Below are 110,712 nucleotides of genomic sequence, written 5' to 3'. Positions count from 1 at the left end.
CGGGGTGCGGCCCGTCCGCCCGCGCCGGCCGGGCGGGCGCGGCCGAGCAGCAGCCACAGCAGCGGCCCCACGAGCGGCACGAGCACGATGACCGCCACCCACGCCGTCTTCGGCAGGCTGCGCACCTCGCGGGCGGGGGTGAGCAGCGCCTCGAACAGCGCGTAGAGGGTCAGTCCGGCGAGGATGATCGCGGCGGGGATGATGAAGCGGCCCATCCCGCCAGTCTAGGCGCGGGCTGTGGGGTCGGCGGGCGGGCGGGGCGTCCGTCCTCGTAGGATGGACCGGTGCGCATCTTCTTCTACGGTCTGGTCCGCGTGGTCGTCTTCGTCGCCCTGTGGGCGCTGTTCTACTACGTGATGGACCTCGGGATGATCTTCGGGGTGATCGCGGCCACGATCCTGACGTTCGCGATCAGCTACCTCTTCCTCGGCCGCCTGCGCACGGGGGCCACCGAGGACCTGTCCGCCGCGTGGGAGGGCCGCCCGGGCCGCCGGGGCCGCACCGAGACCGCCGACGCGGACGCCGAGGACGCCTACACCGAGGGCCGGTTCCGCGAGTGAGCCCCGCGGGGCGACGGGGCGGATGACGCCGCCGGCGCCGCCGTCATCCCGTGCGGCTCAGAGCAGCGCGCCGAGGGTGAACGTGATCGCGTAGACGATCCCGATCACGCCGGTCGCGCGCAGCACCGGAATCAGCGCCCGGCGGTCGTCGGCGCGCAGCACCGTGCGGATCGGCCGGATCGCGAGCAGGCCGCCGATCGGCACGAGCAGCAGCCCCGGGTGCACCGCCACCCAGAACAGCGGCAGCAGCAGGGCGACGGCCAGCATGACGGCGTAGGACGCCCGCGCGGGTCCGTCGCCCAGGCGGGCGGCCAGCGTCATCTTCCCGACCTCGCGGTCCGTGGGGATGTCCCGGATGTTGTTGGCCATGAGCAGGGCCGTGGAGATCAGCCCACAGCCGATCGCGCCGGCCCAGGCCAGGCCGCTGACGGCGTCGGCCTGGGTGTACGTGGTGCCGAGGACGGCCACCAGCCCGAAGAACACGAACACGAACACCTCGCCGAGGCCGAGGTACCCGTACGGCCGCTTCCCGCCGGTGTAGAACCACGCGGCCAGCACGCAGGCGACGCCGACCAGCAGGAACCACCAGTGCCCCGAGAGCAGGATGAGCCCCAGGCCGGCCAGCCCGGCGAGGCCGAAGGACGCGAAGGCCGCCTGTTTCACCTGGACCGCGGGCACGAGCCCGGAGACGGTGAGCCGGAAGGGGCCGACGCGCTCGTCGTCGGTGCCGCGGATGCCGTCCGAGTAGTCGTTGGCGTAGTTCACGCCGATCTGCAGCGCGAGCGACACCACGAGGGCCAGCAGCGCTGCGCCGAGGTGGAAGGAGCCGAGCTCCGCGGCGGCGGCCGAACCGACGATCACGGGGGCGATCGCCATGGGCAGCGTGCGCAGGCGCGCGGCGGCGACCCACTGGGAGAGCGTGGCGGCCATGGGCGGGGGTTCCTCCTGGGGAGCGGGGTGGGCAGCGGCGCGCGGCGGGCCGGGTCGACGGCGGAGCACGGCCGGGGCCCGACGTCGGCCGGGCCCGGCTCATTCTCCCACGCGGGCGGGGCGGCGCTCAGCCGGCGGTGAACCGGGCGGCCAGGGCCTGCCGGTCGGTCTTGCCGGTGGAGAGCAGCGGCAGTGCGTCGAGGACGAGCCACGTCTTGGGCACCGCGGCCGCACCCAGCGCCTCGCGCACGTGGGCGCGCAGGACGGCCTCGTCGGGGGCCGCGGCCGGGTGGGCGGGCACGACGGCGGCGCACAGCCGGGCGCCCCACTCGGGATCCGGCACGCCGGCCACGTGGGCCGCCGCGACGCCCGGGTGCGCCTCGAGCACCGCGGTCACGGCCGCCGCGGACACCTTCACCCCGCCCGTGATGACGACGTCGTCCAGGCGGCCGGTCACGGCCAGCCGCACGCCGCCGTCGTCGGTGGGGGAGAGCACGCCCGTGTCCTCGGTCAGGAAGGCACGGGCGCCGTCCGCGGCGGTGACGAAGTGGGCGGCGGTGCGGGCGGGGTCGTCGAGGTAGCCGGCCGCCACCATGGGCCCGGCCAGGCGCACGCGCGGCGGGGCGTCGGGATCGTCGGGGGCCACCGCGGCGGCGACGCCGGGCAGCGGCACGCCGTCGTAGACACAGCCGCCGCACGTCTCGGCCATGCCGTAGGTGGCGGTGAGGCGCACCCCCGCCGCCTCGGCCGCGGCCCGCAGCGCGGGATCGAGCCGGGCGCCGCCCACGAGCACGCGGTCGAAGGAACGCAGGGCCGCCCGCCCGGCCGGGTCGGCGTCGGCCGCGAGGAGGCGGGCGAGCTGGGTGGGGACGAGCGAGACGAGCCGGGGGCCGGCGTCGTCGGGCAGGGCGGCCGCCCCGGTGGCGAACGACGCGGGCGTGAACGGGCCCGGTGGCAGGGCCACGGGTGCGGTCCCGGCCGCGATCGAGCGGGAGAGCACGGCGAGCCCGGCCACGTAGTGCACGCCGAGGGCCAGCAGCCACGCCCCCTCGCCGCCGAGCCGCCGGGCCGTGGCCGCGGCCGAGGCGCGCAGGGCCGCGCCGGTCAGGACGATCTGCTTCGGCGTGCCCGTGGACCCGGAGGTGCGCACCACGGCGACGGCGTCCGGGTCGCCGCAGCGGAGTGAATCGCGGGCCTCGGGTCGGGCGAGGACGGCGCCGTCGGCGGTCAGCTCGACGGGGGCGCCGCCGTCGAAGGCCGCCGCGAGGGCGTCCGTGGCGCGGGCGAGGGCATCGGCGGTGGCGGGCATGGCCCCGAGTGTAGGAGGCCCGACGGTCGGACGGATCCGCCCGGCCGGTCAGAGCATGAACGGCACGGTGGCGATCTTGACCACCATGATCAGCGCGAACAGCTGGGCGTACCCCTCGGTCACGCGGGCGTCGGTGGACCGGGAGAGCGCGTAGTCCAGGATCGCCGGCTGGCCCGTGATGCCCGCCAGCGCCCCGTAGGTGCGATCCACGGACTGCCCCAGCAGCCGTGCCGCGGCGATGAGCAGGGCCGCGGTCAGCGCGGTGAGCACGGCGGACATCAGGATGGCCAGCCCGCCGACCCGGGTGAACACCGTCTCGATGAACGCCGGGCCGGCGGCCAGGCCCACCACGCCCAGGAAGAGCATGAGGCCGAACTGCCGCAGCGTCAGCGCGATCTCCGTGGACGGCTCCCACACCGTGGGTCCCGTTCGGCCGATCGCACCGAGGGCGAGGCCGACGAGGATGCACCCGGCCGCCGGGCCGAGGGAGAAGGAGGCCCCGCCCGGAAGCGGGATCGTCACCATGCCCAGCAGGTAGCCCAGCGCCATGCCCGTGCCCAGGGAGATCCAGTCCAGGTTCGAGAGCCCGCGGGTCGAGTTGCCGAAGAAGTCGCGCACCGCCTCCATCCGCGGCGCGGTGGTCACGATGAGCACCCGGTCGCCGACCTTGAGCTCGGTCTGCGGGGTGGCCAGCGACTCGACGTCGTCGCGCCGCAGCCGGGCGACGTCGGTGCCGAAGCGCTCGCGCAGGGACAGCGTGCCCAGGCGGAGATCGGCCAGGGCGCGGGCCGTGACGATGACCATGGAGGTCTGCAGCGGGTTCATCACCCGCGCCGGGTCGGCGCCGGTGCGGCGGCCGAAGGCCTCCACGGCCGCGTCGATGTTCTGCTCCGTGCCGTCCAGGACGACCTCGTCCCCGGGTTCGATCCGGTCGGCGGAGCCGGCGATCCGGGCCACGCCGCCGTGGCGCAGCGCCACCACGCGCACCAGCCCCTCGGAGATCCCGGGGATCTCCCGCACGGCGATCGCGGAGGTGGCGACCGCAGCGGTGAAGCGCAGCTTGCCGTCGGTCACCGGCGCCGGATCGCGTGGGGAACTGTTCCACGGGCGGGCGGCGAGCAGGGTGATCGCGATGATGGTGCCGACCACGCCCACCAGGTAGGACAGCCCGTAGCCCACGGCCGGGGCCTGCCCGCCGGTGAGCTGGTTCGCCAGCGCCATCGCCGGCGTCGCGGTGAGCGAACCCGTCCACACGCCGATCGCCGTCGGCAGGTCCAGGTTGAGCAGCGCGGCCAGCGGGTGCACCGTGAAGGCGGTGAGGATCACCACGACGACGGCGGCCAGCATCAGGGGCAGGTTGCGGCGCAGGTCCCGGAAGAACACCTTGCCGGCGCCGAGCCCGATCAGGTAGGCGAACAGGGCCAGGCCGAAGCTCTGGAACAGGGCCAGCCGGTCGCCGACGTCGGGCAGCACCGCCCCGACGAGCAGGCCCACGAACAGTGCTCCCGAGGCGCCGAGGCGGATCTTGCCCAGGGGGATGGTGCCGACGGCGGCGCCCAGGGCGACGGTGGCCATGAGGACGAGGATGGGCTGGTCGTTGAGCAGTGCGAGCATGGGCGGGTCCCCGTCCTGCCGTGGTGGTCGGTCAGAAGTGGTACGGGAAGGCGGACCAGTCCGGGTCGCGCTTCTGCAGGAACGCGTCCCGGCCCTCCACGGCCTCGTCCGTCATGTAGGCCATGCGCGTGGCCTCGCCGGCGAAGACCTGCTGGCCGGCCATGCCGTCGTCGGGAAGGTTGAACGCGAACTTGAGCATGCGCAGGGCCTGCGGGGACTGACGGTTGATGTCCGCGGCGTACTCGAGGGCGACCTCCTCGAGGCGCTCGTGGTCCACGGCCTCGTTGACGGCGCCCATGGCCACCATCTCCTCGGCCGAGTACTCGCGCGCCGTGAAGAAGATCTCGCGGGCGCGCTTCTGGCCCACCTGCCGGGCGAGCAGGGCCGAGCCGTAGCCGGCGTCGAAGGAGCCCACGGTGGCGTCCGTCTGCTTGAACTTCCCGTGCTCGCGGGAGGCCAGGGTGAGGTCCGCGACCACGTGGAGTGAGTGGCCGCCGCCGGCCGCCCAGCCGTTCACGACGGCGATGATCGCCTTGGGGGAGGTGCGCATCAGGCGCTGGACCTCGAGGATGTGGAGGCGTCCGGCGCGGGCCGGGTCGATGGTCTCGGCCGTCTCCCCCTCGGCGTAGCGGTAGCCGTCGCGGCCTCGGATGCGCTGGTCCCCGCCGGAGCAGAACGCGTGGCCGCCGTCCTTGGGGGAGGGGCCGTTGCCGGTGAGCAGCACCGTGCCCACGTCCGGGGTCATGCGGGCGTGGTCGAGGGCGCGGTAGAGCTCGTCCACGGTACCGGGGCGGAACGCGTTGCGGACCTCGGGGCGGTCGAAGGCGATGCGCACCGTCGGCAGGTCGCGCACCCAGCGGCCGTCGGCGTCGCGCTCCACCTGGCGGTGGTAGGTCAGGTCCTCGAAGTCGAAGCCCTCGACCACGCGCCAGCGCACGGGGTCGAAGAGGTCGGAGACCTGCTCGGGGAGGCGGTCACGGTCGGGGCGGGCGGCGTCGGGCTGCGGGGTGCTCATGGGGCCCGAGTCTAGGTGTAGGAGGGCATGACGTTGTTGACTCGGGTCGGTGCCAGTGAGGCCGGAGGAGCGTCTCCGCAGGAGGTATGAGGCCGATGGTAGTTGTAGTGGTTCACCCACACTGCCAACGCCTCACGCCGGGCCGTCTCTGAGGAGTACGGGCGGGCGTAGAGGACCTCGTCCACCATCAGCCGGTTGTACCGCTCGACCTTCCCGTTGTGACGCGGGGTGTATGGGCGGATCCGGTGGTGCCGGCCCCCGAGCGAGACCACCTTCCGGGTGAAGTCCACGGCCCGGTAGTTGTTGCCGTTGTCCGTGATCACCCGGTCCACGGTGATGCCGTGGGCGGCGAAGAACGCCCTCGCCCGGCAGAAGAACCCGATCGTGGTCACCGCCTTCTCGTCCTCCAACGCTTCGGTGTACGCCAGGCGGGTGTACCCGTCGATCGCCGAGTGCAGGTAGGTGTACCCGACCCGTCGGCCAGGCCCGCGTTTGGCCGCTCGCGCGTTCTCGGAGTCCCGGCCGTGAGCACGCCAGCCTCCCCCCTCGGGGATGCGCCCGATTTTCTTCACGTCCAGGTGCACCATGTGCCCCGGGCCGCGGGCGGTGATCTTCTGGGGTCGTTGGCGCAGGTCTTCTCCGGCCGGGGTCAGGTCCCGTAGGCGGGAGATCCCGAGTCGGTGCAGCCACCTCCCCACGGTGCGCAGGCACAGCTGGTGGCCTTCGGAGGCGAGGTGGTGATGGATGCGCCGTGCGGACCACTTGCGCTCCCGCCGCAGGGCGTGGATCTGGGCGACCAGGACCGGATCGAGCTGGGCAGGTGAACGGTGCGGCCGGCTGGGCAGGTCCTGAAGGCCGGCTTCTCCCTGGGCGCGGTAGCGGGCGACCCAGGTGGCCACCGTGGGCCGGCTCACGCGGAACTCGGCTGCCACGTGTGCTTGCGGGATCCCGTCGTGCAGGTGGCGTTGGACCATGCGCAGCCGGCCGGTCGGGGTCAGGGGTGCGTTAGCGTGAGTCATGAGTGGGTCTCTTCTGGCAGGTGGGTGGTGTAGGAACTTCCATCCTGCGGGGCGGGGCCCACTCGTCTCATCTCAGCCCGGTACGGATGTCAAGAACCTCATGACCCACAACATCTAGGCCCGCCGGGCGAGCCGGGGGCGAGCCGCCCGCCTCCTCCGCGAGCCAGACAATTCGGTCGTCCCAGGGCCGTTCTGACAGCAGTACTCTCTGGTTCACGCGCGCGGCGCACCAGCGCATCGACGGCTGCGCGGGCTGCCGGGGCCCCGCCCCGGCTCAGTCGATCCGCGCCGTCGCCCCCAGCGCCGTGAGCAGGAACGCGTACTCCCACGCGGTGTCCTCCCAGCCCTGGTACCGGCCGGAGGCGCCCCCGTGCCCACCGTCCATCTCGGTGCGCAGCAGCACGGGCGCGCCGCCGTCGGCCAGCGGCCTCGCCTGGTCCGAGGTGACGGTGCGGCGCAGCTGCGCCACCCACTTGGCGGGCTCCACGTAGAGCACGCGGGTGTCGTGCAGGCTGGTGACCGCGGCGATCGCCGGGTAGTCCACCGCCCGCACGTTCTCGTACGGGGTGTAGGCGCGCATGGCCTCGTACACGGCCGCGTCCTCGATCGGGTTGCCCCACTCCTCCCACTCGAGCGCGGACAGCGGCAGCTCCGGGTCGAGGATGGTGGTGAGCGCATCCACGAACGGCACCACCGCCAGGCACGCCCGGTACAGCTCCGGCGCGAGGTTCAGCACCGCGCCCATGAGCAGGCCGCCGGCCGAGCCGCCCATGCAGGCCACACGCGCCGGGTCCGCCCAGCCGAGGTCCACGAGGTGCCGGGTGGCGTCCACGAAGTCCGTGAAGGAGTGCCGCTTGGCCAGCTTCTTGCCGTCCTCGTACCAGCGCCGGCCCAGTTCGCCGCCGCCGCGCACGTGCGCGACCGCGAACACCACGCCCCGGTCCAGCAGGGACAGCCGGGCCACACCCAGCACGGGGTCCATGGACATCTCGTAGGAGCCGTAGCCGTACACCACGCACGGGGCCGTCCCGTCCGGCTTCACGTCGCGGCGCCGGATCACGGTGACGGGGATCCGCACGTCCTCCCCGGTCACCGACGACGGCTCGGACGCCGGCGCCCACACGCGCTCGGCCACGTAGTCGGCCGGGTCGTAGCCGGGCACCTCCGTCTCGCGGCGCAGGTGCACCTCGCCCGTCGCCGCCGAGACGTCCAGCACGCGCGCGGGCGTGATCCAGGACGTGTAGGCCAGCCGCAGGAACGGGGACTCGGCCGCCGTCGCGGACAGATGGCACGCGTAGAGCTCCTCGTCGAACGCGGGCTCGCGCCAGTGCGCGGCCTGCCCGGCCAGCACGGCGTCCAGCTCGGTGACGACGACGCGCGGGGTCGTCTCCCGGCGCACGGCCAGGGCGGCGTGGGTCAGGGTGACCATGACACCGTCGACCTTCACGTCCTCGCGGTGCGGCACGACGGTGCGCCAGGCGCCGCGGTCGGCGACGTCCGCCTCGGCGACCACCGAGAGCATCCCGTTGGGCGCGGCGACGGGGGCGCCGTCGTCGTCCAGGGCGCGGTCGTGGACCACGAGCAGCCGGCGGACGCCGTCGGCGTCGGTGACGGGCTCGACGTCGGCGAGCATCCGCCACGCGCGGGGGATCAGCACGCGCGGGGCCGGCAGGGGCGCGGCGGGGTCCTCCGGCAGGTCGACCACGAGGGTCTCGGAGACCTCCGAGTTGCCGACGCCGATCAGCAGCTGGGTGCGGTCGGCCACGCCCTCGAAGCCGGTCCACATGCCCGGGTCGGCCTCCTCGTGCAGGATCACGTCCTCGGCCGGGTCGGTGCCGAGCACGTGGGCCTTGACCTGGTACGGCCGCCACGAGTCGTCCCACACGGTGTAGAACACGCGGGTGCCCGAGCGGTCGAAGCGGACGCCGTGGGCCACGTTCTCGACCGCGTCCGGCAGGTCCTCGCCCGTGGCGATCTCGCGCACGCGCAGGGTGAAGCGCTCGTCGCCGGTGTGGTCCACGGCGTAGGCCACCCGGGTGGCGTCCGGGCTGATGTGCAGGCCGCCGAGCGCGAAGAACGGGTGGCCCTCGGCCTCGGCGTTGCCGTCCAGGATCACCTGCTCGCCCGGCAGGGCGGCGTCCGGGGTGATGACGGGCGGGGTCCAGTCGGCCTCGAGGTCGCCGGTGTCGCGTGCGGGCACGCGGCAGTGGATCGGGTACTCGGCGCCCTCGCGGGTGCGCACGAAGTACCACCACCCGTCCCGGCGGGCGGGCACGGAGCGGTCCGTCTCCACCGTGCGGGCCTTGATCTCGCCGACGATCGCCTCGCGCAGCGGCGCCTGGTCCGCGGTCACGGCCTCGGTGTACGCGTTCTCGGCGGCCAGGTGCTCGAGCACGCGGGGCTCCGCCTTGCCGCGCAGCCACTCGAAGTCGTCCTGGAACGTGTGGCCGTGGTGGCGGCGGGTCACGGGCTCGGCGCAGGCGGACGGCGGGACGGGGGCGTGCGACGTGGTCTGGGGCATGCGGCCCATCCCATCACGCCGCGCGGGGCGGGGCCGACACCCCCGCGCCGCACACGACGACGGCGGCGCACCGGTCCGGTGCGCCGCCGTCGGGGGTGGCGGGGGTGTGGCTCAGAGTGCCCGGGCCACGAGCATCTTCATGATCTCGTTGGTGCCGCCGTAGATCTTCTGCACGCGGGCGCCCGTGAACGCCCGGGCGATCGGGTACTCCTCCATGTACCCGTACCCGCCGAAGAGCTGCAGGCAGCGGTCGACCACCTTGTTCTGCATGTCGCTGGCGAAGAACTTCACCATGGAGGCGTCTGCGGCGGTCAGCGTGCCGTCCACGTGGGCGACGATGCACTGGTCCACGAGGGTCCGGGTCGCCAGCGTGTCCGCGACGCACTCCGCCAGGACGAACTGCGTGTTCTGGAAGGACATCAGCGGTTCGCCGAACGCGTGACGCTCCTTGGTGTACCGGATGGTCTCGCGCACGGCGGCCTCGCACACGCCCGCGGCCAGCACCGCCAGGGTGAGCCGTTCCTGAGGCAGCTGGGCCATGAGCTGCACGAAGCCCTGGCCCTCGTCCGGGCCGAGCAGGTGGGACACGGGGACCCGCATGTCCGAGAAGGAGAGTTCGCGGGTGTCCTGGCCGTGCTGACCGATCTTCTTCAGGACCCGGCCGCGCTCGAAGCCCTCGAGGCCGTCCGTCTCCGCGACGATCAGGGACAGACCGCGGCCACCGGGCTCGTCTCCCGTCCGCGCCACGATGAGCAGCAGGCCGCAGTGCGTGGCGTTCGAGATGAAGGTCTTGGAACCGTTGATCACGTAGTGGTCCCCGTCGCGGGTGGCGCGCGTGCGGACCGCCTGCAGATCCGACCCGGTGTTGGGCTCGGTCATGGCGATCGCCCCGACCAGCTCTCCCGAGGCCAGCCCGGGCAACCACCGCTGCTTCTGCTCCTCGGTGCCGTACGCCAGGATGTAGTGCGCGACGATCGGGGAGTGGATGCTGAATCCCCACGCGTCGTCGAAGCAGCGACCCTGTTCGGTGAGGATCGCGGCCTCGAGCGCGAAGGTGCCGCCGGCCCCGCCGTACTCCTCCGGCAGGGAGGGACACAGCAGGCCGGCCTCTCCGGCCTTGGTCCACAGGTCGCGGTCCACCCCGTGCTGCTCGGCCCAACGCTCCTCGTGGGGGACGACCTCGCGGGCCAGGAAGTCGCGGCAGTGCTCGAGCAGGGCCTCCGCGTCCTCCGTCAGCCAGGGGGATCGGTACGAATCCAGGATCATGGTGTTCTCCTCGGTGTCTCAGTGTGTCGGTGTCGGTCAGCGGGAACCGAAGACGGGGCGCCGCTTCTGCGCAAATGCGCTCATCCCTTCGGCGGCGTCGTCGGAGGCCAGCGCCTCCAGGAAGGCCCGGCGCTCGTGGGCCAGGCCGTCGGTCAACGACAGGTCCTGGGCGCGGCGGGCACAGCCGACGGCGAGGCGGACCGCGCCTGGCGCGTTGTCCGCGGCGCGCCGGGCGATGTCGACCGCACGGGCGACGACGTCCTCGTCCGCCGCGACCTCGGCGACCAGGCCCGCGGACTCGGCCCACGCAGCGTCGACCGACTCACCGGTCATGAGCATCCGCGTGGCCTTGGCCTTGCCGATCGCGTGGACGAGCCGCTGTGTGCCGCCGGCGCCGGGGATGACGCCGAGCCGGACCTCGGGCAGTCCGAAGGACGCGGACTCCCCGGCGACGACGAGGTCGCAGGCCAGGGCCAGCTCGCAGCCACCGCCGAGGGCGAGTCCGCGCACCGCGGCGATCACCGGCTGGGGGCTCGCGGCGAGCAGGTCGAACAGCCGGTCGAGGTAGACCTCGGCGTCCGGGTCGGCGGTGAGGGCCTCGCGGAGGGCGAGCACCTCCGGGATGTGTGCACCGGCACAGAACGCGCGGTCGGAGCCGGTGATCACAACGGCGCGCACCTCCGGGTCCTGCTGGGCGTGCTCGAGGGCATCGGCGAGGCCGGCCACGAGCGCCGACCCCAACGCGTTCAGGGCCCGGTCGTCCTGCAGGTGGATCACGGTGACGGGGCCGATGCGCTCGGTCCGGATGATGTCGCGGGTCATGCTCGGCCGCCTTCCTCGACGTCGCCGGCCCCGCCGCCGGGGCGGGCGGCCTCCGACGCGTCCGCATAGAGGTCCGTGTGCCGGCCGCGGATCGTCTTCTTGTCGATCTTCCCGACACTGGTGCGGGGGAGCTCCGTGACCACGTCCACGCGCTCCGGGAGCTGCCACGAGGCGAACGCCCCGCTCAGGTGCTCGTGGACCTCGGCGAGCGTGATCGTCGCTCCAGGACGAAGCATCACCTGTACGTATGGGCGCTCCTGCCACTTGGGGTGGGGCAGCCCGACGACCGCGGCTTCCGTGATGGCCGGATGGCTCGTCAGCAGGTTCTCCATGTCGATCGACGAGATCCACTCGCCGCCGGACTTGATGACGTCCTTGAGGCGATCGGTGACCTTGAGGTAGCCGTCCGAGTCGACGGTGCCGACGTCGCCGCTGCGCCAGTAGCCGTCGAGGAACCGGCCCTCGGCGTCGGCCTCGCTCATGCCGTGGTACCCCGTCGTGACCCACGGCCCGCGCACGCAGATCTCCCCCTGGCTGACGCCGTCGAAGGGCAGGTTTTCATCACCCGGCCCGACGATCCGCAGGTCCACGTTGGTCAACGGCAGGCCCTGCTTGCGTTTGAGGTCCATCAGGGCGGGCTCGTCGAGGCGGGCGAGCACACCCGGCTTGTAGCGGTTCACCGTGACCAGGGGAGTGGTCTCGGTGGCGCCGTAGGCATGGACCACCTCCGCGCCCGTGAGGTCGCGGAATCCCCGCATGAGCGACAACGACGGCTCGGTCGCCCCGGAGATCATGCGCAGCCGGCTCAGGTCCGGCTTCTCGTCCAGGGTCTCGATGTAGGCGAGCATCGGCTGGAAGATGGCGGGGGCGCCGCTGGTGATCGTCACCTCTTCGGCGATGAGGGCGTCGGTCAGGGGGGCGGTGTCCTCCGCCATGTAGCGGCCGGGGAGGACGATCTTGTTCGCCATCAGGGTGGCGGCCTGCGGGAGGCCCCAGGCCTGGCCGTGGAACATGGGGGTGATGATCATGGTGGCGTCCCGGAGCGTCATGCCGATCGAGGCGGCCAGGGCATACGAGTGCAGCACGATCGCGCGGTGCGAGTAGAACACCCCCTTCGGCCGGCCGGTCGTGCCGGTGGTGTAGCACGCGCCGTAGGCGGAGGTCTCCTCGACCTCCGGCCAGTCGACGTCCGGGGAGGCCGAGGCCAGGAGGTCCTCGTAGTGCCGCACGCCCGGCAGCGTCGTCTCGATCTCGGACAGGGGGCGGTCCGTCATCACCACCCACGTGGTCACCTCCGGCAGACGCGGGGCGATGACCTCGGCGTGGCGCAGCAGGGACTCGTCCACGAACACCGTGGTGCACCCGCTGTCCGTGAGGACGTGGACGAGGTCTTCGGGTGCGAGGCGGAGATTCACCTGGACCATCGTCGCGCCGATGCCGGGGATCGCCCAGTAGAGCTCGTAGTGTCGCCGACTGTTCCAGTCGATGACGCCCACGCGGTCGCCGGGGCTGACGCCGAGGCCGGTCATGGCGTTCGCGGCGCGGCGGATCCGTTCGTAGGCCTCGGCGTACGTGTAGCGGTCCCACCCCCCGTCCGGGGTGCGATAGACGATCTCCTGGTCGCCGTGGGTCCGGGCGGCGTGTCGGATGAGGGTGGTGGTGTTCAGCTGGACGTCGTCCCCCGAGGTCGAGGGGTATCCGGTGACGCGGCGGCGGGGCGCGGTGCTCATGGTTCCTCCAGAAGTGGTCAGGATCAGCGGGGCGCCATGCGGATGGCGCCGTCGAGGCGGATGGTCTCGCCGTTGAGCATCTGGTTCTCCACGATGTGGGTGACCAGATGCGCGTATTCGGCCGGATCGCCGAGGCGGGAGGGATAGGGCACCTGCTCCCCGAGGGAGGCACGGGCCTTCTCCGGCAGCTGGTGCATCATCGGCGTGAGGAAGAGTCCGGGCGCGATCGTGTTCACGCGGATTCCGTAGGCTGCGAGCTCACGGGCGATCGGCAGCGTCATCGCCACCACGCCCCCCTTCGACGCTGAGTACCCGGCCTGGCCCACCTGTCCCTCGTAGGCGGCCACGGAGGCCGTGTTGACGATGACGCCGCGGCCGCCATCGTCGTCCGGCTCGTTCTCGGCCATCGCCGCGGCCGCGAGGCGGATGATGTTGAAGGTGCCGATGAGGTTCACCCCGACGATCCGTTCGAAGTCCGCCAGCGGCTGGGGGCCGTCGCGGGAGATCACCTTGGCGGCCGAGCCGATGCCGGCGCAGTTCACGACGCCGGACAGCGGCCCCGGCTGGCGGGTCGCCTCCGCCACGGCGTGCGCGACCTGGACGGCGTCGGTGACGTCTGCCTCGACGAAGACGGCGCCCTCGGGCGCGGTTCCGGCGCGGTCGGCCACCACCACGTGCCCGCCGCGGTCGAGCAGCGCGCGGGTCGTGGCCTCGCCGAGGCCGGACGCGCCGCCGGTGACGAGGAAGGTGCGGTCCTTGATCTGCATGTGATGCTCCTGGTTCTGGTCCTGGGAGGGTTCCGTTGGTCGGGGCGCTCAGAGGCGCTCGAGGATGGTGGCGTTGGCCATGCCGCCGCCCTCGCAGACCGTCAGCAGCCCGTACCGGGCCTGACGGCGGTGGAGCTCGTCGGTGAGCTGAGTGAGCAGCCGGGCGCCGGTCGAGCCGAGCGGGTGGCCGATCGCGATGGAGCCGCCGTTCACGTTGAGCTGGTCCTCCGGGTAGCCGAACTCGTCCATGAAGATCAGGGGGACGGGGGCGAACGCCTCGTTCACCTCGACGAGGTCGATGTCCGTGATGTCCAGTCCGGCCTGGTCCAGGGCGCGGCGGGCCGCGGCGAGGATCGCTGTGAACTGGAGCACCGGGTCGTCCGCCGCCACCGCCATGCTGACGATGCGGGCCTTGGGGCGCAGCCCGGCGGCCTCGGCGGCGCCGCGTTCGGCAACGAGGAGGGCGGCGGCGCCGTCGCTGAGCTGGGAGGAGTTCCCCGCCGTGATGGCGCCGTCGGGCGAGAACACGGGGGCGAGCGCGGCCACCTTCTGCGGATCGACGTCCGCACGGATGCCTTCGTCGGCGGTGAGTGCCACGGTGTCGCCATTGCGGTCGAGCCCGTCGATCGGCACGAGGGAATCCGTGAAGCGGCCTTCCCGGGTGGCTTCGGCGGCGCGGCGGTGGCTCTGGACGCTGTAGGCGTCGAGCCGTTCGCGCGTGAGGCCCCACTTCTCCACGATGAGCTCCGCGGACGGCCCCTGGGCGGGGAGGTTACCTTCGAAACGGGCCAGGGAACGCGTGCCGTACCACTCGCCGCGGGGGCCGCCCGGGGCGAAGAGCGGGCCGAGGTCCACCCGGGACATGGACTCCACGCCGCAGCCGATCGCCCAGTCGTATTCGCCGGACCGGACGCCCTGGGCGGCGAAGTGCACGGCCTGTTGGCCGGAGCCGCACTGGCGGTCGATCGTGGTGCCGGGCAGGCCGATCGGCAGGCCGGCGCCGAGCAGCGCGTTGCGGGCCACGTTGCCCGCCTGCTCGCCGCGCTGGAGCGCGCAGCCGGCGATCAGGTCGTCCAGGGCGTCGGCGTCGGCCCCGGAATGGCGGACGAGGTGGTCGAGCGTGTGCGCGAGCAGGTCCAGGGGATGCCAGTCGCGCAGGGCGCCGCCGCGGCGGCCCACGGGGGTGCGGACGGCGTCGACGATCACGGCGTCTCGGCTGGAAGGGGCGGTGCTCATGGGTTCTCCTTCACGGGTGAGGTCTGGTGGGACGGAGGGGCCCGGCTCAGGCGGGGTCGCCGGGCTCGGTGAGGTCGGCCCGCAGGCGGTGCTTGAGGATCTTCCCGGAGAGGTTGCGGGGGATCTCGCGCACCACCAGCTCGTGCGGGAGCTTGTAGTGCGAGAGGCGGCCTTCGCCGTAGTCCCGCAGCGCCTCGAGGGACACGGTCGCGCCGGGCATCGGGGCGACGACGGCGACGATGCTCTCCCCGTAGTCGGGATGGGGGCGTCCGATGATCGCCAGTTCGGCGACGCCCGGGCAGCCGGCCAACGAGTTCTCCACCTCGGCGGAGTACACGTTGCGCCCGCCCGTGATGATGAGGTCCTTGAGGCGGTCGACCACGGTGAGGAAGCCCTCCTCGTCGACCCGGGTGAGGTCGCCCGTGTGGACCCAGCCGTCGACGACCGTGACCGCCGTGGCCTCGGGGTTCCGCCAATACCCCTTCATCATGGTCTCGCCCCGCATGATCATCTCGCCGACCTCCCCAGGGCCGACGTCGCGGCCGTCCGCGTCGACGACGCGCACCTCCGTGTTGGGCATGGCCATGCGCCCGCTCGTGTGTGGCTTCGCCATGACCTCCTCATGGGTGAGCAAGATCCCGCCCGGACCGCCCTCGGTCTGGCCGCACGCCTGGATGATGTGGACGTGAGGCAGCGCGGCCACGAGCGCCTCGGCCGTGCTCGCCGGCATCGGGGCGGCGCCGTAGAGGATGCCGCGCAGGTGGGACAGATCGCTGGCGGCCATCCTCGGGCTGCGCAGCATGTAGGCGAGCATCGTGGGGACGCCGAAGAAGATGGTGGCCCTCTCCCGCTCGAGCGTCGCGATGACCTCGTCGGGGTCGAAGGCCGGGAGCAGGACGTGGGTGGCGCCCAGCATCACGCCGCTGAACAGCAGGAGGTTGAGGGCGGCGGAGTGGTACAGCGGCGCCACGTGCACCATCGTCTCGCCGACCCGCATGCCCAGGCCCATGATCATGTTCTGGCCCACCCACAGCACGCGGTGGTGGTCGAAGAGGGCGCCCTTCGGCCGTCCCGTCGTGCCGGAGGTGTAGATGATGAGGGCGTCGTCGTCCTCGGCCAGGTCCGGATGGGCGACGGCTCCTTCAGGCCGGCCGTCGGCCGCGGCGAGGACGTCGTCGAAGCCGTCGAGAGCGCCGAGCGCGAGGAGCTGGGCCGGCCCCGAGTCCGCTGCGGCCAGGGCCTGGACACCCTCGCCGACGGTCGGGTCGACGAGGAGCATCCGCGCCTCGGTGTCGGCGAGGAAGTGCTCGAGTTCAGGACGCGCGGAGCGCGGGTTGACGGGGGCGACGATCGCACCCGCCCGCAACGCTCCGTAGAGGCCGATCACGAATTCGGGGGTGTTGCCGGCCACGAGGACGACGCGGTCGCCCGGGCGCAGTCCTCGGGAGATGAGTTCACCGGCGAGCCGGTCCACGGTCGCATCGAGGTCGGCATAGGTGAGCGAGGAATCGCCCCATTTCAGGGCGGGGTGCTGGGGGACGCGGCGGGCCGTGGTGGCGAGGACGCTGGGGAGGGTGGCCATGATGTGCTCCTGAGGACGGACGGCGGGGTCAGCGAGGGGGACGGACGACGGCGAGCGGCAGGTCGAGCTCGTTAGCGATCCGCTCCCACTCGGCTCCGGGACGGGTGAGGATCGTGCGGGCGATCTCGTCCCGGGTCGAGCCGATGTGCTCCGCCAGGCGGGCGGCGAAATGGGGCTCGACCGCGGCGACGGCCACATGGCCGTCGGCGCTGGCGTAGAGGGAATAGGTGGGCAGGTCTCCGCCGAGCGGGCCGCCCGGGCCGAGCAGGCCCCGCCGCACCGGGGCCGCGGCGGCCCTGGCGGCGTCCTCGAGCGTCACGCGGACGCGGGTGGCCGGGCCCCCGTGGTCTCGGCTGCGCAGCGCGGCGAGCGCGGCGGAGACGGCCCGCTCCCCGCCGAGCAGGTCGGCCACGGGCACGAGCGGCATCCGGGGGGCGTCGAGGGTGCCGGCGGCGGCCTGGTAGGTCAGGTCGTGGCCCGGCAGGTCGGCGTCGTCACCGTCGTGTCCCACGACCTCCAGGAACACGGCTCCCGCGGCATGCGCCGAGGCAGGTAGGCCGAGACGGTCGGCCGCGGACGGGCGCAGCGAGCTGAGCAGCAGGTCAGCGCCCTCCAGGAGGGTCGCGAGGTGGTCCTGCCCGGGACCGGTCTTCAGGTCCAGGGTCAGGACGCGCTGGCCGGCGATGAGTTCGGCGTACCACTGCGGGGCAGCGGCGGCGAGCGGATCGCCCGTCGGCGGTTCGATCTTCACGACCTCGGCTCCGAATTCGGCGAGCCGGGCCGCTGCGAGGGGGCCGGGCAGGTTCACGGCCACGGAGACGACGCGGATCCCGGCCAGGGGCCGCTCGCCCACGGATGTGGCGGGGCCGGACGTCGTCTGATCGATGGGCTGCACGGGTGCCCTCCTCTCGGTCCACTGGGATGTGATCTGCATCGCATCGGGGCGATGTTGTACGAATGTATAGTCGACTGTGCGAATGTGCAATGGCAGGATGAGATCCGCCGTCATCACCGACGGGCGGCAGCCCCCGGCCTCGCGGGGCTCGAGAGAGGAGCAACGGTGACGATCGACGCACGGAACGGTCCCGGAGGGGCGGGGATGGACGCCCCGGCATCGGACCTCACGGGCAAGGCCCGCATCCGACACGCCGCCCTCCGGCTCTTCGCGCATCACGGCGTCGAGGGGACCTCGATGCGTGCCATCGCCGAGGAGGCGTCCGTGACCGTCGGCCTGATCACGCATCACTACGGCTCCAAGGCCGGGCTGCATCGGGAGGTGGACGCCGCGGTCGCCGACGATTTCGCGGCCGCGATCGCGTCCGTCCCCGCGGAGGGGACGGCTCGAGACGTGACCCTCCGTCGGGACGCCGCGGTGGCTGAGATGCTCCGGGCCCGTCCCGACGTCCTCGAGTACGTCCGGCGCCATGTGCTGCTGGGCGAGCCGGCCGCCGACTCCCAGCTCGTGGAGAAGCTCACGGCGCTCGCCCGCGAGCAGGTGCGCCAGCTGCGTGCCGCGGGGCTCATCAGCGGCCGGCGGGACGAGGTGCCGCAGGTGGTGTCGATGATCATGCGCATGCTCGGCGAGCTCTTCTTCGAGCCGCTGGTGGACCGGATCGTCGACGCGGTCGACCGCGACGCCGCCCGGCCGGCGGTGGTCGTCCGTGTCCAGGCGGCGGAAGACGAAACAGCGAGAGGAGGCCGGGCATGACGGCCCAGGCGACAGACGGGCGGCACGCAGAGGACTTCACTGTGGGCGAGGAATGCGACCTCGGCACGTACGAGGTGACGGAGCAGGAGGTCATCGCGTTCGCATCCCACTGGGACCCGCAGGACATCCACATCGACCCCGGGCACGCCGAGACGGGGGGCCGCTACGGAGGCCTGATCGCCAGCGGCCTCCACACCCTGGCGATCCTCCAGCGCCTCCAGGTGCTGGGACGCCGCGAGCACTGGAACGTGATCGCCGGGCAGGGCATCGACCGCCTGCGGTTCCGGCGGCCGGTGCGCCCGGGGGACGTCCTCTCCGGACACAGCCGCGTCATCGACGTGCGTCTGGAGCCAGAGTGGCGCCGCGGACTCGTGGTGTTCGACGTGCGCGCCCTCAACCAGGAGGGCAAGGAGGTGCTGACCATGGAGATGGCGGCCTACCTCGAGATGCGGTCCGAGGCCCCGGCCGGGAGGCGGGCATGACCGGCACCAGGGTGGCCACCGAACGTCACGACACCGCCCTCGTCCTGACCCTGGACGGCCCGGATCGGCTCAACGCCGTCACGCCGACCGCCATGGAGGCGCTGCACACCGCGCTGGGGGAGGCCGGTCGGGACCCGGCGATCCGCGCCGTCATCCTCACCGGCCGAGGACGGGCCTTCTGCGCGGGAGCCGATCTCCGGGACGACCTCGATCCGGAGGCGGCGATGCGCGCGGCCAACCGTGTCGTCGAGACGATCCGGGCGGTGGACGTGCCGGTCATCGCGGCCGTCAACGGTCCGGCCGTGGGCTACGGCGCGGCCTTGGCGGCCGCCGCCGACCTCGCGGTCGCCGCCGACGACGCGTACCTCCTGCTGCCGTTCACGGGCATCGGCCTGGTGCCGGACGGCGGCAGCTCCGTCACCATCGCGCGGGCCGTCGGCCGGGCGCTGGCCGCGGAGATGGCCCTGACGGGGCGGCGCCTCGGGGCGGAGGAGGCTCGGGCCGCGGGGCTGTTCTCCCGCGTGGTCCCCGGGCCGGACCTCGCCGGCGTCGCCCACGCCCTCGCCGACGCGGTGGCCGAGCGTCCCCGCCGTGCGGTCGCGCTGGCCAAGGCCGCCCTCAACGCGGCCGACGCGGAGGTCGTGGGGCGCGCGCTCGAGCGTGAGGCGCGGGACCAGGTGGAGCTGATCCGCTCGGCCGAGTTCGCGCAGCGGTCCGCCGCCTTCCGGCGCTGACGACACCCCGCGCCGCACACGACGACGGCGGCGCACCGGTCCGGTGCGCCGCCGTCGGGGGCGGCGGGTCAGTTCAGGCCGAGCGCTGCCCGGACCACGCCGAGCCCGAAGTACGCGACGAACGCGAGTGCCACGAACCACAGCAGCGGGTGCACCTCGCGGCCGCGGCCCTGGCCCGTGCGGATCACCGCGTAGGCCACCACGCCGGCGCCGATGCCGTTGACGATCGAGTAGGTGAACGGCATGAGGATGAACGTGAGGAACGCGGGGAAGGCTGCGCCCGGGTCGGACCAGTCGATCTGCACCACGTGCTGGCACATCATGAACCCGACCACCACGAGCGCGGGGGCCACGGCCTCGAACGGCACGAGGTGGATGAGCGGGGAGAGGAACACGGCCGCGAGGAAGAACAGGCCGGTGAACACGGAGGCCAGGCCGGTCCGGGCGCCCTCGCCGATGCCGGTGCCGGACTCCACGAAGATCTGGTGCGCCGAGCCGGAGGCGCCACCGCCCACCGTGACCGCGAGCGCGTCCGCGGCGAGCACCCGGTTCAGGTCGGGGATGGAGCCGTCCGGGTTCACGGTGCCGGCCTCGCGGGCCAGGCCCACGGAGACGCCCATCGCGTCGAAGAACACGGAGAGCAGGATCGCGAACACGAGCAGGGAGGCCATCAGCCCGCCCACGGAGGTGAAGGCGCCGAACAGGTCCACGCTGCCGAGCAGGTGCAGGTCCGGGGCGGTCCACTCGGGCAGGGAGGGGGCGATCAGGGACCAGCCGGTGGGCACGGCGTTCCCGTCGGCGTCCACGGAGGGGCCGATGTGGAACACGGCCTCCAGCACGTTGGCGAGGATCGTCGCCGCGACGATGCCGATCAGGATGGCGCCGCGCACCTTGCGGATCACGAGGACCGCGGTCAGCAGCAGCCCGACGACGAAGACCAGCACGGGCCAGCCCTCGAGCTCGCCGCCCGTGCCCAGGCCCACCGGGACCGTGGTGTCGGCGGCGTCCGGCAGCCGCCGCACGAACCCGGCGTTGACGAGGCCGATCAGTGCGATGAACAGGCCGATGCCCACCACGATGCCGGACTTCAGCGCCTCCGGGACCGCGTCGAACACGGCACGGCGGAAGCCGGTCACCACGAGCAGCAGCATCACGAGACCGGCGAGGGTGACGAGGCCCATCAGCTGGGGCCAGGTGAGCCCCGGCGTCGTGGCGATGGTGATGGAGACGAACGCGGAGACGCCCAGGCCCGCGGCCACCGCGAACGGGTGCCGCGCCCACACGCCCATGACGATGGTCATGACGCCCGCCACGAGCGCGGTGACGGCGGCCACGGCGGGGATGCCCAGGGTGTTCCCGGCCGAGTCGGGCCCGGACAGGATCAGCGGGTTCAGCACCACGATGTAGCTCATCGCCAGGAACGTGGCGAGGCCGCCGCGGAACTCCTGGCCCACCGACGAGCCGCGCTCGGTGATGCGGAAGTACCGGTCCAGGGCGCCGCGGGCAGCGGCGGGGGACGGGGCGGGCGAGGGCGGTGGAGAGGCGGTGCGGGAGGCCATGGCACCAGCGTAGTGACCCGGTCCCACGATGATCGCGCGCGTGCCGTCCCGCTACGCTCGCGGGCATGCGTCCCCGCTCCGCCTCCGCCGCCCGCACCCGGGAGGCGCTGCGCGACGCCGTGCAGATCTACGCCCCCTCCACCGTCTACGCCGTCGGCCTGGGCGCCATGACGCCCGCGCTCGCGGTGGCGGCGCTGGCCCTCGGCCTGGACGCGGCGCGGGCGGCTGCCGTCGTGCTGCTGGTGGGGCTCGGCTCGCTCGTGGCCAACGGGCCGGCCTCGGCGCTCGCGGCCCGGGCGGGGGAGCGGGTCACCATGGTCGTCTCCGCCGTGCTCGGCACGGCCGGCGCGGGCCTGGCCTGGGCGACGACGGCCGGGGTGTCCTCCGGGCCGTCGGCGGCGGGGGTGGCCGAGCCGGGGCGGCTGGCGCTGTTCCTGGCCGCGGTGCTCACCGTGGGCATGGCCGGGGCCGGGTTCAACCTGGCCCGGCAGGCGTACCTGGCGGTGGCGGTGCCGGCCACGCACCGGGCCCGCGCGATGTCCACGCTCGGCGGGACCGTGCGGATCGGGACGTTCCTGGGCCCGTTCCTGGGCGCCGCCGCGCAGGCCCCGCTCGGGCTGGACGGCGCGTTCGCCGCGGCCGCCGCGGCCATGGCCGTCGGCGCCCTGCTGTGCCTGCGGATCCGGGATCTGCCGGTGCCGGCGTCCGATCCGGTGGCGGGGGAGGAGCCCGGCCCGGCCGGTCGACCCCGGCTGCTGGACGTGGCGCGCGCCCGGCGCGGGGCGTTGCTCACGGCCGGCTTCGGTGTCGTGGCCGTCTCCGCCGCCCGCGCGGCGCGCAACGCCGTCATCCCGCTGTGGGCCACGCACCTGGGCCTGGACGCGGCGACGGCGTCGCTCGTCTTCGGCCTGGCCGGCGCGGCGGACCTGCTGCTCTTCTACCCCTCGGGCCGGCTCATGGACCGCTTCGGCCGGCGCGCTGTGGCGGTGCCGTGCCTGACCCTGCTGGGGGCGGGGTTCCTGGCGATCAGCCTCACCCGGGAGCCGACGGCGTTCGCGGCGGCGGCGGTGCTGCTGGGCATCGGCAACGGCTTCGGCGCGGGGATCGTGATGACCCTCGGGGCGGACCACTCGCCGCCGAACGCGCGCGCCCAGTTCCTCGGCCTGTGGCGCTCGATGTCCGACGCGGGGATGCTGGCCGGGCCGCTGCTGCTGTCCGGGGTGACCGCCGCGGCCGGGCTGGCCGTCGGCGTCGGCTCCCTCGCGGTCGTCTGCGGTGTCGGAGCGGTCGTGTTCGCCGCGGTGCTGCCGCGCGGGCCGGGGGCCGTGGCGGACCCGCCGGCCGTCGTCGTGCGCCCCCGCTGACCGGGGCGCCGGACCGTCGGCTCAGTCGGCGGTCTCGTCCGGGGGGATGGTCTGCCCGGAGGCCTGGTCGTCGAAGACCATGTACGTCTGCGTGTCGACGACGCTCGGCAGGGTCTGCAGTTCGTCGAAGATCACACGGCGCAGGTCGGCGGTGTCCCGCGCGCGGACCAGCAGGATCACGTCCATGTTCCCGCCCACGAGGGAGACGTGGGAGACCTCGGGGATGGCCAGGAGCGTGGCGCGCAGCTCTCGCCAGTCGTGCTGACGCAGCTTCATGGTCACGTGGGCGGAGGCCCCGAAGCCGACCTTGACGGGGTCGACCCGCACGGTGAAGCCTGTGATCACGCCCGCGTCCTGCAGGCGGTTCAGGCGCGAGTAGCAGTGCGCGCGGGAGATGTGCACGCGCTCGGCCAGGGCCGCGACGGACATCCGCCCGTCCTGCGTCAGTTCGCGGACGATCGCGCGGTCCACGCGGTCCAGCGGCTCGGCGGCCATGGCTCCTCCTGGGGCGGGCGGACGGGTCGGCCACGCGGCGGCGGACCGTCTACGTGGCACGAGTCACCATAGCAGTTCGTCTGATGGAGTGCCTGGTTTGCATTCGATTGTCTCGTGATCCCGGGCGGGCGAGCGACACATTGACCCTCTTGGGCACACTGAAGGCCACAGATCGAGAGGACCCGCCATGAGTGACCCCACCCCCGCCGTGCCCGGGGCCGCCCGGACCGACGAGGCCGAGACCCGCCCGAACGCCGGCGCCGCCTTCGGCATCTCCCTCGAGGAGTACCTGCTCCCCGCCGCCCGCCGCATCCAGCTGATCGGCGAGGACGGCACGCTGCTGGCCCCGGAGGAGCAGGGCACCGAGCCCGGCCACGAGTATCCCCTGCCCTCCGACGAGGAGCTGCTGGCCGCCTACCGCCACCTCGTCATCGGCCGCCGCGTCAACGACCAGGCCTACGCCCTGGTGCGCCAGGGCCGCATGGCCGTCTATCCGTCCTCGCACGGCCAGGAGGCCTCCGAGGTCGCCGCCGCCGTCTGCCTGGGCGAGCACGACTGGCTGTTCCCGACCTACCGCGACACCGTGGCCGTGATCGCCCGCGGCGTCCCGCCGCTCGAGGTGATGGTGGCCTACCAGGGCACCTGGCATCAGGGCTACGACCCCCAGAAGCACCACGTCTCCATCCAGTCCACGCCCCTGACCACCCAGATGCTGCACGCCGTCGGGATGGCTAAGGCCGCCCGCCTGCGCGGCGAGGAGGTCGTGTGCCTGGCCATGGTCGGCGACGGCGGCACCTCCGAGGGCGACTTCCACGAGGCGCTGAACTTCGCGGCCGTGTTCAAGCTGCCGGTGATCTTCTTCGTGCAGAACAACAAGTTCGCCATCTCCGTGCCGTTCGCCAAGCAGTCGGCCGCCCCGTCCCTGGCCCACAAGGCCGTGGGCTACGGCCTGGCCGGCGAGCGCGTGGACGGCAACGACCTCGGCGCCCTGCTGGCCGTGCTGGGCCGCGCCGTGGAGCTGTGCCGGCAGGGACAGGGCCCCTTCCTCGTGGAGGCGGACACCTACCGCATGCAGGCGCACACCAACACGGACGACCCCTCGCGCTACCGCGACGACGCCGAGGTGAAGGAGTGGGAGGCGCGCGACCCGCTGCGCCGCATGACCGCCTACCTCGAGTCCACCGGCGCCCTCACCGAGGAGGTCTCGGCCCAGATCACCCGCGACGCGGAGGACGTCGCGCAGCAGCTGCGCGACGCCATGAACGCCGAGACGGAGCTCGATCCGCTCGAGCTGTTCGACCACGTCTACTCCGTGCAGACCCCGCAGCTCGCCGCCCAGCGCGCGCAGCTGGCCGAGGAGCTGTCCCGTTCCGAGAACCAGGAGGCCTGAGCATGGCGACCCTGACCTTCGCCGCCGCGCTCAACGCGGCGCTGGCCGACGAGATGGCCGCCGACGACATGGTGGTGGTGTTCGGCGAGGACGTCGGCACCCTCGGCGGCGTCTTCCGCATCACGGACGGGCTGACCGCGCGCTTCGGCGAGGAGCGCTGCTTCGACACCCCGCTGGCCGAGTCCGGCATCGCGGGCATGGCCGTGGGCATGGCCCTCGGCGGCGCCCGCCCCGTGATCGAGATGCAGTTCGACGCGTTCGCGTACCCGGCCTTCGAGCAGATCGCCTCGCACGTGGCCAAGATGCGCAACCGCACCAAGGGCGCCACGCCCATGCCGATCACCCTCCGCATCCCCTACGGCGGCGGCATCGGCGGCGTGGAGCACCACTGCGACTCCTCCGAGTCCTACTACGCGCACACCCCGGGCCTGAAGGTGTACACCCCGGCCTCGGTGAAGGACGCGTACATGATGCTGCGCTCGGCCATCCGCCTGGACGACCCGGTGGTCTTCATGGAGCCCAAGAAGATGTACTGGACCAAGGCCGAGCTCGACCTCGACCAGCTGCGCGCCGAGTTCGAGGAGGGCTGGGCCCGCGTCGAGGACAAGAAGGAGCACGGCGAGGCCTGGGCGCGCGCCGCCGTCGTCCGCGAGGGCACGGACGTCACCCTCGTCTCCTACGGCCCCTCCGTGCCCACCTGCCTCGCCGCCGCCCACGCGGCCGCGGAGGAGGGGCTCTCGGTGGAGGTCGTGGACCTGCGCACCGTGAACCCGCTGGACGAGGACACGATGGCCGCCTCGGTCGCCAAGACCGGCCGCGCCGTCGTCGTCGCCGAGCCGCAGGGCTTCGCGTCCGTGGCCTCCGAGCTGGTGGCCCGGATCCAGCAGCGCTGCTTCCACTCGCTGGCGGCGCCCGTGGGCCGCGTGACCGGCTTCGACATCCCGTTCCCCGCGCCGAAGCTCGAGGAGCACCACCTGCCGAACATCGACCGCATCCTGGACGCGATCGACGACCTGAACTGGGACCTGGACGCCGAGGAGGCCCGCGCATGAGCAACACCTTCCTGCTGCCCGACCTGGGCGAAGGCCTGACCGAGGCCGACATCGTCCGCTGGCTCGTCGCCGAGGGCGACACCGTGGCCGTCGACCAGCCCATGGTCGAGGTCGAGACCGCCAAGGCCCTCGTCGAGGTGCCGAGCCCGTACGCCGGCACCGTGCTGACCCTGCACGGCGCCGAGGGCGAGACCATGGACGTCGGCAGCCCGCTGATCACCATCGGCGCGGCCGGCGAGTCCGGTGAGGGCTCCGCGCCCGCCGCCGGCACCGAGGCCCTGGCCGTCCCGCCGGCCACCGGTGCGGCCGCGGCCGAGGCCGCCCGCCCCGGCGCGCTGAGCTACCGCGAGGAGGAGATGGCCGGGGTCCAGCCGAAGCCGGACAAGGCCCGCGGCGGCGACGGCGACGTCGCCGGCTCCGACGACGAGGCCTCCGGCGCCGTGCTCATCGGCTACGGCACCTCCGGCCACAAGGCCACCTCCCGCAGTCGTCCGTCCAAGCGCGGCCACGGCGCCACCCGCCCGACGCCGGCCCCCACGGCCGAGGCCGGCGCCCCGCGCGTGACCTCCCCGATCGTCCGCAAGCTCGCCCGCGAGAAGGGCGTGGACGTGGCCGCGCTGACCGGCACGGGCCCGGACGGCCTGATCACCCGCGCCGACGTGCTCACCGCGGCCGAGGGCTCCACCCCGCAGGCCACCCCGACCCCGGCGCCGTCGGCCGCCGCCGCCCCGGCGGCCGGGGCCGCCGCGCAGCCGGGCGCCGTGGACGGGCGGACCGGCCTGGCCGTCGTCGCCCGCACCCCGATCACGGGGGTGCGCAAGGTGATCGCGGACCAGCTCTCCCGCTCGCGCCGCGAGGTCCCGGAGGTCACGGCGTGGCTGGACGTGGACGTCACCGCCCTGCTCGAGCTGCGGGCCGCGCTCAAGGCGAAGGACCCGGAGAACGCGCCCTCGCTGCTCGGCCTGATCGCCCGCTTCACCCTGGCCGGCCTGCGCCGGTACCCGGTGATGAACGCGCGCATCGAGGCGGGGGCGGACGGCAAGGACGAGATTGTGGAGGTCGACGGCGTCCACCTCGGCCTGGCCGTGCAGACCGACCGCGGCCTCATGGTGCCGTCCGTCGAGCACGCGGAGAAGCTGTCCGCGGACGAGCTCACCGCCGCGATCAACGACACCGTCAGCCGCGCCCGCGCGGGCCGGGCCGCCCCGGCCGAGCTCACCCGCGGCACGTTCACGCTGAACAACTACGGCCCGCTGGGCACGGACGGCGCCACGCCGATCATCAACGTGCCCGAGGTCGGGATGCTCGGCATCGGCCGGATCATCGACCGCCCGTGGGTCGTGGACGGGGAGATCGTGGTCCGCAAGGTCACCGAGATGACCGTGACCTTCGACCACCGCGTCACCGACGGCGCCACCGCGAGCGCGTTCCTCACGTTCGTGGCGGACTGCCTCCACGACCCGACGGCGGCCCTCGCCCGGATCTGATCCGGACGATCCCCGCCCGCCCCGACCCCGGACGAGCCCTGCGATGTGGCGGCCATACCTCGCGGATGGCCGCCACATCGCAGGGCTCGTCGCGTGGTGGGGGTGCGGTGAGCGTGCGGGGAGGGGTCAGTCCGCGCGGCCGCGGCGAAAGGCCGTGCCGAGCGCGCCCCACAGCAGGACCGCGGGGGAGGCGCTGAGCAGGATCCCGGCCGGCTCGGCCGCCGGGTGGGGGCCGGCGCCGCTGGTCGCGGGGGTGTCGAGGGTGAGGGCCAGCAGCGTCAGCCCGGCCGCCAGGCCCGCGACGCCCAGGGACCAGAGCGTGGCCTCCACGCCGCGGGCGCCGCGCGGTACGGGCCGCGGTGCGCCGTCGTACCGGGCGAACGGCACGGCGAGCAGGCCCCAGGCGGCGGACACGAGCGCCGCGGCGGCCATGTCCGACGGCCGGTGCCAGGCCTCCGTGTAGGCGACGGCGCCGGTGCAGGAGCTCACCACGGCGCCGAGGACGGTGGTGAGAGGTCGCCACCGGGCGGGCACGAGCAGCAGCGCGGCCACCGCGGCGCCCGTCGCGAGCGTCATGTGGCCCGAGGGCAGTGAGTTGCCGCCGGACCACGGGACCCCGTCGGCGTGCTCGGGCCGCGGAAGCGCCGCCTTGAGCAGCTGCGTGGTGAGGTTGGACCCGACCAGCACGAGGAGGGCGAGCAGCCCCCGCCGCCGCCACCGGGCCACGGCGAGCGCGCCGAGCGAGGCCAGCGCCATGCCGACCGCCAGCCCGAGCGGCAGGATCCGCACCACCTGGGAGGCCACGTCCGGCACGGTGTCCGCGTAGCGCTCCTCGACGGCACGGAACACCTGGTACTCGAGCACCTGGCCGGCGGAGGACCACACCAGGGCGGCGTAGACCAGCACGACGCCGGCCACGCACGCGGCCAGCGCCAGCCACCACGTCCACGAGGGGAGGCGGCGCGGGGCGCGGGCGGTGGGGGGCATGGGTTCCATTGTGTCGGACGCGCAGCCGTCATGCAGGCTTCATCGGACGGTCACGCCCCCGTCGCCGCCCCGTCCTCCGCGCCTCTGAGCCGCCTGCCTAGCCTGGGGCCATGACCCGCGTGCCCCCCGCCCACGGACATCGCCCGGCCCTCCGCGACTCCACCGGCTCGGCTCACGGCCCGGGCGTCGAGCCGGGCGCCCGGCCCCGTCTCTCGGCCGAGGACCTGCTGGCCGCCCGGGACGCCCTGGCCCCCTTCGGCCGGCTGAGCCGGCAGGAGCCCATCGAGTGGGCCGCCGAGGAGCCCCTCGCCCCGGACCTGGCCGACTTCTACCGCTACGTGGGACCGGAGTGGCTGGAGATCGACACCCTCGGCCTGCCCGTGATGTTCTTCCCGCTGGACCGCCTGTGGGACGAGCAGGCCGGCTACCGGTGGAACCACCGAACCGGTGCGCTGCTGGTGGACTGGAACGACGACTGGACCGTGGTGGCCAAGCAGGGCGCCGACCCGTTCATCCACGCGGCCTCCACAGGCCAGGTGCTCATGGCCCCGGGAGACGAGGGCTGGGAGGACCGCCTGGACGAGCCGCGACCGGTCTTCCGGGACCTCACCGAGATGACCCGCGCGCTCGCGGCCGTGGGCACGGCGTGGGCGCGCTTCGACGACCCGTTCACCGCCGACTGGCATCTCACCGAGGAGGTGACGGCCGCCGTCGTCGCCGGCCTGGAGGAGGTGCTCGGCGCCCACGACCGCGCCGTGGACCTGGCCCGAGCCCTCGGCTACCTCCGCGCCGTCTGAGCGTCGGCGCCGACACAGACAGTCCCACCCCGCCGGCGCCCGTCGGAACGGGAGCCGAGCGCCCTTCCTACACTGGCCGCATGAGCACCGCCCCCGCCCTGCCCCCGCTGCCCGGCGCGCCGGGCGGTCCCGCCCTGCCGAGCGTCGAGGAGCTGCTGGCCGACGCCGTCGCGGTCGCCCTGCCGATGCGCGTGCGGTTCCGCGGCACGGACCTCCGCCACGCCCTGCTGCTGCGCGGCCCGGCGGGCTGGGCCGAGTTCTCCCCGTTCCCGGAGTACGGTCCGCACGAGTGCGCCGCGTGGCTGGCCGCCGCGATCGAGGCCGGCTGGCAGGGCTGGCCAGCCCCGGTCCGCGAGACCATCCCCGTCAACGCCACCGTGCCCGCGGTGGACGCGGACGACGTCGAGGCCGTCCTGGCCCGCTACGGCGACGGCATCACCGCGGTCAAGGTCAAGGTGGCCGAGCACGGCCCCGAGGGCGGGCTCGTCCCCGGCAGCCGCGAGGCCGACCTGGCCCGCGTGCGGCGGATGCGCGCGCTGCTGCCCCACGCGCAGGTCCGCGTCGACGCCAACGCCGGCTGGACGCCCGCCGAGGCCGTCGACGTGCTCACCGCGCTGGCCGACGTCGGCCTCGAGTACGCGGAGCAGCCCGTGCCCGGCATCACCGCCCTCGCGGAGGTCCGCGCGGAGCTGCGCGCCCGGGGCGTCCCCACCCCGATCGCCGCGGACGAGGCGGTCCGCAAGGCCGAGGACCCGCTCGCCGTCGCGGCCGCCGGGGCCGCGGACCTGATCGTGGTGAAGGTCCAGCCGCTCGGGGGCGTGCGCCGCGCCGCGGCGATCGTGGCGGCCGCGGGGCTGCCCGCGGTGGTCTCCTCCGCGCTGGACACCTCCGTGGGCATCGCCGGCGGCGCCGCGCTCGCCGCCTGCCTGCCGTCCCTGCCGCACGCGTGCGGGCTCGGCACCGCGGCCCTCTTCGAGCACGACGTCGTCGCTCCGGCCTGGCGCCCACGCGCGGGGGTCCTCCCGGCGCCGGGGGAGTGGGCCCCCGCCCCCGACCCGGAGCTGCTCGACCGCGTCCGGGCGGACGGGGCGCGGCAGGCGTGGTGGGCCGACCGCGTGCGCGCGGCCCACGCGGTGCTGGCCGCGCAGGGCTGACGGGCCCGCCCGGTCTGCGTCGGCGCGGGGCATGTGAGACGGATTACAGCACGTCGACGGGAAGAAATCCGGCGGCCGGGAAGAGTTCAACTCGCGGCCACCTGGGCGTGGCTCGCCGCTCGGAGCGAGGGGCCAAGGTGATGGCGGCCCCGGCCGGTCTCACCCCCGGGGTCGCCTCCGGCCCGGCACCGGACCCCGAACCATCCCCACGACGCGAAGGACCCCGTCATGCTGAAGCGCCTCCTCCCCATGGCCGGCCACACCCGTGGCAACCGCTCCGCCGTCACGTGCGAGCTCAAGTGCGGCAACGCGTGCGCCCACCCGGTGCCCAACACCTCGGCGAACCCGACCTTCCAGCAGATCGCGGAGACCGCCATCTCGCGCCGCTCCGCCCTGGTCGGCGGCACCGGTCTCGCCGCCGCCGTCGTCATCGGCTCCCAGGTGGCCCAGGCCCCCGAGGCGCTCGCGGACAACGGCCGGCGCCCGACCGGCGGCGGCAAGCTCCCCTTCGAGCCCATCGCGCCGGTGAGCCGCACCGTGGACACCATGACCGTGCCGGAGGGCTACGACTGGGGCACCGTGATCCGTTGGGGCGACCCGCTGTTCGCCGACTCCCCGGAGTTCGACATCGAGCACCAGACCGGTGCGTCGCAGGCCGCCCAGTTCGGCTACAACAACGACTACCTGAACATCATCACCGACGGCGGCAACGACCGCTCCGGCTACCTCGTCTCCAACCACGAGTACACGAACGAGAACATCATGTTCTCCCCGGAGTACATCGCCTCGAACTTCGAGGACGTCGTCAACGTCGGCCTCCAGGCCCACGGCCTGTCGATCGTGGACCTCAAGCGCGCCAAGCGCGGCGCCCCGTGGGAGTACGTCCGCGGCGGCCGTCGCAACCGCCGCATCACCGGCACCACCGAGTTCGAGGTCCGCGGCCCGGCCGCCGGCCACGCGCTGCTCACGACCGTCGAGGACCCGACCGGCACCCGCGTGCTGGGCACCCTGAACAACTGCGCCGGCGGCACCACCCCGTGGGGCACCGTGCTCTCCGGCGAGGAGAACTTCAACCAGTACTTCAAGGGCCGCGGCACGGCCGAGGAGAAGCGCTACGGCATCTCCGCCTCCGCCACCAGCCGCGGCTGGGAGAAGGTCCACGACCGCTTCGACCTGACCAAGCCCGGCTACGAGAACGAGGCCAACCGCTTCGGCTGGGTCGTCGAGATCGACCCCGAGGACCCGACCTCCACGCCCGTGAAGCACACCCTCCTGGGCCGCTTCAAGCACGAGGCCGGCACCGCCGTGATCTCCCCGTCCGGCCACGCCGTGGTCTACTCCGGCGACGACGAGCGCCACGACTACCTGTACAAGTTCGTCTCCGCCGAGAAGGTCCGCGAGGGCGACAAGAAGCACAACATGCGCCTGATGGACAAGGGCACCCTCTACGTGGCCAAGTTCTCCGGCGACTCCCCGGCCGCCCAGATCGACGGCAAGGGCACCCTGCCCTCGGACGGCGCCTTCGACGGCTCCGGCGAGTGGATCGCCCTGGCCGACGAGAAGACGTCCTTCGTCCCGGGCATGTCCCTGGCCGAGGTCCTCGTCTACACCCGCCTCGCGGCAGACAAGATGGGCGCCACCAAGATGGACCGCCCGGAGGACGTCGAGACCAACCCGGTCACCGGCAAGGTCTACGCGGCCCTGACCAACAACACCAAGCGCACCGCCGTGGACGAGGCCAACCCGGTCATCGGCAACCGCGACGGCCACGTCATCGAGATCACCGAGCGGGGCGGGGATCACACCTCCACCACCTTCACCTGGGTCATCCTGCTGCTCGCCGGCGACCCGGCGGTCTCCTCCTCGGCCTACTTCGCCGGCTACCCGAAGGAGAAGGTCTCCCCGATCTCCTGCCCGGACAACCTGGCGTTCGACTCCGAGGGCAACCTCTGGATCTCCACCGACGGCCAGCCCGGCACCATCGGCTACGCCGACGCGCTGCACAAGGTCACCCTCGACGGCGCCGAGCGCGGCCGCGTCCAGCAGTTCCTCGCCGTCCCCCGCGACGCCGAGACCTGCGGCCCCGTGATCCACGACCGCGACAACTCCGTGTTCGTCAACGTCCAGCACCCGGGCGAGGACGGCACCTGGGGCGCGCACACCTCCTACTTCCCGGACTTCCTGAGCCCGACTGGCCCGGTCCAGGTGGGCGACAAGGTCGCGGCCCCGCGTCCGTGCGTCGTCCAGGTGTTCAACGCCACCGGGAACAACGGCATCGGCAAGGGCGCCGGCAAGGAGAAGGGCAACAAGGGCAAGGGCAACGGCAACGGCAACGGCAAGGGCAACGGCAACGGCAAGGGCCCGAAGGGCTGACCCCCGCCTCCGCGAGGACCCTCGACGAGGCCGTCACGGCCGGCGCCACCGCGTCACCGTGGCGGCCTCGCCGCGTCCGGGGCCCGTCCGCGCCCGGGCCTAGACTGGTGGCCACCATGACCTCCGTCGACTCCCTCTCCGTGGCGCGCGCCGTCGCCACCGCCCTGATCGACGCCGGCATGCGGGACGCGGTGGTCTGCCCCGGCTCCCGCTCCGCCCCGCTGGCTTACGCGCTCGCGGCCCTCGAGCGCGCCGGCGAGGTCCGCCTGCACGTGCGGGTGGACGAGCGCTCGGCCGGCTTCCTCGCCCACGGGCTCTCGCTGGCCTCGGGGCGCCCGGTGGGCGTGCTGACCACCTCGGGCACCGCCGTCGGGAACCTGCTGCCCGCCCTGATGGAGTCCATCCACGCCGGCACGCGCGTGATCGCGCTGACCGCGGATCGTCCGCCCGAGCTGCACGGCACCGGCGCGAACCAGACCACGGACCAGAGGGGCGTGTTCGGCACGCACGTCCGCCATGCCGCCTCCCTCGGCTGCGACGCCGCCGACGGCGTGGATGCCGAGCAGCATCTGCGCCACGTGCGGGCCACCGTGCGCCGGGCCCTGCTGGCGGCCGAGGGGGTCGTCGCCGAGGCCGGTTCCGACGACGGCGCGCCCGGTCCGGTGACGATGGCAGAGGCCCCGGCCGGGCCGGTCCACCTGAACCTGCACTTCCGCGACCCGCTCGTGCCGAGTCCTGAGGAGGCGGCCGCCATGGGCGCCGCCGCGGCGCCGCACACCCCTGTTCCGGCCGTCGCCCCGACCGGCGCGAGCCCGGCCGCCGCCGCGTCGGCCTACCGGGCGCCCGGGGCGGTGCTCTCGGGGCTGCCCGAGCTGGACGTCGCCCGCCTGGACCAGCGGCGCACCGTCGTGCTGGCCTGCCACGGCGCCGGCCCCGTGGCCGCGGCCTTCGCGCTGTCCCTGGGCCTGCCCCTGCTGGCCGAGCCGTCGTCGAACGCGCGGTTCTCCGCCAACGCCATCGCCGCCTATCCGCTCCTGCTGGGCGCGGCCGGCGGGCGCGACGCGGACGCACACCCCCTTGCCGCCCGCATCGAACGGGTCGTGCTGTTCGGCCGGCCCACGCTCACCCGGACGGTCAACGCCCTGCTGGCCCGCCCCGACGTCGCCACGGCCCTGCACGCCCCCGAGCCCGCACCATGGTTCGAGCCGGGCCGGCGCCGGGAGACGCCCGTGGAGACCCTCGAGGAGCTCGCCGCCTTCGCCGGGCAGGGCGAGCCCGGCTGGCTCGCCGCGTGGCAGCACGCCTCGATGCGCGCCCAGGCCGCCGTGGAGGACGCGCTCGTCACCACCGACGCCGGCGACCGGCTCAGCCCGCAGACGGTGGCGCACGTGAGCGCCGCCATGGTCCGGGGTCCGCTCGTGCTGGGCTCGTCCTCGGTGATCCGGGACGTGGACCTGACCTGGCGGCCCCCCTCGGCGCCGGACGCGGAGGTGTACGCCAACCGCGGGCTCGCCGGGATCGACGGGACCGTCTCCACGGCCGCGGGCGTCGCACTGGCGCGCGGACGGCGGACCGTGGCCCTGCTCGGCGACCTCACCGCCCTGCACGAGGCGGGCGGCCTGCTCGTGGGCCCCACCGAGACCGAGCCGGACCTCGACCTCGTGGTCGTCAACGACGACGGCGGGGCGATCTTCGCGAGCCTCGAACACGGGGCCGTGGCCGAGGCGCCCGGCATGGCGGACCCCGTCGAACGGCTCTTCGGCACCCCGCACGGCGTGGACCTGGCCGCCCTGGCCGCCGCGTACGGCCTCCCGCACACGCGGGTCACCGACCGCGTCGACCTCGTCCGGGCCCTGTCCGACCCGGTGCGCGGCCGGCGTCTGCTCGAGGTCCGCTGCGACCGCGCCGACCGCCCGCGCGTCGCCGCCGCCCTGGCCGCGGCGGTGCGTGCCACGTTCCCGCCCGCGTGCCCCGTCCCGGACCCCGCGCCGGACGCCGGCCCGGCCCCCGCCCCGCCCACCGCCGAGCTCGCCGCCGAGGAGGCCCCCCAGTGACCGGCACGCCGACGTCGCCCGCGCCCGCCTCGACCCCCGCCGTCGTGCGCCGTGCCGACGTGCTGATCTCCGGCTGCGGCCCCGCCGGCGCCACCGCCGCCGCCCACCTCGCCGCGGCGGGGCTGGACGTGGTGGTGCTCGAGAAGACCGCGCACCCGCGTGAGAAGGTCTGCGGCGACGGCCTGACCCCGCAGGCGGTCCGGGAGCTGCAGCTGCTCGGCGTGCCCCACCGGGGTGAGCCCGGCGACGACGGCGGCTGGCGCGTCATCCGCGGCCTGCGGCTGCGCGCGGGCGAGCGCAGCGTGGACGTGCCGTGGGCGCCCACCCAGACGTGGCCGGACTACGCGCTCACGCGCACCCGACGCGATTTCGACGCCCTCCTGGCGGACCTGGCGCGCGCCCGCGGCGCCGAGGTCCGCGAGCGGCACGCCGTCACCGGCGTCGTGCGGGACGAGGCCGGACGCGTGGTCGGGCTGGACGCGGAGCTGATCGCGCCGAACGGCCGCAAGACCGGGGAGACCGCCCGCTTCACCGCACCGATCGTGCTCGCGTGCGACGGCGTCTCCGCCCGCGCCGCCGTCTCCGCGGGCCTGCACCGCCGCGAGGACCGGCCCATGGGCGTGGCCGTGCGGGCCTACTACACCGCCGGCGCCGCCGTCGACGGGGCGATCCCCGCCCCGCCCGGCGACCGGGGGGAGTGGATGGAGTCCTGGCTGCGCCTGCCGGATGCCGAGGGCAACCCGCTGCCCGGCTACGGCTGGCTGTTCCCGCTCGCGGACGGCACCGTGAACGTGGGCCTGGGCATCCTGGACACCTCCCCGCAGTTCGGGAAGCTGGACTACCGCGGGCTGCTGAAGTCCTGGACCGGGGCGCTCACCGCGGACTGGGGGATCGCCGAGCAGACGCGCACCTCGCGGATCCTCGGCGCGGCCCTGCCGATGGCGTTCAACCGCACCCCGCAGCACGTGCCGGGCATGCTCCTGGTGGGCGACGCGGCCGGCATGGTGTCCCCGTTCAACGGCGAGGGCATCGGGTTCGCGATGGAGGCGGCCCGCCTCGCCGCGGAGCTGGCGGTGCAGGCGCACGCGGCCGGGACCGACGGCGCCGCGGACGCGATCCTGTCCCGTTACCCGGTGATCACCCAGCACCTGTGGGGCCGCCACTTCGCCCTCGGCGCCCGGTTCGCCCGCCTGATCGGCGATCCGCGCGTGATGAAGGCGGCGCTGGGCGCCGGGATGGCCGCACCCCCGCTGCTGCGGGCCGCGGTGAAGGTCATGGGCAACACGGTGGACGCGCGGGGCGGCGACGCCGTCGACCGGGCCGTCCGCGTGCTCGAGGCGCTCACCCCCGCGCTGACGACCGCGGGCGGCGCGCCGTTGGGTAGGCTTGCCCGGTGACCACCGCAGACCCCGGCTTCGCCCTGCCCTCCGGCTTCGAACCCCTCGCCGAGCATGGCCGTGTCCTGGAGGTCGTGCTGACCGCGCTCGAGCAGGTCGAGGAGCAGCTGGACAGCGCCCTCGGCTTCGACGACCTCTTCTCCGACACCGCCGCCCACCACCTGCTGGCCGCCGGCGGCAAGCGGGTCCGTCCGGTCCTGACGGTGCTCGCCTCCCTCCTGGGCGACCCCGCCCTGGCCTCCGGCGAGGTCGCCGACGTGGACGCGCCCGCCCGCCAGGCCGCCGTCGTGATGGAGCTGACGCACCTGGCCACGCTGTACCACGACGACGTGATGGACGAGGCCCCCGTGCGCCGCGGCGCCCCCGCCGCCCACCGACTGTGGGGAAACTCGGCGGCGATCCTGGCCGGCGACCTGATCTTCGCCCGCGCCTCCCAGCTCATGGCCGAGCTCGGCCCGCGGCCCGTGCAGATCCAGGCGGACACCTTCGAACGCCTCGTGCAGGGCCAGCTGTGGGAGACTCGCGGCCCGGCCGAGGGCGCGGATCCGATCGAGCACTACTACGCGGTGCTCTCCGGCAAGACCGGCTCGCTGATCGCCGCGGCCGGCATGCTCGGCGCGCTGCTGGGCGGGGCCGACGAGGCCGCCGTCCAGGTGATGCGCGCCTACGGCGAGAAGGTGGGCCTGGCCTTCCAGCTCGCCGACGACCTGATCGACCTCACCGGCAACGCCGAGCGGATCGGCAAGGTCCCCGGCACGGACCTGCGCGAGCGCGTGCCCACCCTGACCACGCTGCTGCTGGCCCGCGCCGCGCAGGGCGAAGGGCCGGAGGCCGAGGACGCCCGCCGGGTGCGCGCGCTCGTGGACGGGCCGCTCGACACCGACGAGCAGCTGGCCGCCGCCGTCGCCGCGCTCACGGGCCACCCCGCCATCGACGAGGCGTGGGCGATCACCCGCGGCTGGGCGGAGCAGGCCAAGCAGGCGCTCGACCCGTTGCCGGACTCCGCCGTGAAGGCGGCGCTCGAGGCGTTCGCCGACTACGTGGTCGGGCGCTCGGCCTGACGCCGCGGTCGGCGGCGTCGCCGCCTCGATCCGGGGAGGCCGCTCAGTCCAGGCGGGTCGGGGCGGGGTCCAGCGCGGCCGCGAGCTCCCGCGCCTTGCCGGCGCGGACCTCCGGGGCCACCGGGTGGCGCAGCTGCCGGTAGAGCATGTCCCCCTCGAAGCGGGGGAACACGTGCAGGTGGTAGTGCCACACGTGCTGGTTGCCGGCGGGCTCGTTGTGCTGGCGCGTGGAGACCCCGTCCGGGGCCCACGCGCGCTTCATGGCCAGCGCCACCTGCTGGGCCATCAGGGCGATGCGCTGCAGCACGCGCGGGGGCAGGTCGTAGAGGTTCTCGTAGTGCTCGGCCGGGCAGACCATGGCGTGGCCCTCGTGGTCGCCGAACCCGTCCACGGCGATCAGCACGATCAGGTCCTCGTCCTGGTAGACGGTGTCCCCGAGCTCGCAGCGGTTGCCCGGGTCGGAGACGTCGCCGGCCACGAGCCCGCAGAACGGGCAGACGTAGCCGTCCGGGGCGTGGGAGACCGGGGCGGGCGCGGTCACCGGTCCGGCCCCTCGTCGTCGTCCTCGGGGTCCTCGAAGGTCCACGCGAGCAGGTCCGTCAGGAACTCGCTGAAGGTGCCGCCCTCGTCCTGCCACTCGCCCTCGGGCGCGTCGGCACCGGCGGAGCGCCGCCACACCAGCGGGTCCGGCAACGCCAGGTTGTCCACCGGCAGGCCCCACACGACCGTCTCGTCCGCATCCTCCAGGAACATGAGGAAGCCGTCCCGCACCTCGAGGTCCTCGGGGTCCCACACGTAGTGGTCCGTCTCCATGAGGTCGCCGCAGTTGCCCAGGGCGAGGTAGAACTCGCGGAGAGCAGCCGGGATCATGAGCCCGGCGCCGAGCTGCTCCGCCGCGGGGGACTGGGCCAGCCGGGCGTCGACGTCGGCGGGGGCGAGGCCGTCGTCCTCGGCCCAGGCGTCGCCCAGCAGGTCCGGGACGAGCCGCTGGAAGGCCGGGAGGTACACGGGGGCGGGGGGCTTGGCGGGCATGCCGCCAGTCTAGGCGTGCGCGCCCTGCCCGGCCCGGACCGCCCGACGCTGCAGGCGGGAGGCGTTCAGCTGGTCGAGGGTGAAGACCGCCAGCGAGAGCCAGATGAGCCCGAAGCCCGCCCAGCGGGCCGCGGGCATCTGCTCGCCGAGGACCGTGACCGCCACGAGGAACTGCAGGATGGGCGCCGTGTACTGCAGCATCCCGAGCGTGGTCAGCGTCAGGGAGCGGGCCGCCGCCGAGAACAGGATGAGCGGAACGGCGGTGAGCACGCCGAGCCCGGCCATGAGCCAGAAGTGGCCGGGCCCCTCGGTGACGGTGGTGAGCAGCCCGGCCTGCGCCAGCAGCACGCTGCCCACCACGAACACGGGGATCAGCACCACGGTCTCGGCGGTCATCGCGGTCACCGCGTGCACGGGGGAGGGCAAGCGCTTCTTCACGAAGCCGTAGAGCCCGAACGAGGTGGCCAGCCCGAGCGCGATCCACGGCACCTGCCCCATCGCCGCGGACATCACGACGACGGCGGCCACCGCGATCCCGACGGCCACCCACTGGCCCCGCCGCAGCCGCTCCCCGAGGAAGAGCACGCCGAGCAGGACATTCACCAGCGGGTTCATGAAGTAGCCCAGCGACGCCTGGAGCACGTTGCCCGTGGTGACCGAGACCGCGTACAGCAGCCAGTTCACCGCGATGATCCCGGCGGCCAGACCCGTGGTGCCCCAGCGGCCGGGCGTGGCCAGCGCCGTCCCCAGCTCGCGCAGGCGGCGCATCACGGTCAGCAGCAGCAGGCAGAAGATCAGGGCGAAGCCGATGCGCACCACCACGATCTCCAGGGCCCCGGCGGGCGCGAGCACCGCCATGTAGAGCGGCAGCAGGCCCCACACGAAGTAGGCGGTGAAGCCGAGGGCCAGCCCACGCGGGTCATCGGCCGGGGCGGGGGAGACGGTGGGCAGGGCGCCGGTGTCGGGGGCGGCGCCGTCGGGGGTCACGCCGGGCCGGACAGCGGGGGAGGAGGGGCTCACGCGGACCACTGTACGGTCCGGGTGAGCACTCTCACCCAGGTTCTTCCCGGTCACGGCGGTAGACTGGGGGGTCGATCCCGCGCGCCGGCGCCGGGCCCCGCCCTGCGTCCTGCCGGCGCGCCCCGCCGTCGTCGAAAAGGACCCACCCGCCGTGACCGCTCGCCCTGACCGCCCGTTGCGCATCGCCATCATCGGTGCCGGACCCGCCGGGGTGTACACGGCGGACATCCTGACCAAGGAGGAGCGGGACTTCCGTGTCAGCATCGACCTGTTCGACCGGTACCCGGCCCCGTTCGGTCTGATCCGCTACGGGGTGGCCCCGGACCATCCGCGCATCAAGGGCATCGTGAACGCCCTGCACAAGGTCATGGACCGCGGGGACATCCGTTTCCTGGGGAACGTGGACTACGGCACGGACCTGAGCCTGGCGGATCTGCGTCGGCATTACGACGCGATCGTGTTCTCCACCGGTGCGGTGCGGGACGCGGCCCTGGACGTGCCCGGGGTGGAGTTGGCCGGCTCGTTCGGTGGCGCGGACTTCGCGTCCTGGTATGACGGGCACCCGGACGTGCCGCGGCACTGGCCGTTGGAGGCCACGCAGGTCGCGGTGATCGGCAACGGGAACGTGGCCCTGGATGTGGCCCGGATCCTGTCCAAGCATGCCGAGGACCTGCTGCCCACCGAGATCCCGGACAACGTGTACCGGGACCTGGCCGCGTCCCCGGTCACGGACGTGCACGTGTTCGGCCGGCGCGGGCCGGCGCAGGTGAAGTTCACCCCGTTGGAGCTGCGGGAGCTGGCGCATTCCCGGGATGTGGACATCGTGTTGTACGAGGAGGACTTCGACTTCGATGAGGCCTCGGAGCAGGCGATCGAGGAGAACAACCAGGTCCGCACCATGGTCGGGACGCTGACGAACTGGCTCATGGAGCAGGAGGATCGTCAGCAGAGCGCTTCCCGCCGGCTGCATCTGCATTTCCTGCAGGCCCCCGAGGAGTTCCTGGACGAGGACGGGGACGGCCGGGTGGACGGTCTGCGGATGCGTCGGATGGAGCTCGACGGCTCCGGTGGGGTCCGCCCGACGGGGGAGACCGTGGACTACCCGGTGCAGGCGGTCTACCGGGCCGTGGGGTACTTCGGGTCCCCGGTGGAGGGGGTGGAGTTCGATGAGGTGCGTGGGGTGATCCCGAATGCGGAAGGCCGGGTGCTGGACGCGGACGGTGCCCCGGTGCCGGGCCTGTATGCCTCGGGGTGGATCAAGCGGGGTCCGGTGGGGTTGATCGGGCACACCAAGGGTGACTCTCTGGAGACGATCAAGCATCTGATCGAGGACGAGCCGGGGTTGTGGAGGGCTCAGGAGCCCTCGGAGGAGTCGGTGATCGAGCTGCTCGAGTCCCGTGAGGTGCCGTACACGACGTGGGCTGGGTGGCATGCTCTGGATGAGCATGAGAAGTCCTTGGGTGTGCAGGCGACGCAGACCGGTCCGGTGGCGCGGGAGCGGGTGAAGGTCGTGGACCGGGAGGAGATGACCCGCATCTCCCGCGACGGGGCCTCCGTCCCGTCCGCCTGATCCGGGGCGGGCCCTCGCCGCACCGGCGCTAGGCTTCCGGGGTGGCCCGCCTCCTCGTCGACATCACCCCGCTGCGGGTCTCACCCGCCTACCGGCGGCTGTGGCTGGGCAACACGCTCTCGTACGTGGGCACGCAGCTCACGCTCGTGGCGGTGTCCCTCGAGGTGTTCGCCCTGACCGGCTCCTCGTTCGCGGTGGGCCTGCTCGGCCTCGCCGCGCTCGTGCCGCTCGTGGTCGCGGGCCTGTACGGCGGCGCGATCGCGGACCGGCACGACCGCCGCCGCGTGGCGCTGACCTCGTCGGCCGTCATGTGGCTGACCACGGTCGGCATCGCCGCGCAGGCCTGGGCCGGGCTCGAGTCGGTGCCGGTGCTGTATGCCCTCGTGGCCCTGCACTCCGGCGCGTCCGGCATCAACCAGCCCACCCGCGGCGCGATCATCCCCGCGCTCGTGGGCCTGCCGCTCGTGCCGGCGGCGAACGCGCTGAACATGATGACGTTCTCCGTGGCCCTCATGGTCGGCCCCGTGCTGGGCGGCGTGCTCGTGGCGGCGGTCGGCTACGCGTGGACCTACTCGATCGACGTCGTCACCTTCCTGGCCGCCCTGTACGCCGTGTGGCGGCTGCCGTCCCTGCCGCCGCAGCAGGCCGAGACCGCGACCGCCTCGGGGACGCGCTGGGGCCTGGCCTCGGTGGTCGAGGGCCTGCGCTTCCTCGGCTCGCGACCGAACCTGCGGATGACCTTCCTGGCGGACATCGTGGCTATGACGACGGCGTTCCCGCGCGCCCTGCTGCCCGCCATCGGCGCCGTGGTGCTCGGCGGCGGTGAGGCCGCCGTCGGGGTGCTGCTGGCCGCGATGGCGGCGGGCGCGTTCCTCGCGGGGCTGTTCTCCGCGCCGTTCACACGCCTGCATGCGCAGGGCTGGGGCGTGTACGTCTCGATCCTCGTGTGGGGCGCGGCGGTGGCCGCGTTCGGCGGCGTGGTGTGGTGGGCGCAGTCCCTGCCCGACGGCGATCCCCGCCTCACGCTCGCGTTCGCCCTCGCCGCGCTGTGCATGGCGGTGGGCGGGGCCGCGGATTCGCTCTCCGGCGTCTTCCGCGGCTCGATCCTGCAGTCCGCGACCCCGGACCACCTGCGCGGCCGGCTGCAGGGCGTGTTCGTCGTCGTGGTGGCGGGCGGGCCGCGCCTGGGCGAGCTGCTCACCGGCGGCGCCTCCGTGGGCCTGGGGGAGGGGCCGACCCTGCTGGCCGGCGGTGTGCTGTGCATGCTCGGCGTGACCGCGCTGATGCGGTGGCAGCCCGGCTTCCTGCGCTACGACGCGCGGAACCCCACACCCTGAGCGGGCGCGGGGTTCCGTGGCGGGAGGCTGCGAGCCCGCGACCGCCGAGGAGCGCCGAGCCAGACGTTTCTGCCCGTGAGCCAGATGATTCTGCTGCAGATCGGGCCGCGAAACCGCCGAAACGTCTGGCTCGCGGCAGCCTGAGCCGCCGTCCACGGGAGCCACCACGACGACGGCGGCCGGCGGGTCAGCGGTCGCGGTCGGCCTGGAGCGTGGCCGGCACCGCGCCGCCCAGGCGCGTCCAGTGGCGGACGAGGTCCTCGTCCGGGGCCGCCTGGAGCGTCTCGCGGGCCGCCTCCTCCGCCTTCTTGATGCGGCGCTCCAGATCCTGGTCCGCGCCCTCGTAGGCGGCCGCGTGCCGGTGGGAGCGCAGCGATCCGACGTCCTCCGTGCGACGCTCCACCACCGCGAGCTGCTCGGCGATCGCGTCCTGGTTGGCGCGCTGGGCCTTCAGGTTCGCGGGGGCGAGCACCTGGGCCACGAACCCGTGGTCGAGGAGGAGGCCGCGCGGGGCGGCGATGCCGTGACGCAGCGCGAGGTCCACATGGTCCTCGAAGGTCAGGAGCATGGCGGCCTTGGTGAACTTCAGGTCGTCGACCGGGCGGCCGTCCACGCGGGCCCGGGCCCGCGCCCGGCCGATCGTGGTGTCGGCGGACCACACGGCCCCGCGAGGGTCGATCAGGTACAGCATGGGGACTCCTGGTGGGATCGGAGGGGAGGCGGCGTGCGGATCAGCGGAAGTTCACGAACTGCAGGTCCGCGTCCTCGAAGTCCTTGAGCATCGCGATGACCGACTGCAGGTCGTCGCGGGACTTGGAGGACACGCGCAGCTCGTCCCCCTGGATCTGGGCCTTGACGGACTTGGGGCCCTCGTCGCGGATCAGCTTCGTGATCTTCTTCGCGGTGGGCTGGTCGATGCCCTCCTTCATGGTCGCCTCGATGCGGTACTCCTTGCCGGAGGCGAACGGGGCGCCGGCGTCGAGGGACTTGAGGGAGATGCCGCGCTTGACGAGCTTGGACTCGAACACGTCCTTGACGGCCTTGACGCGCTCCTCGGAGGAGGCCTTCATGAGGATCTTCTCGCCGGAGAAGTCGATCTCGGCGCCGACGCCCTTGAAGTCGTAGCGCTGGGCGATCTCCTTCTGCGCCTGGTTCAGGGCGTTGGACACCTCCTGGCTGTCCACCTTGCTGACGACGTCGAACGTGGAATCGCTGGCCACGGGTGCTCTCCTTCAGGGTCTGCGGACGGGGTGCGCCCGTCGTCGACGGCCACTGCAGGGCCGCGCGGAGCGCTCTGCGGGCCAGCCTACCGGGGACGACGGGCGCGGTCCCGGGCCGATTGGCGGCGTGGCGCGGAGATGCTGTACAGTCGACTCTCGCCCGACCGGTGCGGTCGTCCTCGAGACGCCCGGCAGCCGCCGGGTGGCACGGCAGATTTCCCGAGCGGCCAAAGGGGGCTGACTGTAAATCAGCTGGCACTGCCTTCACTGGTTCGAATCCAGTATCTGCCACCGGAACGAAGACCCCGGGACCGTACGGTCCCGGGGTCTTCTGCCATCCGGGGACGTGGCGCACCCGCGTCCCGCCCCGGGAGGTGGCGGCCTCCCGCCAGGCGACGTAGCCTGCCTGTGGTCCGTGTCACATCCGATGCCCTCTGTGGTCCGGCGGCGGCACGGCCGTGCATCGTGACGCCGTGCGGCGTCGCCCGACCGTCAGCGAGGAGCGCCCGATGACCGAGTCCACCGCCCCCGAGTCCTTCATCCAGGGACCGACCGACGTCGAGCTGCTCGAGCAGACCCTGGCCCAGAACCTCGACGACACCGCCCGCCGGTTCGCCGACCGCGCCGCGCTCCTGGAGTGTGGACCGGACGGGGACCCGGCCACCGGCCGCACCTGGACCTACGGGCAGCTGCGTGAGGAGTCCGTGACGGTGGCCAAGGCGCTCATGGCCGCGGGCTACGAGGCGGGGGACCGGATCGGCATGTGGAGCCCCAACGTCGCCGAGTGGGTCTCGCTGCTCTACGGCGCGGCGCGTGCCGGCGTCATCCTCGTGAACCTCAACCCGGCGTACCGCGCCCACGAGCTGACCTACGTGGTCGAGCAGTGCGACATGCGCGGGCTGGTGGTGGCCTGCGCGGACGCACGCATGGACCCGCCCGCCACCGCACGCGCCGTGGCCCGTGAGTCGGCGCCGCACCTGCGGCAGCTGATCATGCTGCCGGCCGGGAGCGGCGAGGACGCCTACGCGCACGTGCAGGCCGGCGACGTGGCCGGCCGACACGCCGCCGATCCCGTGGCCGAGGGCACGTGGGCCGACTTCCTGGCCGAGGCCGCGCGGGTCTCGGACGAGGACCTGGCCGTGCGCGAGGCCGCCACCGGGCCGGCGGACCCCGTGAACCTGCAGTACACCTCGGGCACCACCGGCTTCCCCAAGGGCGTCACGCTGACGCATCGCAACGTGCTGAACAACGGCTTCCACATCGGCGAGCTTCTGGGCTACACGGAGGAGGACACCGTGGTGATCCCAGTGCCGTTCTTCCACTGCTTCGGCATGGTGATCGGCGTGATCGCCACCGTCTCCCACGGCTCGCTCGCCGTCATCCCGGCGCGCAGCTTCGAGCCGGTCTCGGCGCTGCGGGCTGTGGCCGCCACCGGTGCGACGAGCCTGTACGGCGTGCCGGCGATGTTCATCGCCATGCTCGCCCGGCCTGAGGCGGACGCGTTGGACCTGTCCACGCTGCGCACCGGCGTGATGGCCGGCTCCACGTGCCCCGTCGAGGTGATGAAGAAGGTCATCGACCGGTTCCACATGTCCGAGGTCGCCATCTGCTACGGCATGACGGAGACCGCGCCCGTGTCCACCATGACCCGCCGCGACGACTCCCTGGAGGTGCGCACCCAGACCGTCGGCCGGACCATGCCCCACGTGGAGACGAAGATCGTGGACCCCGCCACCGGTGACGTCGTCCCGCGCGGGGCCACGGGCGAGCTGTGCACTCGCGGCTACTCCGTGATGCTCGGCTACTGGGACGCCCCCGAGAAGACCGCCGAGGTGCTGGACGCCGACGGCTGGATGCACTCCGGCGACCTCGCCTCCATGGACGAGGACGGCTCCGTGCGCATCGAGGGCCGCATCAAGGACCTCGTGATCCGCGGCGGCGAGAACATCTCCCCGCGCGAGGTGGAGGAGTTCCTCTACACCCACCCGGACATCCAGGACGTCCAGGTGGTGGGCGTGCCGGATGAGAAGTACGGCGAGCAGCTCATGGCCTGCGTGATCATGAAGGACGGCGTCGAGCCGCTCACGGTGGACGCCGTCCGCGAGTTCGCCGCGGGCCGGATCGCGCACTTCAAGATCCCGGCCCACGTCCGCGTGCTCGACGCCTTCCCCATGACCGTCTCCGGCAAGGTCCGCAAGGTCGAGCTGCGCGAGGAGGGCGCGAAGGTCGTCCAGGCCCAGGCCCAGGCCCAGGCCCAGGCCCAGGCCCAGAGCGTGGGCTGACGGCGGCCGTCACCCTCAGGCGGCGGGCAGCGGGAACACGTCCCAGATGGTGCAGACCGCCTCGGGGGCGGCGCCCAGGATGGCGGCACGGTACGTGGTCGACCACGCCCGCGGGTCGGCGTCGCGCAGGCGCCACGTGCCGTCCGTGAGCACCGCGTCCACGAACGCGGAGGTGTCGGCGGGGCTGCCGTCCTCGTGGACCAGGGGGCCGCGGCGCAGGGCCTCGCCCAGGTCACCGGCCCGTCCGACGGCGTAGAGCGCGGTCTCGTCCGTGTCCAGCACGAGGCCGCAGTCCTCCTCGAAGGCGGTGATCCAGGCCATCGCGTGCCGCATGGCCTCGTCCGGGTCGGGATGGCGGGTCACGATGAGCACGGAGCCGCGCGCGCCCGGACGCAGGGAGCCGGCCGTGCCGGGGCCGTGCGGGTCGGGCTCGCGCGGGGCGGCGGCGGCGTGCGGGCGGGGCTCGAAGGCGGTGGTCATGGCGGTCTCCTCCCGGGTGGGGACTCATCAGGGTCCCGGCGGCGCCGCACCGGCCGGGGCGGCATCGCCCACGCTAGGAACCCGGGGCGGTCGGCCGGTCGGGCCCGGCCGGGGCTGGGGAGGACGCGCCGGGAGCAGTGGCCTGTGCAGGAGTGGAGGGGCCGCGCGGACGCGCCGGCACGGCCCCGGCCGATCCGGCGTCGCGTCAGTGGGCGCGGTGGTCGGCCGGGGCGAGCTTGGGTCCGAACCCCTGCTTGCGCTCTCCGGAGAGCCCGATCATCCGCACCACCCGCTGCCGGTGCCCGGCCCACGGCGCGAGCAGGCGGAGCATCCCGGCGTCGTCGGTCCGGCGTCCCGTGAGGACCTGCCCCACGTACTGCGCCAGGTGGTAGTCGCCCACGGAGACGAGGTCCGCCGCCCCGTGGCTGCGCTGCAGCGCCTCGGCCGTGGTCCACGGCCCGATCCCGGGCACCGATTCCAGGCGCCGGGCCAGCGCGGCCACCCCGGCCGTGTCCCCGGGGGCGACCGCGTCGCCGAGCCGGTCGATGCTCGCGGCCCGCCGGGCGACCTCCAGCATGGTCCGTGACTGGGAGGGCTGCACCCAGGCCCGCGCATGCCAGTCCCACGAGGGGATCCGCAGGACGGCGGCCGGGGTCGGCGGCGGCAGCATCCCCGGCGGCACCGGGCCGGGGGCGGGCCCGTCGTCGTCGATCCGGGCGGCCAGCCGCACGAGGGTGCGCCAGCCGTGCCGCGCCTGGTCGTGGGTGACCTTCTGCTCGAGCACGGCGGTGAGCAGCTGCCGGGACAGCGCGCCCGCCGCCGGCAGCCGCAGCCCGGCCCGCGTCCGCCGCGCCTCGCGCACGTGCCGCGGCAGCGCGGGCGCGCCGGAGTCCGGCCGCAGCAGGGCGTCGAAGGCGGCCCAGCCGTCGTCGTGCAGGCCGAGCAGACGCTCCACGTCGGCGACGGCGGTGCGCGCGCCCGCGCCCCACGCGCGGGCCGTCACCGCGGTGCCGCCCCCTGCGGCCTCCCGGGCGCCGGAGACCAGCAAGGACGTCGGCCGGCCCGGCCCGCCCGACGCCGCGTCCGGGGCGGGGGAGCGCAGGGTGAGCCAGACGCCCTGCGGTGTGGCGCGGACCGTGGGGTCGGCCGCGCCGCGCTGCAGGGGACGCAGGGTGAGCGCGACGTCCACGGGGACGGGCACGCGTACGCGGCGCTCGGCGTCCGGGGCGATCATGCCCGCACCGTACACCCGGGCCCGGACAGGACGACGTCGGCCGTGACGGCGCGCACGCCGGGCGTTGCCCCGCGTGTCCGGGGCCCTCCTTCGGCGTCCGGCCCCTGGCGTAGCGTGGGGTGCGTGACTGAACAGACCCCCGCGCCCACCCCTGCGCAGCCCATGCAGTACGCCGAGAACGTCCTCGAGCTGATCGGGCACACCCCGCTCGTGAAGCTGCACTCCGTGACGGAGGGCATCGAGGCCACCGTGCTGGTGAAGGTCGAATACCTGAACCCCGGTGGCTCCGTGAAGGACCGCATCGCGCTGAAGATGATCGAGGAGGCCGAGCGCGAGGGCCTGCTCGGCCCGGGCGGCACCGTCGTGGAGCCCACCTCGGGCAACACGGGCGTAGGGCTGGCCCTGGTCTCGCAGCTCAAGGGCTACCGCACCGTGTTCGTCACCCCGGACAAGGTGGGTCAGGAGAAGCGGGACGTGCTCAGCGCGTACGGCGCCGAGCTCGTCGTCACGCCCACCGCCGTGGACCCGACGTCCGAGGAGTCCTACTACGGGGTCGCCGACCGCCTCGTGCGGGAGATCCCCGGGGCCTATCAGCCCAACCAGTTCTTCAACCCCGCCGCCCCGGCCTCCCACTACGAGACCACCGGCCCCGAGATCTGGGAGGACACGGCCGGCCGCGTCACCCACGTCGTGATGGGCGCCGGCACGGGCGGCACCATCACGGGCACCGGCCGCTACCTCAAGGAGGTCTCGGCGGACCGCCCGTCCGGTCCCGTCCGCGTGATCGGCGCGGACCCCAGCGGCTCGGTGTACTCCGGCGGCACCGGCCGGCCCTACTTCGTCGAGGGTGTCGGCGAGGACATGTGGGTGGACAACTACGACCCCGCGGTCCCGGACGAGGTCATCGCCGTCGAGGACGCCGAGGCCCTGGCCATGACCCGCCGCCTCGCCGCCGAGGAGGGCCTGCTCGTGGGCGGCTCCTCCGGTCTGGCCGTCGTGGCCGGCCTGCGCGCCGCCCGCGAGCTCGGCCCGGAGGACGTCATGGTGATCGTGCTGCCCGACTCGGGCCGCGGCTACCTCGCCAAGATCTTCAACGACCCGTGGATGGACGAGCGCGGCTTCGACTACGACGTCCGCGAGACCGTGCTGCCGGCGTGGGCGCGCGGGCGCACCCGCTCGGCGGTCCCGCAGACGGACGACGACGGCGCCACGGGGGCCGCCGGCGGGGCCGGAACGCCCGTCGAGGTGCTCGAGCACGCCGACGCCGAGCCGGCGACCCGCGCGGGCGCCCCCGCCGAGACCGACCGCTGGTCCGCGACGGCGGGGGAGCTGCTGACCGAGAAGGCCGACCTGTTCCCGGGATCCGTGCCCACCCTCGTCACCGCGGCCCCGACCACCTCGGTGGCGGACGCCGTCGCGACCATGAACCGGTACGGCGTCGACGCCCTGCCCGTGATCCTCGAGCCCCGGCACGACCTGCGGATCGGCGAGGTCCGCGGCACCGTCTCCTCCGCCGCGCTCGCGGACGCCCTCGCTGAGGGGCGGGCCACCGCGCAGACCCCCGTGGCCGACGTCATGGGCCCCGTGCTGCCCTGCCTGGGGGCGCGCACCCCGCTGCGCGCCGTGGCCCGGCGCCTCGCCCAGGACCCCGTGCTGCTGGTGCTCGAGGCCGGCCGCGTCCAGGGCGTCGTCACCCTGCACGACGTCCTCGCCCACGTCACCGCCTGAGGCCGGCCGCGCCGGCCGCGCCCGCCCCACCCGACCCGATCTCTCCGAGGAGGCTCCCGAGATGACCGAGCAGAACGTCCACGAGGACCCGCACGCCACCACCCCCGACACCGGCGCCGAAGACGCCGCCGCCCACCCCCGGGGGGGAGGCTTCGGCACGCGCGCCGTGCACGCGGGCCAGCACCTGGACGAGGTGTTCGGCGCCGTCGTCCCGCCGATCCACCTCTCGAGCACCTACGCGCCCACGGCCGTCGGCGAGCTGCGGCGCGGCTACGACTACGGCCGCGGCACCAACCCCACCCGGGACGCGCTGCAGGAGCAGCTGGCCGCGCTCGAGGCCGGCGTCGACGAGTCCGGCGCCCCCCGGGCCACCGGCCTCACGTTCGCCTCCGGCCTGGCCGCGGAGACCGCGCTGATCATGGGCGCGGGCCGGCCGGGCATGACGATCGTGCTCGGCAACGACGTGTACGGCGGCTCCTACCGCCTCGTCTCCCGCGTGCTCGCCCCGTGGGGCGTGGAGCACGTCGTCGTGGACATGGGGGACGCCGAGCAGGTCGCCGCCGCCGTCGAGCGCGCCGCCGCCACGGGGCCGGTCATGGTGTGGCTGGAGACCCCGTCGAACCCGATGATGAAGATCTCCGACGTCGCCGCGGTCGCCGAGGCGGCCCACGCGCACGGCGCCCTGCTCGTGGTGGACAACACCTTCGCGACGCCGTACCTGCAGTCCCCGATCGCCCTCGGCGCGGACGTGGTGGTGCACTCCACCACGAAGTACATCGGCGGCCACTCGGACGTGATCGGCGGGGCGCTCGTGATCCCGGACGCCGCACTCGCCGAACAGGTGAAGTTCCAGCAGTTCGCGGCGGGGGCCGTGAACGGGCCCATGGACGCGTACCTGACCACGCGCGGCCTCAAGACGCTCGGGGTGCGCATGGACCGCCACCAGGCCAACGCCCAGGCCGTCGCCGAGTGGCTCACCGGCCGCGCCGAGGTCTCCCAGGTGCTGTACCCGGGGCTGCCGGGCCACCCCGGCCATGAGCTCGCGCGGCGCCAGATGCGCGGTTTCGGCGGCATGGTCTCGTTGCGCCTGGCCGGCGGTGCCGCGGCGGCCCGCCGCGTGGCCGAGTCGACCCGCCTGTTCCAGCTCGCCGAGTCCCTGGGCGGCATCGAGTCGCTGATGAACTACCCGGCGGAGATGACCCACGCGTCCGTGGCCGGCACGGAGCTGGCCGTCCCGGACGACCTGCTGCGCCTGTCGGTGGGCATCGAGGACGCCGAGGACCTCGTGGCGGACCTGGAACGGGCTCTGGGCAGCCTCTGACCGGCCGATGTCCGCCAGCGGATTGGGGGCGGTTTTGGGCGGTATCCGCGTCGGATACCGCCCAAAACCGCCCCCAAAGCGCACGGGTGGGGAGCACCCGGCGGCGTAGTGTGACGGTCATGACCCTCACCGCCTTCGTCAACGCCCATGTCGTCCCCGTCGCCGCCGAGCCGTTCGACGGCACCCTGCTCGTCGAGGACGGCCGGATCACCGCGATCGGCCCCGACGTCGAGGCGCCCGACGGCGCCGAGGTGGTGGACTGCGAGGGCCGCTGGGTGCTGCCCGGCTTCGTGGACGCGCACGTCCACCTGGGCATGCACGCCGAGGGCGAGGTCGGTGCGACCGCGGACGTCAACGAGATGACGGACCCCGTGATGGCCGGGGTGCGGGCGATCGACGCCGTCGACCCGAACGAGCCGGGCTGGAAGGACGCCCTGGCCGGCGGGGTGACCACCGTGAACGTGAACCCCGGCTCGGGCAACCCGATCGGCGGCCAGGCGGTCGCGTTGCACACCCACGGACGCACCGTGGACGAGATGGTGCTGCGCAGCCCCTCGGGCGTGAAGTCCGCCCTCGGCGAGAACCCCAAGAACGTCTACAAGGAGAAGGGCCGCACCCCGTCCACGCGGCTGGGCACCGCCCTCGTGATCCGCGAGGCGTTCCTGCGGGCGCAGGGCTACATGGCCCGCCGCGCGGAGGCCGAGCGCGAGGACAAGCCCTTCACTCGCGATCCCCACCTCGACGCCCTCGCCCTCGTCCTGGAGCGCACGATCCCCTGGCGCCAGCACTGCCACCGCACGGACGACGTCGCCACCGCCCTGCGCCTGGCCGACGAGTTCGGCTACGACCTCGTCCTGGACCACGGCACCGAGGCGCACCCGCTGGCCGGCCAGCTCGCGGCCCGCGGCGTGCCGGTGCTGATCGGCCCGCTGTTCACCACCAAGTCCAAGCCGGAGCTGCGGGGCCGCTCGATGCGCAACCCGGGGCGTCTGGCGCGGGCCGGCGTCGAGATCAGCATCATCACCGACCACCCGGTGGTGCCCATCGACTTCCTCGTCTACCAGGCCGCGCTGTCGGTGAAGGAGGGCCTGGACCGGGAGACCGCCCTGCGCGCCATCACCCTGCATCCCGCGCGTGTGCTGGGGCTGGACGACCGCATCGGCTCCCTCGAGGTGGGCAAGGACGCCGACCTGGTGCTCTGGTCCGGCGACCCGCTCGATGTCATGCAGCGGGCCCTGCGCGTGTGGATCGGCGGCCGTCAGGTCATGGAGTACGACCTCGCCACGGCCCGGCCCGTCGTCGCCTCCGCCCGTCCCGTGGAGGACTGAGCGGCGCCGCCGCCCGCCGGCGGGGGCGGGACGCGCGGGCTCAGCGCCGCAGGCGCGAGTGCACGGGCGGCAGCCAGACGAGCGCGGCGCCCAGGAGCATCACGACGGCGAGGATGATCAGCAGGCCGTTGGCCCGCAGGAACGCGGGGGCGGCCAGCAGGACGGCGATGAACGTCAGGGTCCCGATCGCCGAACGACGGCGGCGCAGCAGACCGATCCAGCCCCACAGGGACGCCGCGGCCAGCAGGGCGACGGCGGTGCCCATCGTGAACTGCCCCGTCGCGCCGCCCAGCACGCCCACCGACTCCATGCCGGTGAGCGGATCGATGACGGGCTCGCCGCTGTCCTGTGCGCGGGCCCCGTTCCAGAGGAACGCGCCCGCGATGCCGATCAGCACCACGGTGACCGCGAGCCAGTAGAGGCGCGCGACCTTCAGGAGCGGGTGGACGAGGCCGGCATCGGACTCGGCCGCGTCCCGCGCGGCCAGGTCGCGCTCGCGGTCCGCGCGACGCCGTCCCAGGCGCTCCTCGTCCTCGGCGGCGAGGCGGGCGCGCTCGGCGCGCAGCCGTGCGTCGTCGGCCCGCTGACTCTCCCGGAAGGACTGGGCGGCACGGCCGGCGGCCCGGCCGAGCCCGCGGGCGAGGGGGTGGTCTTCGCTGTTCTGGGGCACGTGCCGAGCCTATCTCCCCGGCCGGTGCGCGGCCGGGGTGTCCGAGGGCACAGCCCACCACGCAGTCCGGTGGCGTAGACTGATCAGACCGGATCCGGTCTTTCCCCTGTGATGAGTGAGCGTGGACGCGTGTGCCACGCCGGACTGCAGATGTCTGTGCAGATGTGTGTGCGGGCCACGAACGTCGTGGCCCTCGGGGGCTGCCGGGTGGACGGAATCATCTGACCCAGCTGGCCCCTGCGCCCCACGACGTCGACCCGCGACCGACGTCCTCCGGCGTGCGCCCGCGCATCCCCCCAGGAGGACCCATGTCCGACATCCTCGATCCCCAGACCACCGCCGAGGCGGAGACCGCCGCGCCCGTGGAGACCGCCCCCGAGGCGGAGACCGTCGCCCCCGAGCTCGCCGAGGCGGAGCAGGAGGCCACCGGGACCGTCCCGCAGGTCGACGCCGCCGAGCCCGCCGCCCCCGAAACCCCCGCCGAGCCCGCCGGCCCCACCTTCCTGGACCTCGGCCTGGACGCCCGCGTGCTGGCCGCCGTCGAGGACCTGGGCTACACCCACCCCTCGCCGATCCAGGAGGCGACCATCCCGCTGCTGCTGGACGGCCGCGACGTCGTGGGCCTGGCCCAGACCGGCACCGGCAAGACCGGCGCGTTCGCGCTGCCGGCGCTGTCCCGACTCGCCGAGACCACGGACGTGAACGGGCGCGCGGACACCCCGCAGGTGCTCGTCCTCGCCCCGACCCGCGAGCTCGCCCTCCAGGTGGCCGACGCCTTCGACGGCTACGCCAAGCACCTCGACGACGTCTCCGTGCTCGCCGTGTACGGCGGCTCCCCCTACGGACCGCAGCTGGCCGGACTGCGCCGGGGCGCGCAGGTCGTCGTCGGCACGCCGGGCCGCGTGATCGACCACCTCGAGCGCGGCTCGCTGGACCTGTCCGACCTGCAGACCCTCGTGCTGGACGAGGCGGACGAGATGCTGCGCATGGGCTTCGCGGAGGAGGTGGACCGCATCCTCGCCTCCACCCCGGACACGAAGCAGACCGCGCTGTTCTCCGCCACCATGCCCCCGGCCATCCGCCGCATCTCCGCCCAGTACCTGAACGCCCCGGAGGAGGTGGCCGTCGCCCGTCAGTCGACGACGTCCGCCACGATCCGCCAGCGCTACCTGCAGGTGGGTCACCAGTGGAAGTTCGAGGCCCTGAGCCGGATCCTCGAGACCGAGGAGCACGACGGCGTCATCGCCTTCGTGCGCACCCGTGCCGGCACCGAGGAGCTCGCCCAGAAGCTCACGCGCGCCGGGTTCAAGGCCGTGGCCATCTCCGGCGACATCGCCCAGAAGCAGCGCGAGAAGACCGTCGAGGACCTGAAGGCCGGCCGCGTGGACATCCTCGTGGCCACCGACGTCGCCGCCCGCGGCCTGGACGTCGAGCGCATCTCGCACGTGGTCAACTACGACATCCCGCAGGACGCCGAGTCCTACGTGCACCGCATCGGCCGCACCGGCCGCGCCGGCCGCCAGGGCGACGCCGTGCTCTTCATGACCCCGCGCGAGCGCTTCCTGCTCAAGCAGATCGAGCGGACCACCCGCCAGCAGGTCGAGGAGATGGCCGTGCCCTCCGTCGCCGACGTCAACGCGGCCCGCAAGCGCCGCTTCGCCGACGGCATCACCCGCACCCTCGAGCGCGCCTCGGAGGAGGAGCTGGCGGTGTTCGGTGAGATCGTCGCCGCGTACGTCGACGAGCACGAGGTCGAGCCGGCGCGTGTGGCCGCCGCGCTGGGCATGATGACCCAGGGCGGCCGCCCGCTGCTGGCCCGCGAGCAGGAGATCCCGTTCGGCGGCGCCCGCGGCCGCAAGGACCGCGACGGAGGCCGCGAGGGTGGGCGCGACGGCGGCCGTGAGCGCGGCACGAGTGACGGCCGCGGCTCGCGTGGCCCGGCCCGGGAACCTGCGGCCGGCAACGCGACGTACTGGATCGCCGTGGGCCACCAGGACCGCGTGCGGCCGGGCAACATCGTGGGTGCGCTGGCGAACGAGGTGGGCCTGCCCGCCTCGGCCATCGGCGCGATCGACCTGCGTGGCAACCACTCGCTCGTCGAGCTGCCGGCAGACCTGACCTCGGCCCAGCTCGAGGCCGCGGCCAACGCCGAGATCAACGGCCGTCGCCTCGGCCTGCGCAAGGACACCGGCCGCCCGACCCGCGCCGAGCGCGACGGCGAGGACCGCGGTGAGCGCCGCGGCGGCTTCCGCAAGGACCGCGGCGAGCGCGGCGGCTTCCGCGGGGACCGCGACGGCGGCCAGCGCGGCGGCTTCCGCAAGGACCGGGACGACCGCGGCTTCCGTGAGGATCGCGGTGGCTTCCGCAAGGACCGGGACGACCGCGGGGGACGCCCCGGCGGCCGCAAGCCCCGTTGGGGCGCCCAGGAGCGCTCGGATCGGGGCGCCCGCCGCTGATCCGGCCGGGGTGCGGACCCCCGGAGGCCGTAGCCGGGGCCGATTTTGCATCGGCCCCGGGGCCCTGGTAGAGTCTCACCTCGTTGCCCCGATAGCTCAGTGGTAGAGCGCCATCTTGGTAAGATGGAGGTCCCGGGATCGATTCCCGGTCGGGGCTCTGACATGAGAGCCCGCCCTCGCGGCGTGAAACCGTGAGTGCGGGCGTTCTTGTGTCGTGGCGGCGTAGCTCAGCTGGTTAGAGCGCACGACTCATAATCGTGAGGTCGGGGGATCGAGTCCCCCCGCCGCTACGGAATCGGACGGACCCGGTCACCTCCTCGGAGGGGCCGGGTCCTTTCGCGTTCCGGGGCCCGTCCGTCGCCCCGGTAGCCTGGCGGGCATGTCCACGCGTCGCCCCGCCCCCCAGCCCGCCCGCGGCACCACCGCGCCCCGCGGCTTCGTCTCCCCGTGGGAGCACGGCTCCCGGCTGTACCGGACCCTCGTGCTGACCGGCTCCGCGCTGTTCCTCGTGGGCATCGTGCTGGCGGTCGTCGGCGGGACCACCGGACGCCTCGCCGTCTCCGGGACCGCCCTGGGCGTGCTCGGCGCGGGCGTCGCCGTGCACCTGTCCGCCCAGCTCGTGCGCTTCCGCCAGGCCGCCCGCCGGCAGGGGGAGCGGCGCCCCGGCCGTTAGGCTGGACGGCAGTCGAGAACCGTCCCGCAGGAGGCCCGAGTTGAGCGTGAACCCCGACGTCGCCGGGCGGAGCTATCCGCCCGCGCCCCCCTTCCAGGTCGGTCGTGAGGCGGTCCGCGGCTTCGCCGAGGCCGTGCAGGCCCACCATCCCGCGCACCACGACGTCGCGGCCGCCCGGGCCCTGGGACACGCCGACCTGGTCGCCCCCCCGACCTTCGCCGTCGTCATCGCCCAGCGCGCCGAGGCCGCCGTCGTCGCCGATCCCGAGCTGGGGATCGACTTCTCGCGGGTGGTCCACGCGGACGAGCGCTTCGTCCACCACCGCCCGCTGGTGGCCGGGGACGAGGTCGTGGCGACCGTGCGGGTCGAGGCCGTGAAGTCCCTCGGCGGCAACCGCATGGTCACCACCGTCACCGAGATCGCGGATCTGGACGGCGCTGCCGTCTCCACCGTCACGTCCACCCTGCTGGTCCGGGGAGAGGAGTCCTGATGAGCACCGCCCCCCGCCTGTCCGACCTCGCCCGGGGCGAGGTGGTCGGCACGCGCACCGTCACGTTCACCCGCGCCGACCTCGTCGCCTACGCGGGTGCCTCCGGCGACCGCAACCCGATCCACTGGTCCCCGACGTTCGCCGAGCACGTCGGCCTGCCCGGCGTCATCGCCCACGGGATGCTCACCATGGGCGCGGCCGTGCAGCTCGTCTCGGACTGGGCGGGCGACCCGGGCGCCGTCGTCGACTACCAGACCCGCTTCACCGGCATGGTGCCGGTCGCGGACACCACGGGGCGCACGGACGACGACGGCGCGCCCGTCCCCGGCGCCACGCTCGAGGTCGTCGGCACGGTCGGCGCCGTGGACGAGGCTGCCGGGACGGTGCGGATCGACCTGAACGTCACCAACCCGGACGCGGTGAAGCCGCGCGTGCTGACCAAGGCGCAGGCCGTGGTCCGTCTGGCCGACCCCGCGGGGGAGAGCGCGTGAGCGAGCGGCTGGCGGACCACACCACCACCCGCGTCGGCGGGCCTGCGCGCGCGTGGGTCACCGCGCGCACCGAGGCCGAGGCGATCGAGGCCGTGCGCGCCGCCGACGCGGCGGGCGAGCCCCTGTTCGTCCTCGGCGGCGGTTCCAACACCCTCATGGCGGACGCCGGCTTCCCCGGCACCGTCGTGCGGCTGGCCTTCGAGGGCATCCACGTGCTGGACGGGCCGCTGCCCGGCGAGGGCGAGACGCCGCCCGCCGGCGACGGGGCCCGGTCCGCGGACCACGAGGGGGAGGCCGTCGTCGTGCGGATCGCGGCGGGCCACCCGTGGGACGACGCCGTCGCATGGACCGTGGCGCACGGGCTCGGCGGGATCGAGGCGCTCTCGGGCATCCCGGGCTCGGCCGGCGCGACGCCCGTGCAGAACGTCGGCGCGTACGGCGCGGACGTCTCGCAGGTGCTCGTCGCCCTGCGCGCGTGGGACCGGGAGGCGGGCGACGTCGTCGAGCTGACGCCCGCGGACCTGCGCTTCGGCTACCGCGACTCCGTGATCAAGCGCTCCATGCTGGAGACCGGCGCGCCGAGTCCCCGGTGGATCGTGCTCTCGATCGACCTGCGGCTGCGTCGCGCCTCCTCCGACGCCGAGCCGACGGTGCCGGTCCGCTACGGGCAGCTGGCGGCCGCGCTCGACGTCGAGGAGGGCGCCCATGCCCCGCTCGCGGTGGTCCGCCGCGAGGTGCTGGCCCTGCGCGCCGCCAAGGGGATGGTGTCCGATCCGGCGGACCCGGACACGTGGTCCACGGGCAGCTACTTCACAAACCCGATCGTGCCCGCGTCCGTGCGGGCCTCCCTGCCCGACGGCGCCCCGGCGTTCGCCGCCGGCCAGGCCGAGGACGGGACGCCGCTCGTGAAGCTCTCGGCGGCCTGGCTGATCGATCGCGCGGGCTTCGCGAAGGGCTTCGGGCTGCCCGAGGTCGCCCCCCGCGAGGGCGGGCCGGACGGCCGCGGAGCCGACGGCACCGGCCTGGCCGGGGGCCGCGCGTCGGTGTCCACGAAGCACACCCTCGCCATGACCAACCGCGGCGACGCGACCACCGAGGACGTCCTGACGGTCGCGCGCACCGTGCGCGACGGCGTGCGCGAACGCTTCGGCGTCGAGCTGCACCCCGAGCCGATGATCATCGGCACCAGCCTCTGACCCCTCACTTTCGTTCGGGAAACGGCGCCCCCAGGAGTGCTTTCGTTCGGGAAACGGCGCCCCTTGGCGGGGCGGGCGCCGTTTCCCGAACGACAACGACCGAACACCCGCCGTTTCCCGAACGAAAACGGGGGCCGGGGGCGGGGGGCCGGGTACGGGGGCCGGGGCTGGGCCGGGTGCGCGCCGCCGCGCCGGCGTCGCGGCTCAGAGGTTGCCGGTGGCGATCATCAGCATGCGGCGCACGGGCTCGGCCGCACCCCACAGCAGCTGGTCGCCGACGGTGAACGCCGAGAGGTACTCGGGACCCATGTTGAGCTTGCGCAGCCGGCCGACGGGGATCTGCAGGGTGCCGGTCGCGGCGATCGGGGTCAGGTCGGTGACCGTGGCCTCCTTGGTGTTCGGCACCACCTGCACCCACTCGTTGTCCGCGGCGATGATCTGCTCGACCTCGTCCAGCGGCACGTCCCGGGTGAGCTTGAGGGTGAGGGCCTGCGAGTGGGAGCGCATGGCGCCGATCCGCACGCACAGCGAGTCGAACGGGATCCGGTCCGCACCGGTCAGTCCGAGAACCTTGTTCGTCTCGTCGTAGGCCTTGCGCTCCTCGCGGGAGACGCCGTCGCCCAGGTCGGCGTCGATCCAGGGGATCAGCGAGCCGCCCAGCGGCACGCCGAACTGCGTCGAGTCCAGGCCGCCGCGCTGCAGCTCGATCACCTTCCGGTCGATCTCGAGGATCGCCGACGCCGGATCGGCCAGCTCGGCCCGCACCGCGCCGCCCAGCTCCGCGTACTGGGTGAGCAGCTCGCGCATGTGCCGGGCGCCGCCGCCGGAGGCCGCCTGGTAGGTCATGGCGGTGCCCCACTCGACCAGGCCCGCCTTGAACAGGCCACCCAGGCCCATGAGCATGCAGGACACGGTGCAGTTGCCGCCGATGAAGTCCTTCGTCCCGTTCGCCAGGGCGGCGTCGATGACGCCGCGGTTCACGGGGTCCAGCGCGATCACGGAGGTGTCCGCCATGCGCAGGGTGGAGGCGGCGTCGATCCAGATGCCGTCCCAGCCGGCGGCGCGCAGCTTCGGGTACACGGCCTGCGTGTAGTCCCCGCCCTGCGCGGTGAGGATCACGGGCAGGGCCGTGAGCGCGTCCACGTCGTACGCGTCCTGGAGCACGCCCGGGTCGCCGGCCATGCCCTCGAGCACGGGCGCGGGACCGCCGGCGTTGGATGTGGAGAAGAAGACCGGGTGGACGCGGGCGAAGTCGCCCTCCTCGGCCATGCGCTGCAGGAGGACGGACCCCACCATGCCGCGCCAGCCGACCAGGCCCACGGTGGGCACGGCGGCCGCGTCGGGGGCGTTCACAGATGCGGGGGCAGCGGAAGTCATGCCCTCCAGGCTAGCGGCCCTGCTGCCCGCGCTTCCGCTTGTTCCACGCGATGAGACCGCCCACGGCGAACACCTGGGTCAGCACGAGCAGGAACACCAGCCCGGCGATGGTCTTGCCCTGCAGCACGAGGATCAGCCCGAACACGGCGCACACGAACGCCAGCACGGGCAGGGCGACGAGCGCGAGGAACGTGACCGCCTGCGGGGAGAGCAGACGCTGGTCGGAGTCGGTCGGGGCCATGTCAGTCGCGTTCCCATCGTTCGAAGCGGTGGCGCGGGCCGGAGGCGGAGTCCAGCCACGCGTCGGGGGCGGGGTCGACGGCGGTGCGCCGCCAGCGGGCGTCGAGCAGCGGGGCGTGCGTGTCGCCGTCGACGTCCGCGTCGATCACGGTCACCTCGGCGCGGGAGGCCACGTCGAGGGCCTGCTCGTAGAGGGTCGCCCCACCGATCACCCACACGGTGTCACAGCCGTCGGCCTCGGCCGCGGCGGCCAGGGCCGCCCCGAAGTCAGGCACGACGACGGCGCCCGCGGCCCGCAGCTCCGCGCCGGCCTCCTCGGTGGCCGTCAGGGTGCGGGAGACCACGATGTTCGTGCGCCCGGGCAGCGGGCGGAACCGCGCCGGGAACGACTCCCACGTGCGCCGGCCCATGATCACGGGGTGGCCGTGCGTGTGGGCCCGGAAGTGCGCGAGGTCCTCGGGGACGTGCCACGGCATGGTGCCGTCGCGGCCGATGACGCGCTCGGGGGTCTGGGCCCAGATCATGGCGATCACGGGCTCGGTGGGACGGGTGGCCCGGCTCATGGGGTCGCTGCGCATCCTCGGCTCAGACGGCGATCGGCGCCGTGATGGTGGGGTGGTGACGGTAGTCGAGGACCTCGAAGTCCTCGTAGTCGTAGTCGAAGATCGACGCGGGGGTGCGCCGCAGCCGCAGCCGCGGGTACGGGTACGGCTCGCGGGAGAGCTGCTCGCGCACCTGCTCCTCGTGGTTCGCGTAGATGTGCACGTCCCCGCCGGTCCACACGAACTCGCCGGGCGTCAACCCGGTCTGCTGCGCGACCATCACCGTGAGCAGCGCGTACGAGGCGATGTTGAACGGCACGCCGAGGAACAGGTCCGCCGAGCGCTGGTAGAGCTGGCATGAGAGCCGCCCGGGGGCGCCGTCCTGACCGGGGGAGACGTAGAACTGGAACAGCGCGTGGCACGGCGGCAACGCCATCTCGTCCACCTCGGCGGGGTTCCACGCGGTGACGATGTGCCGGCGCGAGTCGGGGTTCGTCCGGATCTGCTCCACGACCTTGGCGATCTGGTCGATGTGGCCCCCGTCCGGGGTGGGCCACGAGCGCCACTGCACGCCGTAGACGGGGCCGAGCTCGCCGTCCTCGTCCGCCCACTCGTTCCAGATCCGCACGCCGCGCTCCTGGAGCCACCGCACGTTCGAGTCCCCGCGCAGGAACCACAGCAGCTCGAGCGCGACCGACTTGAAGTGCACGCGCTTGGTCGTGATCAGCGGGAAGGACTCGGCCAGGTCGAAGCGCAGCTGGCGGCCGAACACGCTGCGCGTGCCCGTGCCGGTCCGGTCCGTCTTGACGGCCCCGTGGGCCATCACGTCGGCGAGGAGGTCCTCGTAGGGGGTGGGGATGCTCACCCGGTCCACTCTAGCGATCCGAGCGGACGCGCTGAGCGTCGTCGACGGCCCGGCGGAGGCGGGTACCGGCAGGGCAGGGCCCCGCCCCCGGTCAGCCGTGGAAGACCATGTCCTGGTACTCGGGGTAGCGGCGCAGGTAGTCCTCCACGTAGGAGCACTCGGGCACGATCCGGTCACCCTCCGCGCGCAGCCGGTCCAGGACCATGGTCACGAGGGCGCGGGCGTAGCCGCGGCGGCCGAACTGCTCGTCGATGATGGTGTGCTGCAGGCGCAGGACCACGGTGTCCTCGCCGTCCGCGCCGCGCACGGTCTCCTGGTCGTAGCCGAGGAACCCGATGAAGGTCCCGTCCTGGCGCAGCTCGAAGCGCTGACGGTCCGGGTCCCGGGTCACCGTGAGGCGCTCGTGGACGATCTTCTCGGGCTGGCTCTGGGCGGCGGTGTTCTCCATGACCCGAGCCTAGGGCCGGGGGCGGGCCCGCTCAACGGTGGCCCGGTCGCGCGGGCGGCTCAGTCGTCCCAGGGGTCGTAGACCTCGACGGCCACCACGTCGCCGTCGAGGTCGAGCGCGCGGTGCGCCACGAGCACAGCGCCGGGCCGCAGCCACGGGTCCTCGGTCGGCAGGGCCCGCAGCACGCGGTCCGCCTGGCCGGCGGCCGCGTCCTCGACCACCTCGAACAGCGTCGGCAGCACCGGCCGGTGCGTGCACACGACCAGCGGCCGGGAGCGGCCCATGAGCTCGGCCATCACCTTGCGGGTCTTCTTGGGCTTCTCCCGGGCCGTGGTCTCCGTGAACGCGCCCTTGGTCTTCAGCGGCAGCCGGCTGGACTTCACGAGCGGGGCCAGCGTCTCCACGCAGCGGCGCCACGGGGAGGAGACCAGCCGCTCCGGCCGCCAGGCCGCCACGAGGCCCTCGACGGCGAGCGCCTGCCGCCGGCCCGTCGCCGCCAGCGGACGCTCCTGCTCGGCGCGGGACCACGAGGAGCGGGGCTTGGCCTTGGCGTGGCGCAGCACCAGCAGCGGCACGGTCCGCAGGCGCCCCCGGGAGGCGGCACGCAGCAGCAGGTCGAGCGGTTCGTGATCCGAGCCGTTCGTCAGCAGCCGCCGGGCCTCGTCCGGCCCGACCCAGCGGACCTCGTCCACCTCGTCGCCGTCGGGGAGGGCGCGCTGGCCGTCGACCTCGGCGGCCCAGTACCAGACCTCCTTGCTCTGACGTACGCCCCGCTTGCCGGGCACCTCGTACGCCGTCACGCACAGCGGGATGCCCGGCCGCAGCTCGAGGCCGACCTCCTCGCGCAGCTCGCGCACCGCGCACTCCGGCAGGGTCTCACCCGGATCGAGCTTGCCCTTGGGCCACGACCAGTCGTCGTAGCGGGGCCGGTGGATCACCATCACCTCGAGGCCGCCGGGCACGCGGCGCCACGGCAGCATGCCGGCGGCCAGCACCTCGGCGCGGGGGCCTTCCGAGACACGGTCCTCCGTGGACCAGCGGGCGACGCGGTCGGCGTGGGACGAGGGCATGGGGCGGGTTCCTCTCGGGGTGCGGCGGCCGCGACGACTGCTGGGGCAGGGCACGGGGCGTGGCCGACCCCGCGGGGGCCGGCCACACCAGGATACGAGGCCGCCGGGATGTGCCCGGCCGGCCCCCGCCCGAGGGTCTCAGGGGCGGCGGTACTGGGCGTCGGCGGCGAACAGCTCGAAGCCGAGGGACGCGTAGAGCGTGACGGCGGCCGTGTTGTCCGCGTCCACGTACAGGTCCACGACGTCGACTCCCTGTTCCGCCATCCGGTGCAGCCCCGCCAGCGTCAGGGCCCGACCGAGGCCGAGGCCCTGGGCGTCGGGGGAGACGCCCACGGCGTACACCTCCCCGACGCGCGGGCCGTCGGCTCCGGCATCCGGCTCCACCTTCGTCCAGTGGAAGCCGAGCAGCCGCCCGTCCGCCTCGCGGGCGGCGAGCAGGAGGCCGTCGGCGTCGAACCAGTCCTCCGCCATGCGGTCGTCGAGGTCGGCGCGGGTCAGGCTGCCCTGTTCGGGGTGGTCCGCGAAGGCGGCGGCGTTCACGTCCAGCCAGGCCTGCTCGTCCTGGCCGGGGACGAAGCCGCGCAGGGCCACCCCGTCGGCGAGCCGCACCTCCGGCAGGGCCGCGAGCGCCGCGTGCGACAGGCGCATCCGGCGCAGCTCGCGGACGGGCTCGAGGCCGTGCCGCCGGGCGAGCCGGACCGCCCCCGGGAGCATGCCGTGGGCCCAGACGCTCGTGGTCTCCTCCCGCGCCAGGTCCCGGACCGCGGCGGCCGCGGCGTCGGCCAGGACCGTCCCCCGGCCGGTGCGGCGTGCGGTCGGGTCGACGACGAGCTCGAGCACGGCCGCCGTGCCCTCGGGCACGAGCACGGCCGCCCCGTCGATCGCCCCGTCCGGGCCCCGGGTGGCTCCCCACCAGAGCTGCCCGCCGCGGGCGAGCAGCACGCGCGTCTGGTCCGACAGCGGGGGATGACCGTCCGCCGCCCCGGCGCGGTCGGCCAGGTCCAGGACGGCGCTCGCCTCCTCCGGGCGCGGGGTGACGACGCGCGGCATGCCGTCGGCGTCGGAGGTCGTGGGGGTGGGGTGTTCGGCCATGCCGGCCACCCTACGGAAGGAGGACGGTGGCCCGCGAGGTGCGCCCCGCCGTCGCCCGCCCAGGGCCGAGCCGGTGCGCACCTGGCAGGATGGGGCAGGTGATGCGCTTGTCCATGGCCCTGAGTGCGGCCGTCGCCGCCCTCGTCCTGGGCGGTGCCGCGTTGCTGGGCCCGGTCCCCGCCGCCCTCGCCGCCGCCGTCGTGATCCTGGTCATCGCCTGGGGCTGGCCGCGGCAGATGGGGGCGCCCGCGCGCCTCTCGCTCAGCGTCACCCTGGCCGTCGCCGGGGGCGCCGCGGTGCTGCTCATGCTGCTGTGGCCGCCGCTCGAGGACGGCCACAGCGGGGCCTGGACGCTCTTCGAGCCGCTCGCCGTCGTCGTCGCCTGGAGCACCATGGCCTCGTTCGTCGTCCAGCTGGTGCGCGGGACCGGCCGGCCGCTGCGCCTCGAGTCCACCGTCGCCACGATGGGCGGGGCGTTCATGGCCGTCGTGACGGCGTGCTGGGTGGCCGTCTCACGCTGGACCGACACCCCTGCGGTCGCCGGGCTGGTCATCACGCTGGCGGTCACGGTGGCCGCGGTCTCCCTCGTCGGCCTCACCCCGTGGATGCAGGGCCGGCCGGGAGTCCTGGCGCTCGTCGTCATCCCCCTCGGCACGGTGCTCGCCTGGCCCGTCTCGGCGCTGGCCGGCGTGGGCGCCCGGGACCGGCCGGCCGTCACGGCCGCGGCGCTCGCGGTGGCCGTGCTGGTGTCCCTGACCGCCGCCACGGCGCCGTCGTCGCGGCCGCGACCCGAGGACCGGCCGGTGGGCACCACCCTGCGCCCGCGCCGGGCGGGTTACGCCCTCGCGTTGGCGCCCGTGGGCGCGGCCGGCGTGGTGGCGCACGTCATGGTGGGCTTCCTGGCCTGACAGGTCGGGCCCGCTCGGTAGGATGTCCCGCATGGATACCCTTCTTGCGCTCGAGATCTTCTTCCTGGCCCTCGTGGTCCTGGCCGGCCTGGGCATGGCCGCCGTCGCTGCGGTCGTCATCAGCGGCCTCTTCAAGGGCCAGCGCTGAGGACGCGCGGCCCGCTGTCGGGCCGCGCCGTGATCTGCCATGGCGACTGAACTCCCGTACGACCTCACCCCCGAGCTCGCGCCCCTGTCCTGGCTCATCGGCAGCTGGGAGGGCCAGGGCCGCCTCGGCGACGGCTCCGCCGGCACCGAGATCTTCTACCAGCGGGTGGACTTCACCGAGCATGGTCTGCCGTTCGTCGAGTACCGCGCGGAGTCGTGGCTGTGCGAGGCGGACGGCACGCTGCTGCGTCCGCTGACCGTGGAGTCCGGCTTCTGGCAGGTGGACCGGGCGCGGCGCGACGGCGACGTCGGCCCCGGCATGCGCCCGGCGGACATCGTCCCCGCGTTCCGCTCCGCCGAGGACGTCGAGCGGCTGCGCGCCGGTGACGAGGGCTTCGGCCTGACCGCCACCATCACGCATCCGGGCTCGCTGTCCGAGCTGTACTACGGCCGCATCAAGGGCCCGCAGCTGCAGCTGGCCACGGACGCGGTCCTGCGTGGCTCCGCCGCCGGCCCGTACCACCGGGCCACCCGCATGGCCGGTCTCGTGAACGGGCAGCTGTTCTGGCGCTGGGACGTCGCGGACGCCGCGGGCGCCGAGCTCGAGGCGCACGCCTCCGCCATCCTGGACCGCATGCCGAGCGCGGCCGAGGGTCGGCTCGCTCCGGGGGCCGAGCGTCCTCGCGGGGCTCGCGGGGAGCAGTCGTGACAGCCTCCCGCAGCCCGCTGTTGGACCTGGCCGTGGCCGAGCCGCAGGGGCCGGCCGGCGGCGCCGTCGAGGGCCTCGGCCCGGACGCCGGCGTCGCCGCGCACTACGGTCGCCCCCTGCCCGAGCAGCGCGCCCTCGCCCGGGGCCGCGCCCTGGTGGACCTCTCCCACCGGGCCGTGCTCTCCGTGTCCGGCCCGGACCGGCTGAGCTGGCTGCACACGCTCGGCACGCAGCACGTCGAGACGCTGCCCCCCGGCACGAGCACCGAGATCCTCTTCCTCGACGTGCAGGGGCGGATCGAGCACGCCGCCCACCTGCTCGAGGACGGCGCCGCGGCCTGGCTCGTCACGGACCGCGAGGACGGCCCGGGCCTCGCCGCGTGGCTCACCTCGATGCGCTTCTCCCACGACGTCACGCTGCGGGACCACACCGGGGCGGTCGCCGTCGTGGGCGCCACCGCGCCCGTGCCCGGCTGGGAGGACCGCACCGTGTGGCTGGACCCGTGGCCGCGCGTCGGGGCGGGCGGCTGGGCCTACACGGCCGATCCGGATCCGGCGACCCACCCGGGTGCGGACTGGTCCTGGCGCGAGTACCTCGTCACCCGGGCCGACCTCGAGGCCACCGTCCGCGCGCTCGGCACGGGCGTGCTCGCGGGCTGGTCCCTGGCGGGCACGACGGCGGCCGAGGCGCTGCGCATCGAGGCCGGCCGCCCCCGCCGGGCCCTCGACGTGGACGACCGCGCGATCCCGCACGAGCTGGACCTGCTGCGCACCGCCGTGCACCTCGAGAAGGGCTGCTACCGCGGTCAGGAGACCGTGGCGCGCGTGCACAACCTGGGCCGCCCGCCCCGCCGCCTCACCCGCCTGCTCCTGGACGGCTCCGTCCACGCGCTCCCCGAGCACGGTGCCCCCGTGATCCTCCGGCCGGCCGAGGACACGCCCGAGGCCCGCGCCGCCGCCCGTCCGGTGGGGACGGTCACCGCCGCGGCCCAGCACCATGAGGCGGGCGCCGTCGCCCTGGCGCTGCTCAAGCGCACGGTGCCCGTGGACGCCGAGCTGCTGGTCCGCGAGGACGCTCCCGGCGAGGACGGTGCCGCCGAGGGCGGCTGGATCGCCGCGAGCCAGGAGCCGCTCGTGTCCCCGGACGCCGGGCAGGTCGTCGGCCGACCGCGCGGCGTGGGCCGCCTGCGCTGACCGACTCGCCGGCTCAGTCCAGCGCGAGGACGGTCCGCGTGCCCGCCGCCTCCAGCCCGACGGCGATCGCCACGTGGTGCGCGGCCGTGTGGCCCGCCGGCACCTCGGCGAACGGCAGCAGCCCCTCCAGCGCCGCCCGGTCCATCGCCACGGCCACCGCGTAGCGGCCGAGCCCACGACCGCGCAGCCGCGGTGGGGTGAGGGTGCCCAGCGAGGCCAGCACGCCGCCCGTCACGCGATGCCCCGCCGCCGCCACCGCGGCTTCGATCGCCCGTCCCGCGCCGTCGTCGGGAACGAGCGCGACCGAGGACTCCCAGGAGGGGACACCCGCCTCGGCCACGTCGTCTGCGGGGGCCTGCGCGACCACGGCGTGGACGTGGGCGGGGTCGTCGGACACGGCGACGGTGCGCGAGGGGTCGACCGGCGGCGGTTCCTCGGCGGCGTAGAGCGTGAACTCGCCGCGCGAGCGCACGGCCTCCCCGGCGGCGGCGCGCACCGCCGTCCGCAGCAGGGCCGACTCCACGCCCAGCGCCTCGGCGGGCACGCCGCGGCAGGCACGCGTGAACCACGCCGGCCCCGCCACGACGGTGGCCCAGGGCAGGGCCAGCACCTCCGCCTCGGCCACGCCCTGCCGGGCCACCTCGATGCGGCGCGGCTCGGCGCCCGCCGCCGGGGCGTCGTCGGGCAGCAGCGCGGTGTCGGGCAGGCCGAGCCGACGCGCCAGCCCGAGGGCCAGCACGCCGACGGCGGGGTGGTCGGGTCTCACCGGCCGAACAGGATCTTCGCCTCGTCGTAGCGGGAGACCGGCACCTTCTTGAGGCCCTTGAGGGCGGCGCTCATGGGGATGGAGATGATCTCCGTGCCGTTGGCCGCCACCATCTGTCCCCAGCGGCGCTGGGCGACGAGGTCGACGGCGCCCATGCCGAAGCGCGTGGAGAGCACGCGGTCCGTGGCGGTGGGGGCGCCGCCGCGCTGGATGTGGCCCAGGATGGTGCTGCGCGTCTCGATGCCCGTCATCTCCTCGATCTCGCGGGTCACCCACTCGCCGATGCCGCCCAGACGCGGTCGGCCGGACGCCTCGACCCCGGCCTCGGCCAGCGGGTCGTCGTGGCCCTCGGGGATGAAGCCCTCCGCCACCACGACCAGCGGGGAGCGGCCGCGGTCGTGGACCTGCTGCACCCACTCGGCGACCTGGGACATCGGGGTGCGGACCTCGGGGATGAGGATCGCGTGGGCGCCGGCGGCCATGCCCGAGTGCAGGGCGATCCAGCCGACGTGGCGGCCCATGACCTCGGCGACCATGCAGCGGTGGTGGGACTCGCCCGTGGTGCGCAGCCGGTCCATGGCGTCCGTGGCGATCTGCACGGCCGTGTCGAAGCCGAACGTGTAGTCGGTGCCCTGCAGGTCGTTGTCGATCGTCTTGGGCACGCCCACGATCGGCAGCCCGTCCGCGGCCAGGCGGTTCGCGCCGGCCAGGGTGCCCTCGCCGCCGATCGCGATGACGGCGTCGATGTCCAGCTCGCGCAGGTTGCGGAGCATGTTCTCCGGGCCGCCGCCCTCCGCGTTGTAGGGGTGCGTGCGGGAGGTGCCGAGGATGGTGCCGCCGGTGCGGGCCAGGCCGCGCACGCGGGAGCGGGGCAGGTCCTCGACGTCCTTCTCGATCAGGCCGGACCACCCGTTGCGGATGCCCACCATCTCCATGTCGTACGACTTGATGCCGTGCAGGACGGCGGAGCGGATGACGGCGTTGAGGCCGGGGCAGTCGCCTCCGGAGGTGAGCATTCCGACGCGCATGGGGGTCCTCTCGGGCGTTCTCGTGGGGGTCGGCACCACCCTAGGCGTGCCCGCCGCGTCGCGTCAGGGGACGGGCGACGGGCGGCGGGTCAGCCGAGGGCCACGAGGACGGCGACCTGGAGGGCCGTCGCACCCACGAGGATGCCGCTCGCCGGGCCGAGGGTGCCGGGACGGCGGCCGCTGAGCAGAGCGCCCAGCAGGACGGGGGCGATCACCGCGAGCGCGGCGACGAGCATGGGCACCGCCAGCAGCGTGGGGGTCGGACCGACGCCGAGCAGCAGGCTGATCCCGAGGGCGGCGAGCGCGGCGAGGACGGCCCCGGCGTAGGTGGCGGCCTGCGCGATCGGCCCGAGGCGCGGCTTCGCGGCCGTGGCTGCGGACCCCGAGCCGGTCGGGGCGGTGGCCGCCCGGGGGGCCTCCTCGGCCAGGCGCGTCGCGGCCCGCCGTTCGCGGGAGTGGACGTGGTCGCGCCAGGTGCCGGTCGCGGGGTCGATCCATTCGGGGCGGAAGCCGTGCGGGTCGGTGACCTCGGCCGCCCGCTCGCGCGGACCTCCGCCGACGTACCAGGCCGGGCGCGGCACGGCGTGGGCGGGCTGGTCGGCGTCGGGGACCCGGCCCGGGGCCACGCGGGCCTGCGCCCGGCCGTCCCAGCGGGTCACGAGCCACCAGACGAGCACGGCCAGCGCGCCCAGGCCCACGAGGGAGCCGGGGCCGCCCACGGCCGGGGCGATGAGGGTGAACCCGGCGCCGAGCAGCAGGTTGAGGGCGCCGATCGCCCCGATCACGCCGATGGCCACGGTGGCGTCCTGCCACTCCCCGCGGCGCAGGCGGCCGAACTGCACGCGTCCGTCGGGGTCGGGGAGCACGGCCCAGGCGGCCGCGTAGGCCAGCAGGCCCAGGCCCGCGGAGACCATGCACACGGCGACGAACACGCCGCGGGCGAGCAGCGGATCGATGCGGTAGCGCTCGGCCACCCCGCCGAGCACCCCGCCGACCCACGAGGCCGGCGAGCGGCGCACGCCCCAGCTCAGGACGGCGCGGCGCAGCCAGCCCGGCAGGGCGTCCAGTCCGTCGGGGCCGGTCTCGCCCGCGGCGGCTCCGTCGGGGGCGACGTGGGGGCCGGGGCCGGTGAACGGGTCGTGTGTGCTCGTCATGTCTCCATCCTCGTCCGCCTGCGGCCCCCGCCCATCCGGGAACTCCCGGAATCCTCCCCGGATGTGCCGCCCCGTCCGACGCGGCAGGATGGGGGCATGCCCACCCCGTCCGCGCCCGCGCCGGCCCCGCGTCCGCCGTTGATGCGGCACGGGGCCGACCGTCCGGTGTCCGGCGTCGCCGCGGGGCTCGCCCGGCACCTCGGGATGCCCGCCGGCCGCGTCCGCGCGGCCCTGGCGCTGCTGAGCCTGCTGGGCGGCGCGGGCCTGGCCCTGTACGTGTGGCTCTGGCTGCTCGTGCCGGAGGAGGGTCCGGACGGCGCTCCTGCCGCCGACGCCCCCACCCTGCGTGGTCGCGCCCCCGAGGTGCTCGAGCGGGTGCGCGAGGGCGGCTGGCCGGTGCTGCTGGCCGCCGTGGTGCTCGGCGTGGGCGTGCTGACCGTCGCGGACGGCCTCGGCCTCGCCGTCGACTGGGCGCTCGTGGGCCCGGTGGCCGTCCTCGTGATCGGCCTCGGCCTGGCCTGGATGCAGCTCGACCTGGCGGGCGGGCCCCGGGCCGGGCGGAGCGGACGACTGGTCCGCCTCGTGCTCGGCACGGCCCTCGTGCTGCTGGCGGTGCTGGCCATCGTCCTGGGCGCCGTGAGCTCGGGCGAGCTGTGGCGGGCTCTGCTGGCCGCCGTCGCGATGCTCGCCGGCGCGGCGCTGGTGGCCATGCCCTACGTCCTGGCCTGGCTGCGCCGACGGGACGCGGAGCGGACCGCGTTCGCGGTGCAGGCCCAGCGCGCCGAGATCGCGGCGCACCTGCACGACTCGGTGCTGCAGTCCCTCGCCCTCATCCAGCGGCGCGCCCAGGACGCGGACGCGGTGGCCCGGGTGGCCCGCGCCCAGGAGCGTGAGCTGCGTCAGTTCCTCGCCCTGGACTCCCGTGGCGGCCCGCACTCCCTGGCGGAGGCGCTCGAACAGCACGCCGCCGCCGTCGAGGACGCCCACGGGGCCCGGGTGGAGGTCGTGGCCGTGGGGCGGGCCGCGGGGGCGTGGCTCGAGCCGCTCGCGGCCGCGGCGCGCGAGGCCATGCAGAACGCGGCCCGGCACGCCGGCGACGCGCAGGTCTTCGCGGAGGCCGGTGAGGACGACCGCGGCCGCACCGTCGCGGAGGTGTTCGTCCGGGACCGCGGTCCCGGCTTCGACCTGCCCACGGTCCCGGCCGACCGGCTCGGCGTGCGGGAGTCGATCCTCGGCCGCATGGGCCGTGCCGGCGGGACCGCCCGCATCCGGTCCGGCCCGGGCGGCACCGAGGTCCACCTGACGTTGGCCGAGCCCGAGGGTGCGCGAGCGCGCACCGGACAGGAGCACCCATGACCGACCCCGCCCCGCGCACGGCCGTCAACGTGGACGACCACGCGATCTTCCGCTCCGGCCTGCGCGCCGACCTGGACCCGGACCGACTGGCCATCGTCGGTGAGGCCGGGGACGTGGACGAGGCCGTCCGCGCCGTGCTGGACCTGGCGCCGGATGTGGTGCTGCTGGACGTGCACCTGCCCGGCGGGGCCGGCGGCGGGGGAGCGGAGGTGGCCGAGCGTGTCCTCGCGCGCCGACCCGCGCAGCGGTTCCTGGCCCTGTCCGTCTCGGACGCGGCCGAGGACGTCGTCGCCGTGATCCGTGCGGGGGCCCGCGGCTACATCACCAAGACGGCCTCCGGCGCCGAGGTGGCGGACGCGGCGGTCCGCGTGGCCGACGGCGACGCGGTGTTCTCGTCCCGGCTGGCCGGGTTCGTCCTCGACGCCTTCCGCGGCACGGCGCCCGCGCCCCCGCTCGTCCCCGCCGCGGCGACGAGCGGGGCTGCGGCCCCCGACGAGGACCTCGACCGGCTCTCGGCACGGGAGCGGGAGGTCATGCGGCTGATCGCCCGCGGCTACACCTACCGGGAGGCCGGGGCGGAGCTGTTCATCTCGGACCGCACGGTCGAGACCCACGTGTCCTCCGTGCTGCGCAAGCTCCAGCTCTCCAACCGCCACGAGCTGACCCGCTGGGCCGCGCGCCGCGGATACGCCTGAGCCCCGCGGCACGCGGCGTCGCGGGGCTCAGGGGTGGGGTGTGCGGCTCAGGCGCTGAGCAGGGCGCGGATGCGCTCGACGCCCTCGGCGAGGTCCGCATCGCCCAGCGCGTAGGACAGTCGCAGATAGCCGGACGGGCCGAACGCCTCGCCCGGGACCACGGCGACCTCCGCCTCGTCGAGGATGAAGGCGGCCAGCTCGGCCGACGTCGCGGGGGTGACGCCGCCGCGGTAGGTCTTCGCGAGCGCCTCCCGCACGTCCACGTACGCGTAGAACGCGCCCTGCGGGGTGGGGCAGTGGAAGCCCGGCACGGCGTCCATGGCTTCGACCATGGCCCGGCGCCGGCGGTCGAACGCCGTCTTCATCTCCGCCACGGCGTCCAACGGGCCGGCGATGGCGGCCAGCGCGGCCCGCTGCGACACGTTGGCCACGTTCGAGGTGGCGTGGGACTGCAGGTTCGTGGCGGCCTTGACCACGTCCAGCGGGCCGGCCATCCACCCGACGCGCCAGCCCGTCATGGCGTAGGTCTTGGCGACGCCGTTGAGGATCACGGACTGCTCCGCCAGCTCGGGCACGGCGCGGACGATCGAGGTGAACGGCATGCCGTCGTAGGTCAGGTGCTCGTAGATCTCGTCGGTGACCACCCACAGCCCCCGCTCCCGTGCCCACCGGCCGATCGCCGCCGTCTCCTCGGGGGAGTACACGGCGCCGGTGGGGTTGGAGGGGGAGACGAACAGGAGCACCTTGGTGCGGTCCGTGACGGCCTCGTCGAGCTGGTCCACGGTGACCTTGTAGCCCTGCTCGGGGCCGGCGAACACCTCGACCGGCACGCCGCCGGCCAGGCGGATCGCCTCCGGGTAGGTGGTCCAGTAGGGGGCGGGGACGAGCACCTCGTCCTGCGGGTCCAGCAGGGCGGCGAAGGCGTTGTACACGGCCTGCTTCCCGCCGTTGGTCACGAGCACCTGGGCGGCCTCGAGGGACACGCCGGAGTCGCGCAGCGTCTTGGCCGCGATCGCCTCGCGCAGCTCGGGCAGGCCGGCGGCGGGGGAGTAGCGGTGGTTCTTCGGGTCCCGGGCCGCGGCGACGGCGGCCTCCACGATGTAGTCCGGGGTGGGGAAGTCGGGCTCGCCGGCGCCGAAGCCGATCACCGGGCGCCCGGCGGCCTTGAGCTCCTTGGCGCGGGCGTCGACGGCGAGGGTGGCGGAGGGCGCGATGGCGGACAGACGGGCGGAGACGCGGCGGGCGGGCGCGGCCATGGGGACCTTCTTCGAGCTCGACGGGGAGGGCGGGGCGGAGCGGGGCTCCGTCCTGCCAGGGTACTGACTGCCCGGGGCCCGTTCGACTCCCGCCGCCCGATGGCGTATCCTGGATCTCCGGTACCGCGTTCGCGGTCGATCCCGCGAGGGTTCGGTCGGCTCCGTCGGTCCGAAGGGTAGTGGCGCAATTGGTAGCGCAGCGGTCTCCAAAACCGCAGGTTGCAGGTTCGAGTCCTGTCTGCCCTGCTCGATGCCGGGCCTCGTGCTCGGCATCGGACGTGTAGAAAGCGATTCGGCGATCCGACGAGTGAGGCCACGTGACTGAGATGGCGGCGAACGGCGGGGGGCCCGCCCCCACGCCGAGCAGGCAGCGTCGCGGGCTGTTCGCGCGGATCGCGCTGTTCCTGCGCCAGGTGGTGGACGAGCTCCGCAAGGTCGTCACCCCCACGAGCGAGGAGCTGCTGCGCACGACCGGAGTGGTGCTCGCCTTCGTGGCGTTCATGATCCTGCTGGTCATGGGGCTGGACTGGGTGTTCGGCACCGTGGCGGGTCTCCTGTTCGGCGCCGGCGGCCTCTGAGCCCGGCGCGGACGGTCCCGACGTCGCAGGACGCGTCCCCCGCACGCCCGTGAGGGCCCTCCCCGACGGCAGGGCCCGCCGTCCGTCAGCAGAAAGCAGGAACCGTGTCCGAGCAGGAACTGGATCGTCAGCCCGCCGAGGAGTCCGTCCCGATGTCGGAGGACGCCGTGGCCGAGGAGACCGCGCAGGACGCCGGCACGCCCGTCGAGGACGCCCTGGACGAGCCCGCCGGCAGCGGTGACGAGACCGCCGAGGCCACCGTGCAGGAGGCCGACCTGGCCGTCGCCGAGGGCGAGGACGCGCCGACACCCGTCGAGGGGCAGGCCGACGACGAGCCCGCCGTGGACCCCGCCGAGGAGCTGCGCACCCGCCTGCGCCGCCAGCCCGGCGACTGGTACGTCGTCCACACCTACGCCGGCTACGAGAAGCGCGTGAAGACGAACCTCGAGGCCCGCATCCTGACCCAGGACATGGAGGACTCGATCTACGAGATCGAGGTCCCCATGGAGGAGGTCGTGGAGATCAAGAACACGACGCGCAAGATCGTCTCGCGCGTGCGCATCCCGGGCTACGTGCTCGTCCGCATGGACCTCGACGACGCCTCGTGGGGCGTCGTGCGGCACACCCCGGGCGTCACGGGCTTCGTGGGCAACGACGCCCACCACCCGCAGCCGCTCAGCCTGGACGAGGTGTACGACATGCTCGCCCCGTCCGTGATCCAGGAGGCCGCCCGCGCCGCCGAGAAGGCCGGTCTGGCCGTCCCCGCCTCGGCCGAGTCCGGTGCGCCCGCCGCCCCCGCGATCCACGTGGACTTCGAGGTCGGCGAGTCGGTCACCGTCAACGACGGCCCGTTCGAGACCCTCCCGGCCACGATCTCCGAGATCAAGCCGGAAGCCCAGCAGCTCGTGGTGCTCGTCTCGATCTTCGAGCGTGAGACCCCCGTGACGCTGTCCTTCAACCAGGTGACCAAGGCCATCTGAGGACACCCGACGCTTCCGCACCGGGCCGGCCGCCTGCCGGCCCGGACGCGGCACCGGCCGCCGCGCCACGGCGGCCACCGCCCCCGGTGCGCTCCTGCGCCGAGGGTCCCCCAGTGAGAGAAGGATCCACTCATGGCTCCCAAGAAGAAGGTCACCGGTCTGATCAAGCTTCAGATCCAGGCCGGCGCCGCCAACCCGGCCCCGCCCATTGGCCCCGCCCTGGGCCAGCACGGCGTGAACATCATGGAGTTCTGCAAGGCGTACAACGCCGCCACCGAGTCGCAGCGCGGCAACGTGGTCCCGGTCGAGATCACCGTGTACGAGGACCGCTCGTTCACCTTCGTGACCAAGACTCCGCCGGCCGCCGAGCTCATCAAGAAGGCCGCCGGCGTCGCCAAGGGCTCCGCCACCCCGCACACGGCCAAGGTCGGCACGCTGACCCAGGCCCAGTGCGAGGAGATCGCCCAGACCAAGATGGAGGACCTGAACGCCAACGACGTGCCGGCCGCCGCCAAGATCATCGCGGGCACCGCCCGCTCGATGGGCATCGCCGTCGAGGGCTGACGCCCACCCCCACCCCCTTCCAGTGGCAGGGCCGAGCGCGGCCCGCAGACCACGACTGCACAAGGAGAAGAACGCAGATGGCACAGCGCAGCAAGGCATACAAGGCGGCCAAGGCCGCGATCGGCGATGATCTGTACTCGCCGGCGGAGGCGATCCGCCTCGCCAAGGAGACCAACCCCTCCAAGACCGACGCCACCGTGGAGGTGGCCCTCCGCCTCTCGGTCGACCCCCGCAAGGCCGACCAGATGGTCCGCGGCTCCGTGAGCCTGCCCCACGGCACCGGCAAGACCGCCCGCGTCGTCGTGTTCGCCACCGGTGACCGCGCCGAGGCCGCCCGCGCCGCCGGCGCGGACGTCGTGGGCGACGACGACCTGATCGCCCGGATCTCCGAGGGCTGGGTGGACTTCGACGCCGCCGTGGCCTCCCCGGAGCTCATGGGCAAGGTCGGCCGTCTGGGCAAGGTGCTCGGCCCCCGCAACCTGATGCCGAACCCCAAGACCGGCACCGTGACCCCGGACGTGGCCAAGGCCGTGGCCGACATCAAGGGCGGCAAGATCGACTTCCGCGTCGACAAGCACTCCAACCTGCACTTCATCATCGGCAAGACCTCCTTCGAGGCCAAGGCCCTGGTCGAGAACTACGCCGCAGCCCTCGAGGAGGTCCTGCGTCTGAAGCCGTCCTCCTCCAAGGGCCGCTACATCTCCAAGGCCACCGTGGCCACCACCTTCGGCCCGGGCGTGCCCATGGACCCGAACGTGACCTCGGTGGACTCCTCGGAGCTCTGAGCGGCGCGGCCCCGGTGACCGGGGCCCATGACGCCGGCCGGTCGTCCCCGCAGCGGGACGGCCGGCCGCCGTCGTCCCGGACCGATTTTGCGGGCCCGCCCCGGACGTGTACGCTGGTGCCTACCGAAGACCGCCGGTCGTGGTGTCCTGCCTCCGGGCAGAGCCCACCGAAGGATCTCCCTGACGGAGACGGCCCGCGCAGGTGAACGTGAGCCACGCTCGCATCCGCACGTCGACCCTCCGGGTCCGACCGCGTCGATGCTCCTGCTGCGCCCCGTGCATCTGCACGGGGCGTTTTCTCGTCTCGGGGTGGCGGTTCCCACGCATCATCGAGAGGAGTACCATGGCGACGTCCGCGAAGGAGTCGGCGGTGGCTGAGCTCACGGACCTGTTCCGTGAGTCCAGCGCCGCTGTTCTGACGGAATACCGTGGCCTGACGGTGACGGAGCTCAAGCAGCTGCGTGACTCCATCCGTCAGGACGCGACCTACGCCGTGGCGAAGAACACGCTGGCCGAGATCGCGGCCAAGGACGCCGGTCTGGAGGGCCTCGAGGCTCACCTGTCCGGGCCCACCGCGATCGCGTTCGTGACCGGAGACCCGGTCAACGTCGCGAAGGCCCTGCGTGACTTTGCCAAGGATCACGAGGAGCTCGTGCTCAAGGGCGGCTACATGGATGGCCAGCCCCTGGACGAGGCCGGCATCAAGAAGCTCGCGGACCTCGAGTCCCGCGAGGTGCTGCTGGCCAAGTTCGCCGGCGCGATGAAGGGCAGCATGTCCAAGGCTGCCGCCCTGTTCCAGGCGCCGCTGTCCAAGACCGTCCGCACGGTCGAGGCGCTGCGCGCCGCGCAGGGCGAGGCTGCCTGAGCAGTCCGCCCCGGGCTGCACGGCCCACCACTTCACACGTAGTCAAGACGTACCCGTAAAGGAGCCATCATGGCCAAGCTGACCACCGAAGAGCTGCTCGCCGCGTTCGAGGAGCTGACCCTCATCGAGCTGTCCGAGTTCATCAAGGCGTTCGAGGAGAAGTTCGACGTCACCGCCGCCGCCCCCGTGGCCGTGGCCGCCGCCGGCGGTGCCGCCGGTGGTGCCGAGGCCGCCGCCGCCGAGGAGAAGGACGAGTTCGACGTCGTCCTCGAGGCCGCCGGCGACAAGAAGATCGGCGTCATCAAGGAGGTGCGCGCCCTCACCTCCCTCGGCCTGAAGGAGGCCAAGGACCTGGTGGACGGCGCTCCCAAGCCCATCCTCGAGGGCGTCAACAAGGAGACCGCCGAGAAGGCCAAGGAGCAGCTCGAGGGCGCCGGCGCCACCGTCACCCTCAAGTGATGATCGCGGCCTGAGCCGCATCACGCTTCCTCACGAGGCCCCCGGATCCGCACTGCGGACCGGGGGCCTCGTGGCGTCCCAGGTCACGCACCCGCGGCTGGACAGGGGAGACGGGCGGGGATAGGATGGATCTTTGCATCTCCCCTGTTCCGTGCCGCCCGCAGGACCCCGCGTCCCGCCGTGGCCCGCACGGTTCCGCACGGCCTTCATATAGCGGTGGGCCGGCGCCGCCGTCTCGCGGCAGGGGAGCGAACGGAACCCAGAAGGCCTGTGGAAGGATCCTACGTGGTCGCCTCGAGCACCTCCAACGAAACCGCTACCGTCTCCCCGCGATCCGGCGCCTCCGCCGGACGCGTCTCCTTCGCCAAGATCTCCGAGCCGCTGGACGTGCCGGACCTGCTGGCGCTGCAGACCGAGTCGTTCGACCGCCTGATCGGCAATGAGCGGTGGGCTGCGCGCGTGGACGCCGCCCTGGCCGCCGACGACCACTCCGTGCCCGTCACCTCGGGACTGACGGACATCTTCGAGGAGATCTCCCCGATCGAGGACTTCCAGGGCACCATGTCCCTGTCCTTCGCCGAGCCGGAGTTCGCCGACGCCAAGATGACGGAGGAGGAGTGCAAGGATCGCGACGCGACCTTCTCCGCCCCGCTGTACGTCAAGGCCGAGTTCATGAACAACACGACCGGCGAGATCAAGCAGCAGACCGTCTTCATGGGCGACTTCCCGCTGATGACCCGCAACGGCACGTTCATCATCAACGGCACCGAGCGCGTCGTCGTCTCCCAGCTGGTCCGCTCCCCGGGCGCCTACTTCGAGCGCACCCCGGACAAGACCTCGGACAAGGAGATCTTCTCCGCGAAGATCATCCCCTCGCGCGGCGCCTGGTTCGAGCTCGAGGTGGACAAGCGTGACCAGGTCGGCGTCCGCCTCGACCGCAAGCGCAAGCAGCCCGTGACGGTGCTGCTCAAGGCCATGGGCTGGACCGAGTCCCGCATCCTGGAGGAGTTCGGCCACTACGACTCCATCCGCGCCACCCTCGAGAAGGACGGCACCGCGGACCAGGACGAGGCCCTGCTCGACATCTACCGCAAGCTGCGCCCGGGCGAGCCGGCCGCCGTCGACGCCGCGCAGACGCTGCTGAACAACCTGTACTTCACCCCGAAGCGCTACGACCTCGCCAAGGTGGGCCGCTACAAGCTCAACCGCAAGCTCGGCGTGGACGTGCACCTCGGCGACCCCAACGCGTCTGTGCTCACCGAGGACGACATCGTCCAGATGGTGCACTTCATCGCCGCGCTGCACGCCGGCGAGACCGTCATCAAGGGCACGCGCGACGGCGAGCCGGTGGATGTGCGCGTGGAGATCGACGACATCGACCACTTCGGCAACCGTCGCATCCGTGCGGTGGGCGAGCTGATCGAGAACCAGATCCGCACCGGCCTGTCCCGCATGGAGCGCGTCGTGCGCGAGCGCATGACCACCCAGGACGTCGAGGCGATCACCCCGCAGACCCTGATCAACATCCGCCCCGTGGTGGCGGCGATCAAGGAGTTCTTCGGCACCTCGCAGCTGTCCCAGTTCATGGACCAGAACAACCCGCTGGCCGGCCTGACGCACAAGCGTCGCCTGTCCGCGCTCGGCCCGGGCGGCCTGTCCCGCGACCGTGCCGGCATGGAGGTCCGTGACGTCCACCCGTCGCACTACGGCCGCATGTGCCCCATCGAGACCCCGGAAGGCCCGAACATCGGCCTCATCGGCTCGCTGGCGACCTTCGGCCGGATCAACTCCTTCGGCTTCATCGAGACCCCGTACCGCCGCGTGGTCGACGGCCGGGTCACGGACACCGTGGACTACCTGACCGCCGACGACGAGCTGGCCTTCCAGATCGCCCAGGCGAACGCCCCGGTGGATGAGGACGGCCGGTTCGAGGAGGAGTTCGTGCTCTGCCGCCAGCGCGGCGGCGACGGCGAGCCCGTGCTCTCGACCGTGGACGAGATCGACTACATGGACGTGTCCCCGCGCCAGATGGTGTCGGCGGCCACCGCCCTGATCCCGTTCCTCGAGCACGACGACGCCAACCGCGCGCTCATGGGCGCGAACATGCAGCGTCAGGCCGTGCCGCTGCTCCGCTCCGAGGCCCCCTACGTGGGCACCGGCATGGAGAAGTACGTGGCCGTGGACGCGGGCGACTCCGTGACGGCCACCCAGGGCGGCGTCGTGACCGAGGTGGCCGCGGACCTGGTGACCGTCATGAACGACGACGGCACCACCACGCACTACCCGATCATGAAGTTCGCCCGCTCGAACCAGGGCAACGCCTACAACCAGCGCGTGCGCGTGTCCGAGGGCGAGCGGGTGGAGCCGCTGAGCATCATCGCCGACGGTCCCGCCACGGACAACGGCGAGCTCGCGCTCGGCAAGAACCTCCTCGTCGCGTTCATGCCCTGGGAGGGCCTGAACTACGAGGACGCGATCATCCTGTCCCAGCGCATGGTCTCGGAGGACGTCCTCACCTCGATCCACATCGAGGAGCACGAGGTCGACGCCCGCGACACCAAGCTGGGCGCCGAGGAGATCACGCGCGACATCCCCAACGTGTCCGAGGAGGTGCTGTCGCAGCTCGACGAGCGCGGCATCATCCACATCGGCGCCGAGGTGGAGGCCGGTGACATCCTGGTCGGCCGCGTGACCCCGAAGGGCGAGACCGAGCTGACCCCGGAGGAGCGCCTGCTGCGCGCGATCTTCGGCGAGAAGTCCCGCGAGGTCCGCGACACGTCCCTGAAGGTGCCGCACGGCGAGTCCGGCACCGTCATCGGCGTGCGCATCTTCGACCGCGACGAGGACGACGACCTGCCCCCGGGCGTGAACCAGCTGGTGCGCGTCTACGTGGCGCAGAAGCGCAAGATCACCGACGGCGACAAGATGGCCGGCCGCCACGGCAACAAGGGCGTCATCTCGAAGATCCTGCCGCTCGAGGACATGCCGTTCCTGGCGGACGGCACCCCGGTGGACATCGTGCTGAACCCGCTCGGCGTCCCCGGCCGCATGAACCTCGGCCAGGTCATGGAGCTGCACCTGGGCTGGGCCGCCTCGCGCGGCTGGGACATCCAGGGCGAGCCGGAGTGGATCAAGGACCTGCCGAACTTCCCGCGGCAGTCCGGTCCGGTCAACGTGGCCACCCCGGTGTTCGACGGCGCCGAGGCGTACGAGATCACGGGCCTGCTCGGCCACGTGAACGTGACCCGCGACGGCGACCGTCTCATGAGCGACAGCGGCAAGGCGCAGCTGTTCGACGGCCGCACCGGCGAGCCGTTCCCGGACCCGGTGTCCGTGGGCTACATGTACATGCTCAAGTTGCACCACCTGGTGGACGACAAGATCCACGCCCGTTCCACGGGCCCGTACTCGATGATCACGCAGCAGCCGCTGGGCGGTAAGGCCCAGTTCGGCGGCCAGCGCTTCGGCGAGATGGAGGTGTGGGCGCTCGAGGCGTACGGCGCGGCGTTCACCCTCCAGGAGCTGCTGACCATCAAGTCGGACGACATCCACGGCCGCGTGAAGGTCTACGAGGCCATCGTCAAGGGCGAGAACATCCCGGAGCCGGGTGTTCCCGAGTCCTTCAAGGTGCTCATCAAGGAGATGCAGTCCCTCTGCCTGAACGTGGAGGTCCTCTCCGCCGACGGCCAGGCCATCGAGATGCGCGACGCGGAGGACGAGGTCTACCGCGCCGCCGAGGAGCTGGGCATCGACCTCTCCCACGCCGAGCCCAGCTCGGTGGAGGAAGTCTGAGCCGGGCCCGATCCCGCATCCACAAGACGTCACCTGAGAACCACTGAACCAAGGGAGTTCACCGGAGCATGAGCGTGAACAGCATGTCCACTGACAACTCTTTCGGCCTGATGCGCATCGGCCTGGCCACGGCGGAGGACATCCGCCGCTGGTCCTACGGCGAGGTCAAGAAGCCGGAGACCATCAACTACCGCACCCTGAAGCCGGAGAAGGACGGACTCTTCTGCGAGAAGATCTTCGGCCCCACCCGTGACTGGGAGTGCGCGTGCGGCAAGTACAAGCGCGTGCGCTTCAAGGGCATCATCTGCGAGCGCTGCGGCGTCGAGGTGACCCGCTCGAAGGTGCGCCGCGACCGCATGGGCCACATCGAGCTGGCCGCGCCGGTCACCCACATCTGGTACTTCAAGGGCGTGCCCTCGCGCCTGGGCTACCTGCTGGACCTGGCGCCGAAGGACCTCGAGAAGGTCATCTACTTCGCGGCCTACATGATCACCTCGGTGGACGAGGAGGCCCGGCACCGTGACCTGGCCAACCTCCAGGCCGAGTACGACCAGGAGACCCGTGTCCTGGCCGACCAGCGCGACTCCGACATCGCCGCGGTGGCCGCCGACCTCGAGAAGGACCTGGCCAAGCTGGAGTCCGAGGGCGCCAAGGCCGCCGAGAAGAAGAAGGCCCGCGACGCCGCGGACAAGACCATGGCGCAGATCCGCAAGCGCGCGGACGCGGAGCTGGACCGCAAGGAGCAGGTCTGGGACCGCTTCAAGAACCTCAAGGTCGCCGACCTCGAGGGCGACGAGGGCCTGTACCGCGCCATGCGGGACAAGTACGGCCAGTACTTCGAGGGCTCGATGGGCGCGGAGGCGATCCAGCGTCGCCTGCAGACCTTCGACCTCGAGGCCGAGTCCGAGATGCTGCGCGAGACCATCAAGACGGGCAAGGGCCAGCGCAAGACCCGCGCCCTGAAGCGCCTGAAGGTCGTCAACGCGTTCCTGACCACGGACAACTCGCCCGAGGGCATGGTCCTGGACGCCGTCCCGGTGATCCCGCCGGAGCTGCGTCCGATGGTGCAGCTGGACGGCGGCCGCTTCGCGACCTCCGACCTCAACGACCTGTACCGTCGCGTGATCAACCGCAACAACCGCCTGAAGCGGCTGCTCGACCTCGGCGCGCCCGAGATCATCGTCAACAACGAGAAGCGCATGCTGCAGGAGGCCGTGGACTCGCTGTTCGACAACGGCCGCCGCGGCCGGCCGGTGACCGGCCCGGGCAACCGCCCGCTCAAGTCGCTCTCCGACATGCTCAAGGGCAAGCAGGGCCGGTTCCGTCAGAACCTGCTCGGCAAGCGCGTGGACTACTCGGGCCGCTCGGTCATCGTGGTGGGTCCCCAGCTCAAGCTGCACCAGTGCGGCCTGCCCAAGCAGATGGCGCTGGAGCTGTTCAAGCCGTTCGTGATGAAGCGTCTCGTGGACCTGAACCACGCGCAGAACATCAAGTCCGCCAAGCGCATGGTGGAGCGCTTCCGTCCGCAGGTCTGGGACGTGCTCGAGGAGGTCATCACCGAGCACCCGGTCCTGCTGAACCGCGCCCCCACCCTGCACCGTCTGGGCATCCAGGCCTTCGAGCCGCAGCTCGTGGAGGGCAAGGCCCTGCAGCTGCACCCGCTGGTCTGCTCCGCGTTCAACGCGGACTTCGACGGCGACCAGATGGCGGTCCACCTGCCCCTGTCGCCGGAGGCCCAGGCCGAGGCGCGCCTGCTCATGCTCTCGAGCCACAACATCCTGAAGCCCTCGGACGGCCGCGCGGTCGCCGTGCCGGCCCAGGACATGATCATCGGCCTGAACCACCTCACCACGGTGCGTCCGGACGAGGTCGGCGCGGGCAACCTGTACGCGACCGTCGGCGAGGCCATCATGGCGTTCGACGGCGGCGACCTGCACCTGAACGCGCCCGCGCGGATCGGCGTCGAGGGCTTCGTGCCGTCGGCGGCCGTGCCGGCACCCGAGGGCTGGTCCGAGGGCGAGATCGCCCTCATCGAGACCACCCTGGGCAAGGTGCTGTTCAACGAGCTGCTGCCGGACGACTACCCGTGGCTGGACAAGCAGGCGACCAAGGGCACCCTCGGCCAGCTGGTCAACGACCTGGCCGAGCGCTACCCGATGGTCGTCACCGCGCAGACGCTGGACAACCTCAAGGACGCCGGCTTCCACTGGGGCACCTGGTCGGGTGTGACCGTGGCGATCTCGGACATCACCTCCGACTTCGACAAGGCCGCCATCATGGAGGGCTACGAGGAGCAGGCCCAGCGCGTGCAGCAGCAGTACGACAAGGGCCTGATCGCGGACGACGAGCGTCGCTCCGAGCTGATCGACATCTGGAACAAGGCCACCGACGAGGTCGCCGCGGCCATGAAGGACGGCCTGCCGGAGCTCAACACCATCAACCGCATGGTGTCCTCCGGTGCGCGAGGCAACTGGCTCCAGGTGCGCCAGATCGCGGGCATCCGCGGCCTCGTGGCCAACCCGAAGGGTGAGATCATCCCGCGTCCGATCAAGTCCTCGTACCGCGAGGGCCTGTCCGTGCTCGAGTACTTCTCCGCCACCCACGGCGCCCGCAAGGGCCTCGCGGACACCGCGCTGAAGACCGCGAACTCGGGCTACCTGACCCGTCGTCTCGTCGATGTGTCCCAGGACGTCATCGTCCGCGAGGACGACTGCGGCACCGAGCGCGGCCTGTCCGTGACGATCGCCGCGCCGAACGCCGACGGCGAGCTGGTGGCCCACGAGCAGGTCGAGAACTCGGCCTTCGCCCGCACGCTGGCCCAGGACGTCACGGGCGAGGACGGCACGGTGCTGGCCTCGGCCGGTGCGGACGTGGGCGACGTGCTGATCGGCGAGCTGGTGGCCGCCGGCATCACGGAGATCAAGGTCCGCTCGGTCCTGACCTGTGAGTCCGCCGTGGGCACCTGCGCGAAGTGCTACGGCCGCTCCATGGCCACCGGCCAGCTGGTGGACATCGGCGAGGCCGTCGGCATCATCGCGGCCCAGTCGATCGGTGAGCCGGGCACCCAGCTCACCATGCGCACGTTCCACACCGGCGGTGTGGCCTCGGCCGACGACATCACGCAGGGTCTGCCCCGCATCCAGGAGCTCTTCGAGGCCCGCACCCCGAAGGGCGTGGCCCCGATCTCCGAGGTCGCCGGCCGCGTGACCATCGAGGACACCGAGGCGTCCGTGCGCCTGCTGCTCACCCCGGACGACGGCTCCGAGGAGATCGCCTACCCGGTGCTGCGCCGTGCGCGCATCCTCGTGGCCGACGGCGAGCACGTGCCGGTGGGCACGCAGCTCGTGGCCGGCGCCGTGGACCCGAAGCAGGTCCTGCGCGTGCTCGGCCCGCGGGCCGCGCAGCGGTTCCTCGTGGACGAGGTGCAGAACGTGTACCAGTCCCAGGGCGTGGGCATCCACGACAAGCACGTGGAGGTCATCGTCCGGCAGATGCTGCGTCGCATCACCGTCATCGAGTCCGGTGACACCGACCTGCTGCCGGGTGAGCTCACGGACCGGGCGCGCTTCGTGGCCGCCAACCGCGCCGCCGTCGCCGAGGGCCGCCAGCCGGCCTCCGGCCGCGACGAGCTGATGGGCATCACGAAGGCCTCGCTGGCCACGGACTCGTGGCTGTCGGCCGCATCCTTCCAGGAGACGACCCGCGTCCTGACGCAGGCGGCCATGGAGGGCAAGTCCGACCCGCTGCTGGGCCTGAAGGAGAACGTGATCATCGGCAAGCTGATCCCGGCCGGCACGGGCCTGGACCGCTACACGAAGACCGTCGTGGAGCCGACGGAGGAGGCGAAGGCCAACCTGTTCGCCTCGCCGGCCGGCTTCGCGGACTTCGACTACCCGGGCCTGGACCAGTCGCTCGGCGAGAACGACTTCCACGCCGTCTCGCTGGACGACTACGGCCGCGGGGGCGACTTCCGCGCCTGATCCGTGTCCCCCAGGGGCCCGCCGCTCCGCCGCTCACGCGGGGGAGGGGCGGGCCCCTTGGCCGTGCGGGGCCGGCTCGTCGAGGGCGCCGGGGCGTGCTATGCTGTCAAGGATTGTTTTTCGTGTGGCAAATTGGACGCTGTCCGGGTCGCGGGGTCATTGCGCGGCAGATGCCACACTTTTGCACGCCTGCGGACGTCTGCTCGTTGCGAGCCCCCACAGGGAGAGGCAGAGCAGAGGAACGAGCAGCCGGCGCCCCGGGCGCCGGTCGATCACGTCAGCGATCACCGAAACACAGGAAGGCTGAAGAGTGCCTACGATTCAGCAGCTGGTCCGCAAGGGCCGCTCACCCAAGGTCGTCAATACGAAGGCCCCTGCCCTGCAGGGGAACCCCATGCGTCGTGGCGTGTGCACCCGTGTGTACACCACCACGCCCAAGAAGCCGAACTCGGCGCTGCGCAAGGTCGCCCGTGTGCGCCTGAACGGCGGCATCGAGGTCACGGCCTACATCCCCGGCGAGGGCCACAACCTGCAGGAGCACTCGATCGTGCTCGTCCGCGGCGGTCGTGTGAAGGACCTGCCCGGCGTGCGCTACAAGATCGTGCGCGGCGCCCTCGACACCCAGGGCGTGAAGAACCGCGGCCAGGCCCGCTCCCGCTACGGCGCCAAGAAGGAGAAGAAGTAATGCCTCGTAAGGGTCCTGCGCCGAAGCGCCCCCTCGTCGTCGATCCCGTCTACGGCTCCCCGCTGGTCACGCAGCTGATCAACAAGGTGCTCGTCGACGGCAAGAAGTCCACCGCCGAGCGCATCGTGTACGGCGCGCTCGAGGGCGCCCGTGCCAAGAACGGCGCCGATCCCGTGGCCACCCTCAAGAAGGCCATGGACAACATCAAGCCGGCCCTCGAGGTGCGCTCCCGCCGCGTCGGCGGCGCCACCTACCAGGTGCCCGTCGAGGTCAAGCCGGGCCGCTCCACGGCCCTGGCCCTGCGCTGGCTGGTCGGCTTCTCCAAGGCCCGCCGTGAGAAGACCATGACCGAGCGCCTGATGAACGAGATCCTGGACGCCTCGAACGGCCTGGGCGGCGCCGTGAAGCGTCGCGAGGACACCCACAAGATGGCCGAGGCCAACAAGGCCTTCGCCCACTACCGCTGGTGATCCGTGTGGCCCGGGGCGCGCGATCCGCGCCTCGGGCCGCAGGTGCGTCCTCTCGGACGGGCCACCCACCGCATCCACCTCACGAGCCCCCCCATTCCACCCGACCAAGGGAGACACCGTGGCACAGGACGTGCTGACCGACCTGCACAAGGTCCGCAACATCGGCATCATGGCCCACATCGATGCCGGCAAGACCACCACCACCGAGCGCATCCTGTTCTACACGGGTGTCAACCACAAGCTGGGCGAGACCCACGACGGCGGCGCGACGACGGACTGGATGGAGCAGGAGAAGGAGCGCGGCATCACCATCACCTCCGCCGCGGTGACCTGCTTCTGGAACGACCACCAGATCAACATCATCGACACCCCCGGCCACGTGGACTTCACGGTCGAGGTGGAGCGCTCGCTGCGCGTGCTCGACGGCGCCGTCGCCGTGTTCGACGGCAAGGAGGGCGTGGAGCCCCAGTCGGAGACCGTGTGGCGCCAGGCGGACAAGTACAACGTCCCGCGCATCTGCTTCGTCAACAAGATGGACAAGCTGGGTGCGGACTTCTACTTCACCGTCGACACCATCGTGAAGCGCCTCGGCGCGCGTCCGCTCGTGATGCAGCTGCCGATCGGCGCCGAGAACGACTTCGTGGGTGTCGTCGACCTGCTCTCCATGAAGGCCTTCGTGTGGCCGGGCGACGCCAAGGGCGACGTCACCATGGGCGCCTCCTATGAGACTCGCGAGATCCCCGCCGAGCTCCAGGAGAAGGCCGAGGAGTACCGCAACGAGCTCGTCGAGGCCGTCGCCGAGACCTCCGAGGAGCTCATGGAGAAGTACCTCGAGGGCGAGGAGCTCACCGTCGAGGAGATCCAGGCCGGCGTGCGCCAGCTGACCGTGAACGCCGAGGCCTACCCGGTGTTCTGCGGCTCCGCGTTCAAGAACCGTGGCGTGCAGCCGATGCTGGACGCCGTGGTCGCCTACCTGCCGAACCCGCTGGACGCCGGCTCCGTCAAGGGCCACGCCGTGAACGACGAGGAGGAGGTGCTGGAGCGCGAGGCGTCGAAGGAGGCCCCGTTCTCGGCGCTCGCCTTCAAGATCGCCACGCACCCCTTCTTCGGCACGCTGACCTTCATCCGCGTGTACTCCGGCCGCCTGGAGTCCGGTGCGCAGATCCTCAACGCCACCAAGGGCAAGAAGGAGCGCATCGGCAAGCTGTTCCAGATGCACGCCAACAAGGAGAACCCGGTGGACGAGGTGGTCGCCGGCCACATCTACGCCGTGATCGGCCTCAAGGACACCACCACGGGCGACACCCTGTGCGATCCCGCGAACCCGATCATCCTCGAGTCGATAACCTTCCCGGAGCCCGTGATCTCCGTGGCCATCGAGCCGAAGACCAAGGGTGACCAGGAGAAGCTCTCCACCGCCATCCAGAAGCTCGTCGCCGAGGACCCCACGTTCCGCGTGAACCTCAACGAGGAGACCGGCCAGACCGAGATCGGCGGCATGGGCGAGCTCCACCTGGACGTGTTCGTGGACCGTATGAAGCGCGAGTTCAAGGTCGAGGCCAACGTGGGCAAGCCCCAGGTCGCGTACCGCGAGACCATCAAGCGCAAGGTCGACAAGGTCGACTACACGCACAAGAAGCAGACCGGCGGCTCCGGCCAGTTCGCCAAGGTGCAGCTGTCCTTCGAGCCCCTGGACACCGCCGAGGGCGAGGTCTACGAGTTCGAGAACGCCGTCACCGGCGGTCGCGTGCCCCGCGAGTACATCCCCTCGGTGGACGCGGGCATCCAGGACGCCATGCAGTTCGGCGTGCTGGCCGGCTACCCGATGGTCGGCGTGAAGGCCACCCTGCTCGACGGCGCGTACCACGACGTCGACTCCTCGGAGATGGCGTTCAAGATCGCCGGCTCCCAGGCCTTCAAGGAGGGTGTCCGCAAGGCCAACCCGATCATCCTCGAGCCGCTGATGGCCGTGGAGGTCCGCACCCCCGAGGAGTTCATGGGCGACGTCATCGGCGACCTGAACTCCCGCCGCGGCCAGATCCAGTCCATGGAGGACGCCACCGGCGTGAAGGTGGTCAACGCCCTCGTGCCGCTGTCGGAGATGTTCGGCTACATCGGCGACCTGCGCTCCAAGACGCAGGGCCGCGCGGTGTACTCGATGACCTTCCACTCCTACGCCGAGGTCCCCAAGGCCGTGGCGGACGAGATCATCCAGAAGTCCCAGGGCGAGTGACCGCAGGTCACCTGCTCTGAACGACCTGCCCCGGGTCGGCCGCCGCAGCCGCGGCCGGCCCGGGGCGACCGGACCGCCCTTCCCGGCGCGGCGGTCCGCGATCAGGACGGGTCAGGTCCGGTCCGCTTCCGGCGGTCCCGACGGCCTGGAACCGGACTGGCCCTCGTGAGGCCGGGATTTCCCCAACCCCGCACCATCCGAGTAGACTCAGTCAAGTTGTCAGCACGTCGCAGGCGGCTGAGCAGTCTTCTTGACGATGAACCAGTTCTTAGGAGGAACTAGTGGCAAAGGCAAAGTTCGAGCGGACGAAGCCGCACGTCAACATCGGCACCATCGGCCACGTTGACCACGGCAAGACCACGCTGACCGCCGCCATCTCGAAGGTCCTGTACGACAAGTACCCGGACCTGAACGAGGCCCGTGACTTCGCGACGATCGACTCCGCCCCCGAGGAGCGTCAGCGCGGCATCACCATCAACATCTCCCACGTGGAGTACCAGACCGAGAAGCGTCACTACGCCCACGTGGACGCCCCCGGTCACGCCGACTACATCAAGAACATGATCACCGGCGCCGCTCAGATGGACGGCGCGATCCTCGTGGTCGCCGCCACCGACGGCCCGATGGCCCAGACCCGTGAGCACGTGCTCCTGGCCCGCCAGGTCGGCGTGCCGGCCCTGCTCGTGGCCCTGAACAAGTCGGACATGGTCGAGGACGAGGAGCTCCTCGAGCTCGTCGAGATGGAGGTCCGCGAGCTGCTGTCCTCCCAGGACTTCGACGGCGACGAGGCCCCGGTCATCCGCACCTCCGGTCTGAAGGCCCTCGAGGGCGACCCCCAGTGGGTCAAGTCCGTCGAGGACCTCATGGAGGCCGTGGACGAGTTCATCCCGGACCCGGTCCGCGACAAGGACAAGCCGTTCCTGATGCCGATCGAGGACGTCTTCACCATCACCGGTCGTGGCACCGTGGTGACCGGTCGCGCCGAGCGCGGCACCCTGAAGATCAACTCCGAGGTCGAGATCGTCGGCATCCGCGACGTGCAGAAGACCACCGTCACCGGCATCGAGATGTTCCACAAGCAGCTCGACGAGGCCTGGGCCGGCGAGAACTGCGGTCTGCTGCTGCGCGGCCTGAAGCGCGACGACGTGGAGCGCGGCCAGGTTGTGGTGGAGCCGGGCTCCATCACCCCGCACACCAACTTCGAGGCGAACGTCTACATCCTGTCCAAGGACGAGGGTGGCCGTCACAACCCGTTCTACTCGAACTACCGCCCGCAGTTCTACTTCCGCACCACCGACGTCACCGGCGTCATCACGCTGCCCGAGGGCACCGAGATGGTCATGCCCGGCGACACCACCGAGATGTCGGTCGAGCTCATCCAGCCGATCGCCATGGAGGAGGGCCTCGGCTTTGCCATCCGCGAGGGTGGCCGCACCGTGGGCTCCGGCCGCGTCACCAAGATCACCAAGTGATCTGACGCATCCCGTCTCGTGGCTCCGTTGAGCCGCTGACGCGCGACGCCCCCGTCTCCGGGTCCCCCGGAGGCGGGGGCGTCGCCGTGTCCGACGACGGCGCGGCGGCGGCGGCTAGGCTGGGGAGCATGCCTGAACTGCTCATCCTCATCGTGGTGCTCGCCGTGGCCGTCGTGGCCGTGCGCTGGGCGCTGCGGACCTTCCGTCCCGAGATCGACCGTGCCCGGCGCATCCGGCGCGCGAACCGCGGCGGGGAGCTGGAGCGATGAGCCTGCCCGGCCCGCGCCGCCTCTTCGCCGTCACGGCGATGGCCGAGATGTTCACCTGGGCCGGTCTGCTGATCGCCATGGGCCTCAAGTACGGCGGAGTCACGGAGCGGGTGGTGCCGATCGCCGGCGGCGTCCACGGCTTCGTGTTCCTCTGCTACCTCGTGGTGACGGTCGCCGTGTGGATCGACGGGCGGTGGCCCGTGGCCCGCGGACTCCTCGGCCTCGGTTCGACGATCGTCCCGTTCATGACGGTCCCGTTCGAGCGGGCCCAGCGGCGGCGCGGCGAGCCGGCGTCGCGGTGGCAGGTCGTGGACCGCGCGCCGGGGGAGCGGGGGCCCCTCGAACGGCTTCTCGTCGTGGTGCTGCGCCATCCGGTGGTCAGCGCGCTCCTGGCGGTCGCCGTGGTCGCCGTCGTCTTCACCCTGCTGCTCAACGCCGGCCCGCCCACCGAGTGGGGCCGCTGAGCCCTGGGGCCGTCGGGCCCGGCCCGCCGATTGGCGGACCGGGCCCGGTTCTGTCTATACTGATTCGGTTGCTCAAGCGCCATTGCGCTGTCGTCGTGTGTCTCGCGGCGGCAGCTCGGCCCAGATGTGACGTCACCACTCCGACCCACCGCAGGCGTGTGCCCTCCCAGGAATGCGACACGCCCGACCGCGTGGACCGGAGTCCGGCGGCGGCGAGGAACCCGGTCCGACCGGATTCGCCCCGCGCGGGTGGAGGACAAGAAGGCGGGCATGATCCGCCGCACAGGGACAGGAACAGCACACCCGACGAGAGAGGCGTGACGCCATGGCGGGACAGAAGATCCGCATCCGGCTGAAGTCGTACGACCACGAGGTCATCGACGTCTCGGCCCGCAAGATCGTTGACACGGTCACGCGCGCAGGCGCGACGGTGGTGGGCCCCGTGCCGCTGCCGACGGAGAAGAACGTGTACTGCGTTATCCGTTCTCCCCACAAGTACAAGGACAGCCGCGAGCATTTCGAGATGCGCACCCACAAGCGGCTCATCGACATCATCGACCCGACCCCGAAGGCCGTCGACTCGCTCATGCGACTGGACCTGCCCGCGGACGTCAACATCGAGATCAAGCTCTGAGAGGGAGGTGCTGAGAGACTATGACCAACACCCAGAACATCAAGGGCCTGCTGGGCACGAAGCTCGGCATGACCCAGGTCTGGGATGAGGACAACAAGCTCATCCCTGTGACCGTGGTCAAGGCAGACCCGAACGTCGTCACCCAACTGCGCTCCGAGGAGACCGACGGCTACACCGCCGTGCAGATCGCCTACGGCCAGATCGATCCCCGCCGCGTGACCAAGCCCCTGGCCGGTCACTTCGAGAAGGCCGGCGTGACCCCGCGTCGCCACCTCGTCGAGCTGCGCACCGCCGACGCCGCCGAGTACTCGCTCGGCCAGGACGTGACCGTGGAGGTCTTCGAGGCCGGCCAGAAGGTCGACGTCGTGGGCACCACCAAGGGCAAGGGCTTCGCCGGCGCCATGAAGCGCCACGGCTTCGCCGGTGTGGGCGCCTCGCACGGCCAGCACAAGAACCACCGCAAGCCCGGCTCCGTGGGCGGCGCGTCCACCCCCGGCCGCGTGTTCAAGGGCCAGCGCATGCCCGGTCGCATGGGCGCCGTGCGCCAGACCACCATGAACCTGACCCTCCACGGCATCGACGTGGAGAACAACCTCCTGCTGATCAAGGGCGCGGTGCCCGGCTCCAAGGGCCAGGTCGTGCTCGTCCGCAGCGCCGTGAAGGGAGCCTGAGACCATGGCTGAGAACTCCGTGAAGACCGTCCAGGTCGATCTGCCCGCCGAGCTCTTCGACGTGCAGTCCAACGTGCCGCTCATGCACCAGGTCGTCGTCGCCCAGCTCGCCGCCGCCCGTCAGGGCACGCACAAGACGAAGCGCCGCGGCGAGGTGTCCGGTGCCGGTCGCAAGCCGTTCAAGCAGAAGGGCACCGGCCGCGCCCGTCAGGGCTCCATCCGCGCCCCGCACATGACCGGTGGTGGCGTCGTCCACGGCCCGACCCCGCGTGACTACTCGCAGCGCACCCCCAAGAAGATGAAGGCCGCCGCCCTGCGCGGTGCCCTGTCGGACCGCGCCCGCAACGGCCGCGTCCACGTCATCGAGGCCCTCGTGTCCGGGACCACCCCGTCCACCAAGGCCGCCAAGGCGGGCCTCGCGTCCCTGAACACCGGCCGCAAGAACGTGCTGCTGGTGATCGACCGGGCCGACGACGTCGCCGCCCTGTCCGCCCGCAACCTGCCCGCGGTCCACACCCTGTACGCCGACCAGCTGAACACCTACGACGTGCTCGTCTCCGACGACGTCGTGTTCACCCAGGCGGCCTACGAGGCGTACGTGGCCCAGGCTTCCGGCGCCAAGAAGGAGGATGCCCAGTGAGCGGCTCCATCAACAAGGATCCCCGCGACGTGATCATCGCTCCCGTCGTGTCGGAGAAGAGCTACGGTCTGATCGATGAGGGCAAGTACACCTTCCTGGTCGACCCGCGCTCCAACAAGTCCGAGATCAAGCAGGCGGTGGAGCGCATCTTCAACGTCGACGTGGCCTCGGTCAACACCCTGAACCGTTCCGGCAAGCGCCGTCGCACCCGCTTCGGGTGGGGCCAGCGCAAGTCCACCAAGCGTGCCATCGTCACGCTCAAGGACGGGACCATCGACATCTTCGGAGGTCCGCTCGCCTGATCGGCGTGCGGAGACCACTTAATCGAGGAACTGACACATGGCTATCCGTAAGTACAAGCCGACCACCCCGGGCCTGCGTGGCTCGTCCGTGGCCGACTTCGCAGAGATCACCCGGTCCACGCCGGAGAAGTCCCTTCTCCGTCCGCTGCACAAGACCGGCGGCCGCAACAACACCGGTCGCATCACCACCCGTCACAAGGGCGGCGGCCACAAGCGCCAGTACCGCCTGGTCGACTTCCGTCGCCACGACAAGGACGGCGTGCCCGCCACCGTCGCGCACATCGAGTACGACCCGAACCGCACCGCCCGCATCGCGCTGCTGCACTACGCGGACGGCGCCAAGCGCTACATCCTGGCCCCGGCCAAGCTGAAGCAGGGCGACGTGGTCGAGGCCGGCCCGAACGCCGACATCAAGCCCGGCAACAACCTGCCGATGCGCAACATCCCCGTGGGCACCACCATCCACGCGGTGGAGCTGCGCCCCGGCGGCGGCGCCAAGATGGCCCGCTCCGCCGGCGCGTCCGTGCAGCTGGTCGCCCGCGAGGGCAAGTACGCCCAGCTGCGCCTGCCCTCCGGTGAGATCCGCAACGTCGACGTGCGCTGCCGCGCCACGATCGGCGAGGTCGGCAACGCCGAGCAGTCGAACATCAACTGGGGCAAGGCCGGCCGCATGCGCTGGAAGGGCGTCCGCCCGACCGTCCGCGGCGTCGTCATGAACCCGGTCGACCACCCGCACGGCGGTGGCGAGGGCAAGACCTCCGGCGGTCGTCACCCCGTCAACCGGAACGGCAAGCCCGAGGGCCGCACGCGTCGTCCGAACAAGGAAAGCGACAAGCTCATCGTGCGTCGCCGTCGTACCGGCAAGAACAAGCGATAAGGGAGCAGGGAAGACATGCCTCGCAGCCTGAAGAAGGGCCCCTTCGTCGATCAGCACCTCTACCTGAAGGTTCTGGCCGAGAACGAGAAGGGCAGCAAGAACGTCATCAAGACCTGGTCCCGCCGGTCGATGATCATCCCGGACATGCTGGGTCACACCATCGCGGTCCACGACGGACGCAAGCACGTCCCGGTGTTCGTCACCGAGTCCATGGTGGGTCACAAGCTGGGCGAGTTCGCCCCGACCCGGACCTACCGCGGCCACGTGAAGGACGACAAGAAGGGCAAGCGCCGCTGAGCCTGAGGGCACAGCACGCTTGACCTTCTCGAGAATCGAAAGAGAGAAGCAATGGAAGCCAAGGCAATTGCGCGCCACCTGCGCGTGACGCCGATGAAGGCCCGGCGCGTCGTCGACCTGGTCCGTGGCAAGCAGGCCACCGAAGCACTGGCCATCCTGAAGTTCGCCCAGCAGGGCGCTTCGGAGCCGGTGTACAAGCTGGTGGCCTCCGCGGTGGCGAACGCCCGCGTCAAGGCGGACCGCGAGGGCCAGGCCTTCGACGAGGACGCCCTCTACATCACCGAGGCCTTCGTGGACGAGGGCCCGACCATGAAGCGGTTCCAGCCCCGTGCTCAGGGCCGCGCGTACCGCATCAACAAGCGCACGAGCCACGTGACCGTGGTCGTCGCGTCCAAGGACGAGAAGGGTGGGAACTGACAATGGGCCAGAAGATCAACCCCAACGGGTTCCGCCTCGGCATCACCACCGACCACGTCTCGCACTGGTTCGCGGACTCCCACAAGGAGGGCCAGCGCTACGCTGACTTCCTCAAGGAGGACGTCAAGATCCGCGAGCTGATGACCACCGGCATGGAGCGCGCCGGCATCTCCAAGGTGGAGATCGAGCGCACCCGTGACCGCGTGCGCGTGGACATCCACACCGCGCGTCCGGGCATCGTGATCGGCCGCCGCGGCGCCGAGGCCGACCGCATCCGCGGTGAGCTCGAGAAGCTCACCGGCAAGCAGATCCAGCTGAACATCCTCGAGGTCAAGAACCCCGAGACCGATGCCCAGCTGGTGGCGCAGGGTGTGGCCGAGCAGCTCGCCTCGCGCGTGGCGTTCCGCCGCGCGATGAAGAAGGCGATCCAGTCCGCCATGCGCGCCGGCGCGCAGGGCATCCGCATCCAGTGCTCCGGCCGCCTCGGCGGCGCCGAGATGAGCCGCTCGGAGTTCTACCGCGAGGGTCGCGTGCCGCTGCACACCCTCCGCGCGAACATCGACTTCGGCAAGTTCGAGGCCAAGACCACCTTCGGCCGCATCGGCGTGAAGGTCTGGATCTACAAGGGCGACCTGACCGCCAAGGAGCTCGCGGCCAAGGAGGCCGCGCAGCCCTCCGGCCGTGGCCGTGGCGGCGAGCGCCGCGGCGGCGGTGAGCGTCGTCGTCGCAACGATCGCGCCGAGCGTGCTCCCCGCCAGGAGAACGCCGGCGCCGGCGCCGAGACCCCGGCCGCCGCTCCCGCTGAAGGAGGCAACGCCTGATGCTGATCCCCCGTCGCGTCAAGCACCGCAAGCAGCACCACCCCAAGCGTTCCGGCGCCGCCAAGGGCGGCACCACCGTGACGTTCGGCGAGTGGGGCATCCAGGCGCTCACGCCGGCCTATGTGACCAACCGTCAGATCGAGGCCGCCCGTATCGCCATGACCCGCTACATCAAGCGTGGCGGCAAGGTCTGGATCAACATCTACCCGGACCGTCCGCTCACCAAGAAGCCCGCCGAGACCCGCATGGGCTCCGGCAAGGGCTCGCCGGAGTGGTGGGTCGCCAACGTCAAGCCCGGACGCGTGCTCTTCGAGCTGTCGGGTGTCACGGAGGACGTCGCCCGCGAGGCGCTCCGCCTGGCCATCCACAAGCTGCCGCTGAAGGCCCGTATCATCCGTCGAGAGGGTGGTGAGTGATCCCATGGCGATCGGCACCAAGGATCTGAACGTCGAGTCCCTGGACGGGATGGACAACGCCCGCCTGCTGGAGGCCCTGAAGTCCTCCAAGGAGGAGCTGTTCAACCTGCGCTTCCAGGCCGCCACCGGTCAGCTGGACAACGCCAGCCGGCTGAAGGCCGTCAAGCGTGACATCGCGCGCATCTACACGATCCTGCGCGAGCGCGAGCTGGGCATCCGCGGCGATGTCGCCGCCGAGGCGCAGGCCGAGAAGAACGAGGAGGCTGCCAAGTGACCGAGCAGACCCCGGCCGTCTCCGAGGAGCGCGGCTACCGCAAGGCCCTCCGTGGCATCGTCGTCTCCGACAAGATGGACAAGACCATCGTCGTCGAGGTCGAGGACCGCAAGAAGCACTCGCTCTACGGCAAGGTGCTGAAGACCTCGAAGCGCGTGAAGGCGCACGACGAGGACAACACCGCCGGCGTGGGCGACCGCGTCCGCCTCGCCGAGACCCGCCCGCTGTCCGCCTCCAAGCGGTGGCGTCTGGTGGAGATCGTCGAGCGCGCCAAGTGATCGACCCGGCCCCCTGAGGGCCGGCGACGCAGAGGGCCGCCCCGTGCACTGGCACGGGGCGGCCTTGTGCGTTAGACTCTGATATTCGTGCGCCCTCTCGTTGGCAGGACCATCCATCCTGTGTGCCGAGGGCCGCGCACGCCGATCCCGGATCCGCCTCGGCCCTGCCCTGCGCGCCCCTCCGCTCTCGACCTCCCCGACGCTGTCTGAACACGCGTCGCCGGGGGACGACGGCGGGCGGCCCGCCTCGGGGGAGGGGTAAGCGTCCCGGGATGCCCGTTCAACCGTTCCGCAAGGCTCGCCCATCGTGGGGGAGAACCGGCGCGACGCTAGGAGAGACAAGTGATCCAGCAGGAGTCGCGGCTCAAGGTCGCCGACAACACCGGTGCGAAGGAAATCCTGACCATCCGTGTTCTCGGCGGTTCCGGACGCCGCTACGCAGGCATCGGCGACACCATCGTCGCCACCGTGAAGGACGCCATCCCCGGCGGCAACGTCAAGAAGGGCGACGTCGTCAAGGCCGTGGTGGTCCGCACCCGCAAGCAGTCCCGCCGTCCCGACGGCTCGTACATCAAGTTCGACGAGAACGCGGCGGTCATCCTGAAGACCGACGGCGAGCCCCGTGGCACGCGCATCTTCGGCCCCGTGGGTCGCGAGCTGCGTGACAAGAAGTTCATGAAGATCGTGTCGCTCGCCCCGGAGGTGATCTGACCTCATGGCCAAGATCAAGAAGGACGACCTCGTCCAGGTCATCAGTGGCAAGGACAAGGGCAAGCAGGGCAAGGTCCTGCGCGTGTTCCCGGCGGATGAGCGCGTGCTCGTCGAGGGCGTGAACCGCGTGACCAAGCACCTGCGCGCCGGCCAGGACAACAACGGTTCCACCGAGGGCGGCCTGCAGGTCGTCGAGGCCCCGATCCACATCTCGAACGTGGCCGTGGTGGACCCGGAGACCAAGAAGCCGACCCGTGTGGGCTACCGCTTCGAGACCGTCGAGAAGGACGGCGTGAGCAAGACCGTGAAGGTCCGCTTCGCCAAGGCCTCGGGGAAGGAGCTGTGATGACCGAGGTGCAGCAGACCGAGAAGGTCACCCCGCGTCTGAAGACCAAGTACCGCGACGAGATCCGCGGCGCCCTGCAGGAGCAGTTCCAGTACGGGAACGTCATGCAGGTGCCGGGTCTCGTGAAGGTCGTCGTCAACATGGGCGTCGGGGAGGCCGCCAAGGACTCCAAGATCATCGACGGCGCGGTCGCCGACCTCACCGCCATCACCGGCCAGAAGCCGATGATCACCAAGGCCCGCAAGTCCATCGCGCAGTTCAAGCTGCGTGAGGGCATGCCCATCGGCACGCACGCCACGCTCCGTGGCGACCGCATGTGGGAGTTCCTGGACCGCCTGGTCACGCTCGCGCTGCCGCGCATCCGTGACTTCCGCGGCCTGTCCGACCGCCAGTTCGACGGCAACGGCAACTACACCTTCGGCCTGTCCGAGCAGACCGTGTTCCACGAAATCGATCAGGACAAGATCGACCGCGTGCGCGGCATGGACATCACCGTGGTGACGACCGCCAAGAACGACGACGAGGGCCGCGCGCTGCTCAAGGCGCTGGGCTTCCCGTTCAAGACCGACCAGTAAGACCTCCACGCCACAGGTCCTCCACCGGTGAACCGGTGGCGGAAACCACGGCGAGAAAGGGCGTGAAGCCCACATGACCATGACCGATCCCGTCGCAGACATGCTGACCCGTCTGCGCAACGCAAACTCGGCCTACCACGACACCGTGTCCATGCCGTCCTCGAAGCTGAAGACTCGCGTCGCCGAGATCCTCAAGGCCGAGGGCTACATCCAGGACTGGCGCGAGGAGGAGGCCGAGGTCGGCAAGAAGCTGACCATCGACCTGAAGTTCGGCCCGCAGCGTGAGCGTGCGATCGCCGGCCTGCGCCGCATCTCCAAGCCGGGCCTGCGCGTGTACGCGAAGTCCACGAACCTGCCCCACGTGCTGGGCGGCCTCGGCATCGCCATCCTGTCCACCTCCTCTGGTCTCCTCACGAACCAGCAGGCCGCCAAGAAGGGCGTGGGCGGAGAAGTCCTCGCCTACGTCTGGTGACGGGCAAGACGGAAGAAAGGCTGAACTGACATGTCTCGAATCGGACGTCTCCCGATCACCATCCCCGCCGGCGTCGATGTGACCATCGACGGCGACCGCGTCTCCGTGAAGGGCCCCAAGGGCCAGCTCGAGCACTCGCTGCCCACGCCCATCACGGCCACCCTCGAGGAGGGGCAGGTCACCGTGGCCCGCCCCGACGACGAGCGTGAGTCCCGCTCCCTGCACGGTCTGACCCGCACCCTCATCAGCAACATGGTCGAGGGCGTGACCAACGGCTTCTCCAAGCAGCTCGAGGTCGTCGGCACCGGCTACCGCGTGCAGGCCAAGGGCCAGGACCTCGAGTTCGCCCTGGGCTACTCCCACCCCGTCCCGGTGAAGGCGCCCCAGGGCATCACCTTCACGGTGGAGGGCAACAAGGTCACCGTCGCCGGTATCGACAAGCAGCAGGTCGGCGAGACCGCCGCCAACATCCGCAAGCTGCGCCGCCCCGACCCGTACAAGGGCAAGGGCGTGCGCTACGCGGGCGAGCAGATCCGCCGCAAGGCCGGAAAGGCAGGTAAGTGATGTCTACTCTGAAGGTGAAGGGCAAGGGCAAGTTCAACGCCCGCACCCGCCGCCACCTCCGGGTGCGCAAGCGGATCTCCGGCACCACCGTCCGTCCCCGCCTCGTCGTCAACCGCTCTGCACGGCACATGTTTGTGCAGGTCGTGGACGACACGCAGAGCCGCACGCTCGCGTACGCCTCCACCATGGAGGCCGACGTGCGTGCGCTCGAGGGCGACAAGACGGCCAAGGCCAAGCGCGTGGGCGAGCTCGTCGCCGAGCGTGCCAAGGCGGCCGGCATCGAGGCCGTGGTCTTCGACCGCGGCGGCAACAAGTACCACGGGCGCGTCGCGGCCGTGGCCGACGGTGCGCGAGAGGGTGGGCTGCAGCTGTGACCGAGAACATCAACCAGAAGGACACTCAGGTGACCGAGAGCACCGAGACCACCGTCTCCGAGACCGGGTCGGGCTCGGCGAGCCAGACCACCGAGCGCGCCACCGGTGGCCGCGGCGGTCGCGACGGCGGCCGCGGTGGCCGTGACGGCGATCGTCGTGGCGGCCGTCGCGACGACCGCAACCGTCGTGGCGCCCAGGACGACGAGAAGGACCAGTTCCTCGAGCGCGTCGTGGGCATCAACCGCGTCTCCAAGGTCGTCAAGGGCGGCCGCCGCTTCTCCTTCACCGCCCTCGTGGTGGTGGGTGACGGCGACGGCACCGTCGGCGTCGGCTACGGCAAGGCGAAGGAGGTCCCCGCCGCGATCCAGAAGGCCGTGGAGGAGGCCAAGAAGTCCTTCTTCCGCGTCCCCCGCGTCGGCTCCACCATCCCGCACCTGGTGCAGGGTGAGGACGCCGCCGGCGTCGTGCTGCTCCGCCCGGCCTCCCCGGGTACCGGCGTGATCGCCGGCGGTCCGGTGCGCGCCGTGCTCGAGTGCGCCGGCATCCACGACGTGCTGTCCAAGTCCATGGGCTCCGTGAACGCGATCAACATCGTGCGCGGCACCGTGGACGCACTCAAGAAGCTGGAAGAGCCCCAGGCCGTCGCCGCCCGCCGCGGCAAGGCCCTGGACGAGATCGCCCCCCATGCGATGCTGCGCACCATGGAGAACGATCGCGCCCAGAAGAGCGCGAAGGCAGGTGCGTGAGCCGTGTTTGAGCCCACTCGCAAGAACATCCAGCCCTCGGACGCCACCCTGGTCATCACCCAGACCCGCGGCGTCACGGGCTCCAAGCAGAACCATCGGGACACCCTGCGCTCGCTGGGCCTGAAGCGGATCGGCCACCAGGTCACCCGCAAGGCCGACGCGGTGACGGTCGGCATGGTCAACACCGTGCCGCACCTGGTGTCCGTGGAGGAGGTCAACAATGGCTGACAACGACGCCATCAAGGTCCACGACCTGCGTCCGGCCCCCGGTGCCAAGACCGCCAAGACCCGTGTGGGTCGCGGTGAGGCGTCGAAGGGCAAGACCGCCGGTCGCGGCACCAAGGGCACCAAGGCCCGTTACCAGGTCCGTGCGGGCTTCGAGGGCGGCCAGCTGCCCCTGCAGATGCGTCTGCCGAAGCTCCGCGGCTTCAAGAACCCGTTCCGCACGGAGTACCAGGTCGTGAACCTGGACAAGCTCTCCGCGCACTTCCCCGAGGGCGGTGAGGTCACCGTGGACGCGCTCGTGTCCAAGGGCCTCGTCCGTCGCGGTCAGCCCGTGAAGGTGCTGGGCACGGGGGAGATCACCTCGGCCGTGCAGGTGAAGGCGAACGCCTTCTCCTCGTCCGCCGTGGAGAAGATCCAGGCCGCCGGCGGGTCCACCGAGACCCTCTGACACGCCGACCCATCCACCGAGGGCCCTGGCCCGGAGCAGCCGCTCCGGACCAGGGCCCTCGGTCCGTCCGTGTAGACTCGCACAGCGGCCGCCCCGGTGTGGCCGCCGTCTCGTGCCCCGCCCCGCGGCCGGCGCGCGCCCCACAGGACCACCGCAGGAGGACTCGTGCTCAAGGCCATCGCCCGGATCGTCCGGACGCCTGACCTGTTGCGGAAGATCGCCTTCACGCTCGCGCTCATCGCCGTCTACCGGATGGGCGCCTTCGTACCGGCCCCCGGGGTGGACTACCCGGCGGTGCAGCAGTGTCTCGCGGCGGGCAACGCCCAGGGCGGCCTGTACTCCTTCGTGAACATGTTCTCGGGCGGGGCGCTCCTGCAGGTGTCCGTCTTCGCGCTCGGCATCATGCCCTACATCACGGCGTCGATCATCGTGCAGCTGCTGCGCGTGGTGATCCCGCGCTTCGAGCAGCTCCACCAGGAGGGCCCGCAGGGCCAGGCGACGCTGACGCAGTACACCCGCTACCTGACCCTCGCCCTCGCCCTGCTGCAGGCGACCACGATGGCCTCGCTGGCCCGCACCGGGGCCCTGCTCGGATGCAGCCTGCCGCTGCTGCGCGACGGCTCCATCCTCACGGTGCTGCTCGTGGTCATCGCCCTGACCACCGGCTGTCTCATCGTCATGTGGTTCGGCGAGCGGATCACCGAGAACGGCGTGGGCAACGGCATGTCCCTGCTCATCTTCACCTCCATCGCGGCGGGCTTCCCGGCCGGCCTCGGCCAGGTGGTCCAGACGCAGGGCTGGCGCGTGTTCGCGATCGTCATGGGGATCGGCCTGCTCACCATGCTGGCCATCGTCTTCGTGGAGGAGTCGCAGCGCCGGATCCCGGTCCAGTACGCCAAGCGGCAGATCGGCTCGCGGACCGTGGGCGGGTCGAGCACCTACATCCCGGTCAAGGTGAACATGGCCAACGTCATCCCGGTCATCTTCGCCTCCTCCGTGCTGATGCTCCCGAGCATCCTCATCCAGTTCAACACGCCGCAGGACGGCAGTGCGCCGGCCCCGTGGATCACGTGGCTGAGCCGGTACTTCGGCCCCGGCGACCACCCGGTGTACATGGCCCTGTACTTCCTGCTCATCATCGGCTTCACGTACTTCTACGTGTCCATCACGTTCAACCCGGTGGAGATCTCGGACAACATGAAGCGCTACGGCGGCTTCATCCCCGGCGTCCGCGCCGGCCGGCCCACCGAGCGTTACCTGCAGTACGTCATCAGCCGCATCACGCTCGTGGGCGCCCTCTACCTCGGTATCGTGGCCATGATCCCGCTGATCGCCTTCGCGGTGATCGGCACCAGCCAGAACTTCCCGCTCGGCGGCACGTCCATCCTCATCATGGTGGGCGTCGGCCTCCAGACCGTGAAGCAGGTCAGCGCACAGATGGAGCAGCGCCACTACGAGGGCCTGCTGCGCTGAGCCCCGACCCGATCCCGCAACGCCGTCCGTATCGACAGTGAGGAACACACGATGACCCGCATGCTGCTCATGGGCCCTCCCGGTTCCGGCAAGGGCACCCAGGCCACCCGGATCGCCGACAAGCTGGGGATCGTCCCGATCTCCACCGGTGACATCTTCCGCCACAACGTGAAGTCGATGACGCCGCTCGGCGTCGAGGCCAAGAAGTACATCGACAACGGCGACTTCGTCCCCGATGAGGTCACGAACCGCATGGTCGCGGACCGCATCGCCCAGGCCGACGCGGAGCACGGCTTCCTGCTGGACGGCTACCCGCGCACGAAGGGCCAGGTCGAGGCGCTGGACGCCATGCTCGCCGAGTCCGGCCAGTCGCTGTCCGCCGTCGTCGAGCTGGAGGTGCCCGACGAGGAGCTCGTGGAGCGTCTGCTCAAGCGTGCCGAGATCGAGGGCCGCGCGGACGACACCCAGGAGGTCATCGAGCACCGCCTGGACCTGTACCACCGCGAGACCGAGTCCGTCATCCAGGAGTACGTGGAGCGCGGCATCGTCGCCCGCGTGGACGGCACCGGGCAGATCGACGACGTCACCGAGCGCCTGCTGCAGGCCGTGTACTCCGTGCGTGCCGCCACGGGCTCCCTGCCCGTGATCCAGCCGGGCGCGGAGTCCTGACCCCGTGATCGGCCGCCGCTCGCTCGAGCTCAAGACCGCCCCCCAGCTGCAGGCCATGCAGCGCGCGGGGGTGGTCCTGTCCGAGGCGTTGGACGCCACGCTGGCCGCGGCCGCGCCGGGCGTCACCACCGCGGAGCTGGACGCCGTGTTCGCGGGCGTGCTGGCCGAGCGCGGTGCCACGTCCAACTTCCTGGGCTACTACGACTTCCCGGCCTCGATCTGCACCTCGGTCAACGACGAGGTCGTGCACGGCATCCCCGGGGACCGGGTCCTGCAGACCGGCGACGTGCTGAAGGTCGACGGGGGCGCGATCGTGGACGGCTGGCACGCCGACTCGGCCCGCACGGTGATCCTGGGCTCCTCCGCGGCCGGCACCGCGGACCCGGCCGACGAGCGCCTCTCGGCGATCACGCGGGAGGCACTCTGGGTCGGCATCGCGGCCTTCGCCTCCGCCACCCACGTCGGGGACATCGGGGACGCCATCGACGACGTCGTCTCCGCGCAGCCGGGCGAGGAGCTCGGCATCCTCGAGGAGTACGTGGGGCACGGCATCGGCTCGGCCATGCACCTGCCGCCGGACGTGTTCAACTACCGCACCGGCCACCGGGGGCCCAAGATCCGCCCCGGTCTGGCACTCGCCATCGAGCCGATGCTGGTGCGTGGCTCCATCGACACGAAGGTGCTCGCGGACGACTGGACCGTGGTGACCCTCGACGGCGCCCGCGCCAGCCAGTGGGAGCACTCGGTCTGCCGGCACGACGGCGGTGTGTGGGTGCTCACCGCGCCCGACGGCGGCGCCTCCGAGCTCGCCCGGTTCGGCGTGGTCCCGGTCCCGCCGGGGGAGTGAGCGGCCCGAGCTGTCGGCCGTCCGTCCCGCCCGTCCGGCGGACCGGGCGGCCGTCGTCGTCTGTGCTGGTTCTCAGACCGAGAATGCGGTATCATCGAACGTTGTTCGTGTGCGCGCACTCGTGTGCGCCGGCGAGCAGACCCGTTCCCGCCCCGTCACCCGGCCCTCCGCGGCCGTGCCCGGGGCATGACGATTGTGGAGGACATGGCTAAGAAGGAAGGTGTCATCGAGGTCGAGGGCACGGTGTCGGAGGCATTGCCGAACGCGATGTTCCGGGTCCGTCTGCAGAACGAGCACGTCGTGCTCGCCACGATCTCCGGAAAGATGCGTCAGCACTACATCCGCATCCTCCCCGAGGATCGCGTCGTGGTGGAGCTTAGCCCGTACGACCTCAACCGGGGTCGGATCGTGTACCGATACAAGTAAGAACCCCCGTCCAAGCGAGCGCAGGAGGAAGAGCCGTGAAGGTTCAGCCGAGCGTGAAGCGGATTTGTGACAAGTGCCAGGTCGTGCGCCGTAAGGGCCGCGTGCTGGTGATCTGCTCGAACCCGCGCCACAAGCAGCGCCAGGGCTGATCGCCTCCCCGGGAGCCCGGGGAGCGACGCCGTCGCGTTGACCACACCACCCACCGGCCATCGGGCCGAACAGCAGGGACAGCGGTCCACCCCGTGAGGGGAGGGCCCCCACCTCCGGCCGCAGGGGCCGGAGACCGACGACGGCGGACGCCCGCCGCGGAGCACGCCGGATCTTCCCCGGCGCCGCGACGACGGGTCCGCGAGGCCCAGTGCCGCGTCGTGCGGGACGTCCCTGGTGCAGACCCCTGCTGCAGAAGAACAGGAGGACGGCCACATGGCTCGTCTTGCAGGCGTTGACATTCCGCGCGAGAAGCGCGTGATCATCGCACTCACGTACATCTACGGTGTGGGCAAGACCCGCGCTGAGGAGACCCTCGCCGCCACGGGCATCGACCCGAACATCCGCGTGAAGGACCTCTCCGACGAGCAGCTGGTGCAGCTGCGCGACCACATCGAGGGCAGCTACAAGGTGGAGGGCGACCTCCGCCGCGAGGTGGCCGCCGACATCCGTCGCAAGGTGGAGATCGGCTCCTACGAGGGCCTGCGCCACCGCCGCGGCCTGCCGGTGCGCGGCCAGCGCACGAAGACCAACGCCCGTACCCGCAAGGGCCCCAAGAAGACGGTCGCCGGCAAGAAGAAGTGATCCTGCACCGGCGGTGACCGCGTCCACGTCCGGACGCCCCGCCCGCAGCATCAGCACCAGCAGCTTTCCCGGAGGAGAATCACATGCCCCCCAAGACTCGCGCATCGGCTGCCCGCAAGCCGCGTCGCAAGGCCAACAAGAACATCACCGTGGGCCAGGCCCACATCAAGAGCACGTTCAACAACACCATCGTGTCCATCACGGACACCACGGGTGCCGTCATCTCCTGGGCCTCGTCCGGCGAGGTCGGCTTCAAGGGGTCGCGCAAGTCGACCCCGTACGCCGCGCAGATGGCCGCCGAGCAGGCCGCCAAGCGTGCGCAGGAGCACGGCATGAAGAAGGTGGACGTCTTCGTGAAGGGTCCGGGCTCGGGCCGCGAGACCGCCATCCGCTCCCTGCAGGCCGCCGGCCTCGAGGTGGGGTCCATCCAGGACGTCACCCCCATGGCCCACAACGGCGCTCGCCCGGCGAAGCGCCGCCGCGTCTGACCTGAGCGCTGTGTCCGCGTCCGCCCCCGCCCGGGGCGGACGCGGACAGGTCTGCGGACCTGCCCCCACCCCGTCCTCGTTTCCACCCACCGCGTGCGTCATATGGCGGACGCTCGCCGAAAGGAAATGTCCGTGCTCATTGCACAGCGCCCCACGCTGACCGAAGAGGTCGTCTCCGACCGTCGTTCCCGGTTCGTCATCGAGCCCCTGGAGCCCGGCTTCGGCTACACCCTCGGCAACTCCCTGCGCCGCACTCTGCTCTCGTCGATCCCCGGTGCTGCCGTGACCAGCATCCGCGTGGACGGCGTGCTGCACGAGTTCAGCACCGTCAACGGAGTCAAGGAGGATGTCACCGAGATCATCCTCAACATCAAGAAGCTCTCCGTCTCCTCGGAGAACGACGAGCCCGTGGTGGCCTACCTGCGCAAGCAGGGGGCCGGCGTCGTCACCGCCGCGGACATCACCGCGCCGGCCGGCGTCGAGATCCACAACCCGGACCTGCACATCGCGACCCTGAACGCGAAGGGCAAGTTCGACATGGAGCTGACCATCGAGCGCGGTCGCGGCTACGTGACCGCCGCCCAGAACAAGTCCGCGGACGCGGAGATCGGCCGTATCCCGGTCGACTCCATCTACTCCCCGGTCCTCAAGGTGACCTTCAAGGTCGAGGCCACCCGTGTGGAGCAGCGCACCGACTTCGACCGTCTGATCCTGGACGTGGAGACCAAGGAGAACATGCTGCCGCGTGACGCGGTGGCCTCTGCCGGCTCCACCCTGGTCGAGCTGTTCGGCCTGGCCCGCTCGCTCAACGTCGAGGCCGAGGGCATCGACCTGGGTGACGAGCCCGAGGTCGTCGAGGGCTCCGCCGACCTGGCCCAGCCGATCGAGGAGCTCGAGCTCACCGTGCGCTCGTACAACTGCCTCAAGCGCGAGGGCATCCACACCGTGGGCGAGCTCGTGGGCCGTTCCGAGGCCGACCTGATGGACATCCGCAACTTCGGCGCGAAGTCCATCGACGAGGTCAAGGAGAAGCTCCAGGAGCTGGGCCTGTCCCTCAAGGACTCGCCGGCCGGCTACGACCCGCAGGCGCACGCGCGCCAGATGGACGACGACCCGTTCTCGGACTACTGAGCCGATTCCGCACCACCTGACATCTTCGACCCGACGCCGCAGCCGGCTGAAGGGTCCCACCCGAGGAGAAACACCATGCCTACCCCCACCAAGGGTCCGCGTCTGGGCGGCAGCCCGGCCCACGAGCGCATCATGCTGGCGAACATGTCCGCCCAGCTGTTCGAGCACAAGTCGATCACCACGACGCTCACCCGCGCCAAGCGCCTGCGCCCGTACGCCGAGCGCCTGATCACCTTCGCCAAGAAGGGCGATCTGCCGGCCCGCCGCAAGGTGCAGGGTCTCATCGCCGCCAAGAACCGCACCAACAAGGCGGTCGTGCACGAGCTGTTCACCGTGATCGGCCCCGCGATGGCCGAGCGCAACGGCGGCTACACCCGCATCACCAAGATCGGCAACCGCCATGGCGACAACGCGCCCATGGCCGTGATCGAGCTGATCATGGACCCGATCTCCGGCAAGCAGGCCGTGGTGCGTGAGGCCGAGCAGGCCGCCGCGTCCGCGCCGGCCGCCCCGGCCGAGTCCACCCCGGTGGAGGCCGTCGACCCGGCCGCCACCGAGGAGGTCACCGTGGCCGAGTCGCAGGAGACCGCCGCCGAGATCGACGGCGCCGTGCCCACCACCGAGGACGGCTCGGCTCCGGCCGAGGCCACCATCAAGGGCAACGCCAGCTCGAAGAAGTACCACGTCCCCGGCTCGCGCTGGTATGACCAGACCACCGCCGAGGTCTGGTTCTCCACCGTCGAGGAGGCCAAGGCCGCGGGCTTCGAGCCCGCCGGTGGCGAGGCCGCCCAGAAGATGGCCTGACGCCATCGCGGGAGTCCGCGTCCGTCCCCGTGACGACCCATCGGCGAAGGGCCGTCCACCACTCGGTGGGCGGCCCTTCGCCGTCCCCGGCCCCGCCCCGCTGAGAGGAGCAGCATGAGCGAGCAGCACCGCCCGGACGCCCCGTCGGCGCCCGGGGAACCCGCGTCCGTGCGAGTCCGCCTGGACCTGGCCTACGACGGCGGCACCTTCCACGGCTGGGCCCGCCAGCCCGGTCTCGACTCGGTCCAGGGTGCGCTGGAGGACGGGCTCGAGCGGATCCTGCGCCGGCCCGTGCGCACGGTGGTCGCCGGCCGCACCGACGCGGGGGTGCACGCGCGCGGCCAGGTCGTCCACCTCGACCTGACCGAGACGGAGTGGGCGGGCCTGACCCGCGGCCGGCCCGGCCTGGAGCCGGCCACCTCCCTCACCCGACGCCTCGGCGGGGCGCTCTCCGGGTGGGGCGGGGCCGTCGTCGTGCACGGGGCGCGGCGGGCCCCCGCGGGCTTCGACGCGCGGTTCAGCGCGCTGTGGCGCGAGTACGAGTACCGGATCGACGACGCACCCGCCGCGCGTGATCCGCGCACGCGGGGCTTCACCCACTGGCACGGCGCCGCCCTGGACGATCGCCTCATGGCGCTGGAGGCCGACGCCGTCCTCGGACTGCACGACTTCCTGTCCTTCTGCCGGCCCCGCGCGGGCGCCACGACCATCCGCGAGGTCCAGCACCTGGAGGTGCGACGCGATGAGGACGGCGTCGTGCGCGTCCGGATCCGGGCCGACGCGTTCTGCCACAACATGGTCCGGGCGATCGTCGGGGCGCTGCTCCAGGTGGGGGAGCGGGCACGCGAGCCCGGCTGGCTCGCTCACCGGGTGGCGAGGCCTGCCCGCGACTCCGAGGTGCGCCTCGCCCCGCCCGGGGGGCTGACGCTGCTCGCCGTCGGCTATCCCGACGAGGCGGAGGAGCTGCACCGGCGCGCCGAGGGCACCCGGGCGAAGCGGACCCTGTGAGCCGGGGTGGCCCGCGGTGGCGGCTTTTGGCTCCGGGGCCCGCGTTCGGTAGGATGGGTGGACGTTGCGCATGCCCGCACCCGGATGCGTCGTGCCGCGAGTGGCTCAGTTGCATGGCCTTCAGCTCGCGCCGCACCCCCGGGGCATCGGGCCCGGACGCCTTCCAGCCCTCACCTGGGGGACCGGCGCGCACGGAGAACTGACAGCGCGAGCGCGCCGGAATCACGACCCGGCGGGCAGGTGCTGTGGACCACCACCGACCCTGAAGGCAGACAACGTGCGTACGTACTCTCCCAAGCCTGGCGACGCCGACCGTCAGTGGCACATCATCGATGCCACCGACGTCGTCCTCGGCCGCCTGGCCTCCCACACCGCCACCCTCCTGCGCGGCAAGCACAAGCCGACGTTCGCCCCCCACATGGACATGGGCGACTACGTCATCATCGTGAACGCCGAGAAGGTCGCCCTCACCGGCGCCAAGCTCGAGAAGAAGCGCGCCTACCGCCACTCGGGCTACCCGGGCGGCCTGAAGTCGCAGTCCTACGCCGAGCTGCTCGAGACCAACCCGGTCCGCGCCGTGGAGAAGGCCGTCAAGGGCATGCTCCCGAAGAACTCGCTGGCCGCCCAGCAGCTCTCCAAGCTGAAGGTGTACAAGGGCGCCGAGCACCCGCACACCGCCCAGCAGCCCCAGACCTTCGAGATCGGCCAGGTCGCCCAGTGACCCCGGCGGGCCACTGACGCAGACCTTCCCTGAGGAGAACCATGAGCATCAACGAGAACGACGACGTGGAGCTGACGAGCTACACCTCTGAGTCCACCGCCGCCGCCGAGGCCCCCGTCGCCTCCGAGCGCCCGGCCCTGACCGTGCCCGGCTCCGCCGTCGGCCGCCGCAAGGAGGCCGTGGCCCGCGTGCGCCTCGTCCCCGGCTCCGGCCAGTGGACCATCAACGGCCGCGCCCTGGAGAACTACTTTCCGAACAAGCTGCACCAGCAGGAGGTCTCCGACCCCTTCACGCTGCTGGAGCTGACCGGCGCCTACGACGTGATCGCCCGCATCCACGGCGGCGGCCCCTCCGGCCAGGCCGGTGCGCTGCGCCTGGGCATCTCCCGCGCCCTCAACGAGATCGACCGCGAGCACAACCGCCCGGCGCTCAAGAAGGCCGGCTTCCTGACCCGCGACGCCCGCGTCATCGAGCGCAAGAAGGCCGGCCTCAAGAAGGCCCGCAAGGCCTCGCAGTTCTCGAAGCGCTGATCCTGCGCCGCACGGTGTCCCCACCGTGCCCCCGCCGACGCCCCGTCCCGCTCCTCACGAGCGGGGCGGGGCGTCCGCCGTCTCCGTGGGCCGGCGGCACCTGACCCAGGGGTAATATGAAGGCGCATGGCGACGACGCCATGACGGGCCGCTCGCCCGTCCGGTGCGCGGTCCGATCGGAGACACCCTCGGGAGCCGCCGTGGCCGAGAACACGAGTCCCACGCCCGACCCCCGCACCCGTGGCGAGCACGGCACGGAGCACGCCGCGCAGGCCCCCTTCGCCGTGACCCGTGACTACGCCGCCGAGGTGGACGAGATCCGGGAGCTGGGCCGCAAGCTCGGCGGGGAGAAGAAGACCCCCCACCCCGGACCCGCAGGCCTGGCGTGAGGGCTACCCGTACAAGACCAAGCTCAGCCGCAAGAGCTACGAACGACGCAAGCGCGAGCTGCAGATCGAGCTGCTGAAGATGCAGCTCTGGGTCAAGGAGACCGGCCAGAAGGTCCTGATCATCTTCGAGGGCCGCGACGCCGCCGACAAGGGCGGCGCCATCAAGCGCTTCAACGAGCACCTCAACCCCCGCGGCGCCCGGACCGTGGCCCTGGAGAAGCCCACGGAGGAGGAGGCCTCGCAGTGGTACTTCCAGTGCTACATCCAGCACCTCGAGTTCATGCGCGAGACCCCTGAGCTGGAGCGCATGCTCGTCAACTCCGGCGTGCACATCATCAAGTTCTGGTTCTCCGTGTCCCAGCGTGAGCAGCTCAATCGCTTCGCCGCGCGGGAGACCGACCCCGTGCGTCGCTGGAAGCTCTCGCCCACCGACCTGGCCTCCCTGGACAAGTGGGACGACTACACGAACGCGAAGGAGGCCATGTTCTTCTACACGCACACGGCCGACGCCCCGTGGACCGTCGTGAAGTCGAACGACAAGAAGCGCGCCCGCCTCGAGGCCATCCGCCATGTGCTGCACACGCTGCCCTACCCGGACAAGGACGAGCGCATCGTCCACCGCCCCGACCCGCAGATCTGCGGCCCGGCCAACGAGCTGGCCGAGTACGGCGAGGTCTCCGGCGGATCGTTCCCGCGCGTGCGCTGACCGGGCCGCGCACGACGGCGCCCCTCACCGTCCGGTGTGGGGCGCCGTCGTGTGCGGGGGCGGATTCAGCCGCGCTCCTCCTCCACGTACTCCGGGGTGACGTGTGCGTCGTCGAAGAGGTTGTCCGCCCCGAAGCCCTCCGAGACGTGGTACTCGCCCGAGGCCAGGGAGAGGCGGACGTCCTCGCGCAGGATCGGCAGCTTGGCGTAGAACGCGTCGCCGCAGCAGCTGGTGGCGGTGACGTCGCGGTGGCCGATGATGCGGGACGGCGGCAGCTCGTACTGCTGGCAGATGTAGGCGACGAGCGGCACCAGGCCGGCGTAGAGGCTCTGCGGCGGCGGGTTCAGCATGTACAGCCCCTCGCACTCGATGCCGAGCGCGTACGCGTTGAACCCGAGCGCGTGGACGCCGAGCATGAACGTCTGTCCGCCCTCGAGCGCGTGCCGGGAGCCGTGGCGGCCCTCCATCGCGAAGCCGCCGCGGGAGACGGTGAAGTGCTGCCCGGTGTCGCCCCAGTCGTTCGCGGGGCTCATGTGCGCGTTCTGGACCACCTGTGCGATGCTTTCCGCCGCCTCCCGGGAGCCGTCCGTGACGTTCGGCGTGGTGGTGTGGTGGATCACCAGGTAGGAGGGGCGCTCGTTCAGGGTCTGCAGGTAGTAGTTGGGCTGCATGGCGCCCCACTGCGCGGTGGTGATGATGTCCGGGGCGGGCAGACGGGTGGCCTGCTCGTCGCCCTCCGAGCTCTGCTCGGCCTGCTCATCACGCCCGCAGCCGGCCACGCCGGCGGCGATCGCCAGGCCCGTGCCGCCCAGCACGCTGCGGCGCGTCCAGGAACGGGAGGGCGGGGGCGGGGTCACGTCGGGCATGGATCGAGGTCCTTCGGGTTCGGGGCGGGGCCTCCCGGGCGGATGTGAGCGGACGGGCGCGCGGCCGCGGGGGCTCGACCGGTCCGATGCTACCGCCCCCGGGCCCGTTTCGTGACCCTCCCGTGATGCAGGCCGCAGGGGCGGCCCCTACACTGACTGATCATGTCGAGATTGTTCGGAACCGATGGCGTCCGTGGCCTGGCCAACGAGACCCTCACCGTGGAGTTGTCCGTCCAGCTGGCCCAGGCCGCCTCGCCCGTCCTCGGCGCGGAGGCCTTCGACGCCGGCCGACGCCCGGTCGCCGTCGTGGCCCGGGACCCGCGCATCAGCGGCGAGTTC

At 72.5% G+C, this 110,712-nt stretch carries 114 protein-coding genes, 4 tRNA genes and 1 pseudogene (2 of these 119 running past the window's edge); 82 read left to right on the top strand and 37 right to left on the bottom strand.

Annotation, left to right across the window (positions count from 1 at the left end; all coding sequences use genetic code 11):
• Positions 1 to 215: the 5' portion of a PLDc N-terminal domain-containing protein gene (locus AC0VX2_RS09215; protein WP_036381004.1), read on the bottom strand. It extends 190 nt beyond the left edge of the window; the window shows 215 of its 405 coding nt (coding positions 1-215); the start codon lies at positions 213 to 215; its stop codon lies off the left edge, out of view.
• Between the two features lie 69 nt (positions 216 to 284).
• On the opposite strand from AC0VX2_RS09215, the gene AC0VX2_RS09210 reads away from it, so the two are divergent.
• Complete coding sequence (locus tag AC0VX2_RS09210) at positions 285 to 560, top strand: DUF4229 domain-containing protein (protein WP_036381007.1); 276 nt, start codon at positions 285 to 287, stop codon at positions 558 to 560.
• Positions 561 to 617: 57 nt separating this feature from the next.
• Here the strand turns inward: AC0VX2_RS09210 and AC0VX2_RS09205 are convergent, their stop codons facing one another.
• The 13 genes from AC0VX2_RS09205 to AC0VX2_RS09145 form a co-directional block, all read right to left on the bottom strand.
• Positions 618 to 1,490: a 1,4-dihydroxy-2-naphthoate polyprenyltransferase gene (locus tag AC0VX2_RS09205; RefSeq protein ID WP_036381010.1), complete on the bottom strand. Its 873-nt coding sequence runs from the start codon at positions 1,488 to 1,490 to the stop codon at positions 618 to 620.
• Between the two features lie 127 nt (positions 1,491 to 1,617).
• The gene (locus AC0VX2_RS09200; protein ID WP_036382952.1) at positions 1,618 to 2,799 is read right to left on the bottom strand and encodes an AMP-binding protein; all 1,182 of its coding nucleotides are present in this window, start codon (positions 2,797 to 2,799) and stop codon (positions 1,618 to 1,620) included.
• A gap of 48 nt (positions 2,800 to 2,847) precedes the next feature.
• Positions 2,848 to 4,413, bottom strand: coding sequence for an aspartate-alanine antiporter-like transporter (locus AC0VX2_RS09195; RefSeq protein ID WP_400394760.1), 1,566 nt, complete (start codon positions 4,411 to 4,413; stop codon positions 2,848 to 2,850).
• A 31-nt stretch (positions 4,414 to 4,444) separates the two neighbouring features.
• Positions 4,445 to 5,428: a 1,4-dihydroxy-2-naphthoyl-CoA synthase gene (locus AC0VX2_RS09190; protein WP_475432577.1), complete on the bottom strand. Its 984-nt coding sequence runs from the start codon at positions 5,426 to 5,428 to the stop codon at positions 4,445 to 4,447.
• A gap of 11 nt (positions 5,429 to 5,439) precedes the next feature.
• A complete protein-coding gene (locus tag AC0VX2_RS09185; RefSeq protein WP_101966247.1) occupies positions 5,440 to 6,447 on the bottom strand; it encodes an IS481 family transposase in 1,008 nt (335 codons plus the stop codon).
• A gap of 274 nt (positions 6,448 to 6,721) precedes the next feature.
• Entirely contained in the window at positions 6,722 to 8,968 is a 2,247-nt protein-coding gene (locus AC0VX2_RS09180) for a S9 family peptidase (protein WP_475432576.1), read from the bottom strand.
• 111 nt (positions 8,969 to 9,079) lie between these two features.
• On the bottom strand, positions 9,080 to 10,234 hold the full coding sequence (locus tag AC0VX2_RS09175) for an acyl-CoA dehydrogenase family protein (RefSeq protein ID WP_063189975.1): 1,155 nt from the start codon (positions 10,232 to 10,234) through the stop codon (positions 9,080 to 9,082).
• Between the two features lie 36 nt (positions 10,235 to 10,270).
• On the bottom strand, positions 10,271 to 11,056 hold the full coding sequence (locus AC0VX2_RS09170) for an enoyl-CoA hydratase/isomerase family protein (RefSeq protein WP_063189977.1): 786 nt from the start codon (positions 11,054 to 11,056) through the stop codon (positions 10,271 to 10,273).
• Positions 11,053 to 12,786 carry a long-chain-fatty-acid--CoA ligase gene (locus tag AC0VX2_RS09165; protein ID WP_063189979.1) on the bottom strand — a complete coding sequence of 578 codons (1,734 nt, stop codon included), beginning with the start codon at positions 12,784 to 12,786 and terminating at the stop codon, positions 11,053 to 11,055. The genes AC0VX2_RS09170 and AC0VX2_RS09165 overlap by 4 nt, the downstream gene beginning before the upstream one ends.
• Before the next feature lie 23 nt (positions 12,787 to 12,809).
• A complete protein-coding gene (locus AC0VX2_RS09160; protein ID WP_069941758.1) occupies positions 12,810 to 13,553 on the bottom strand; it encodes a 3-hydroxyacyl-CoA dehydrogenase in 744 nt (247 codons plus the stop codon).
• Between the two features lie 48 nt (positions 13,554 to 13,601).
• On the bottom strand, positions 13,602 to 14,789 hold the full coding sequence (locus AC0VX2_RS09155) for a thiolase family protein (protein WP_475432575.1): 1,188 nt from the start codon (positions 14,787 to 14,789) through the stop codon (positions 13,602 to 13,604).
• A gap of 46 nt (positions 14,790 to 14,835) precedes the next feature.
• On the bottom strand, positions 14,836 to 16,371 hold the full coding sequence (locus AC0VX2_RS09150) for a class I adenylate-forming enzyme family protein (protein WP_069941760.1): 1,536 nt from the start codon (positions 16,369 to 16,371) through the stop codon (positions 14,836 to 14,838).
• Positions 16,372 to 16,399: 28 nt separating this feature from the next.
• Positions 16,400 to 17,266 (bottom strand): CoA transferase, encoded by an 867-nt coding sequence (locus AC0VX2_RS09145; RefSeq protein ID WP_236601291.1) that lies wholly within the window; start codon positions 17,264 to 17,266, stop codon positions 16,400 to 16,402.
• Positions 17,267 to 17,470: 204 nt separating this feature from the next.
• Between AC0VX2_RS09145 and AC0VX2_RS09140 the strand changes: the two genes are divergently transcribed.
• From AC0VX2_RS09140 to AC0VX2_RS09130, 3 genes are read left to right on the top strand one after another with little or no spacing between them, the layout of a single operon-like run.
• Positions 17,471 to 18,079 carry a TetR/AcrR family transcriptional regulator gene (locus AC0VX2_RS09140; protein WP_063189986.1) on the top strand — a complete coding sequence of 203 codons (609 nt, stop codon included), beginning with the start codon at positions 17,471 to 17,473 and terminating at the stop codon, positions 18,077 to 18,079.
• A complete protein-coding gene (locus tag AC0VX2_RS09135) occupies positions 18,076 to 18,561 on the top strand; it encodes a MaoC/PaaZ C-terminal domain-containing protein (RefSeq protein WP_069941761.1) in 486 nt (161 codons plus the stop codon). Before AC0VX2_RS09140 ends, AC0VX2_RS09135 begins: the two co-directional genes overlap by 4 nt.
• A complete protein-coding gene (locus AC0VX2_RS09130) occupies positions 18,558 to 19,295 on the top strand; it encodes an enoyl-CoA hydratase-related protein (protein WP_069941762.1) in 738 nt (245 codons plus the stop codon). Before AC0VX2_RS09135 ends, AC0VX2_RS09130 begins: the two co-directional genes overlap by 4 nt.
• Before the next feature lie 68 nt (positions 19,296 to 19,363).
• Here the strand turns inward: AC0VX2_RS09130 and AC0VX2_RS09125 are convergent, their stop codons facing one another.
• A complete protein-coding gene (locus AC0VX2_RS09125) occupies positions 19,364 to 20,854 on the bottom strand; it encodes an NCS2 family permease (RefSeq protein ID WP_049147937.1) in 1,491 nt (496 codons plus the stop codon).
• A 65-nt stretch (positions 20,855 to 20,919) separates the two neighbouring features.
• Here AC0VX2_RS09125 and AC0VX2_RS09120 point away from each other — a divergent pair, with 65 nt between their 5' ends.
• Positions 20,920 to 22,218: an MFS transporter gene (locus tag AC0VX2_RS09120; RefSeq protein WP_101965866.1), complete on the top strand. Its 1,299-nt coding sequence runs from the start codon at positions 20,920 to 20,922 to the stop codon at positions 22,216 to 22,218.
• A gap of 21 nt (positions 22,219 to 22,239) precedes the next feature.
• Here AC0VX2_RS09120 and AC0VX2_RS09115 read toward each other — a convergent pair whose 3' ends face one another.
• The gene (locus AC0VX2_RS09115; protein ID WP_036316705.1) at positions 22,240 to 22,713 is read right to left on the bottom strand and encodes an Lrp/AsnC family transcriptional regulator; all 474 of its coding nucleotides are present in this window, start codon (positions 22,711 to 22,713) and stop codon (positions 22,240 to 22,242) included.
• A 187-nt stretch (positions 22,714 to 22,900) separates the two neighbouring features.
• Between AC0VX2_RS09115 and AC0VX2_RS09110 the strand changes: the two genes are divergently transcribed.
• The 3 genes from AC0VX2_RS09110 to AC0VX2_RS09100 are packed head-to-tail and all read left to right on the top strand — an operon-like array spanning position 22,901 to position 26,642.
• Complete coding sequence (locus tag AC0VX2_RS09110; RefSeq protein WP_113913816.1) at positions 22,901 to 24,103, top strand: thiamine pyrophosphate-dependent enzyme; 1,203 nt, start codon at positions 22,901 to 22,903, stop codon at positions 24,101 to 24,103.
• Positions 24,104 to 24,105: 2 nt separating this feature from the next.
• Entirely contained in the window at positions 24,106 to 25,155 is a 1,050-nt protein-coding gene (locus tag AC0VX2_RS09105) for an alpha-ketoacid dehydrogenase subunit beta (RefSeq protein ID WP_095353660.1), read from the top strand.
• Positions 25,152 to 26,642 (top strand): dihydrolipoamide acetyltransferase family protein, encoded by a 1,491-nt coding sequence (locus AC0VX2_RS09100; RefSeq protein WP_376173523.1) that lies wholly within the window; start codon positions 25,152 to 25,154, stop codon positions 26,640 to 26,642. Before AC0VX2_RS09105 ends, AC0VX2_RS09100 begins: the two co-directional genes overlap by 4 nt.
• A gap of 126 nt (positions 26,643 to 26,768) precedes the next feature.
• Here the strand turns inward: AC0VX2_RS09100 and AC0VX2_RS09095 are convergent, their stop codons facing one another.
• Complete coding sequence (locus AC0VX2_RS09095; protein WP_376173521.1) at positions 26,769 to 27,629, bottom strand: phosphatase PAP2 family protein; 861 nt, start codon at positions 27,627 to 27,629, stop codon at positions 26,769 to 26,771.
• Between the two features lie 110 nt (positions 27,630 to 27,739).
• Here AC0VX2_RS09095 and AC0VX2_RS09090 point away from each other — a divergent pair, with 110 nt between their 5' ends.
• The 6 genes from AC0VX2_RS09090 (at position 27,740) to AC0VX2_RS09065 (ending at position 36,465) form a co-directional block, all read left to right on the top strand.
• The gene (locus AC0VX2_RS09090) at positions 27,740 to 28,426 is read left to right on the top strand and encodes a hypothetical protein (RefSeq protein WP_060973435.1); all 687 of its coding nucleotides are present in this window, start codon (positions 27,740 to 27,742) and stop codon (positions 28,424 to 28,426) included.
• Positions 28,427 to 28,506: 80 nt separating this feature from the next.
• A complete protein-coding gene (locus AC0VX2_RS09085) occupies positions 28,507 to 29,580 on the top strand; it encodes an o-succinylbenzoate synthase (protein ID WP_144868996.1) in 1,074 nt (357 codons plus the stop codon).
• A gap of 228 nt (positions 29,581 to 29,808) precedes the next feature.
• Complete coding sequence (locus tag AC0VX2_RS09080) at positions 29,809 to 31,953, top strand: PhoX family protein (protein WP_144868993.1); 2,145 nt, start codon at positions 29,809 to 29,811, stop codon at positions 31,951 to 31,953.
• 116 nt (positions 31,954 to 32,069) lie between these two features.
• Entirely contained in the window at positions 32,070 to 34,007 is a 1,938-nt protein-coding gene (gene menD / locus AC0VX2_RS09075; protein ID WP_101965863.1) for a 2-succinyl-5-enolpyruvyl-6-hydroxy-3-cyclohexene-1-carboxylic-acid synthase, read from the top strand.
• Complete coding sequence (locus AC0VX2_RS09070; RefSeq protein WP_166437427.1) at positions 34,004 to 35,404, top strand: geranylgeranyl reductase family protein; 1,401 nt, start codon at positions 34,004 to 34,006, stop codon at positions 35,402 to 35,404. Before menD ends, AC0VX2_RS09070 begins: the two co-directional genes overlap by 4 nt.
• Positions 35,401 to 36,465 (top strand): polyprenyl synthetase family protein, encoded by a 1,065-nt coding sequence (locus tag AC0VX2_RS09065; protein WP_041104941.1) that lies wholly within the window; start codon positions 35,401 to 35,403, stop codon positions 36,463 to 36,465. The genes AC0VX2_RS09070 and AC0VX2_RS09065 overlap by 4 nt, the downstream gene beginning before the upstream one ends.
• A gap of 43 nt (positions 36,466 to 36,508) precedes the next feature.
• Here the strand turns inward: AC0VX2_RS09065 and AC0VX2_RS09060 are convergent, their stop codons facing one another.
• Genes AC0VX2_RS09060 through rarD form a run of 3 tightly spaced genes read right to left on the bottom strand, consistent with a single transcriptional unit; the run spans position 36,509 to position 38,526 of the window.
• On the bottom strand, positions 36,509 to 37,006 hold the full coding sequence (locus AC0VX2_RS09060) for an HIT family protein (RefSeq protein ID WP_041104943.1): 498 nt from the start codon (positions 37,004 to 37,006) through the stop codon (positions 36,509 to 36,511).
• Positions 37,003 to 37,497, bottom strand: coding sequence for a hypothetical protein (locus tag AC0VX2_RS09055; RefSeq protein WP_041104945.1), 495 nt, complete (start codon positions 37,495 to 37,497; stop codon positions 37,003 to 37,005). Before AC0VX2_RS09055 ends, AC0VX2_RS09060 begins: the two co-directional genes overlap by 4 nt.
• A 9-nt stretch (positions 37,498 to 37,506) precedes the next feature.
• Positions 37,507 to 38,526, bottom strand: a complete 1,020-nt coding sequence (gene rarD / locus AC0VX2_RS09050; protein WP_095694887.1) for an EamA family transporter RarD — start codon at positions 38,524 to 38,526, stop codon at positions 37,507 to 37,509.
• Between the two features lie 142 nt (positions 38,527 to 38,668).
• On the opposite strand from rarD, the gene AC0VX2_RS09045 reads away from it, so the two are divergent.
• Together AC0VX2_RS09045 and AC0VX2_RS09040 are read left to right on the top strand one after the other, a co-directional pair.
• Positions 38,669 to 40,087 (top strand): FAD-dependent oxidoreductase, encoded by a 1,419-nt coding sequence (locus AC0VX2_RS09045; RefSeq protein WP_336633783.1) that lies wholly within the window; start codon positions 38,669 to 38,671, stop codon positions 40,085 to 40,087.
• 41 nt (positions 40,088 to 40,128) lie between these two features.
• Positions 40,129 to 41,424: an MFS transporter gene (locus AC0VX2_RS09040; protein WP_475432574.1), complete on the top strand. Its 1,296-nt coding sequence runs from the start codon at positions 40,129 to 40,131 to the stop codon at positions 41,422 to 41,424.
• A gap of 187 nt (positions 41,425 to 41,611) precedes the next feature.
• Here the strand turns inward: AC0VX2_RS09040 and AC0VX2_RS09035 are convergent, their stop codons facing one another.
• Entirely contained in the window at positions 41,612 to 42,115 is a 504-nt protein-coding gene (locus AC0VX2_RS09035; protein ID WP_036317679.1) for a hypothetical protein, read from the bottom strand.
• A gap of 40 nt (positions 42,116 to 42,155) precedes the next feature.
• On the bottom strand, positions 42,156 to 42,644 hold the full coding sequence (locus tag AC0VX2_RS09030) for a YajQ family cyclic di-GMP-binding protein (RefSeq protein WP_002856881.1): 489 nt from the start codon (positions 42,642 to 42,644) through the stop codon (positions 42,156 to 42,158).
• Between the two features lie 209 nt (positions 42,645 to 42,853).
• Between AC0VX2_RS09030 and AC0VX2_RS09025 the strand changes: the two genes are divergently transcribed.
• Positions 42,854 to 42,935: transfer RNA gene (locus AC0VX2_RS09025), tRNA-Tyr, on the top strand.
• 218 nt (positions 42,936 to 43,153) lie between these two features.
• Complete coding sequence (locus AC0VX2_RS09020; protein WP_144820107.1) at positions 43,154 to 44,926, top strand: AMP-binding protein; 1,773 nt, start codon at positions 43,154 to 43,156, stop codon at positions 44,924 to 44,926.
• A gap of 15 nt (positions 44,927 to 44,941) precedes the next feature.
• Here AC0VX2_RS09020 and AC0VX2_RS09015 read toward each other — a convergent pair whose 3' ends face one another.
• Complete coding sequence (locus tag AC0VX2_RS09015; protein ID WP_036383888.1) at positions 44,942 to 45,406, bottom strand: hypothetical protein; 465 nt, start codon at positions 45,404 to 45,406, stop codon at positions 44,942 to 44,944.
• A 205-nt stretch (positions 45,407 to 45,611) separates the two neighbouring features.
• A complete protein-coding gene (locus AC0VX2_RS09010; RefSeq protein WP_036383886.1) occupies positions 45,612 to 46,640 on the bottom strand; it encodes a DNA-3-methyladenine glycosylase family protein in 1,029 nt (342 codons plus the stop codon).
• A gap of 162 nt (positions 46,641 to 46,802) precedes the next feature.
• Here AC0VX2_RS09010 and AC0VX2_RS09005 point away from each other — a divergent pair, with 162 nt between their 5' ends.
• The 3 genes from AC0VX2_RS09005 to AC0VX2_RS08995 all read left to right on the top strand — a co-directional run bounded on the left by AC0VX2_RS09005 (position 46,803) and on the right by AC0VX2_RS08995 (position 51,017).
• Positions 46,803 to 48,368, top strand: a complete 1,566-nt coding sequence (locus AC0VX2_RS09005) for a pyridoxal-phosphate dependent enzyme (protein ID WP_475432829.1) — start codon at positions 46,803 to 46,805, stop codon at positions 48,366 to 48,368.
• Between the two features lie 61 nt (positions 48,369 to 48,429).
• Positions 48,430 to 49,689: a cystathionine gamma-synthase gene (locus tag AC0VX2_RS09000; protein WP_475432573.1), complete on the top strand. Its 1,260-nt coding sequence runs from the start codon at positions 48,430 to 48,432 to the stop codon at positions 49,687 to 49,689.
• A 119-nt stretch (positions 49,690 to 49,808) separates the two neighbouring features.
• Entirely contained in the window at positions 49,809 to 51,017 is a 1,209-nt protein-coding gene (locus tag AC0VX2_RS08995) for an amidohydrolase (protein ID WP_095346306.1), read from the top strand.
• Positions 51,018 to 51,057: 40 nt separating this feature from the next.
• On the opposite strand, the gene AC0VX2_RS08990 is transcribed toward AC0VX2_RS08995, so the two are convergent.
• On the bottom strand, positions 51,058 to 51,687 hold the full coding sequence (locus AC0VX2_RS08990) for a hypothetical protein (protein WP_036337595.1): 630 nt from the start codon (positions 51,685 to 51,687) through the stop codon (positions 51,058 to 51,060).
• Positions 51,688 to 51,995: 308 nt separating this feature from the next.
• Here AC0VX2_RS08990 and AC0VX2_RS08985 point away from each other — a divergent pair, with 308 nt between their 5' ends.
• The 7 genes from AC0VX2_RS08985 to AC0VX2_RS08955 all read left to right on the top strand — a co-directional run bounded on the left by AC0VX2_RS08985 (position 51,996) and on the right by AC0VX2_RS08955 (position 56,993).
• Positions 51,996 to 54,143 carry a DEAD/DEAH box helicase gene (locus AC0VX2_RS08985; protein WP_095346308.1) on the top strand — a complete coding sequence of 716 codons (2,148 nt, stop codon included), beginning with the start codon at positions 51,996 to 51,998 and terminating at the stop codon, positions 54,141 to 54,143.
• An 85-nt stretch (positions 54,144 to 54,228) separates the two neighbouring features.
• Positions 54,229 to 54,300: transfer RNA gene (locus tag AC0VX2_RS08980), tRNA-Thr, on the top strand.
• Positions 54,301 to 54,359: 59 nt separating this feature from the next.
• Positions 54,360 to 54,433 (top strand) — tRNA-Met (locus AC0VX2_RS08975).
• Positions 54,434 to 54,522: 89 nt separating this feature from the next.
• Positions 54,523 to 54,816, top strand: a complete 294-nt coding sequence (locus tag AC0VX2_RS08970) for a hypothetical protein (RefSeq protein ID WP_036381486.1) — start codon at positions 54,523 to 54,525, stop codon at positions 54,814 to 54,816.
• A gap of 40 nt (positions 54,817 to 54,856) precedes the next feature.
• The gene (locus AC0VX2_RS08965) at positions 54,857 to 55,306 is read left to right on the top strand and encodes an FAS1-like dehydratase domain-containing protein (protein ID WP_036381490.1); all 450 of its coding nucleotides are present in this window, start codon (positions 54,857 to 54,859) and stop codon (positions 55,304 to 55,306) included.
• Positions 55,306 to 55,797, top strand: a complete 492-nt coding sequence (locus tag AC0VX2_RS08960; RefSeq protein ID WP_101965856.1) for a MaoC/PaaZ C-terminal domain-containing protein — start codon at positions 55,306 to 55,308, stop codon at positions 55,795 to 55,797. The genes AC0VX2_RS08965 and AC0VX2_RS08960 overlap by 1 nt, the downstream gene beginning before the upstream one ends.
• A complete protein-coding gene (locus AC0VX2_RS08955) occupies positions 55,794 to 56,993 on the top strand; it encodes a UDP-N-acetylmuramate dehydrogenase (RefSeq protein ID WP_101965855.1) in 1,200 nt (399 codons plus the stop codon). Before AC0VX2_RS08960 ends, AC0VX2_RS08955 begins: the two co-directional genes overlap by 4 nt.
• A gap of 204 nt (positions 56,994 to 57,197) precedes the next feature.
• On the opposite strand, the gene asd is transcribed toward AC0VX2_RS08955, so the two are convergent.
• From asd to mshD, 7 genes are all read right to left on the bottom strand, one after another.
• Positions 57,198 to 58,370, bottom strand: a complete 1,173-nt coding sequence (asd, locus tag AC0VX2_RS08950; RefSeq protein WP_167754951.1) for an aspartate-semialdehyde dehydrogenase — start codon at positions 58,368 to 58,370, stop codon at positions 57,198 to 57,200.
• 10 nt (positions 58,371 to 58,380) lie between these two features.
• Positions 58,381 to 58,611 (bottom strand): NF038396 family protein, encoded by a 231-nt coding sequence (locus tag AC0VX2_RS08945; RefSeq protein ID WP_098094553.1) that lies wholly within the window; start codon positions 58,609 to 58,611, stop codon positions 58,381 to 58,383.
• A gap of 1 nt (position 58,612) precedes the next feature.
• Complete coding sequence (locus AC0VX2_RS08940) at positions 58,613 to 59,173, bottom strand: dihydrofolate reductase (protein WP_095694878.1); 561 nt, start codon at positions 59,171 to 59,173, stop codon at positions 58,613 to 58,615.
• A 22-nt stretch (positions 59,174 to 59,195) separates the two neighbouring features.
• Positions 59,196 to 60,026 carry a thymidylate synthase gene (locus tag AC0VX2_RS08935; RefSeq protein ID WP_101965853.1) on the bottom strand — a complete coding sequence of 277 codons (831 nt, stop codon included), beginning with the start codon at positions 60,024 to 60,026 and terminating at the stop codon, positions 59,196 to 59,198.
• A gap of 82 nt (positions 60,027 to 60,108) precedes the next feature.
• Positions 60,109 to 60,465 (bottom strand): GNAT family N-acetyltransferase, encoded by a 357-nt coding sequence (locus tag AC0VX2_RS08930; RefSeq protein WP_041103569.1) that lies wholly within the window; start codon positions 60,463 to 60,465, stop codon positions 60,109 to 60,111.
• A 59-nt stretch (positions 60,466 to 60,524) separates the two neighbouring features.
• Positions 60,525 to 61,535: an NUDIX hydrolase gene (locus AC0VX2_RS08925; RefSeq protein WP_145015361.1), complete on the bottom strand. Its 1,011-nt coding sequence runs from the start codon at positions 61,533 to 61,535 to the stop codon at positions 60,525 to 60,527.
• A 138-nt stretch (positions 61,536 to 61,673) separates the two neighbouring features.
• A complete protein-coding gene (gene mshD / locus AC0VX2_RS08920; protein WP_078025939.1) occupies positions 61,674 to 62,627 on the bottom strand; it encodes a mycothiol synthase in 954 nt (317 codons plus the stop codon).
• 101 nt (positions 62,628 to 62,728) lie between these two features.
• Here mshD and AC0VX2_RS08915 point away from each other — a divergent pair, with 101 nt between their 5' ends.
• The 3 genes from AC0VX2_RS08915 (at position 62,729) to ygfZ (ending at position 65,584) form a co-directional block, all read left to right on the top strand.
• Entirely contained in the window at positions 62,729 to 63,535 is an 807-nt protein-coding gene (locus AC0VX2_RS08915; protein ID WP_223247462.1) for a hypothetical protein, read from the top strand.
• A 187-nt stretch (positions 63,536 to 63,722) separates the two neighbouring features.
• On the top strand, positions 63,723 to 64,391 hold the full coding sequence (locus AC0VX2_RS08910) for a nitrobindin family protein (RefSeq protein ID WP_036337900.1): 669 nt from the start codon (positions 63,723 to 63,725) through the stop codon (positions 64,389 to 64,391).
• The gene (ygfZ, locus tag AC0VX2_RS08905; RefSeq protein ID WP_102708518.1) at positions 64,388 to 65,584 is read left to right on the top strand and encodes a CAF17-like 4Fe-4S cluster assembly/insertion protein YgfZ; all 1,197 of its coding nucleotides are present in this window, start codon (positions 64,388 to 64,390) and stop codon (positions 65,582 to 65,584) included. Before AC0VX2_RS08910 ends, ygfZ begins: the two co-directional genes overlap by 4 nt.
• Before the next feature lie 13 nt (positions 65,585 to 65,597).
• Here ygfZ and AC0VX2_RS08900 read toward each other — a convergent pair whose 3' ends face one another.
• The 3 genes from AC0VX2_RS08900 to AC0VX2_RS08890 form a co-directional block, all read right to left on the bottom strand.
• On the bottom strand, positions 65,598 to 66,350 hold the full coding sequence (locus AC0VX2_RS08900; RefSeq protein WP_063188694.1) for a GNAT family N-acetyltransferase: 753 nt from the start codon (positions 66,348 to 66,350) through the stop codon (positions 65,598 to 65,600).
• The gene (locus AC0VX2_RS08895) at positions 66,347 to 67,378 is read right to left on the bottom strand and encodes a 6-phosphofructokinase (RefSeq protein ID WP_078025937.1); all 1,032 of its coding nucleotides are present in this window, start codon (positions 67,376 to 67,378) and stop codon (positions 66,347 to 66,349) included. The genes AC0VX2_RS08900 and AC0VX2_RS08895 overlap by 4 nt, the downstream gene beginning before the upstream one ends.
• A gap of 89 nt (positions 67,379 to 67,467) precedes the next feature.
• Positions 67,468 to 68,532 carry a PspC domain-containing protein gene (locus tag AC0VX2_RS08890; protein WP_078025936.1) on the bottom strand — a complete coding sequence of 355 codons (1,065 nt, stop codon included), beginning with the start codon at positions 68,530 to 68,532 and terminating at the stop codon, positions 67,468 to 67,470.
• 96 nt (positions 68,533 to 68,628) lie between these two features.
• Here AC0VX2_RS08890 and AC0VX2_RS08885 point away from each other — a divergent pair, with 96 nt between their 5' ends.
• Together AC0VX2_RS08885 and AC0VX2_RS08880 are read left to right on the top strand one after the other, a co-directional pair.
• A complete protein-coding gene (locus tag AC0VX2_RS08885) occupies positions 68,629 to 69,888 on the top strand; it encodes an ATP-binding protein (RefSeq protein ID WP_078025935.1) in 1,260 nt (419 codons plus the stop codon).
• Complete coding sequence (locus tag AC0VX2_RS08880; protein WP_144820106.1) at positions 69,885 to 70,583, top strand: LuxR C-terminal-related transcriptional regulator; 699 nt, start codon at positions 69,885 to 69,887, stop codon at positions 70,581 to 70,583. Before AC0VX2_RS08885 ends, AC0VX2_RS08880 begins: the two co-directional genes overlap by 4 nt.
• Before the next feature lie 47 nt (positions 70,584 to 70,630).
• Here the strand turns inward: AC0VX2_RS08880 and AC0VX2_RS08875 are convergent, their stop codons facing one another.
• Complete coding sequence (locus AC0VX2_RS08875) at positions 70,631 to 71,839, bottom strand: pyridoxal phosphate-dependent aminotransferase (protein ID WP_070709277.1); 1,209 nt, start codon at positions 71,837 to 71,839, stop codon at positions 70,631 to 70,633.
• 173 nt (positions 71,840 to 72,012) lie between these two features.
• On the opposite strand from AC0VX2_RS08875, the gene AC0VX2_RS08870 reads away from it, so the two are divergent.
• From AC0VX2_RS08870 to AC0VX2_RS08635, 48 genes and pseudogenes are all read left to right on the top strand, one after another.
• Positions 72,013 to 72,085, top strand: a tRNA-Trp gene (locus AC0VX2_RS08870).
• 80 nt (positions 72,086 to 72,165) lie between these two features.
• Complete coding sequence (gene secE / locus AC0VX2_RS08865) at positions 72,166 to 72,417, top strand: preprotein translocase subunit SecE (RefSeq protein ID WP_036317743.1); 252 nt, start codon at positions 72,166 to 72,168, stop codon at positions 72,415 to 72,417.
• A gap of 104 nt (positions 72,418 to 72,521) precedes the next feature.
• Positions 72,522 to 73,397, top strand: a complete 876-nt coding sequence (gene nusG / locus AC0VX2_RS08860) for a transcription termination/antitermination protein NusG (RefSeq protein ID WP_144820105.1) — start codon at positions 72,522 to 72,524, stop codon at positions 73,395 to 73,397.
• A gap of 132 nt (positions 73,398 to 73,529) precedes the next feature.
• Positions 73,530 to 73,961, top strand: a complete 432-nt coding sequence (rplK, locus tag AC0VX2_RS08855; RefSeq protein WP_144820104.1) for a 50S ribosomal protein L11 — start codon at positions 73,530 to 73,532, stop codon at positions 73,959 to 73,961.
• A 77-nt stretch (positions 73,962 to 74,038) separates the two neighbouring features.
• Positions 74,039 to 74,746 (top strand): 50S ribosomal protein L1, encoded by a 708-nt coding sequence (gene rplA, locus AC0VX2_RS08850; protein WP_073116807.1) that lies wholly within the window; start codon positions 74,039 to 74,041, stop codon positions 74,744 to 74,746.
• A gap of 343 nt (positions 74,747 to 75,089) precedes the next feature.
• Positions 75,090 to 75,611 carry a 50S ribosomal protein L10 gene (rplJ, locus tag AC0VX2_RS08845; protein WP_070708780.1) on the top strand — a complete coding sequence of 174 codons (522 nt, stop codon included), beginning with the start codon at positions 75,090 to 75,092 and terminating at the stop codon, positions 75,609 to 75,611.
• Between the two features lie 69 nt (positions 75,612 to 75,680).
• The gene (gene rplL, locus AC0VX2_RS08840; protein WP_036317747.1) at positions 75,681 to 76,070 is read left to right on the top strand and encodes a 50S ribosomal protein L7/L12; all 390 of its coding nucleotides are present in this window, start codon (positions 75,681 to 75,683) and stop codon (positions 76,068 to 76,070) included.
• Between the two features lie 285 nt (positions 76,071 to 76,355).
• Positions 76,356 to 79,862 carry a DNA-directed RNA polymerase subunit beta gene (gene rpoB, locus AC0VX2_RS08835; RefSeq protein ID WP_036317750.1) on the top strand — a complete coding sequence of 1,169 codons (3,507 nt, stop codon included), beginning with the start codon at positions 76,356 to 76,358 and terminating at the stop codon, positions 79,860 to 79,862.
• A gap of 83 nt (positions 79,863 to 79,945) precedes the next feature.
• The gene (locus tag AC0VX2_RS08830; RefSeq protein WP_113913797.1) at positions 79,946 to 83,842 is read left to right on the top strand and encodes a DNA-directed RNA polymerase subunit beta'; all 3,897 of its coding nucleotides are present in this window, start codon (positions 79,946 to 79,948) and stop codon (positions 83,840 to 83,842) included.
• Positions 83,843 to 84,152: 310 nt separating this feature from the next.
• Positions 84,153 to 84,527, top strand: coding sequence for a 30S ribosomal protein S12 (rpsL, locus tag AC0VX2_RS08825; RefSeq protein WP_002854787.1), 375 nt, complete (start codon positions 84,153 to 84,155; stop codon positions 84,525 to 84,527).
• Positions 84,527 to 84,997 carry a 30S ribosomal protein S7 gene (rpsG, locus tag AC0VX2_RS08820; protein WP_010080379.1) on the top strand — a complete coding sequence of 157 codons (471 nt, stop codon included), beginning with the start codon at positions 84,527 to 84,529 and terminating at the stop codon, positions 84,995 to 84,997. Before rpsL ends, rpsG begins: the two co-directional genes overlap by 1 nt.
• A gap of 118 nt (positions 84,998 to 85,115) precedes the next feature.
• A complete protein-coding gene (gene fusA / locus AC0VX2_RS08815; RefSeq protein ID WP_036317752.1) occupies positions 85,116 to 87,230 on the top strand; it encodes an elongation factor G in 2,115 nt (704 codons plus the stop codon).
• 281 nt (positions 87,231 to 87,511) lie between these two features.
• Complete coding sequence (gene tuf / locus AC0VX2_RS08810) at positions 87,512 to 88,702, top strand: elongation factor Tu (protein WP_036317754.1); 1,191 nt, start codon at positions 87,512 to 87,514, stop codon at positions 88,700 to 88,702.
• Between the two features lie 128 nt (positions 88,703 to 88,830).
• The gene (locus AC0VX2_RS08805; protein WP_162833779.1) at positions 88,831 to 88,971 is read left to right on the top strand and encodes a hypothetical protein; all 141 of its coding nucleotides are present in this window, start codon (positions 88,831 to 88,833) and stop codon (positions 88,969 to 88,971) included.
• Positions 88,968 to 89,435 (top strand): DUF3817 domain-containing protein, encoded by a 468-nt coding sequence (locus tag AC0VX2_RS08800; RefSeq protein ID WP_036317755.1) that lies wholly within the window; start codon positions 88,968 to 88,970, stop codon positions 89,433 to 89,435. Before AC0VX2_RS08805 ends, AC0VX2_RS08800 begins: the two co-directional genes overlap by 4 nt.
• Positions 89,436 to 89,760: 325 nt before the next feature.
• Positions 89,761 to 90,069, top strand: a complete 309-nt coding sequence (gene rpsJ, locus AC0VX2_RS08795; protein ID WP_002857463.1) for a 30S ribosomal protein S10 — start codon at positions 89,761 to 89,763, stop codon at positions 90,067 to 90,069.
• 20 nt (positions 90,070 to 90,089) lie between these two features.
• On the top strand, positions 90,090 to 90,740 hold the full coding sequence (gene rplC / locus AC0VX2_RS08790) for a 50S ribosomal protein L3 (protein ID WP_036317759.1): 651 nt from the start codon (positions 90,090 to 90,092) through the stop codon (positions 90,738 to 90,740).
• A 4-nt stretch (positions 90,741 to 90,744) separates the two neighbouring features.
• Positions 90,745 to 91,380, top strand: coding sequence for a 50S ribosomal protein L4 (gene rplD, locus AC0VX2_RS08785; protein ID WP_041103272.1), 636 nt, complete (start codon positions 90,745 to 90,747; stop codon positions 91,378 to 91,380).
• Positions 91,377 to 91,682, top strand: a complete 306-nt coding sequence (rplW, locus tag AC0VX2_RS08780) for a 50S ribosomal protein L23 (RefSeq protein ID WP_002857471.1) — start codon at positions 91,377 to 91,379, stop codon at positions 91,680 to 91,682. The genes rplD and rplW overlap by 4 nt, the downstream gene beginning before the upstream one ends.
• A gap of 37 nt (positions 91,683 to 91,719) precedes the next feature.
• Positions 91,720 to 92,559, top strand: a complete 840-nt coding sequence (rplB, locus tag AC0VX2_RS08775) for a 50S ribosomal protein L2 (RefSeq protein ID WP_010080386.1) — start codon at positions 91,720 to 91,722, stop codon at positions 92,557 to 92,559.
• Positions 92,560 to 92,574: 15 nt separating this feature from the next.
• Positions 92,575 to 92,856 carry a 30S ribosomal protein S19 gene (gene rpsS / locus AC0VX2_RS08770; protein ID WP_002857475.1) on the top strand — a complete coding sequence of 94 codons (282 nt, stop codon included), beginning with the start codon at positions 92,575 to 92,577 and terminating at the stop codon, positions 92,854 to 92,856.
• Positions 92,857 to 92,907: 51 nt separating this feature from the next.
• Entirely contained in the window at positions 92,908 to 93,273 is a 366-nt protein-coding gene (rplV, locus tag AC0VX2_RS08765) for a 50S ribosomal protein L22 (RefSeq protein WP_017487837.1), read from the top strand.
• A 2-nt stretch (positions 93,274 to 93,275) separates the two neighbouring features.
• Positions 93,276 to 94,094, top strand: coding sequence for a 30S ribosomal protein S3 (rpsC, locus tag AC0VX2_RS08760; RefSeq protein WP_002857479.1), 819 nt, complete (start codon positions 93,276 to 93,278; stop codon positions 94,092 to 94,094).
• A complete protein-coding gene (gene rplP, locus AC0VX2_RS08755; protein ID WP_036317764.1) occupies positions 94,094 to 94,510 on the top strand; it encodes a 50S ribosomal protein L16 in 417 nt (138 codons plus the stop codon). Before rpsC ends, rplP begins: the two co-directional genes overlap by 1 nt.
• Positions 94,511 to 94,514: 4 nt before the next feature.
• Positions 94,515 to 94,784, top strand: coding sequence for a 50S ribosomal protein L29 (gene rpmC / locus AC0VX2_RS08750; protein WP_036317766.1), 270 nt, complete (start codon positions 94,515 to 94,517; stop codon positions 94,782 to 94,784).
• Positions 94,781 to 95,062 carry a 30S ribosomal protein S17 gene (rpsQ, locus tag AC0VX2_RS08745; protein ID WP_036317768.1) on the top strand — a complete coding sequence of 94 codons (282 nt, stop codon included), beginning with the start codon at positions 94,781 to 94,783 and terminating at the stop codon, positions 95,060 to 95,062. The genes rpmC and rpsQ overlap by 4 nt, the downstream gene beginning before the upstream one ends.
• A 342-nt stretch (positions 95,063 to 95,404) precedes the next feature.
• Complete coding sequence (rplN, locus tag AC0VX2_RS08740; protein WP_002857487.1) at positions 95,405 to 95,773, top strand: 50S ribosomal protein L14; 369 nt, start codon at positions 95,405 to 95,407, stop codon at positions 95,771 to 95,773.
• Positions 95,774 to 95,777: 4 nt separating this feature from the next.
• On the top strand, positions 95,778 to 96,119 hold the full coding sequence (gene rplX, locus AC0VX2_RS08735; protein ID WP_036317770.1) for a 50S ribosomal protein L24: 342 nt from the start codon (positions 95,778 to 95,780) through the stop codon (positions 96,117 to 96,119).
• A complete protein-coding gene (rplE, locus tag AC0VX2_RS08730; protein ID WP_036317773.1) occupies positions 96,119 to 96,694 on the top strand; it encodes a 50S ribosomal protein L5 in 576 nt (191 codons plus the stop codon). The genes rplX and rplE overlap by 1 nt, the downstream gene beginning before the upstream one ends.
• Positions 96,695 to 96,767: 73 nt before the next feature.
• On the top strand, positions 96,768 to 97,166 hold the full coding sequence (rpsH, locus tag AC0VX2_RS08725) for a 30S ribosomal protein S8 (protein WP_002857494.1): 399 nt from the start codon (positions 96,768 to 96,770) through the stop codon (positions 97,164 to 97,166).
• Between the two features lie 30 nt (positions 97,167 to 97,196).
• Complete coding sequence (rplF, locus tag AC0VX2_RS08720) at positions 97,197 to 97,730, top strand: 50S ribosomal protein L6 (protein ID WP_036381545.1); 534 nt, start codon at positions 97,197 to 97,199, stop codon at positions 97,728 to 97,730.
• Complete coding sequence (gene rplR, locus AC0VX2_RS08715) at positions 97,730 to 98,104, top strand: 50S ribosomal protein L18 (RefSeq protein ID WP_002857498.1); 375 nt, start codon at positions 97,730 to 97,732, stop codon at positions 98,102 to 98,104. The genes rplF and rplR overlap by 1 nt, the downstream gene beginning before the upstream one ends.
• Entirely contained in the window at positions 98,101 to 98,850 is a 750-nt protein-coding gene (rpsE, locus tag AC0VX2_RS08710) for a 30S ribosomal protein S5 (protein ID WP_002857500.1), read from the top strand. Before rplR ends, rpsE begins: the two co-directional genes overlap by 4 nt.
• 3 nt (positions 98,851 to 98,853) lie before the next feature.
• Complete coding sequence (gene rpmD, locus AC0VX2_RS08705) at positions 98,854 to 99,078, top strand: 50S ribosomal protein L30 (protein WP_002857502.1); 225 nt, start codon at positions 98,854 to 98,856, stop codon at positions 99,076 to 99,078.
• Positions 99,071 to 99,523 carry a 50S ribosomal protein L15 gene (gene rplO, locus AC0VX2_RS08700; protein ID WP_036317776.1) on the top strand — a complete coding sequence of 151 codons (453 nt, stop codon included), beginning with the start codon at positions 99,071 to 99,073 and terminating at the stop codon, positions 99,521 to 99,523. The genes rpmD and rplO overlap by 8 nt, the downstream gene beginning before the upstream one ends.
• Before the next feature lie 165 nt (positions 99,524 to 99,688).
• The gene (gene secY / locus AC0VX2_RS08695) at positions 99,689 to 100,996 is read left to right on the top strand and encodes a preprotein translocase subunit SecY (RefSeq protein WP_036317778.1); all 1,308 of its coding nucleotides are present in this window, start codon (positions 99,689 to 99,691) and stop codon (positions 100,994 to 100,996) included.
• A 51-nt stretch (positions 100,997 to 101,047) separates the two neighbouring features.
• Entirely contained in the window at positions 101,048 to 101,665 is a 618-nt protein-coding gene (locus AC0VX2_RS08690) for an adenylate kinase (protein WP_063188717.1), read from the top strand.
• Between the two features lie 4 nt (positions 101,666 to 101,669).
• Positions 101,670 to 102,512 (top strand): type I methionyl aminopeptidase, encoded by an 843-nt coding sequence (gene map, locus AC0VX2_RS08685; RefSeq protein WP_144820103.1) that lies wholly within the window; start codon positions 101,670 to 101,672, stop codon positions 102,510 to 102,512.
• A 204-nt stretch (positions 102,513 to 102,716) separates the two neighbouring features.
• Positions 102,717 to 102,938 carry a translation initiation factor IF-1 gene (gene infA / locus AC0VX2_RS08680; RefSeq protein WP_010080397.1) on the top strand — a complete coding sequence of 74 codons (222 nt, stop codon included), beginning with the start codon at positions 102,717 to 102,719 and terminating at the stop codon, positions 102,936 to 102,938.
• Positions 102,939 to 102,973: 35 nt separating this feature from the next.
• Positions 102,974 to 103,087 (top strand): 50S ribosomal protein L36, encoded by a 114-nt coding sequence (gene rpmJ / locus AC0VX2_RS08675; RefSeq protein ID WP_002857509.1) that lies wholly within the window; start codon positions 102,974 to 102,976, stop codon positions 103,085 to 103,087.
• 274 nt (positions 103,088 to 103,361) lie between these two features.
• The gene (gene rpsM, locus AC0VX2_RS08670) at positions 103,362 to 103,730 is read left to right on the top strand and encodes a 30S ribosomal protein S13 (RefSeq protein WP_017487821.1); all 369 of its coding nucleotides are present in this window, start codon (positions 103,362 to 103,364) and stop codon (positions 103,728 to 103,730) included.
• A gap of 83 nt (positions 103,731 to 103,813) precedes the next feature.
• Positions 103,814 to 104,218 carry a 30S ribosomal protein S11 gene (gene rpsK / locus AC0VX2_RS08665; RefSeq protein ID WP_002857513.1) on the top strand — a complete coding sequence of 135 codons (405 nt, stop codon included), beginning with the start codon at positions 103,814 to 103,816 and terminating at the stop codon, positions 104,216 to 104,218.
• A 132-nt stretch (positions 104,219 to 104,350) separates the two neighbouring features.
• A complete protein-coding gene (locus tag AC0VX2_RS08660) occupies positions 104,351 to 105,349 on the top strand; it encodes a DNA-directed RNA polymerase subunit alpha (RefSeq protein WP_044659560.1) in 999 nt (332 codons plus the stop codon).
• Positions 105,350 to 105,424: 75 nt separating this feature from the next.
• Positions 105,425 to 106,153, top strand: coding sequence for a 50S ribosomal protein L17, sunset domain variant (rplQ, locus tag AC0VX2_RS08655; protein ID WP_078025925.1), 729 nt, complete (start codon positions 105,425 to 105,427; stop codon positions 106,151 to 106,153).
• Positions 106,154 to 106,267: 114 nt separating this feature from the next.
• Positions 106,268 to 107,161, top strand: coding sequence for a tRNA pseudouridine(38-40) synthase TruA (truA, locus tag AC0VX2_RS08650; RefSeq protein ID WP_144820102.1), 894 nt, complete (start codon positions 106,268 to 106,270; stop codon positions 107,159 to 107,161).
• A 277-nt stretch (positions 107,162 to 107,438) separates the two neighbouring features.
• Positions 107,439 to 107,882, top strand: coding sequence for a 50S ribosomal protein L13 (rplM, locus tag AC0VX2_RS08645; RefSeq protein ID WP_002857519.1), 444 nt, complete (start codon positions 107,439 to 107,441; stop codon positions 107,880 to 107,882).
• Positions 107,883 to 107,923: 41 nt separating this feature from the next.
• Positions 107,924 to 108,412 carry a 30S ribosomal protein S9 gene (gene rpsI / locus AC0VX2_RS08640; protein WP_036317791.1) on the top strand — a complete coding sequence of 163 codons (489 nt, stop codon included), beginning with the start codon at positions 107,924 to 107,926 and terminating at the stop codon, positions 108,410 to 108,412.
• Between the two features lie 200 nt (positions 108,413 to 108,612).
• Positions 108,613 to 109,507 (top strand): annotated as a pseudogene (locus AC0VX2_RS08635) (polyphosphate kinase 2 family protein).
• 65 nt (positions 109,508 to 109,572) lie between these two features.
• Here AC0VX2_RS08635 and AC0VX2_RS08630 read toward each other — a convergent pair.
• Entirely contained in the window at positions 109,573 to 110,373 is an 801-nt protein-coding gene (locus AC0VX2_RS08630; RefSeq protein ID WP_041103278.1) for a peptidoglycan recognition protein family protein, read from the bottom strand.
• 162 nt (positions 110,374 to 110,535) lie between these two features.
• Here AC0VX2_RS08630 and glmM point away from each other — a divergent pair, with 162 nt between their 5' ends.
• Positions 110,536 to 110,712, top strand: partial view of a phosphoglucosamine mutase gene (gene glmM / locus AC0VX2_RS08625; RefSeq protein WP_029248315.1) — the beginning only. 1,179 nt of this gene lie beyond the right edge of the window; 177 of the gene's 1,356 nt are visible here — the first part of the coding sequence; its start codon is at positions 110,536 to 110,538; its stop codon lies off the right edge, out of view.

It is taken from the genome of Micrococcus sp. iso_239 (genome assembly GCF_056173395.1).
This window is presented reverse-complemented; position numbering and strand designations above follow the sequence as displayed.

Bases quoted from the DNA above. Each gene is read 5' to 3' on its own strand.
- AC0VX2_RS09205 (WP_036381010.1), bottom strand. From the start codon at position 1,490: ATGGCCGCCACGCTCTCCCAGTGGGTCGCCGCCGCGCGCCTGCGCACG.
- AC0VX2_RS09200 (WP_036382952.1), bottom strand. From the start codon at position 2,799: ATGCCCGCCACCGCCGATGCCCTCGCCCGCGCCACGGACGCCCTCGCG.
- AC0VX2_RS09195 (WP_400394760.1), bottom strand. From the start codon at position 4,413: ATGCTCGCACTGCTCAACGACCAGCCCATCCTCGTCCTCATGGCCACC.
- AC0VX2_RS09190 (WP_475432577.1), bottom strand. From the start codon at position 5,428: ATGAGCACCCCGCAGCCCGACGCCGCCCGCCCCGACCGTGACCGCCTC.
- AC0VX2_RS09185 (WP_101966247.1), bottom strand. From the start codon at position 6,447: ATGACTCACGCTAACGCACCCCTGACCCCGACCGGCCGGCTGCGCATG.
- AC0VX2_RS09180 (WP_475432576.1), bottom strand. From the start codon at position 8,968: ATGCCCCAGACCACGTCGCACGCCCCCGTCCCGCCGTCCGCCTGCGCC.
- AC0VX2_RS09175 (WP_063189975.1), bottom strand. From the start codon at position 10,234: ATGATCCTGGATTCGTACCGATCCCCCTGGCTGACGGAGGACGCGGAG.
- AC0VX2_RS09170 (WP_063189977.1), bottom strand. From the start codon at position 11,056: ATGACCCGCGACATCATCCGGACCGAGCGCATCGGCCCCGTCACCGTG.
- AC0VX2_RS09165 (WP_063189979.1), bottom strand. From the start codon at position 12,786: ATGAGCACCGCGCCCCGCCGCCGCGTCACCGGATACCCCTCGACCTCG.
- AC0VX2_RS09160 (WP_069941758.1), bottom strand. From the start codon at position 13,553: ATGCAGATCAAGGACCGCACCTTCCTCGTCACCGGCGGCGCGTCCGGC.
- AC0VX2_RS09155 (WP_475432575.1), bottom strand. From the start codon at position 14,789: ATGAGCACCGCCCCTTCCAGCCGAGACGCCGTGATCGTCGACGCCGTC.
- AC0VX2_RS09150 (WP_069941760.1), bottom strand. From the start codon at position 16,371: ATGGCCACCCTCCCCAGCGTCCTCGCCACCACGGCCCGCCGCGTCCCC.
- AC0VX2_RS09140 (WP_063189986.1), top strand. From the start codon at position 17,471: ATGGACGCCCCGGCATCGGACCTCACGGGCAAGGCCCGCATCCGACAC.
- AC0VX2_RS09135 (WP_069941761.1), top strand. From the start codon at position 18,076: ATGACGGCCCAGGCGACAGACGGGCGGCACGCAGAGGACTTCACTGTG.
- AC0VX2_RS09130 (WP_069941762.1), top strand. From the start codon at position 18,558: ATGACCGGCACCAGGGTGGCCACCGAACGTCACGACACCGCCCTCGTC.
- AC0VX2_RS09125 (WP_049147937.1), bottom strand. From the start codon at position 20,854: ATGGCCTCCCGCACCGCCTCTCCACCGCCCTCGCCCGCCCCGTCCCCC.
- AC0VX2_RS09120 (WP_101965866.1), top strand. From the start codon at position 20,920: ATGCGTCCCCGCTCCGCCTCCGCCGCCCGCACCCGGGAGGCGCTGCGC.
- AC0VX2_RS09115 (WP_036316705.1), bottom strand. From the start codon at position 22,713: ATGGCCGCCGAGCCGCTGGACCGCGTGGACCGCGCGATCGTCCGCGAA.
- AC0VX2_RS09110 (WP_113913816.1), top strand. From the start codon at position 22,901: ATGAGTGACCCCACCCCCGCCGTGCCCGGGGCCGCCCGGACCGACGAG.
- AC0VX2_RS09105 (WP_095353660.1), top strand. From the start codon at position 24,106: ATGGCGACCCTGACCTTCGCCGCCGCGCTCAACGCGGCGCTGGCCGAC.
- AC0VX2_RS09100 (WP_376173523.1), top strand. From the start codon at position 25,152: ATGAGCAACACCTTCCTGCTGCCCGACCTGGGCGAAGGCCTGACCGAG.
- AC0VX2_RS09095 (WP_376173521.1), bottom strand. From the start codon at position 27,629: ATGCCCCCCACCGCCCGCGCCCCGCGCCGCCTCCCCTCGTGGACGTGG.
- AC0VX2_RS09090 (WP_060973435.1), top strand. From the start codon at position 27,740: ATGACCCGCGTGCCCCCCGCCCACGGACATCGCCCGGCCCTCCGCGAC.
- AC0VX2_RS09085 (WP_144868996.1), top strand. From the start codon at position 28,507: ATGAGCACCGCCCCCGCCCTGCCCCCGCTGCCCGGCGCGCCGGGCGGT.
- AC0VX2_RS09080 (WP_144868993.1), top strand. From the start codon at position 29,809: ATGCTGAAGCGCCTCCTCCCCATGGCCGGCCACACCCGTGGCAACCGC.
- menD (WP_101965863.1), top strand. From the start codon at position 32,070: ATGACCTCCGTCGACTCCCTCTCCGTGGCGCGCGCCGTCGCCACCGCC.
- AC0VX2_RS09055 (WP_041104945.1), bottom strand. From the start codon at position 37,497: ATGCCCGCCAAGCCCCCCGCCCCCGTGTACCTCCCGGCCTTCCAGCGG.
- AC0VX2_RS09035 (WP_036317679.1), bottom strand. From the start codon at position 42,115: ATGCTGTACCTGATCGACCCTCGCGGGGCCGTGTGGTCCGCCGACACC.
- AC0VX2_RS09020 (WP_144820107.1), top strand. From the start codon at position 43,154: ATGACCGAGTCCACCGCCCCCGAGTCCTTCATCCAGGGACCGACCGAC.
- AC0VX2_RS09015 (WP_036383888.1), bottom strand. From the start codon at position 45,406: ATGACCACCGCCTTCGAGCCCCGCCCGCACGCCGCCGCCGCCCCGCGC.
- AC0VX2_RS09010 (WP_036383886.1), bottom strand. From the start codon at position 46,640: ATGATCGCCCCGGACGCCGAGCGCCGCGTACGCGTGCCCGTCCCCGTG.
- AC0VX2_RS09005 (WP_475432829.1), top strand. From the start codon at position 46,803: ATGCAGTACGCCGAGAACGTCCTCGAGCTGATCGGGCACACCCCGCTC.
- AC0VX2_RS09000 (WP_475432573.1), top strand. From the start codon at position 48,430: ATGACCGAGCAGAACGTCCACGAGGACCCGCACGCCACCACCCCCGAC.
- AC0VX2_RS08995 (WP_095346306.1), top strand. From the start codon at position 49,809: ATGACCCTCACCGCCTTCGTCAACGCCCATGTCGTCCCCGTCGCCGCC.
- AC0VX2_RS08985 (WP_095346308.1), top strand. From the start codon at position 51,996: ATGTCCGACATCCTCGATCCCCAGACCACCGCCGAGGCGGAGACCGCC.
- AC0VX2_RS08970 (WP_036381486.1), top strand. From the start codon at position 54,523: ATGTCCACGCGTCGCCCCGCCCCCCAGCCCGCCCGCGGCACCACCGCG.
- AC0VX2_RS08960 (WP_101965856.1), top strand. From the start codon at position 55,306: ATGAGCACCGCCCCCCGCCTGTCCGACCTCGCCCGGGGCGAGGTGGTC.
- asd (WP_167754951.1), bottom strand. From the start codon at position 58,370: ATGACTTCCGCTGCCCCCGCATCTGTGAACGCCCCCGACGCGGCCGCC.
- AC0VX2_RS08945 (WP_098094553.1), bottom strand. From the start codon at position 58,611: ATGGCCCCGACCGACTCCGACCAGCGTCTGCTCTCCCCGCAGGCGGTC.
- AC0VX2_RS08940 (WP_095694878.1), bottom strand. From the start codon at position 59,173: ATGAGCCGGGCCACCCGTCCCACCGAGCCCGTGATCGCCATGATCTGG.
- AC0VX2_RS08930 (WP_041103569.1), bottom strand. From the start codon at position 60,465: ATGGAGAACACCGCCGCCCAGAGCCAGCCCGAGAAGATCGTCCACGAG.
- AC0VX2_RS08925 (WP_145015361.1), bottom strand. From the start codon at position 61,535: ATGCCCTCGTCCCACGCCGACCGCGTCGCCCGCTGGTCCACGGAGGAC.
- mshD (WP_078025939.1), bottom strand. From the start codon at position 62,627: ATGGCCGAACACCCCACCCCCACGACCTCCGACGCCGACGGCATGCCG.
- AC0VX2_RS08915 (WP_223247462.1), top strand. From the start codon at position 62,729: ATGCGCTTGTCCATGGCCCTGAGTGCGGCCGTCGCCGCCCTCGTCCTG.
- AC0VX2_RS08910 (WP_036337900.1), top strand. From the start codon at position 63,723: ATGGCGACTGAACTCCCGTACGACCTCACCCCCGAGCTCGCGCCCCTG.
- AC0VX2_RS08895 (WP_078025937.1), bottom strand. From the start codon at position 67,378: ATGCGCGTCGGAATGCTCACCTCCGGAGGCGACTGCCCCGGCCTCAAC.
- AC0VX2_RS08890 (WP_078025936.1), bottom strand. From the start codon at position 68,532: ATGACGAGCACACACGACCCGTTCACCGGCCCCGGCCCCCACGTCGCC.
- AC0VX2_RS08885 (WP_078025935.1), top strand. From the start codon at position 68,629: ATGCCCACCCCGTCCGCGCCCGCGCCGGCCCCGCGTCCGCCGTTGATG.
- AC0VX2_RS08880 (WP_144820106.1), top strand. From the start codon at position 69,885: ATGACCGACCCCGCCCCGCGCACGGCCGTCAACGTGGACGACCACGCG.
- AC0VX2_RS08875 (WP_070709277.1), bottom strand. From the start codon at position 71,839: ATGGCCGCGCCCGCCCGCCGCGTCTCCGCCCGTCTGTCCGCCATCGCG.
- secE (WP_036317743.1), top strand. From the start codon at position 72,166: ATGGCGGCGAACGGCGGGGGGCCCGCCCCCACGCCGAGCAGGCAGCGT.
- rplK (WP_144820104.1), top strand. From the start codon at position 73,530: ATGGCTCCCAAGAAGAAGGTCACCGGTCTGATCAAGCTTCAGATCCAG.
- rplA (WP_073116807.1), top strand. From the start codon at position 74,039: ATGGCACAGCGCAGCAAGGCATACAAGGCGGCCAAGGCCGCGATCGGC.
- rplJ (WP_070708780.1), top strand. From the start codon at position 75,090: ATGGCGACGTCCGCGAAGGAGTCGGCGGTGGCTGAGCTCACGGACCTG.
- rplL (WP_036317747.1), top strand. From the start codon at position 75,681: ATGGCCAAGCTGACCACCGAAGAGCTGCTCGCCGCGTTCGAGGAGCTG.
- AC0VX2_RS08830 (WP_113913797.1), top strand. From the start codon at position 79,946: ATGTCCACTGACAACTCTTTCGGCCTGATGCGCATCGGCCTGGCCACG.
- rpsG (WP_010080379.1), top strand. From the start codon at position 84,527: ATGCCTCGTAAGGGTCCTGCGCCGAAGCGCCCCCTCGTCGTCGATCCC.
- AC0VX2_RS08805 (WP_162833779.1), top strand. From the start codon at position 88,831: ATGCCTGAACTGCTCATCCTCATCGTGGTGCTCGCCGTGGCCGTCGTG.
- AC0VX2_RS08800 (WP_036317755.1), top strand. From the start codon at position 88,968: ATGAGCCTGCCCGGCCCGCGCCGCCTCTTCGCCGTCACGGCGATGGCC.
- rpsJ (WP_002857463.1), top strand. From the start codon at position 89,761: ATGGCGGGACAGAAGATCCGCATCCGGCTGAAGTCGTACGACCACGAG.
- rplC (WP_036317759.1), top strand. From the start codon at position 90,090: ATGACCAACACCCAGAACATCAAGGGCCTGCTGGGCACGAAGCTCGGC.
- rplD (WP_041103272.1), top strand. From the start codon at position 90,745: ATGGCTGAGAACTCCGTGAAGACCGTCCAGGTCGATCTGCCCGCCGAG.
- rplB (WP_010080386.1), top strand. From the start codon at position 91,720: ATGGCTATCCGTAAGTACAAGCCGACCACCCCGGGCCTGCGTGGCTCG.
- rpsS (WP_002857475.1), top strand. From the start codon at position 92,575: ATGCCTCGCAGCCTGAAGAAGGGCCCCTTCGTCGATCAGCACCTCTAC.
- rplV (WP_017487837.1), top strand. From the start codon at position 92,908: ATGGAAGCCAAGGCAATTGCGCGCCACCTGCGCGTGACGCCGATGAAG.
- rpsC (WP_002857479.1), top strand. From the start codon at position 93,276: ATGGGCCAGAAGATCAACCCCAACGGGTTCCGCCTCGGCATCACCACC.
- rplP (WP_036317764.1), top strand. From the start codon at position 94,094: ATGCTGATCCCCCGTCGCGTCAAGCACCGCAAGCAGCACCACCCCAAG.
- rpmC (WP_036317766.1), top strand. From the start codon at position 94,515: ATGGCGATCGGCACCAAGGATCTGAACGTCGAGTCCCTGGACGGGATG.
- rplX (WP_036317770.1), top strand. From the start codon at position 95,778: ATGGCCAAGATCAAGAAGGACGACCTCGTCCAGGTCATCAGTGGCAAG.
- rplE (WP_036317773.1), top strand. From the start codon at position 96,119: ATGACCGAGGTGCAGCAGACCGAGAAGGTCACCCCGCGTCTGAAGACC.
- rpsH (WP_002857494.1), top strand. From the start codon at position 96,768: ATGACCATGACCGATCCCGTCGCAGACATGCTGACCCGTCTGCGCAAC.
- rplF (WP_036381545.1), top strand. From the start codon at position 97,197: ATGTCTCGAATCGGACGTCTCCCGATCACCATCCCCGCCGGCGTCGAT.
- rplR (WP_002857498.1), top strand. From the start codon at position 97,730: ATGTCTACTCTGAAGGTGAAGGGCAAGGGCAAGTTCAACGCCCGCACC.
- rplO (WP_036317776.1), top strand. From the start codon at position 99,071: ATGGCTGACAACGACGCCATCAAGGTCCACGACCTGCGTCCGGCCCCC.
- AC0VX2_RS08690 (WP_063188717.1), top strand. From the start codon at position 101,048: ATGACCCGCATGCTGCTCATGGGCCCTCCCGGTTCCGGCAAGGGCACC.
- infA (WP_010080397.1), top strand. From the start codon at position 102,717: ATGGCTAAGAAGGAAGGTGTCATCGAGGTCGAGGGCACGGTGTCGGAG.
- rpsM (WP_017487821.1), top strand. From the start codon at position 103,362: ATGGCTCGTCTTGCAGGCGTTGACATTCCGCGCGAGAAGCGCGTGATC.
- rpsK (WP_002857513.1), top strand. From the start codon at position 103,814: ATGCCCCCCAAGACTCGCGCATCGGCTGCCCGCAAGCCGCGTCGCAAG.
- rplQ (WP_078025925.1), top strand. From the start codon at position 105,425: ATGCCTACCCCCACCAAGGGTCCGCGTCTGGGCGGCAGCCCGGCCCAC.
- truA (WP_144820102.1), top strand. From the start codon at position 106,268: ATGAGCGAGCAGCACCGCCCGGACGCCCCGTCGGCGCCCGGGGAACCC.
- rpsI (WP_036317791.1), top strand. From the start codon at position 107,924: ATGAGCATCAACGAGAACGACGACGTGGAGCTGACGAGCTACACCTCT.
- AC0VX2_RS08630 (WP_041103278.1), bottom strand. From the start codon at position 110,373: ATGCCCGACGTGACCCCGCCCCCGCCCTCCCGTTCCTGGACGCGCCGC.